We start from the raw sequence: 111,666 nt of genomic DNA, 5'->3' as shown, positions 1-111,666 counted from the left end.
TTTCCTCGACGCCCTGGCCAAGGTGTTGAGCGCGTGAGTGAGCTCAAGTCTGCTGTCACTCAGGTGCAATCTGTTGTCCCTAAGCTCGGCCGCCTGGTGGTTATTGGCCTGGGTCTGATTGGCGGCTCCTTCGCCAAGTGCTTGCGTGAGCGCGGCCTGTTTCGCGAAGTGATTGGCGTCGATCTGGACCCGGAGTCGCGCCGGCTGGCGGTTGAGCTTGGCGTGGTTGATTGTTGTGAGTCCGATTTGGCAGCCGCTTGTCAGGGTGCTGATGTGATCCAGCTGGCGGTGCCTATTCTGGCCATGGAGAAGCTGCTGACCGAGCTGGCCAAGCTTGAGCTGGGTACTGCGGTGCTCACTGACGTGGGTAGCGCTAAGGGCAATGTGGTCCGTGCGGCGCGCCTGGCCTTTACCGGTAAGGCGGTGCGCTTTGTGCCCGGGCACCCGATTGCCGGTTCCGAGCAGAGTGGGGTGGAGGCCTCCAATTCCCAGCTGTTCCGCCGCCACAAGGTCATCCTGACCCCTTGCGAGCAGAGCGACGAGTCCGCTCTGGCGCTGGTCGATGCGCTGTGGCGCGAGTTGGGCGCGGATGTCGAGCATATGGAGGTTGAGCATCACGACCAGGTGTTGGCTGCGACCAGTCATCTGCCGCACTTGCTGGCCTTTACCCTGGTTGACTCGCTGGCCAAACGCAGTGAGAACCTGGAGATTTTTCGTTACGCCGCTGGCGGTTTCCGTGATTTCACGCGGATCGCCGGCAGTGATCCGGTCATGTGGCATGACATCTTCCTCGCCAACCGCGAGGCGGTGCTACGCACACTGGACGTATTTCGCGACGACCTCGACGCCTTGCGCGACGCGGTTGACGCAGGGGATGGGCATCAATTGCTGGGCGTATTCACCCGCGCTCGCGTGGCCCGTGAGCATTTCGGCAAAATTCTGGCCCGTAGGGCCTATGTGGACGCTATGCACTCTAATGATCTGATTTTTTTGGCTAACCCAGGTGGCAAACTCTCCGGGCGTATTCGTGTGCCGGGCGACAAATCCATCTCCCATCGCTCGATCATGCTTGGTTCGTTGGCTGAAGGCACCACGCACGTAGAGGGCTTCCTGGAAGGTGAAGATGCCCTGGCAACTCTGCAGGCGTTCCGCGACATGGGCGTGGTCATCGAAGGCCCGCATCATGGCCGCGTGACCATTCACGGGGTTGGCCTGAATGGTCTGAAGGCGCCTGCTGGTCCGCTGTACATGGGCAACTCCGGCACCTCGATGCGTCTGCTTTCTGGTTTGTTGGCGGCACAGTCGTTCGACACCACGCTGACCGGTGATGCCTCGCTGTCCAAGCGGCCGATGAATCGCGTGGCCAAGCCGCTGCGCGAGATGGGCGCGGTGATTGAAACCGCTCCGGAAGGTCGTCCGCCGCTGATGATCAAGGGGGGGCAGCGCCTGACCGGCATGGACTACGAAATGCCCATGGCCAGCGCTCAGGTCAAATCTTGCCTGTTGTTGGCCGGCCTCTATGCTGCAGGTCGTACCTCGGTGACTGAGCCGGCGCCGACCCGTGACCACACCGAGCGCATGCTGCGCGGCTTCGGCTACCCGGTTACGGTGGATGGCAGCACGGCCAGTGTCGAGTCGGGCCACAAGCTGACCGCGACCCATATCGAAGTGCCGGCGGATATTTCCTCGGCAGCGTTCTTCCTGGTCGCCGGCAGCATTGCCGAAGACTCCGAGCTGGTGCTGGAACACGTTGGCATCAACCCGACCCGTACTGGTGTCATTGATATCCTCAAGCTGATGGGCGGCGACATTACCCTGGAAAACCAGCGTGAAGTGGGCGGTGAAACCGTGGCCGATATTCGCGTGCGCAGCGCCAAGCTGAAAGGTATCGATATTCCGGAAGATCTGGTGCCGCTGGCAATCGACGAGTTTCCCGTGCTGTTCGTGGCTGCTTCGGTGGCCGAAGGCCGCACCGTGCTGCGCGGCGCCGAAGAGCTGCGGGTCAAGGAGTCCGATCGGATTCAGGTAATGGTCGACGGTCTGGTCGCGCTGGGCGTCAAGGCTGAGCCAACGCCGGATGGCATCATTATCGAAGGCGGCAGCATCGGAGGTGGCGAAGTCTGGGCGCATGGTGATCACCGTATCGCTATGTCGTTCAGTGTCGCCTCGCTGCGTGCCACTGCGCCGATCCGTATCCATGATTGCGCCAACGTCGCCACCTCGTTCCCCAATTTCCTCGCGTTGTCGGCTCAGGTCGGCATCCGTGTGGCCGAGGAGGGCAAGGCATGATCGTCGCTCCGGTTATCACCATTGACGGGCCTAGCGGCTCGGGCAAGGGCACCATTGCTGGCCTGCTGGCTAAACAGTTGGGCTGGAATCTGCTGGATTCGGGTGCGCTGTATCGTCTGTTGGCTTTTGCTGCCGGTAACCACGGTGTCGACCTGACCAATGAAGAGGCGATGAAATTACTCGCCGCTCATCTGGATGTGCAATTTATTGCTGCCGGTGATGGCCACGGTCAGCGCATCATTCTTGAAGGCGAAGAAGTCACAGACCTGATCCGTAATGAGCAGGTCGGTGCCGGGGCTTCGCAGGTGGCTTCGCTGTCGGCGGTGCGTGAAGCGCTGTTGCAGCGTCAGCAGGCGTTTCAGGAAATGCCGGGCCTGGTCGCCGATGGTCGCGATATGGGGACGGTGGTATTTCCCGATGCGCCGCTGAAGATTTTCCTCACCGCCAGCGCCGAGGAGCGCGCCCGCCGCCGCTACTTGCAGTTGAAGGCCAAGGGCGATGATGTTAATCTCGCGAGTCTTCTTGATGAGATTCAGGCGCGCGATGAGCGCGATACCCAGCGTGCAGTGGCTCCGCTCAAGCCGGCAGCCGATGCGATTCAGCTGGATTCCACTGAGCTCTCCATCGAACAAGTGCTTGAACGAATTCTGAGTGAGGTCGCCAATCGCGATCTCGCCGGATGATAAGAGTCACAGCTGCTTAAGCTGACCGGCTCGGAAGGAGGCGTGCGGGAACCCAGTCCTTGTCCTGTTTGCCTTTTTTTATATGAACGTACCCACATTGTCTGGAGTGTGGTTTGGGCGGATTCCCTGCCCTGAATCAACAGGAATTAAAATGAGCGAAAGCTTTGCTGAACTGTTTGAAGAAAGCCTAAAAACCCTGAACCTTCAGGCTGGCTCGATCATCACCGCTATCATCGTCGACATCGATTACCAAGCTGGTTGGGTAACCGTTCACGCTGGTTTGAAGTCTGAAGGCCTCATCCCGCTGGAGCAGTTCCACAACGACGCTGGCGAGCTGACCATCAAGGTCGGTGACGAAGTTCACGTTGCCCTGGACGCGGTTGAAGATGGCTTTGGTGAAACCAAGCTGTCCCGCGAAAAAGCTAAGCGTGCCGAGTGCTGGATCGTTCTGGAAGCAGCTTTCGCCGCTGAGGAAGTGGTTACGGGCGTTATCAACGGTAAGGTTAAGGGCGGCTTCACTGTCGACGTTAACGGCATCCGTGCGTTCCTCCCAGGTTCCTTGGTCGATGTCCGTCCGGTGCGTGATACCACTCACCTGGAAGGCAAAGAACTCGAATTCAAAGTCATCAAGCTGGACCAGAAGCGCAACAACGTTGTCGTTTCCCGCCGCAGCGTGCTGGAAGCCGAGAACAGCGCCGAGCGCGAAGCTCTGCTGGAATCCCTGCAGGAAGGTCAGCAAGTCAAAGGTATCGTCAAGAATCTCACCGACTACGGCGCGTTCGTGGATCTGGGGGGCGTCGACGGCCTGCTGCACATCACCGACATGGCTTGGAAGCGTATCAAGCATCCGTCGGAAATCGTCAACGTTGGCGATGAAATCGACGTCAAGATCCTCAAGTATGATCGCGAGCGCAACCGTGTATCCCTCGGCCTCAAGCAGTTGGGCGAAGATCCGTGGGTTGCCATCAAGGCGCGTTACCCGCAGGACACCCGTGTTACTGCGCGCGTAACCAACCTGACCGACTACGGCTGCTTCGCAGAGCTGGAAGAAGGCGTGGAAGGCCTGGTGCACGTATCCGAAATGGATTGGACCAACAAAAACATCCATCCTTCGAAAGTCGTTAACGTCGGCGACGAAGTGGAAGTTATGGTTCTGGATATCGACGAAGAACGTCGTCGTATCTCCCTGGGTATCAAGCAGTGCAAAACTAACCCGTGGGAAGATTTCTCCGGCCAGTTCAACAAGGGCGACAAGATCTCCGGCACCATCAAGTCGATCACCGATTTCGGTATCTTCATTGGTCTGGATGGCGGCATCGACGGCCTTGTTCACCTGTCCGACATCTCCTGGAACGAAGTAGGCGAAGAAGCTGTACGCCGCTTCAAGAAGGGCGACGAACTGGAGACCGTTATCCTCTCCGTTGATCCAGAGCGTGAGCGCATTTCCCTCGGCATCAAGCAGCTGGAAGAAGATCCGTTCTCCGACTACGTTGCTGTTAACGATAAAGGCACCATCGTGCGCGGTATCGTTAAAGAAGTTGACGCCAAGGGCGCAATCATCACTCTGGCCGATGGTATCGAAGCGACTCTGAAAGCCTCCGAAATCAGTCGTGACCGCGTTGAAGACGCGCGCAACGTTCTGAAAGAAGGCGAAGAAGTAGAAGCCAAGATCATCAGCGTTGACCGTAAGAGCCGTGTAATCAGCTTGTCGGTCAAGTCGAAAGACGTTGAAGACGAAAAAGAAGCCATCAAAGAAATGCGCAAGCAGGAAGTTGAAACTGCTGGTCCGACCACCTTGGGTGATCTGCTCCGTGCGCAAATGGAAAAACAGAACTAAGTTCGGTTTATCCAGAGAAAAAGGGCGACTTCGGTCGCCCTTTTTTGTGCCTGAAAATCGCTAAGGTGTTGTTTTATAGGCTGTTCAAATCTAGTCAAGCATGCTAAAACCTCTTTATCTAGTGATCTAGCCGCTTGAAAAAGAAGGGAAAACCATGACCAAGTCGGAGTTGATCGAGCGCATCGTCACCCATCAGGGGCAGCTCTCGTCCAAGGATGTTGAGTTGGCGATCAAGACCATGCTTGAGCAAATGTCGCAGGCGCTGTCGACAGGGGATCGTATCGAGATCCGCGGCTTTGGCAGTTTCTCACTGCACTACCGTGCGCCGCGTGTAGGGCGGAACCCGAAGACCGGTGACTCGGTTCGGCTAGATGGCAAGTTTGTGCCGCACTTTAAGCCGGGGAAAGAGTTGCGTGATCGAGTTAATGAGGATGAGTTGTGAAGTCTGAGGTTTAAGTCGTGAAAGTGTGTATTTATGCTTTTGGCTTTCTTCATTTTTATAACGACATTTTTTCCCGGGTGGGCTGAATTTAATATTTTTATCATGGCATAATGCGTTTTTTGGTTACCAGTATATGTTTGGTTCATTGTTGCTGTGCTGTCATGAGCGAGGCTGTTCTAGGTTGGCGGGTTGTTTGGTGGATTTTCAGTATGCTTTTTATGGTGCTGTGATAGGTGTGGTTGGCTCTTGCCGTCGGTTGTGTGCGGGCTTCGTCAGTGGCCTATTGATTGATGGCTTTGCTCCAGGGCTGGGCGGTTCGCCATCGAATTCGCTTTGGAGGAAGTTAGAGCGCTGTTGGGTGCCAACTCCGTAGGGCGGTAAATTCTTATAGCGGCTGAAGAAAGATCGTTCCCTTCTTTTTGGTATTTTGCAATCCGCTAGTCATCTATAGCTATCAGGTTTTCCTAGATATTGTTGCCACCCAAGGGTGGCAGCTTTAGTTTCAATATATTCAATGCTGCAAAATCCTGCTCGATGATGGGTTATATGGCTTGCTATTTGCGAGTTTTCAGGCTTTGGTTTTGTGTGGCGGCAAATCAGCTCTTCGATTTAGTAAGGTGGTTGTGTGGGAGGTGGTGAGCAGCGCTATATCATACATTAGGCTGCGTGTTGGTGATTTCACAAGCGTGTCATTTTTACTTTTGTTGATTTATGTTGTCCTCTCCAAGCGGGGTGCAGGATGTTATTTGCGCGTTCTCAAGTGTTTTTTCGTAGTTGGATGTGGGCTTGCTAAGGTTTCGTGCGAGTTAAATGCTCTTGTGTTTTTGCAAGTGGTTGAGTGCTTCGTTGTTTGAAAGTCTATTGGATTTCTATTTTGCTGTTTTTGCGTGTTGCTATGTTTGAGGTGTTTAATATTTTCTGATCTTTTGGTGTTTTTTTGGTTTTTTATTGGCTCTGTTTGTTGAGGGGGTTTTTTTTGGTTTCTAGGCGAATGACGTTTTTGGTCTGGTTGGCTTGTTTTCTTTATTCTATTGCTGTTGGTTTGGTTCTGCAAAAACTAGTATTGCCAATGATGCCAGATATGCATGCAGGCCACGGTCTGATGCGAGACGACGCAATCTATTTCCATGACACTGCGGTCGCTATGGCCGAGCGCATTCGAGCGCTCGGTTGGAGTGAGTGGCGTCTGATGCCATCGGGGTCGGCTACAGGGAACGTAGGGTTGCTCGCTGGGTTGTACGCCTTGTTGGGGCCTGAGCCTGCATTCTTTTTGCCCTTGACTTCAGCCTTTCATGCGATGGGGGCTGTATTGGTTTTGCTTATCGCTATGCAGATCCTTCCCTCTCGCGGAGGTTTGTGTGCCGGGCTTGTTGCTGGCTTCTTCTTCCTTGTTTTTCCATCGGCGTTAGTCTGGTTTGGCCAGAATCACAAGGATTCCTTTGTCATTGCAGGTTTTCTGCTTGCCTTGCTGTCCTTCTTAAAATGTCTCGAATCTTCAGGGTGGTGCCGCCTGTTGCTGAGTTCGGTTCTGTTTGTGCTCGGCCTTGGGCTGGTTGCGATAATGCGACCGCACTTGGTGCTCATTTACCTGGTAGCTTTTTTCTGTGCGTTCATATGTTTGTTTTTGGTGTCTTTGGCGTGGCGAGAGATGAGGTGTTGGAGGGGGGTTGGCCGAATTTTCTGGTTAATCTGTCTCGGTATGCTCCTCATGACTGTCGTCCCGTCAAACAATGCTTTGGTTGATACTGTCGTCCCGCCAGGCAATCAGGATGTGCGGGATGTGGAAGGTGGTTTTCTAGGTGGCTGGCAATGGCAGCAGTCTGATTATTTCCCGGTTAAATTAGACTCCCTTCTGAATAAAGTATCTGCTATGCGAGCTCACTTTATTAACTATGGTTATGCTGTTGAGGCTGGCTCTATCGTGGACGGAGATATTAAGCCTCAGAGTTCCAGTCAGGCTATCGGCTATCTTCCTCGTGCGCTGATAGTTGGTTTGTTTGCTCCTTTTCCGGATTTCTGGGTGCAGAAGCTCTCGATGCCGAGGATTATCGGCGCGCTCGAGACTCTGATGTTCTATCTCTTTTTTCCCGGTGTTCTGTTCATTCTGCGCCATCGAATAAGTAGACCTTTGCTCGTTTGTCTAATTGTGGCTGGAGCGGTATTGGTAGTTAATGCCTTTGTCAGCCCCAACATGGGTACCCTGCATCGGGTGCGTTATGGTCAGTGGTTCGTGTTCCTGCTCATAGGTGCCTGTGGTTGGTCCATTCTATCCGGCCGACTCATTTCACGGTTTGGGGCTCCTGGGGCTGAGGCAGCCAGTGCTTCCAATGCTGCCGGGCAGGGGGGCGCTACACTCAGTGCATCCCGTGCTGCTGGAGCGGGGGTGCTTGTAATGCTTGTTTCGCTGGTAGGCTTTTTCGGTTTGCTGGTGCGCGACTTGCTGCTGATCGATCGCGTTGGCTTTGGTGCTTCGCTGGATAGCTACTACCTGGCAATTATGTTGCCTACTTTTTTCACCGGCCTTCTGTCGATGCCATTGGGTGATGCCTTGTCTACGCGGATGTCCCGGCTTGCCGATCGTCTACAGATACAGCGGCTATTGGCTGGTGCAACATCTTTCACTCTGCTGCTTTTCATTCTGGTGAGCGCAATCCTACTGCTATACGCCAAGGATATTTTCTCGGTTTTTTCTCCTAACGGGGATGTTCGTCTGACCATGCAGTTGTTCCCGGTCGCTCTTCTACTACTGATCCTTTCCGGGGCGATAGTCGTAGGTAACAGCGTTATGAATTCGCGTGGCCGCCCCGTTATGGCCGCGGCTGCGCAGCTGGTAGTGCCGCTGGTGGTGGTGGCGTTTGTCCTAGCAGCAGGCGAGAAAGATATCGTCGGCGCTGCGATGACTGGCATGGCGGTCGGTCAGCTAGTTAACTTGGTGTTGCTGGCGCTGTTTCTCAAGCATTATGGCTTTAACCTATTGCCCGGTTCTCTGCGAGTACTGAGTGAGGAGGGTGCCATGTTGCACAATTGCAAGTGGCTGGTGCTCTGTGCGCTTCTCACAGGGGCTGCGGTACCGATGAACTACTGGTTCGCAGGTCAGATTGGCGTTGGTGCTTTGTCTACCTGGGCGCTAGGCAGCAAGCTGGTTCAGATATCCTCGTTGTTGGGTGCCGCTCTGATGACGGCGGTCTTCGTCCCCTACATGAGCAAGGTCGTGGTGCTTGGGTTGAAGGCTCGAGTTAGAGATGATTTGTTTGTTTCTCTGGTGGTTGGAGGTTGGGGTAGTGCGATAGCGATTGCCGCTGTTTTTGTGTTCGCCGAACCTATCGTTTATGCAGCTGCAAGTGGTCTTGATGATCCTCGGGCAGCCGATCGGCTGGTAGGAATACTTAAGTTTGGAGCGTTGCAGCTACCTTTTGCCCTGTCGGCAATGCTGTTGTTCAAGTTGTGTGCGGTCTCTGCCGTTTCGCTCAGGGCTGCGATTGCTGCATTGGTCGGCCTGATTGCCAATATAGTGCTGAATATTTTGCTGGTGCCAGTTATGGGGCTCGTTGGCCTTGCACTGGCTTGGACGATATCCAGTCTTGTCGCAACTCTGGTTGTTATTGGTGTGACACGCACGCATTCGCACCTTGCTGCGATCGATATCCTGATGTTGCTCGCCACCTGGGGTATGCTTGTCGGTCTGGCGGCGGCCATTCACTTTCGCAGCTGGTCGGCAGGTGCTGTAGTTCTTCTTAGCGCTACGTTTCTGCTGGTTATTCAGTTGCGGATGTTGTCACGCCAGCGTTTGTTGGTGGCTCTCTAGGCAAGCGTCGAATGGGCTGCTAGGGCTTCAGGCGGTAGGTAAGCCAAAGGCTTTCAGGGCAAAATGCTCTGGAATATCAGTGGCTTGTCTGGGTTGAGCAACTTACGTTGCGCTGATCTACCGCGTAGGCGCAATCCTGGCGATAGCATTCTGTTACTGGTAATGTGGCGCTTATTTTTCGTGCGGCCTCCTTAAGGAGATTGAAAATTAACGTTCCCTTTATCGACCTCAAGCGCCTGGAGCCTGGGTTCCATGCGGCGCTGATGGAAAAATTCCACGCCATGACCCTGGGCGCCCAATTTATCGGCGGCGCGGAAGTTTCTGCGCTCGAGATGCGCTTGCAGGCAGAGCTGCAGGTGGCGCACGCGGTGAGCTGCGCCAACGGTACCGATGCCTTGCAACTGGCATTGCGCGCGGTAGGCGTGGGCGAGGGTGATGTAGTGCTGGTGCCCAATGTCACTTTCTGGGCGACTTTCGAGGCCGTGGTCAACGTTGGCGCCAAGCCGGTCACGGTCGATGCCGATCTGAGTGACGGTGGAGTGTGCTTCGAGGCCTTCGAACAGGCTATCCGCGAAGCCAGGCCCAAAGCGGCCCTGGTCGCCCACCTTTATGGCTGGGGCAGCGCGCGTCTGCTCGACCTGCGCAAATTGTGCCGCGAAAATGGCGTGGTGCTGGTGGAGGATGGCGCCCAGTCCTTTGGCGCACGTTACCAGGGTGAGCCGATCTACAAGGGCGCGCATATTTCCACCACCTCCTTCTACCCGGCCAAGGTGCTGGGCGCCGCAGGTGATGGTGGTGCGGTGTTCACCGACGACGCCGAGCTGGCCGACTCGGTGCGTCGTCTCGGCAATCACGGCCGCACAGCCCATTATGGCTACGGCGACGTAGGCTGGAACTCGCGCCTCGACTCACTGCAGGCGGCATTTCTCAATCTGTCGCTGGATCACATAGAGGCACGCGTTGCTTCGCGCCGCGAAGCGGTGGCCTTCTACCAGAAGCATCTGCCCGCCACCGGCATCCAGCTGATGAGCGCTCCGGCCGGATACGAGGAAAACGGCTACTGCAATGTCTGCCTGGTGCCCGAGCTTGAGGTGAAGGCTGAGCTGGAAGCGCGGCTCAAGGCCGAAGGCATCGGTTTCGGTAACATCTATCCGAGTGTCATGTCCAGCCAGCCCGGTGCGGCGGCCTATCTAGCCGGGCATTTCGGCGCTCAGGTCGGCGAGCAGCTGTGTGCCTCGGTGGTCAACCTGCCGCTGTTCCCGTACATGGCTGAGGCTGAACTGCTGCGTGTGGTCGATGTGGTCGGCGCTACGCTCGGAGGCGAGCATGTCCGCTAACGACATCTATATTCATCCGACGGCCAATGTGTCCGACAAGGCCAGCATTGGTGCAGGCACTAAGGTCTGGATCAATGTGCAGATTCGCGAAAACGTGGTGGTCGGCGAGGGCTGCATTCTTTCCAAGGACGTCTACGTCGATCACGCCGTGAAGATCGGCAGCCGCTGCAAGATCCAGAACAGTGTCTCGGTCTACAACGGTGTGGAGATCGGCGACGACGTGTTCGTTGGGCCCAACGCTTGCTTTACCAACGACAAGGTGCCGCGGGCCTTCAATACCGAATGGAAGGTCACCCCGACCCGCATCGACAACGGTGTGAGCATCGGTGCCAACGCCACCATCGTCTGCGGTATCACCATTGGCGAATTTGCCATGGTCGCCGCCGGCAGCGTGGTGACCAAGGATGTGCCGCCCTACACACTGGTCATGGGTAACCCCGCGCACGCGGTGGCCCGAATCGACCGGGAAGGTAACCGTGTTTCTGGAGATGTTTGACGCTATGCAAGACCAAGTGCTCAAGGTAGGCCTGATCGGCCTCGGCAACATGGGGCGCAATCACTTGCGCGTACTGTCGATGCTCAAGGGCTTCGAGCTGGCTTTCGTCGCCGATGCCAACGCGGAGGTTGCTGCAAAGGCCGGAGAAGTGCACGGCATTCCCGGTGTTGTTGATCCGACGCCGCTGCTGGTCGGCGTCGATGCCGTGGTGATTTGCACGCCGACCGTGACGCACGCGGACTACATCCGTCTGGCGGCTGCCCACGTGAAGAACATCTTCGTCGAGAAGCCGCTGGCCGCCACTCTGGAAGAGGCGCGTGAGGTTGCTATCTTCGCGAAAGAGAAGGGCCTGAATATCCAGGTTGGTTTCATCGAGCGTTTCAACCCGGCGGTGCAGGCACTCAAGATGGTCCTGGACAAGACCGAGCGTGTCATCAGCCTCGATTTCACCCGTACCAACAAGGTGAGTTCGCGCATTACCGACGTGGACGTGGTCACCGACCTGATGATTCACGACATCGATCTGGCGCTTTACCTGAACGGCCCGGCACGATCCGTTTCAGCCCACGGGTTTGCCCACGGCAGCATGATCGACTTTGCCTCGGCGTTGATCACCCATGAGAACGGCCAGTTCTCGCGCATCCAGGCCAGCCGCGTGACCGACAAGAAGATCCGTCAGATCGAGGGCACCTGTGTTGACATGTTCGTCGACTGTGACCTGCTGCGTAAGGAAATCCTGATCAACCGCCAGTCCGAGACGCGCGACAGCGGCAGCCTGCCCTATGCCATCTCGGCGATTCAAGAGAGTGTGGCGGTTGCTCCGCAGGAGGCGTTGCTGACTGAGCTACAGGTATTTATGGCGAGCTGTCGCCAGCCTGCTGCCGGGTTGATGCCCGGTGTTGACGCTGGCGTCGACGCAATGAAAATCTGTGCACAAATTCAGGCGGCGGTGCAGGCATGACGATTCGTGAAGGTTTTGCGGGCAAGGGCATTCTGGTTACCGGCGGCGCCGGTTTCATCGGCAGCCACCTGGTCGACCGGCTACTGGCTGAAGGCGCCGCGCATGTGGTGGTCATCGACAACCTTTTTGTTGGCTCGGAGGAGAACCTCGCCGAGGCCCTGGCCAGCGGCAAGGTGACCTTCTACCGCGACGATGCCGAACTGAACACCAGCCTGGAGTACATCTTCGCCAACCATGCAATCGACCTGGTGTTCAACTGCGCGACCAAGGCGCTGAACTACTCCTTCCTCAATCCGGCGAACGCCTTCGACACCAACGTCAAGGTGGTGCTGAACCTGCTCGAGTTGCAGCGCCGCGGCCTGTTCAAGACCCTGTGCCACTTCTCTACTTCGGAGGTGTATGGCTCGGCGGTGTACGAACCGATGGATGAAGCCCATCCGCGCAATCCGACTACTACCTACGCTGCCGGCAAGGCCGCAGCAGACCTGGCGGTAGAGAGCTACGTACGGATGTTCGGCGTGGATGCCTATATCGTCCGACCGTTCAACAACTATGGCCCGCGGCAGAACCACAAGGGCATGCTGGCCGGGGTCATCCCGATTACCGCCGTGCGCCTGCTTACCGGCGGCACACCGGAAATTCACGGCGAGGGCACCCAGAGCCGTGATTTCATCTACGTGCATGACACTGTGGATGCGGTGGTCAAGCTGCACGCGGTGCTGCCGTTCGGCGAAACCGTGAACATCTCCACCGACAACCAGATATCGATCAACCAACTGATCCCCCTTATCTGTGCCCACTACGGCTATAGCGGCGAGATACTGCGCAAGCCAGCGCGCCATTCCGACGTGCTGTCGCACAACGCCAGCAACGAGAAGGTGAAAGGGCTGATCCAGTACTCGCTGACACCGTTCGACAAGGGGTTGGCCGATACCCTGGCCTGGTACACCGCCCAGATCGGAGCGCGCGCATGAGCCAGATCCGTCTGATGAGGCCTTATATAAGCTTCGATGAAGTCGAGGCTGAAATGCGTGAGATCTTTGACTCGGGTATGTTCACCCGCGGCCAGCATGTAGAGGCCTTTCGCAAGGAACTCTGTGCTTATACCGGAGCGAAGTTCACTCACTTGGCGACTTCTGCCACCACCGCCTTAAGCGTTTGCCTGAAGTTGCTAGGTGTGGCTGCGGGCGATGAAGTGATCGTCTCGGACTTCTCCTTTCCGGCCACCGCCAATGTTGTAGAGGACTTGGGTGCGCGCCCGGTCTTCGTCGATGTGTCGCTCGATACCTACAACATGCTGCCAAGTGCATTGCGCGCTCGCATTACCCAGAAAACAAAAGCGGTTATTGCAGTCGATGCATTTGGTAATCCAAGCGGAATGCATGAGATTGCGGCAATCTGCAAAGAGTATGGTGTACCTCTAATCGAAGATGCTGCTTGCGCAATCGGTAGCAGTGAGCATGGCGTCAGAGTGGGAAATATCGCTGATCTGACCTGCTTCAGCTTTCACCCGCGCAAGTTGCTAACCACTGGTGAGGGCGGTGCGATCACCACCAATAACGATGCCTGGTCTGCCTGGTTTGATGTAAAGCTCAACCACGGGGCCAGCGGCATGTCTGGCTATGGGCTGGACTTCATCGAGCAAGGCTACAATTACCGTCTTTCCGAGCCGCAGGCGTTGATGGGGCGTGTACAGTTGCGCAAGCTGGATGCGATTGTTGCTGAACGCAACGAAGTGCGTGCAGCTTACGTCGGTCTTCTGGATGATGCCGGGTTCGTACCGCAGGTCCGCAACGCCGACGTCGTGCATAACGTGCAATCTCTGGTGTTTCGCGTGCCGACAGGTATGAACCGTGATGGGTTGATCCGTGGTTTGCGTGAAGATGGCATTGAAACGACCATAGGTACCTACTGTTTGAGTGGGACGACCTATTACCGTCAGCGTTATGCAGATGTGCAGCCCAACGCTGCTCGTTTGCAGGAAGAAACCATCACTCTGCCGTGTTACCAAGGGGTGGATGTGGAGCGCGTTTGCTCTGCGATCTTGCGTCGGAGCAATGCTGAGTGACCGACGCTGTAGTGTTCATGGGTAGTAAGGCGGCGGGATTGTTGTTGTGCGAGGCCATCTGCCAGATGTTGCACGGCGATCTTGCTGCGATTATTTGCCCCGACGACTCTCAAGATGCGCGTTCTGCGTTGCCGGGGTTTCGTTCACTGGCCGAGCGTCATGGGGTGCCGCTTCAGTTGGTTGCCACACGAGCCGACACGTTGCACTGGCTGGATCATTACCAGGCGCGGCTAGCATTCGTGCACGGTTGGTACCAGATCATTCCGGTGGATGGACATTGCGACTTCTACGGCTTTCACTATTCGTCCCTTCCCAAATATCGCGGTAACGCACCTCTTGTTTGGCAAATCATTAACGGCGAGCCAGCAATCGGAGTGAGCTTTTTCCGCTTCAGTGAGGGGATGGATGAAGGGCTCCTGGTTGGGCAGGCGAGCGTCGAGTTGGCTGCTGATGAAACCATTGGCGATGCCCTGAATAAGGCAAACGCACTTATGCTCGGGCTTGCCGCGCGATATGTTCCGCAGGTTCTAGGTGGTGTTGCGAAGCTCTATCCGCAACCGGACGAAGAGGCTTCATATTGCGGCCTTAGACGCCCTGAGGATGGCCTTATTGACTGGCGTGCCTCGGCTGAGCGAGTGCATGATTTCATCCGTGCTCAGACCCACCCCTATCCCGGCGCATATACACGACTGGAGGGCGGTGGTGTACTTCGAGTCTGGCGCTGTGTACTAGAACCTAGGCGTTTCTATGGCGCTCCCGGTAGTGTGGTTGAGGTTTCGACCGAGTGGGTTGTAGTGGCCTGCGGAGATGGTGCTGTACGGCTACTCAATGTTGCGATGGACGGTGCTGCAGAAGCTTCAGCGCCGCAGGTGCTCAAGTCATTGAAAACGAGGCTCATATGACGGCTACCTGTTCCCGCGTATTTTCCACAATTTCACGTATCGATATGAGTGATCCAAGCTCTTGGGAGGGTAAGGTGTTCCTTACCTTCGATATCGACTGGGCGCATGATGAAGTGTTAGCTGATTGTATTGACTTGGTCGAGCAGGCAGATGTTGCCGCAACATGGTTTGTCACCCATGAGACACCACTTTTAGCACGGCTACGCGCCAACCCTAAGTTTGAGTTGGGTATACATCCCAATTTTAACTTTCTTTTTAATCTGCAAACTCAGGCGGGGGGGTCAGCGGAGGAGGTTCTAGAGCGGACAATGGCGCTGGTGCCCGAGGCAACCGCCGTGCGCAGCCATCACATGACGCAGAGTTCAACCTTGCTCAATCTATTCCGTAGCAAGGGCCTGACCCACGACTGTAATCATTTTATTCCGATGACCGCAGGCATCACTCTCAAACCATGGTTGTTATGGAATGACATGTTACGAGTTCCTTATTCGTGGGAGGACGACATCATGTGCATTTACGGTCAGCAGCAGACTCTTCCTGATATTAGTGGTTTGCTGAGTCAGGATGGGTTGATGGTTTTCGATTTTCATCCTATCCATGTCTATCTAAACACTGAGAACCTGCAGCGTTACGAGCGGACACGTCCTTTGCATTATCATCCAGATGAATTGCTACAGGAGCGTTTTTCCGGCTCTGGTGCTCGAGGGTGGCTTCTTGAGCTTCTGAGGTCTTCCCATTGAAAAATAATGGATCTATTGCAGATTGCTTTGTTGTGCGTGAGGGAGATCTGGTTGAAAGCGGCTGGGATGATTTCATTGAGTTGTCAAATGACGGGACCTTGTTCCATAAGTCGAGGTTTTTGCGCTACCACGGAGATCGCTTCTTAGGGGGTGAGCATTTTTTATCTATACATCGGAAAAAGAAAAGAATCGCTCTATGGCCGCTTGCATTGATTGAGCGGAACGGGGAACTCTGTGCGTTGTCTCCATACGGCGGTAGCTATGGTGGTCCAGCCTTGCAAGGCGCGTTAGGTCTTTCTGCTTGTAGAGATATAATTGGTGCGATAGTTGAGTATGTGGCCAACGCTGGTGCGCAAGAGTTTCGGATAACACTGCCAATTAGAGCGTGCAGTCTTGTATATACAGAAACATTTCGTTTCGCGCTTTTGGAGGCGGGCTTCTCGTGTGTGAATAGGGATATTTCCAGTGTCATTCCTCTTGACACCAATTTCGCAGAGTACAGTCATGTGCAGTCTCACCGATCCGAGTGGGAGCGCCGTGCTCGGAAAGCAAATAAGCTAGGCGTTGTGGTGCGAAGATCTGCACCGATTCAGGATTTTTGGCAAACGCTGACTGCTACCTTTGAAAAGCACGGTAGGAAACCAACCCACACTTTTGAGGAGTTGCAGTGGCTTGCTACTGAGCTGCCCGATAATGTTTTCCTTTCCTGTGCTTATTTGGAAGAAAAGCCCATTGCCGGTGTTTGCTATTTTGCGCAAAACAGTCGTGTAGTAGGAACATTTTATCTTTGTCAGGACCCGGAGTATCAGGCAGCCCAGGCGCAGTCAGCATTGCTACTTGATGGCTTTGAGCAGGCTCAGTCGTTGGGTTACTGCTGGATGGATCTCGGAACCTCCTCAGTGAATATGCAAGCTTATGATTCGATTTTTCGTTTCAAGGAGACGCTGGGGGCTATAGGGCAGTTTAGGGAAACATATCTGTTGAGGCTGCAATAGTGCTCACCTTGCTGACTACGCTGGAACCTGATGCCCCGCTCTTCTCTGCAATCGAGAGTACGGGGTTGTTGTCCAAAGTTATTCGCTCGCGTGAGGGGCTGGATTCTATTAGTGATGCGAATGTGTTGCTGATAAACTGGCCCTATATACTGTCGTCCGATTTCATTGCTCGCCAGTGTGTTGTCCTAAATGTGCACAATTCTCTGTTGCCTAGGTATAGGGGGCGGCACGCCTTTACATGGGCCATTCTTAATGGGGAGGCCCAGTTGGGATTCTCTCTGCATGAGGTAGTGGCTGAGGTTGATGCTGGAGATGTTTTGGCTCAGGTCGCTTTTAGTTTGGGCTTCGATGAGGATGTTAATGACGCCTTCAGTCGAGGCGCAGTCTTGCTTAATGAGTGGTTGCCGTCAGTGTTAATTGAGTGGGCGAGCGGACGTTTGGTGGCGCAGCCACAAGACGAGACTTGCGCAAGCCTGTTTCGCCGGCGCCATGCTCAAGACAATTGTTTGGTTTCTTTTGATCGTGCGGAGAAAGTCAGGGACTTTGTTCGGGCTGTGGCACCGCCGTATACACAGGGAGCGATGTGCCATACAGCAACCGGCGAAATACTGCACTTCTGCTCTTCTGAAGTGGTCGATGATGCTGCCAGTACTGGCGCGCCAGGTTGCATCCTGAAAGTTGATGAGCGAGGGCTGCTTGTTGCCTGTGCTCAGGGGGTGGTTCGTCTCGTTCCCGTGGAATCTGGATTACTAGCTGGACTGCAGGCTGGAGATTCGCTTGTGGTAGGCGCATTTTGAGCCGTTTCTATGAGTACAGCTGACGGCCCGTTTCGTCTGACAGCTACAGCCGCGCTTATGTTGGCACGTGCCGTACGAGCCCCGCTGTGGCTGCTCGTATCGGCGTTAATGGCTCGTGTGATGGGGCCGGAGAGTCTGGGAACTTGGGCCATGCTTCTGGCTGCAGGTATGTTGCTGAATCAGGTGTTCGTTCTGTGGTCTCAGTCGATTACCCAACGCTTTGGGCGACTGGAGTGGGAGGTTTCTGGGCAGCTAAGGAGAACGTGGGCAACGCGCTGGCCCTTATTGTTGTTCGGTGGCGTGCTAGTTCTTGCTTGTTTCTTGCTGGCACCTTCGGAGTGGTTGTCGATCCGATTGGATATGCCGAAGGATAGCTTGTGGTTGATCATTCCCATTTTTATCTCGCTTTGGCTCATGGGCGAGACTCAGGGGCTCCAGCAAGTGCGAGAGCGCTATTTACGGCTAGCATGGTCTCCTCTCGTTGCTGACCTACTCTTAATAGGGGTTCTAGGTGCTCTATCTTTAATGGCCATTCTGGGCCATCGTCTAACCTCGCTGCAAATTCTCACGGTCCTCAGTTTCTCGGGAGCTGCAGCTTGGGTTTTTATGCTTGCGCGAGAGTTAAAAGGGAGCTCTTTAGGTTGGGGGCTTCCAGAGGGGCAGCAAGTTCGCTTGGCGCTTGCTTTTTCTCTTCCGCTGTTGCCGGGATACTTGGTTGGGTATCTTTCGGAGTGGTGTGATTATATTCTGATAAGCCACTTTCTTGATATTCAGGCCGTAGGTGTTTATCACCCTGCCTATCAATATATGTTGATCATGGTCGGCCTGCCCACTGCTGTGGTTGCTGTTTTGATGCCCCAGTTGGTTTCTCGAGTAGAGAGGGTGGGCGTAGCAAGTGAGAGGCAACTAATTGGCCGCGTTGCACCGCAGATGATGAGTCTTTGGGTGCTTGCAACTATTGGGCTTATCGCTTTTTTGCCTGCTCTCTTCTTATGGTTAGTGGGCAGTTCTTTTGAAAATAGTCGGGTGATACTTCAAGTCCTGTTGGGGGCGGTGCCGGGTGCTGCAGCTACACATCTGTATGGTTTGGGGCACTTTGTGCAGGGGCGGCTATTAACCGCCAATGTTGGTCTGTTTGGGCTGAAGTTGCTGCTCAATATATTGCTGACTTTAATTTTGCTGCCCGTTTTTGGGGTTTTAGGTGCCGCGATTGCGGCATTGGCTGGTTTCATTTTTGTGCAGTGGCTGTTTTTAATTGATCAGCATCGCTATCTTAAATTGCCTTTCGCCGGAGGTGCTCTGGCTCTGCTGCTGGCTCACCTTGGGGGGTTGTCGTTGGTTGTTATGGATGGTTTTTTGGCTCGCTCTCTGGTGGCGGCACTGGTCATGCTATGCATGCTTGCTCTAGTTAGGCGTGCTAACTTTTTTTCTCCAGAAGAAGTGTCGGCAATGGTGCCGGTCTCTCTGTCTCGTACTGCTCCAGTATTGGTGCGGCTGTTATGTAGAAAAGGAATGTGATGGTGCTGTTTCTGTTTCTGGTTTTCCTATGTGCGCTGATTCTACGAATCGCGCCGGTATTGCTTTCCTCTCATGGTTCGGGTGTGGATCAATGGTATTGGAAGACTTATATCGAGACCTTACGTCGCGATGGTTCATTGCCCGTCAAGATGCCACAATTTCTCTTGGATGAGGGGCATTGGTACCCCCCCTTCTTTCCATGGTTGATGTCGAGGTTACCTGCTGCAATGTTTGATCGTTTCAGTGTGCAGTTCGCGGTTTTCATAGACATGCTGCGAATGGTTCTTTTGGTTTGGGCTGCCTGGTGGTTGACTGCGGATCTGGTAGTGGCTGCAATTGCTGGAATAGTCTATGCGGTTACGCCTCTTCTTATTACTTATAATATGCAGTTGAATCCGCGGGGCATTGGCGCGCTATTTCTCGATGCGATGTGGTTGTTGGTGAGTGCCATTATTTTATATGAGGCCTCGCCCTGGTTTTGGCTGGGCGTATTCTTCCTTGCTGGCATGGTTATGATTACGCATAAGATGGCCATGCAGTTATTTTGGTTCACATCTTTGTTTGGGACGGGGCTGGCTGGTGATGTTCGCCTTTCCTTGTTGGTGCCGGGTAGTGTCTTGGCTGCGCTTCTGTTAAGTGGAGGGTTTTATCGCCTGACGATGAGAGCTCATTGGGATACCGTTAAGTTCTGGGCTCGAAATTGGCGTGGAAATGGAGTTCATCCGTTGCTGGAATCTCCAGTTTATGGTGAGGCAGGATATGAAACCCCAAGCAAATTCTATCGGTCCGGGTTCAAGGCTTGGATTCGGCGACTGCAATTTGTGATCGGGTTTAATCCCTGGATGCCAATTGCATTGGGGGTGGGCCTGTTTTCTTTTTTCAAGGGGCACGAATTTGCTGTGTATGAGGTGTGGATATATACCTGGCTTGCCTTGACATTCTTGTTTGCGCTTCTTACTACCTTGGTTCCGATGTTTCGTTCGCTCGGCCAAGGTTACTTGTATGGCTATAATGGAAGTTTTCCGGCTGCACTGGCTTTGGGTATCGGTTTTTTGTCGTTGGGGCAGGCTTGGTACTGGTGGTTGGCATTTGTAGTTGGCTTATTAATGTGTATGTCGGCTCTTGTTGCTTTTTTCAAAGCTTTGCGCACAAGTCGAACGATGAAAGTTGACTCTGAGCTGGATGAGGCCATTAGCCGTTTGGCTACTCTTGAAAACGGTCCTGTCATGTGTTTTCCACAGCATTGGCATGATTTGGTTGCTTATCGGACAGGTAAGTCGGTTTTATTCGGCGGTCATGGGTATGGATACCATCTGTTGGAGCCGGTGTTTCCAGTTTTGCGTGTGCCTATCCGGAAGATATTTGAAAAATATCATGTGCGTTATTTGTTGACATATGAAGGATATTTGCCAGAACGCTTTTGCAAAGATTTACCCTCTGCCGAGGTAGAGAGCTTTGGTGATTACCTCCTTTACAAATTTGATACGGCGAGGAATGGCGAGATATGACTCGTAAGCGGCTCTGTTTCATCACCACCGTCCCTATGGCTGTTTCAGCATTCCTGCGTCTGCATATCGAGTGTCTGGCCAATGACTATGACGTCTTCGTCATATCGAACTATGGCTCTGAGCCGGTTCCGCAGGATGAGCGGGTGACCTACCTTAGCGTGCCCTTGGCGCGGGAAATTTCGCCGTTTGTGGACTTGAAGACGCTCTTCCAGCTGGTGCGGCTTTTTCGTCGTCACCACTTCGATGCGGTGCATTCGGTGACACCCAAGGCGGGGCTGCTTGGAATGCTCGCTGCTCGTATTGCAGGGGTGCCGGTGCGGGTGCACTGGTTTACCGGGCAGGTATGGGTCACGCGCGCGGGCTTGGGGCGGTTCGTATTGAAGAGTGCGGATCGGCTGATTGCCGCAACCGCTTCGCATCTTCTGGCGGACAGCCCGTCGCAGCGGGATTTCCTGCTGGCAGAGGGGGTTTGTCGGGCTGGTGCGGCAGAGGTCATTGGCGATGGTTCAATCTGCGGTGTGGATGGTGAGCGTTTTCGTCCCGATCCGCAGGCGCGCGAGCGCGTACGTGGCAATCATGGCATTCCCCTGGATGCGAACGTGGTGCTTTTTCTCGGCCGTCTGAATACCGACAAGGGCTTGCGCGAGATGGCCGAGGCCATGCTGGTGCTGGACCAGCGCTTTCCCTTCTTGCACTGGCTGATAGTGGGGCCGGATGAAGGCGGGATGGTTGCACACATTCTTTCGGTCGCCGGGCGTCTGGGCGAGCGTCTGCATTTCCAGGGTTTTACCAGCGAGCCTGAGGCCTACATGGCGGCTGCGGATATTTTCTGCCTGCCCAGCTATCGTGAAGGCTTCGGTAGTTCGGTTCTGGAGGCGGCTGCGGCGAGTGTGCCTTCGGTGGCTACCCGGATCTACGGGCTTACCGATGCGGTGGAAGACGGTGTTTCCGGGTTGCTGGTGCCCCCGGCCCGTGTGCCGGAGCTAGCAGATGCGTTGCAGCGCTTGCTCGACGATGGCGAGCTTCGTGCGGCAATGGCAGAGGCGGCGCGCGTTCGCGCCTTGCAGCTCTTCTCGCGTAAGCGGATCGTGGAAGGTCTGAGCGCTTTCTATGCGCGGGTATTTGCCCAGGGGGCAAAGGCATGATGCTGAAGCGTGCGTTCGACATCCTTTGCAGCGCATTTGCGCTGCTGTTGTTCTGGCCGGTATTGCTGATTTTGTATGTGCTGGTGCGCATGAACCTAGGCTCGCCTGCGCTGTTTCGCCAGCAGCGCCCGGGATTGCAAGGGCGGCCGTTCATGATGGTAAAGTTTCGCACCATGCTCGATGCGCTGGACGCCGATGGTAATCCGCTGCCTGACGATGTTCGTCTCACCCGGTTTGGTCGATTGCTCCGCGCGACTAGCCTGGATGAACTCCCCGAGCTATGGAACGTGTTGAAGGGCGACATGAGCCTAGTCGGGCCGCGCCCGTTGTTGATGGAGTATCTGCCCTTGTATAGCGCCGAGCAGATGCGGCGGCATGAGGTGCGTCCAGGCATTACCGGTTGGGCGCAGGTGAACGGGCGCAATGCATTGAGCTGGCCGCAGAAGTTTGCTCTGGATGTCTGGTACGTGGACAATCGCTCGCTCCTGCTGGATATCCGAATTCTTCTGTTGACCGTGAAGAAGGTGTTCGTACGCGAAGGCATCAGTGCCGATGGGCAGGCGACCACCTCGCGCTTCACTGGGGAGGAAGAGTGAAGCGTCTGGCGATTCTTGGCGCCAGCGGTCACGGCAAGGTGGTCGCGGATGTCGCCGAGCTGTGCGGCTGGGATGTGGCGTTCTTTGACGATGCGTTCCCGGACGCGCAGTATAATGGTGCCTGGGCGATTGAGGGGGGGACCGACGAGCTGCTCCAGCAGGCCGACCGCTTTGCTGGGGTTATCGTGGCCATCGGACACAATCGCACTCGTCTGGCCAAGTTGAGATTGTTGCGGGACAAGGGTTTTCCCATAGAGACGCTCGTGCACCCCCAGGCCTGCGTCAGCCGGCACGCCGTGGTCGAGTCCGGCTGCGTGGTTTTTGCCGGAGCGGTGGTCAATGCGTTCGCGCGAGTCGGCGAGGGCTGTATCCTTAACACCCTTTGTGGTGTGGACCATGATGCGGTGCTCGACGCCGGCGTACATGTCAGCCCGGGCGCTTGTCTCGCAGGTGGAGTGCGGATAGGCGAAGCGACCTGGATCGGCATCGGAGCCAGCGTGCGCCAGCTTGTCAATATCGGTGCCAATGTGGTCGTCGGAGCGGGGGCTGCAGTGGTCGGCGAATTGCCGGATAATGTCACGGTCGTGGGTATTCCTGCCCGGATCGTTAGCTAGTCAAATTCGTGTCGGCGCTGGCTGCCACGTTCAACGTGATAGAGATCTGCTTGTGTTGAATACGCCTTTTTCGCCTTGGCCTTCCTTTTCTGTCGAAGAGGCTGATGCCGCGCGCGACGTCATTCTTTCCAATCGCGTGAACTACTGGACAGGCGAGGAGTGTAGGCACTTCGAGCGTGAGTTCGCCGTCTGGGCAGGGACCCGTTATGCCATTGCGCTGGCTAACGGCACGGTTGCGCTAGATCTGGCCTTAAAGGCGCTGGGGGTAGGTGCAGGGGATGAGGTGGTGGTGACACCGCGTACTTTCCTGGCCTCAGTCTCTTGCATCGTCAATGCGGGTGCCGTTCCAGTCTTCGCTGAGGTCGACCGTGACTCGCAGAACATCACGGCAGAGACGATCCGGTCGGTACTGACGCCGCGCACCAAGGCTGTGATCTGTGTGCACTTGGCCGGTTGGCCGTGCGACATGGATCAGATCATGGCGCTTGCAGAGGAACACGATCTCAAGGTCATCGAAGACTGCGCACAGGCCCATGGCGCTTTTTACAAGGGGCGTCCGGTAGGCTCTATTGGTCATGTCGGCGCTTGGTCGTTCTGTCAGGATAAGATCATGACCACCGGCGGTGAGGGCGGTATGGTGACTACCGACTGCTCTGAACTGTGGTCGCGCATGTGGTCATTCAAGGATCATGGCAAGAGCTGGTGCGCGGTCTATGAGCGCGAGCATGCCCCGGGTTTCCGCTGGCTGCATGAGAGCTTCGGTACCAACTGGCGGATGATTGAGGTGCAGGCGGTGATCGGTCGCATCCAGTTGCGTCGCATGCCGCAGTGGCACGAGCGGCGACTGGCCAATGCCGAGCGTATCTGGAGCCTCGCCAGTACTCTTCCGGGGTTGCGAGTGCCGCGCCTGCACAGTGAGTCGGCGCATGCAGCCTACAAGTGCTACGTCTTCATCGAGCCCGAACATCTGAAAGAGGGCTGGACGCGTGATCGTGTCCTTAATGAAATTAACGCTGCTGGTGTCCCGTGTTTTTCTGGATCCTGCTCAGAGGTTTATCTGGAAAAGGCTTTCGATGGCACAGGTTGGAGGCCTGAGAAGCATTTTGCGATCGCTAGGGAACTTGGGGAGACAAGTCTCATGTTTATGGTACATCCGACCTTGAACGATGCTGAGTTGGACAAGACCTGTGCAGTTTTGAACGCGGTGATGAACGAGGCCGCCCGATGATTGCATGCTTGAGTTGCCTTTCACAGTGCTCAGATATTTGGTTGGGAGAAGGTATTTGATAGGGCAGGGACGCGATAAGCTGCGCCAACGTCTGCTGGGAATGTCGCGGCGCAGAAAGCGGGCGTTACAGGTATGTGCAGATGTCTTTTTACTGTGGGCAGCTTTGTGGCTGGCCTTTATGATCCGGCTGGGATTTGACCGGATGATCGATCCGTTCGATGAGTACCTATGGCTGTTCATCGCCGCTCCTGCTGCGGCGATTCCGCTGTTCGTGCGCTTCGGTCTATATCGTGCTGTGCTGCGTTACTTTGGCAGCGGGGCGTTAGTCGCAATGTTCAACGCGGTGAGTCTGTCGGCGCTATTGCTTGCAGTGATCATCTACTTGATGCAGCCGGACGCCTTGATGCCGCGTTCAGTGATCTTCATCTACTGGGCGCTCTCGCTGTTGTTTGTTGGTGGCTTGCGGTTGCTTATGCGCCAGTACTTCAGCGGCGAGTTGTTTCCGGTACGCGGCGTCAGGCGCCAGATGCCGCTGACGCGGGTCGGCATATATGGTGCTGGTTCTGCGGGCAACCAGTTGTTGGCCACATTGCGTATGGGCAAGAGCATGCAGCCGGTCGCCTTTATTGATGATGACGAAGGTATCGCTGGGCGCGTGATCGGGGGGCTGAAGGTTTACAAATCCCGACATATTGAGCAGATGATCTCGGATACAGGCGTCGAAGAGGTACTTTTGGCCATTCCGTCGGTGTCGCGCAGCCGGCGCCGTGAGATTCTCGATGAACTCGAAGCCTATCCGGTTCATGTGCGCACCATCCCCGGTTTCATGGATCTGGCCAGCGGCCGGGTCAGCGTTAGTGATCTGCAGGAAGTCGACATTATCGACCTCCTTGGCCGCGACGCGGTGCCGCCTCGTCCCGAGTTGTTCGAACGCTGCATTCGTGATCAGGTGGTTATGGTTACTGGCGCTGGCGGCTCAATTGGCTCGGAGTTGTGTCGCCAGATTCTCACCAGTGGGCCTCTCACTCTCGTGTTGTTCGAGCACAGTGAATACAACCTCTACAGCATTCAAAGCGAGCTTGAGGGCTGGATTCACCGTAACGGCCTGCCTGTGCGTCTGGTAGCAATACTCGGTAGTATCCGTGACGCCGACCGGTTGCTTGAAGTGATGCGTACTTGGCAGGTACAGACTGTCTACCACGCAGCTGCCTACAAGCACGTGCCTATCGTTGAGCACAACATCGCTGAGGGTGTTCTGAACAATGTGCGCGGTACCTTGCAGACTGCGGTGGCGGCGGTGTGTGCCGGAGTAGAGAACTTTGTGCTGATTTCCACCGACAAGGCGGTGCGGCCTACTAACGTCATGGGCAGCACCAAGCGCCTGGCGGAGATGGTGCTACAGGCGTTTAGCCGCGAGCCCCAACTCTTCACAACGTCCAGCGAAGCCGCAGTGGAGAACCGCACCCGTTTCACCATGGTTCGCTTCGGTAACGTGCTAGGTTCGTCTGGGTCGGTGATTCCACTGTTCCGTGAGCAGATCCGTCGCGGTGGGCCGGTTACGGTTACCCATCCGAATATCACTCGTTACTTTATGACGATCCCGGAAGCGGCACAGCTAGTGATTCAAGCTGGCGCCATGGGGGAAGGCGGTGATGTGTTCGTTCTCGATATGGGTGAGCCAGTAAAAATTGCTGTGTTGGCGGAGAAGATGATCCACCTCAGCGGCTTGAGTGTGCGTTCGGATAAAACACCTCACGGCGATATCACTATTGAGTTCACTGGTTTGCGCCCTGGTGAGAAGCTCTACGAGGAGCTTCTAATCGGTGACAATGTCAGCCCGACGGAGCATCCGATGATTATGCGGGCTAATGAGGAGCACCTGTCTTGGGATGTCCTCAAATTGCGTTTGAACGAATTGTTGGGTGCTGTTGAGCGTGATGACTATGAGTGTGTTCGGCAGTTGTTGCGTGAGACAGTTAGTGGCTACAAGCCAGAAGGTGAGATTGTTGATTGGATGCACATGAAGCGTCCTCTGCAACCATAAATGTTCTCTGCAAAAACTTGTGGGTGGGGCTTGGGTAAGTCTGTCCCAATTGGCGATTCATTCCGTTATTTGACAAGCGCATGGCAGCAGCTAGTTTTCAGAGCGTGGGGTAGTAAGCTTCACGCTCTGAAAAACTAACGAAGGGATTCTCGTATGCTAAAAGCCAAACTGTCTTCTCTGTTGTTCGCTGTTCTTGCTTCCATGTCCCTGGCGGTTTTCGCTGCTGAAACGCAGACTCAGCCAGCGCCCGCTGTTGAGTCAGCTGAAGTGGCTACGGTCGGTAAGATCAATCTCAATACTGCTGATGCTGCCACTCTGCAACGTGAGTTGCTGGGGATTGGTGAGGTCAAGGCGCAGGCGATTGTGGCTTATCGTGATGAGCACGGCGACTTTGCTTCGGTGGATGAATTGCTGGAAGTTAAGGGTATTGGCGAAGCGACGTTGGAGAAGAATCGCGACAAATTGAGCATTAACTAACACGATCAGTTGTTTTAATTAAGGCCGGTGATTAACCGGCCTTCTTGCTTTTTGGCGATCATGTTTTTAATACGCATGCGCGTTATTTTGTAAAAACAGGGCTGAGAATTAATCGAGAGGCGCTTTATGTTTTGGTTGGCAGTAGCGGCAGATGCGGTGGTGGTTGTGCACCTGTTGTTTATTCTGTTTGTGGTGTTGGGTGGTTTGCTAGTGTGGCGTTGGCGCGAGGTAGTCTGGTTGCATGTGCCTGCGGCTTTGTGGGGTGTTTTGGTGGAGTTGATGCGCTGGCCCTGTCCGCTGACGCCGTTGGAGCACAGCTTGCGTGCAGCTGCGGGACAGGCCGGGTATAGCGGTGGTTTTGTTGAGCACTACCTGCTACCGATCATCTATCCAGCTGGGCTTACGCCGCAGATTCAAATTGGTTTGGGGTTGTTCGTTCTGCTGTTCAATGGCCTGATTTATGGCGTGCTGTTTTGGCAGCGCTGGCGGCGGCCGTGAGTTGAGCTTAGGCCACCTTATTCAGATGGATGATGGTATGAGGGCAAGATAATTTCCCCAGCTACACTGGCCTCATCAATCACAGCATCACAAGGCAGCTTTCCTATGCAAAATCGCATGATGATCACCGGCGCGGGTTCGGGTTTGGGGCGTGAAATTGCCCTGCGTTGGGCGCGTGAGGGCTGGCGGTTGGCCCTATCGGATGTCAACGAGCCGGGCCTGGTGGAAACCTTGCAGATGGTTCGTGAAGCGGGTGGAGATGGTTTTACTCAGCGCTGCGATGTGCGCGATTACAGCCAGCTGACGGCGTTCGCCCAGGCCTGCGAAGAGAAACTCGGCGGTATCGATGTGATCGTCAATAACGCCGGTGTGGCCTCTGGCGGGTTCTTCAGCGAGTTGTCGCTGGAAGATTGGGATTGGCAGATCGCGATCAACCTGATGGGGGTGGTCAAGGGCTGCAAGGCCTTCCTGCCACTGCTGGAAAAAAGCAAAGGTAAGATCGTCAATATCGCCTCCATGGCGGCCTTGATGCAGGGGCCTGCCATGAGCAACTACAACGTGGCTAAGGCCGGCGTGGTGGCGTTGTCGGAAAGCTTGCTGATCGAGTTGAAGCTGCATGAAGTCAGCGTGCATGTAGTGTGCCCATCGTTCTTCCAGACCAACCTGCTGGATTCCTTCCGCGGACCGACCCCTGCTATGAAGGCGCAGGTTGGCAAACTGCTGGAAAGCTCGCCGATCAGTGCAGCGGATATTGCCGACTACATTTACCAGGAAATCGGCAAAGGCGAATTTATGATTCTGCCCCACGAGCAAGGCCGCATGGCCTGGGCGTTGAAGCAGAAGAACCCGCAGTTGCTGTACAGCGAGATGACCAGCATGGCCGATAAGATGCGTGCGCCGCGCGCCAAGTGACAGGGCACGGGTGATGTGAATTAGTTGATTTAAAGGTCAACTTAATCACCGTTCGGGGTTGTTTGCGATGAGCTTGCGCTCTAAGGTTTGCGGTCATGTCGGCATGACCGCGAAACTGATGGATCTACTGTGAAACCTTTCCCTCGGGCCATGCTGTTGCTGGCCCTGATCCTGGCTGCAATCAATTTGCGCCCAGGTATCACCTCCCTGGCGCCGCTGATTGAGCGGATCGCCGAAGAACTGGCCTTGAGCCGCAGCCTGATCAGCCTCACCACTGCGTTGCCGGTGTTGTGCATGGGCTTGTTGGCGCCTTTTGCGCCGCGTTTGGCCGTGCGTATGGGGCTGGAGCGCACCATCGCCTTGTGCATGGCGGTCATCGCGGTGGCGCTGCTGCTGCGCGCAGTGGGACATGCCAGTGCGATTCTGATTGGCAGCGCGGTGCTGTTGGGCGCAGCCATCGCGGTTGCCGGGCCTTTGCTGTCGGGCTTTATCAAGCGGCACTTTGCCGGGCGCATGGGCAGTGTGGTGGGGTGGTACTCGCTGAGCATGGCGATTGGAGGCGCCGGTGGTGCGGTACTCACCGTGCCGGCCACGCTATGGCTGGGTAATGACTGGACCTACGGCCTGGCCATCTGGGCGCTGCCGGCGCTGGTCGGGTTAGTGCTCTGGCTGTGCTTGCCCAATCGCGCTGAAGCTGAGAGTGAAGAGGGCGGTAAGGGCTTGCCCTGGCGACAGCCGCGGGCCTGGTTGATCAGTGCCTTCTTCGCCATTCAGGCCGGCTTGTTCTATGCCCTGGCCACCTGGGCTGTGGCGCGTTATCACGAAGCCGGCCTGAGCCTGATGCACAGCAATAGCCTGTTCAGCGTGTCGATGCTGATGGGCTTGCCCAGCTCGTTTCTGCTGCCTTGGTTGGCGCAGCGTTTCAAGAACCGTTACCTGCTGCTGGTGGGTTGCGGGCTGTTGTCATCTATCAGCCTGGCGATGATCACCTTTCAGCCGTCGGTGCTGCCTGAGCTGTGGGCGGTCACTATCGGCTTTGGTCTGGGCGGCTCCTTTGCCTTGTCACTGGTGCTGCCGCTGTATGAGGCCGGCTCACCAATGGCGGTCAGCCGTTGGACGGCGATGATGCTGTGTATGGGCTACAGCATTGCTTGCCTGACGCCCGTGCTGACGGGCCTGGCGCGTGATCTGGCGGGTAACTATCAGTTGCCGTTTATGGTGCTTACCGGGCTTGCGACGCTGATGACGCTGCTGGCCTGGCTGATGCGCCGTGGACCGACGCGCACCCATAAATGACGCCGGCCAGGCGTCGCTGCGGCGATACACTGACGCTTATTTGGCAGCAGTTCCTTCCTTGCTCAGGACGGCTGTGATAGAAGGCAGCCTTGATTTGCTGGAGTGCCTGCGTGGAGTCCGAATCCATCGTTTATGGTTGCATCCGTGACTGGCCCTCGGACAGTCCGGCGGAAAGCCGTCTGCGTCGTGAAATCAATCGGCAAGTGCTCGATGAGCTGCCGGCCGGCGATGCCTGGAGTTTTCTTGGGCGGGAGATGTTTGCCTGTTGCGAGCAGCCGGGCGATGGCCTGTATCAGACCCAGGTGATCCACTTCGGCGCCAGCTACCGTACGGTGGAATACGAGTGGGGCCTGTGGATCAAGCAGTTCGAGGCGCTGCTCAAGCGCCTGTATTGGGCGAGCGCGGTGGTGCATCTGGAAACCGAGCTGAACGGCACCCACACCTTTCGCTGGGAGTCGGATGGCGGCTTTCACAGCCCGCAGGAAGGCGAGCTGCGCGTGCGCTGTGCGTGGGAGCGCGAAGGTGGTTTACGCGGATAGGTTGGGTTGAGTCGCGCAGCGACGAAGCCCCACGAACATGCCGCCTTGTTGGACTTCGCTGTGCTCAGCACCAACCTACGAGGATGCGGTTGCCCTCACGGTGTTTATTCCTCAAGCGCATCCAGCCACTCTTTCGGCACATCGCGCTTCAGCGCCAGCTGGCATTGCTGGCTTTCCGCATCGAAGACAATTACCGCCTGGCCTTTGCTCAATGCGTGGCGTACTCGTTCGATACGGGTATTCAGCGGGGTCTCGTCGCCATTGTCGGTGCCATCGCGGGTAACGAAGTCCTCGATCAGGCGGGTCAGGGTGTCAGCTTCGAGCAGTGTGTAGGGGATTAGCACGGTAGGGCCTCCAGAGCGCAGCGCGGATGCTAGCAGGCCGTTGAAAAATTACCTACGTTGGCAATACTGCGTTAAAAACGGCCTCGGAAGGCTCATGTACAACTCGTACACTCCGCTTCCTCGGCGCTTTGACCAGCCTTCGGCTGTTACTACGTAGCGCCTTGTCTTGCCTGCCTCGCCTACATTTTTCAGTGGCCTGCTAACGTGCGCAGCCCCGGCTGGCCATGTTTGCCGTGCAGTTACTGGGCGGGTGGTTCGGCCGGCTGCAGATAGGCTTCCAGGGTGCTGTAAAGCTTGGCGCTGTCCAGCGGTTTGCCGAGGAAGTCATTCATTCCAGATTCGACCCCGTGCTGGCGGTGCTCATCGAGGATGTGTGCGGTCAGGGCGATGATCGGCACGGCCGGCAGGTTGTGCTGGCGCTCCAGGCGGCGGATCTGTCGGGTGGCTTCGAAGCCATCCATCTCCGGCATTTCGCAGTCCATCAGGATCAGTTGCGTGGCGCCTGGGTCGCGCTGGTATTCGTTGAGGGCGGCCAGGCCGTTGGTCACCAGGCGCACATTGTAGCCACGCTTTTTCAGAAAGCCTTGGACGACGAGCTGATTCACCGGGTTGTCTTCAGCCACCAGGATGCAGGGCGTGCTGCCGGTGTCGGTATGGGTTTTCGGTTGTGCTTTGATTTCCACGATACGCGGCTCTTCGTACAGTTCGAGTAGGGCGCTGCGCAAAGCGTTGATCGCCAGCGGTTGGGGTAGGCCGAGCAGGCGCAGGCCGGCGGAGCTGGGCAGTTGCTGGCATTGTTCCGGTGCGCAGAGCAGCAGCACGCGTTGTCCGGGCTGCAGCAGTGGACGCAGCGACTCCAGCCAGTGCTGGATGCTGCCCGGCCAGGGCGCCATCAGTACCAGCAGCGGTGGGGCGGCAAAATCCTCCAGGTAGCCGAGCAGGGTTTCCGGATTCTGGCAGCGTTCGGTGCGCATGCCCCAGCGCCCGAGGAGGCGGCTCAAGGCATCCAGGCCGAGGCCGTCGAGTGATGTGAGCAACGCGGTACGGCCCTTGAGCAGTTCGTGCAACGGGTCGGCGGGCAGAATCTCATCCGCTTGCGGAATATCGAAGGCAAAGCGCGTGCCCTGGCCCTGTGTGCTCTGCACTTCGATGCGGCCGCCCATCATTTCCACCAGCTCCTTGCTGATCGCCAGGCCTAGGCCGCTGCCGCCGTAACGACGGGTGGTGCTGGAGTCGCCCTGAGCAAAGGACTCAAACAGCTGGGTCAGCGCCTGGTCACTGATGCCGATTCCGCTGTCGCTGATGGCGAACACCAGATGCGGCTTGCCCTGGGAGTCATTGCGCCGGCAGACATTCAGTGCCACGTGGCCTTCGGCGGTGAACTTCAGGGCGTTGCTGAGCAGGTTCATCAGTACCTGTTTGAGCCGCGTCGGGTCGCCCTGGGTACGGCGTGGTACACCGCTTTCAAGGCTGACATAGAGGCGCAGGCGCTTGTCCAGGGCTTGCCCGGTGAACAGGCTTAGGGTGTCGGAAATCAGCTCTTCCAGATCGAACTCGATGTGTTCCAGGCTGAGCTTGCCGGATTCGATGCGCGCGTAATCGAGGATGTCGTTGATCACCGCCATCAGCGAGCTGCCGGAGCTGGAAATGGTGTCGACGTAGAAGCGCTGGCTGCGGTCCAGCGGGGTCTCCTTGAGCAGCTGTAACATGCCCAGCACGCCGTTGAGTGGGGTGCGGATTTCGTGGCTCATCTTGGCCAGAAAGCGGCTCTTGGCCTGGTTTTCGATTTCTGCCTGCTCAGCGGCGCGGCGTGACTGGAAGCCTTCTTCCTTGAGCAGATTGATGCGGTCGGCCAGGCCGATGGACAGGGTGATCAGTTCGATGGTCACGCCGATCTTCACGGCCGTGGCGCCGAATACACCAAAGACTTCCACGCCCAGCGAGCCGGTGGTGGCCTGGATAAAGGCGAACAGCAGGATGGCCCAGGCGAGGGTGTAGTAGGAGCCGTAACGTACACCCCGGCGCCAGATATACAGGCCGGTGAGCAGCAGGGTCAGCGAGACCAGGGAAACGGTGACGCTGGCGAGGATATTCCAGGCGTTGAAGCCAATCAGTGGCACCGACAGCAGGCAGCCGGCGCAGGCCAGCATCAACAGGCGCAGGCCGGTATCCAGGCGTGGAAAGTATTGCGGTGCATGCAGGAAGTGACGGCTGAACTGAATGGCCGTCAGGCAGTGCAGGTACATCAGGATGTAGATGCTCACCGACTGGAACGCCACATGCTCGGGCAGCAGCTTGAACAGCATGCCGTCGAAACAGGCGGCCAGCAGACCGACGTTGAGGTTGTAGGCCAGGTACCAGAGGTAGGCGGATTCACGCAGTGAGATAAACAGGAACAGGTTGTAGCAGAACATCGCAAACAGCACGCCGTAGAACGCGCCATTGAAACCCATGAGGTTTTCCTGGGCGGCGGCGCTGGCCTGGTAGGTGCTGAAGAACAGCGGCATAAAGATCGTGCTGGTGGTCTCGACCCGCACCAGCAGGGTGCTTTCGCCGGGCGTCAGTTCAAGTGGGAACCAGAAGTTGCGCACCTGTACCGGGCGCTGGGAGAAGGCATAGCGGTCGCCGCTTTCCTGCATCTGCCACTGGCCATCGGCGCTGGCCAGAAACACCTGCAGATGGTCGAGCAGTGGGTAGTTGACCTCCAGGTAGCCAGCCAGGTTCTGCGCCAGGCTGTTGTTCAGACGTACCTTGAACCACCAGACCGAATCATTCTTGCCGAGGTTGGCGTGCTCGCCCTTAACTGGGGTAAAGCGTTCGTCGGCCAGGGCGCCGACCTGTTCGACGCTCAGCTCACCTTGCGCGTCTTCCAGGTAGGCCATGGAGGGGCCGAGTGGCAGGCGCAGATCGGCGTTGTTCAGCGTTGCAGGTTGCAGCGCCCACGCCGATCCACACAGCCAGAACAGCACCACAGCCAGCCATATCCGAGGCATTTACCGACCTCAATATTATTATTTGAGGCCTGATCCGGCCCCGCGTCATGCCGTCACTTTGCCCGGATGCGCGCGGCCCTTCAAGCGTCCTGATCGCGGGGGCGCAACAGGCTGTCGACAGTCGGGACGCGGGTATCACTTTCCATCTGCGCATCGTGCTCCAGTTGGTGGCTGAAGCGTTCTAGCGAGCCCTGTGCAGGCTGAGCGTCGCTGGAGAATACCGGTGGGCTGAGTACGTAGGCGGCAAGCAGTCGACTCAGGGCTTTGAGGCTGTCGATGTGCGTGCGTTCATAGCCATGAGTGGCGTCGCAGCCGAAGGCCAGCAGAGCCGTGCGAATGTCGTGGCCAGCGGTGACTGCCGACTGTGCGTCGCTGTGGTAATAGCGGAACAGGTCGCGGCGCACCGGGATTTCATTTTCGCTGGCCAGACGCAACAGCTGGCGCGACAGGTGATAGTCGTAAGGCCCGCCTGAGTCCTGCATCGCCACGCTGACGGTGTGTTCGCTGGACTGCTGGCCAGGCGCAACCGGGGCGATGTCGATGCCGACGAATTCACTGACATCCCAGGGCAGGGCGGCTGCCGCGCCAGAGCCGACTTCCTCGGTGATGGTAAACAGCGGGTGGCAGTCGATCTCTGGTTCCAGGCCGCTTTCCTTGATGGCCTTGAGTGCGGTAAGCAGCGCCGCGACGCCGGCCTTGTCATCCAGATGGCGCGCGCTGATATGGCCGCTTTCGGTGAACTCTGGCAGTGGGTCGAAGGCGACAAAGTCGCCCACCGAGATGCCCAGCGACTCGCAGTCGGCGCGGGTGCTGCAGTAGGCGTCCAGGCGCAGTTCGACGTGGTCCCAGCTGATCGGCAATTGGTCCACGGCGGTATTGAATGCGTGGCCCGAGGCCATCAGCGGCAGCACGCTGCCGCGAATCACGCCCTGATCGGTAAACACGCTGACACGGCTGCCTTCGGCGAAGCGGCTCGACCAGCAGCCGACGGCGGCCAGGCCCAGGCGGCCGTTGTCCTGCAACTCGCGCACGATGGCGCCAATGGTGTCCAGGTGCGCCGAGACCGCGCGGTCCGGGCTGCTCTGTTTGCCTTTGAGGGTGCCGCGAATGGTGCCGCGCCGGGTCATTTCAAAGGGGATGCCGATCTCTTCCAGGCGCTCGGCAACGTAGCGCACGATGGTGTCGGTAAAGCCGGTGGGGCTGGGAATGGCGAGCATTTCCAGCAGCACTTTCTGCAGATAGACGAGGTCGGGTTCGGGGAGTTGCTGCATGGAGTCTCCTCTACGGCGATTGCGCCCCTCGGCCGTAAGCAGGAGAGGGGCTGGGAATGGGTCAGCTGGGTGTCTGGCTCAAGGGAAATAGCAGGTCGATAAAGCGCTCGGCCGTGGGTTGCGGTTGGTGGTTGGCCAGGCCGGCACGCTCGTTGGCTTCGATAAACACGTACTCGGTTTGATTGGCTGCGGGCACCAGCAGGTCGAGGCCGACCACCGGAATATCCAGGGCGCGGGCGGCTTTTACGGCGGCATCGGCCAGCACCGGGTGGAGGATATCGGTGACGTCTTCCAGGCTGCCGCCGGTGTGCAGGTTGGCGGTTTTACGCACGGCCAGGCGCTGGCCGGCCGGCAGCACGCTGTCGTAATCAACCCCGGCGGCATGCAGGGTGCGTAGGGTTTCAGCGTCCTTGGGGATGCGGCTTTCGCCTTCGGTGGCGGCTTGCCGGCGGCGGCTCTGCGCATCGATCAGTTCACCGATGCTGTGTTGGCCATCACCGATCACTTCCGCCGGGCGGCGAATGGCGGCGGCGATCACGGCAAAGCCGATTACCAGAATGCGCAGGTCAAAGCCTGGGTGAAAGCTTTCCAGCAAGACGCGGCTGTCGAAGGTACTGGCGCGTTCGATGGCGTCCTGCACATCCAGCGGCGTGCGCAGATCCACCGCCACGCCCTGTCCCTGTTCGCCATCCACCGGCTTGACCACCAGGCTGCCGTGCTCGGCGAGAAAGGCGGCATTGTCCTCGGCGCTGCCGGCCAGGCGCTGGGCCGGTAGGTGCAGGCCGGCGCGGGCCAGGGCGCGATGGGTTAGGCGCTTGTCCTGACACAGGGTCATGCTCACCGCGCTGGTCAGGTCGCTCAGTGATTCTCGGCAGCGGATGCGTCGGCCGCCGTGGCTTAGGGTGAACAGCCCGGCGTCGGCGTCGTCGACCTGCACTTCGATGCCGCGGCGCAGTGCTTCATCGACGATGATCCGCGCGTAAGGGTTCATCGGGGTGTGCGGGCCGGGGCCGAGAAACAGCGCTTCATTGATGCCGTTCTTGCGCTTGATGCTGAAGGTCTGCAGCTCGCGAAAGCCCAGCTTGGCGTACAGGCCCTTGGCCTGCTCGTTGTCGTGCAGCACGGATAGATCCAGGTGGCTCAGGCCACGGCTCATAAAGTGTTCGATCAGGTGACGTACCAGCACCTCGCCGACGCCAGGTCGGCTGCAGCGTGGGTCGACCGCCAGGCACCACAGGCTGCTGCCGTGGTCCGGGTCCTGATAGGCCTTGTGGTGATTGAGGCCCATCACGCTGCCGATTATTGTGCCGCTGTCTTCATCCTCGGCCAGCCAGTACACCGGCCCGCCCAGGTGGCGCGGGGTAAGTTTGTCCGGCTCGATCGGCAGCATGCCGCGTAGCTGATACAGGGCGTTGATCGCCTGCCAGTCCTCGGCACTCTGCGCGCGGCGTACGCGGTAACCGCGAAAACCCCGGCGCGCGGGGCGGTAGTCGGTAAACCACAGACGTAGCGTATCGGAGGGATCGAGAAACAGCTGCTGCGGCGCTTGCGCCAGCACCTGGTGCGGTGCTGCGACATATAGAGCGATATCACGCTCGCCGGGCTGCTCAGTCAGCAGGTCGCTGGCCAGGGCGGCAGCATCCGGGTAGGTATGGCCGAGCAGCAGGCGACCCCAGCCGCAGTGCACGGCTTGTGGTTGGCTGGGCGGGGCGTTGTGATCTTCGGCCAGGCGCGCCTGCAGGCGCTCGTAGGAAGGCGCTTGGCCGCGTAGCAGGCGTTGATTAAAGGCAGTGGCACGCATTGGAGGGGTTCCTTTGCCGTGAGCAGGTGGCAGATGCTGCGGTGGCGGGGCTGTGTCCAGCCACCGCAGCGCTCTACAGGCCGTGTTCGTTCAACCAGAGATTCAGCGCGGCCAACTGCCACAGCTTGGAGCCGCGCAAAGGCGTCAGCTGACCGTGCGGGTCACTCAGCAGGCGATCCAGCATGGCCGGGTTGAACAGGCCGCGATCCTGGCTGGGGTCGAGCAGCAGGTCACGCACCCAGCCCAGGGTGGCGCCTTGCAGATGCTTGAGGCCAGGCACCGGGAAGTAGCCCTTGGGCCGGTCGATCACCGCGCTGGGAATGACCTGGCGTGCGGCTTCCTTGAGCACATGCTTGCCGCCATCGGGCAGCTTGAAGCGCCCCGGAATACGTGCCGAAAGCTCGGCCAGGCGATAGTCGAGGAACGGCGTGCGTGCCTCCAGGCCCCAGGCCATGGTCATGTTGTCGACCCGTTTGACCGGGTCATCGACCAGCATCACCGTGCTGTCCAGGCGCAGCGCCTTGTCCACGGCGGCTATAGCGCCGGGCTGGGCGAAATGCTCACGGACGAAGTCGCCGGCCATGTCGCGGGTCAACCACTCAGGCTGCACGCAGGCGGCGTATTCATCGTAATCACGGTCGAAGAACGCCGCGCGATAAGCGCCGAAGGCATCTTCGGCTTCGTCCACTTGCGGGTACCAGTGGTAGCCGGCGAACAGCTCATCGGCGCCCTGGCCGCTCTGCACCACCTTGCAATGCTTGGCCACCTCGCGTGACAGCAGGTAGAAGGCAATGCAGTCGTGGCTGACCATCGGTTCGCTCATGGCGCGAAAGGCCGCCGGCAGCTGTTCGAGAATCTCATGTTCGCCGATACGCAGCTGATGGTGACGGGTAGCGAAGTGCTCGGCGATCAGGTCGGAGTACTGGAACTCGTCGCCACGCTCGCCGCCAGCATCCTGAAAACCGATGGAGAAGGTCGACAGGTTTTCTACCCCGGCTTCACGCAACAGACCGACCAGCATGCTCGAATCGACACCGCCGGAAAGCAGCACACCGACGTCCACGGCGGCGCGTTGACGGACTGATACGGCCTCACGCATGCCGTCCAGCACGCGCTCACGCCACTCATCCAGGCCGAAGGCGATTTCCTCGCGTTGTGGGCCGAATGTCAGGTTCCACCAGGTCTGCTGCTCACAGTTGCCCTGGGCGTCGATGCGCATCCAGCTGGCGGGCGGCAGTTTTTCTACCCCGGCCAGCAGGGTGCGCGGCGCGGGCACCACGGCGTGGAAGTTCAGGTAGTGGTTGAGGGCGACGGGGTCGAGGGTTTTGCCAATGTCGCCGCCGGCCATCAGCGCTGGCAGGCTGGAGGCAAAGCGCACACGCTCACCGGTGCGTGACAAATACAGCGGCTTGACCCCGAGGCGGTCGCGGGCGATGAACAGTTGCTGGCTGTCACGCTCCCAGATGGCGAAGGCGAACATGCCGTTGAGCTTGGGTAGCAGGTCGGTGCCCCAGGCGTGATAGCCCTTGAGCAGCACTTCAGTGTCGCCATCGGAGAAGAAGCGATAGCCAAGGGCTTTCAGCTCTTCGCGCAGTTCCGGGTAGTTGTAGATGGCACCGTTGAACACCATCGTCAGGCCCAGCTCGCTGTCGATCATCGGCTGGCCCGAGGCTTCGGCCAGGTCCATGATTTTCAGGCGGCGATGGCCGAGGGCGAGTGGGCCCTGGCTGTGAAAGCCGTAGGCGTCGGGGCCGCGGGCGGCCATATGGTGGGTGATTCGCTCGACTGCAGCCAGGTCGGCCGGTCGTTGATCAAAACGTAATTCTCCAGCGATTGCGCACATAATTCCTTACCGGTATTGCCGTTGGGGAGTGGTTCGGGGCTGCCGAACCTTTTACACCAAAACAAAATAATGCTTTCATGTCAAAGTTTTATATCGAATTAAAAGGCGTATATGGCTGATAAAAAGGTTTCTACTGAAATAGATTTGTCATCTGTTTCGGCCTTCGAGCTGCCGCTGTTTCAGGCGCTGCGACGTTTGCAACAGGCCGGTGAAGTGCATGCCAAACGCCTCGGCCGCTTTGGTGGGCTGACGCCGATGCAATTGATGATTCTGCAGGTGTTGGCGGGAGAGACGCGGTTGACGGCCAGCGACCTCAGTGGCCGGGTCAGCCTGACGGCTGCGACCCTGTCGGGCATGCTCGACAGGCTGGAGGAAAAGGGCCTGCTGCAACGTCAGCGCGACGATCAGGATCGGCGCCGGCAGTGGTTGCTGCTCAGCGAACAGGGCCGCACCCTGTTACAACAGGCGCCGAGCCTGCTACCGCCGGAGTTTGTCACGCGCTTTGCCGGATTGCAGGAGTGGGAGCGCCACAGCTTGACCGCCGCGCTGTTACGCGCGGCGCAGCTGTGTGGGGAGATGGAGTAAAAAAGCCGCGCCATGCCGGCGCGGCATGACAGGCTTAGCGTTTGGGCTGTTTGTACAGATCCAGCAGCACCTGATCGAGAATCGACGAGGCGCCCCAAGGGCGTGGGTCGTTGAGGATGGCCACCACGGCCCAGCTGTTGCCGTTGCTGTCGCGGCTGAAACCGGCGATGGCGCGCACATTGTTCAGCGTACCGGTCTTGATTCGCGCCTCGCCCACCAGTGGGGTGCGGTGCAGGCGTTTGCGCATGGTGCCGTCCATCGCCACCAATGGCAGCGAAGCCATAAATTCGGCGGCGTAAGGGCTCTTCCAAGCCGCTTGCAGCAGGGTGGCCATTTCCCGCGCACTGACCCGCTCGGCACGCGACAGCCCGGAGCCGTTTTCCATCACCAGGTGTGGCGCGGTTATGCCTTTACGTGCCAGCCAGCTGCGGATCACCCGTTGTGCTGCCTTGCTGTCGTCCTGGTCGGCGGAGTTGCGAAACTGCGCGCCGAGACTGAGGAACAGCTGCCGGGCCATGGTGTTGTTACTGTATTTGTTGATGTCGCGGATGATTTCGGTCAGGTCCGGCGAATAGGCGCGGGCCAGTAGGCGGGCCTTCTCTGGCACTGGAGCAAGACGGTCCTTGCCCATGATGCTGCCGCCCAGCTCCTGCCAGATGGCGCGGATGGCGCCTGCGGCATAACTCGGGTGGTCGAGCAGCGACAGGTAGGTCTGCGAGCTGCAGCCTTCGGCCAGCTTGCCGGTGACGATGACCGTGGTGCCGTCGAATTCGGTGACCGGGTTGTAGCGCACATCCGGCCAGCCCGGGCATTTGGCTGCTGGCAGGGCTTTGACGCGGTTGTCGATGCGGATATCGGCAATCGGCGGCTCGGCGGCGATATGCACCTTGCCACCCTCGGTGCGGGCAATAAAACGCAGGGCTTTGAGGTTGACCAGCAGGGAGTCCGGGGTGACCAGGAATGGCTTGTTGGCATCGCCGCCATCGTCATTAAAACTCGGTAACTGTGGCTGTACGAAGTGGCTACGGTCGAGCACCAGATCGCCCGTCACCTGCAGCACGCCGTTGGCACGCAGGTCGCGCATCATCAGCCAGAGCTTTTCCATATTCAGCTTGGGGTCGCCGCCGCCCTTGAGGTACAGATTGCCGTTGAGCACGCCGTTCTTCAGTTGGCCGTCGGTGAAGAACTCGGTTTTCCACTGGTGGGTCGGGCCGAGCAGCTCAAGCGCTGCGTAGGTGGTGACCAGCTTCATGGTGGAGGCCGGGTTGACGGAAATGTCGGCATTGAAAAAGGTGCTATTGCCAGGGCCATTGAGCGGCACAGTGACCACAGACAGCGACTGGCTGCTGATCTTGTTGGCTTTCAGCGATTGCTGAACCTTGTTTGATAAACCGTTCGTGGCGGCTGCCAGTGGCAGGCAAACAGGCAGCAGTAGGCCGGCGATAGCCAGATGACGCAGGGTTTTGATCATGGGCGACTCCCCTCCAGCTGAGGGACAAAGGTGACGCGAGGCATGTAAAGAGGTTCCATCGCGGATTGAGAAGATGTTGGCAATTATGCCCCAATACAGTTCCAGCTGAATGGCAGTAAATGCCATCAGCCGGGCTTTTCTGTGGGCAATCGAGCGACCTGTCGTCTTCCAGGCGGGCGCGCAAGCCGCGAAACTGCTAGAGTGCCGCGCGTTATCACTTTTGAGGATTGTTCCATGGCTACTAACCGTTCCCGCCGTCTGCGCAAAAAACTCTGCGTGGATGAATTCCAGGAGCTGGGTTTTGAGCTGAACCTGAACTTCAAGCAAGACCTGGCCGATGAGGCCATCGACAGCTTTCTTGAGCAGTTCCTGCGTGATGCCATGACCGCTAACGGCCTGGGCTATGTCGGCGGCGATGACTTCGGTCTGGTATGCCTGTCCAAGCGTGGCTCGGTCAACGAAGAGCAGCGCGCTGCCGTTGAAGCCTGGCTGAAAGGCCGTGACGAGCTGGTGGATTTCACCGCCAGCCCGCTGCTCGACGTCTGGTACCCAGACAACTCGATCAATCAGGCCTAAAACCTGTAAGCAGGGCATGCATCGCGCATGCCCTGTTGCTTTTCCCTTCTGCAATTCTCGTCAGTCGCTCAGGCCCGCCTTGGCCAGCAGCGCAGCGTTATCAACCTGATCAATCTGCTCACGACGTAGAAAGCGTTCGGCGTAGCTGAGGTAGATCTTTTCCCGTACAAAAAGCCCGAACAGTTCGGGATCGATGTGCGCGCCTTTACACATACCCGCCATAATGTTGAGTGATTCGGACAACAGCTTGCCCTTTTTGTAGGGACGGTCCACTGCGGTCAGCGCTTCGAAGATATCGGCAATCGCCATCATCCTGGCCGGTAGGCTCATGTCTTCGCGCTTCAGGCGTTTCGGGTAGCCGGTGCCGTCCATCTTTTCATGGTGGCCGCCGGCAATCTCGGCAACGCTGGTCAGGTGTGCGGGGAAGGGCAGGTGGCTGAGCATGCGAATGGTCTGCACCATATGACCGTTGATGATAAAGCGCTCTTCGTTGGTCAGGGTGCCGCGGCCGATGCTGAGGTTATAGACCTCGCCGCGATTGTGTTTGTAATGCGGCACTTCCAGCTTGAAGCCCCACGGGTTGTCTTCGGCGATCAGCTCGCTTTCGGGACGCTCGATCAGGTGTTCGGCTTTGTCGCTGAGCAGCGTTTCCTGCACCGGTAACGGCTGCGCCGGGGTACGCGACTGGCGCAGGTTCTCTTCCCAGGAAACCCCCAGGCGATCATCCAGGGTGCGCGTCCAGGTGCGCGCGGCGATGTTGCGCAGGCGCTCAAGGTCAGCGTCGGCCATCGCTTCGCCGCCCAGGTTGCAGCGGGCGATAAAGGCGAACTCATCATCCAGGGTGGCGAGCAGCTCATCGCGCACCTGAGCCAGGCTGGCCGCTTCACCGCCCTGGCTGAGATGTTCCCAGTAACTGATCCAGGCGTCGCGTTTGAGCACTTCAAAGCGCATGCGCACTTCATGGATGCGGTCGCAGATGGTTTCCAGTTTGGTGGCCTTGTCCACCACGTACTCGGGCACGGTGACCTTGCCGCAGTCATGCAGCCATGCGGCGATATGCAGAGCCTCCCACTCTTCGTCTGTGGGTTGGTAGTCGCTGAACGCGTCATCCTTGCTGGCGGCAGCCGCGCGGGCGAGCATCAGGGTAATTTCCGGCACCCGTTGGCAGTGGCCACCGGTATAGGGGCTCTTGGCATCGATGGCGCCAGCGATCAGCTGGATAAAGGCATCGAGCAGTTTCTTCTGTTGATCGAGCAGGCGCTGACTCTCGATGCACAGCGCCGCCACGCCGGAGACCGCCTCGACATAGGCGATGCGCTCGGGACGCAGCATGGCCAGATCGGCCTCATCACCGGTGTCGCGGTGCAACAGCAGCAGTACGCCGAGGGTCTGGCCCTGGCGGTTATGCAGGCCAGTGCAGACCAGGTGCGCGCGCGGGCTGTCGAGGGTGTGTAGCAGGCTCTGGAAGCCCTGCGCATGCTCGAAGCCCAGCGCCACGGTGACGCTGGGGCCGCCGGTTGCCGTTTGCGCGAGCCAGCTTGGCAGGGCTGGGTCATTCGGGTCGAAGCTGGGGATGCGATGCTCTTCCAGATTGTGCTGCAGCTCATTGATAAACAGCCCGTGCGGCTCCAGGCGACCGCTGTTGCTGTCGCGCAGATAGAGCAGACCGCCGCTGGCTTCGCTGAGGTCGACGGTTTCGCGCAGCACACGGCGTAGCAGGGCGTCGAAACGGGTTTCTGCCGAGAGCGTGGCGGCAATGTCGAGAAAGCTGGAGATGGTCTCCTTCATCCGCCCCATCGACACCGCGAGCTGGTCGACTTCCTTGACGAAGGAACGGCCACTGGCCGGGTAATCGAAGTTGAAGCTGCGGATGGCCTCGGCCTCGCCCACCAGCAGGCGCAGCGGTTTGACCAGAATATTGGAGAGCAGCCAGCCAATCGGGATGCACAGCAGCAGGATGCCCAGAGTCAGTACGGCACCTTGCCAGCGGATGCGGTAGGCATCGGCGAGCAGTTCACTTTCCGGGGCCAGCAGAGCCAGGCGCAGCCCTTGCGGGCCGCCCTCGCTGAGCTGGCTGTAGGAAATTTGCCAGCGCTGCTTGTTCAGGCGCACGGCGCCTTGACGATCCTCATCAAGGCCGAGGCTGAGAAAGTCGGCGAGCACCGGGCTGAGATCCTTGACCTGCGCCAGTTGTAGCTTTTCCCCGGGGATAATCAGACGTGTGCTATCCGGGTAGGCGACCGCGCTGCCATCGGGGCTGTACAGCACCACTTCGGTGGAGGGCGTCAGGCGATGTTGGGCCAGGGTGGCGGAGAGGTCATCGAGGGTCAGGTCGGCGCCCACCACCGTGGTTTCGCTGCTTTTGCGGGCAATGGTGGTGCCGATTTCCTGGGTGGAAAAGAAGGCATAGGGCGCGGTGGTGAAGTGCTTCGGGCTCTGCAGCGCGCTGTTGTACCAGGGGCGGCGACGCGGATCGTAGGTTTCCTTGAGGTTCTGTCGGCGACTGATGGGCTGCAGCTGTGCGTCGAAGAACAGGTATTCGGAATCCAGGCGTTGTTCGCTGATGCGGTCAATGCTCCACACCTGATACTCGGCATTTTCAGGGGCAAAGAAAATCTGCCGCAGTTTCTCGCTACGCAGCGGCCGCACCATAAAGAAACTGCCATCGCCATAACCGACATAGATCGACGCCAGCTTGGGGTTGTCGCGCAGTGCCTGGCTGAACATCGGCAGCATGATCATGCGCTCATGGCGGTCACGGCCGTTGATCTGCTCGTTACGCGCCAGCAGGTTGATCATGTAGCGAATGGGTTGGTAGGTATTGCGCAGATCCGCTTGAACTTCCTTGCGCATCTGGGTGAACAGCTGGTCGCTGCTGCTGAGGATGATGTTGCTGGTCTGCTGGTAGTTGAAGTACCCCAGCACCACGCCAGAGCCCAGCAGCAGCAGAGTGAACAGCACGCTGATATGGATATGGAGCGGAAAACGGCGTTCCTTGGACCTTGCTGTCTGCTGCATCCGCGCATGTCCTGTATATCTTGGCTAGCGCCAAGCATAGTGGAGCGTTGTGCGTTTTGCCGTGGCGCGGATGCAGGTTTCTTGTGCGGCAACAGCTCTAGGTTGGGCCTGTGCTGTGCTTGATTTTTTGCAGATTGTTTCGATGGACCAGCCAGCGCTCCAGGCCATATACCAGCAGCGCTACCAGCAAGGCCAGGGCCACGCCAATCAGGCTGTTGAACAGGCGTACCTGGGGTAGCTGCCAGTCATGTGCCAGGCTTTCGGCCAACAACACGAAGCACACCGTGGTCTGCAGCACAAACAGGCCGTAATGGTTGGCCTGCAGGGCACGGCTGAGGGCGATCAGCGGTAGCAATGTGGCGACCATCAGCGCCGGATTCTGCAGGCTGTGGCCGAGCAGAATCAGCAACGCAGCCGCGCCCAGGCTGGCGAGGATTGATTGCACGGCACGCACCAGGCTGCCCTGAAAATCCAGCTGCAAGGTGGTGACCACGGTCAGTGTCAGCCAGTAGCCGCGGTGCAGCTCGGCCAGGTTGACGATCAGCCCAGAGAGGGCGAATGCCAGGGTGCAGCCCAGTGCATGCAGCCGCCACTTCTGTTGTGGCAGGCGTTTGGCGTGCCGTTTGAGCACCTTGAAAATGCTGATAAAACGCGGCATGTACGGCCACATGCGCAGGCCATGCATGCCGCGCAGGCCGAAGGCCAGCAGCATCACCCAGAGCCCACCGAGGATAAACAGCATGGCGATGGCGTAGGGGTTGTTCAGCGAGCCCAGGCCTTGTTGGCCCTGGCCCAGGCACAGGCAGATAGCCAGACCGATACCCAGTTTGCCGGCTTCGCTGCCAAAGCGTTGCAGCCAGGCGAGCAGAAAGCCAAATAGGGCAAAGACCAGCAAGCTGGCATAAGGATGGCTGGCCGACCAGAAGCCCAGTCCCGCGCTGCAGGCACCCAGGCCGCAGAGCATCAGCATGCGCAGCATGCCCAGGCGGTGCAGTGGGTTGGCTTGCGCTGCCTGGAAGGCGCCAGCCGAGGCCCAGAGAAACCCCGGGTGAGCGCTGAACAGCCCAAGCAGCAATGGCAGCGCACAGCCGAAGCCGGCGACCATGGCCGGGCCCCAGGCGGGGGGACCGGCATGCCAGCTGAAGGTTTGTCGCAGTAGGCTATTCATGGCTTATACCGGGCTTGAACGGCCCGTCATTTCGCGGGCCATTTCAGTAGCGTAGCTGTCAGTCATGCCAGCGATAAAATCGATCATGCGCAGGAATGAGCGGTACAGCGGCCAGCTTGGGTCAGGTGCGTTATTGCCAAGCAGGTCGAGGATACGGCGGTTCTTGAACGACGGTGTGCGCCCGCCATGTTGCTCCAGCGCTGCGCCGCAAAAGGCATTCAGGAGAATTTCCAGCGTGGTGTAGGCGCCGATCTCGTGCAGGGTCTTGCGCTTGTCCTGGAAGATCTTCTGCCGGGCCATGTCCTTGGCGCTCTGCACGCAACGCTTGGCGGTGCCGTGCATATGTTCAACCAGATCGCCCTGCAAGGTGCCGGCGAGCAGGGCGTCCTGTTGCTCGACGAAGGCATGTGCGGCGGCATTGGTCAGATGCTCGATGGCTTTGCCGCGCAGGATTGCCAGCTTGCGCCGCTTGGAGTCGTCCGGGCCGAGCTGGCGATAGGTTTCCGGCAGGTCATCGCCGACCAGGTTGAGCAGTAGCGCCTCGACCTCGCTGTATTCAAGCAGCTCCATTTCCAGACCGTCTTCCAGGTCGATCAGGCCGTAGCAGATGTCATCCGCCGCTTCCATCAGGTAGACCAGCGGATGGCGTGCCCAGCGCTGTTCTTCCAGCTGCGGCAGGCCGAGTTTGCCGGCGATCTGCTCAAGCAGCGGCAGCTCGCTCTGGTAGCAGCCGAACTTGTGTTTCTTGTAGCCCAGGGCTTCGGCGTGACGCGCGGTCCAGGGGTATTTCAGGTAGGTGCCGAGCGTCGCGTAAGTCAGCCGGGTGCCGCCATCGAACTGGTGATATTCCAGTTGGGTGAGTACCCGAAAGCCCTGGGCATTGCCCTCGAAACTGAGAAAGTCGCCGCGCTCGGCCGCGCTCATCGAGTCCAGCCAGCCACGCCCGGCGGCCTGCTGAAACCAGTGGCGGATGGCATCTTCACCGGAATGGCCAAAGGGCGGATTGCCAATGTCGTGAGCCAGGCAGGCAGACTGCACGACCATGCCCAGGTCGCTTGGTTCGCACCAGTCCGGCAGGGCATCGCGGATCATCTCGCCAACGCGCATACCCAGCGAGCGACCCACGCAGCTGACTTCCAGCGAGTGAGTCAGGCGGGTGTGGATATGATCATTGCTGGAAACCGGGTGCACCTGGGTCTTGCGTCCCAGCCGGCGGAAGGCGCCGGAGAAGATGATGCGATCATGGTCTTTGTGGAACGGGGTGCGGCCCAGTTCGGCGACGCTGTGCGTCGGCTTGCCGAGTCGTTCGCGGTTGAGCAGGGTTTGCCAATCCAAGGGTTGTCCTCGCCGTTACCTGGCTGTGGCAGCTAGCTTCAAGGTTCTATGCCGATGATGCAAGGCGGCCGCAGGCAGTTGAGCGATTTATACCCGGATGAGGCCCGTTCTTTTGCTGTCGTTATCTAGGGCATATAACGCTGACGCAATTCGGCTTCACGCATTTCGCGCTGTTGGCCAAGGGCCTGCCAGAAGCGCATGGCTTGCTGCGGGTGGCGTTGGTAGAACGGCTGTGACAGCGGCAAGTGCCAGTCCGCTTGGAGCAAGGGTTGCGGGAGAAACTGCAGCTGTTCTTGCAGCTGCAATTCGGTGATCAGTGCCCGGCTGATATTGCGTTCGATGACAAATCCATCCAGGCGCCCGCTGGCCACCAGCAGCAGGGCTTTGTCGGGTTGCAGTGAAACGCTGTTAAGGGCGCCCAGATCGGCCAAACGTTGGCGGGTGAGATAACCCAGCGGTGAGCTCAGGCCGTACTTGAGGTTGGCGAAGCGTTGGCCGTCCCAGCTCAGTTGGCCGCCGAGGCGGGTGGCAATCGGGTAGTCGACCTGCCAGAGCCGATACTCTCGCTGCACTGGCTGGCCACGTTGCGGGTCGCGGCCGGGGAACTGGCCCCAGGTGTCGCGTTCTGCCTGCCAGATGGCCGGGAAGATGCCATCCACCTCGCCTTTTTGCAGGGCAAGGATGCAGCGTTTCCAGGGCTGGCGTTGCCAGTCGATGGTCAGCTCGGCCTGCTCAGCGGCCGCCTGAATAAGCTCCAGCAGAATACCGGGGCCAGGCGCTTGTGCGTTGTTTGCGGGGAAGGTGAACGGCGGGTGATCCTGCAGCTGGTAGCACAGGCGCAGAACGGATGGACCCTCGGCCTTGAGCGCCTGGGGCAGCAGTATGAGTACAAGCAGTAAGCTGGAGATGGCCACTTGCATGGTGCTTTGTCGCCGTGGGTGGTGGAACACCCGGCAGCCTCAATGGGCTGCACTCTACGTTGCCTGTCCTTTTTTGATTGTGGCCGTGCTGGGGTATTAGTCAATGCCGTGGAACATTCATGCAAGCCTCAGAAGCCTGCAGCGTCGATATCGATCAGCAGCAGCCGTTTGCCGTTGTCGATGAATTGTCCGGCGGTCAGGCAGTACTGGTTGGTGGTAGCGTCGCGGTAGGTGCTGGAGAGAATCAATCGACGTTCTTCCCAGCCTTCGGCCAGTAGTTGGTAGAAATACGGCCGCCACGACCAGTTATGCCCGACGTAACGCGCATCGCTGTGCCAGGCATGCTCGCGCCATTCCAGATTGGCAGTCAGCTGGGTGCCGTGACGGTCGCACTGATAGATGCGCAGCAGCCAGGGGTAGATGTGCGGTTGCGGCAGTTGATCGGGCTGTGAGCCGTTTTCGATCCAGGTCTTGAAACCGTTCATCAGCTCACCGAGCTGCTGGCGCAGGGTCATCAGCCGTGCGCGTTCAGCGAGTTTTTGCTGCACATAATGGTCGCGCAACTGGGCAAAGCGTTTGAAGAAGGCGCTGCTGCTGAAAAAAGTCTCTTCGGGTTTGGCAAATAGATAGCCCTGCACATAACGCGCGCCGCACTCCAGGGCGAAATCCAGCTCGGCCTCGGTTTCCACGCCTTCGGCAATGATCCAGCAGCCGGTCTTTTCTGCCATCTGCGCAAGGGCCTTGACGATCTCGCTGCTCGGCCCGCCACGGGCGGCTTGCTGAAACAGGCGCATGTCCAGCTTGAGGATGTCCGGTTGCAAGGCCAGTACGCGGTCGAGCTGAGAGTAGCCCGCGCCGAAGTCGTCGATGGCGATGCGTGCGCCGGCCTCTCGATAACGTTCCACCACACCCGGCAGGCGTGAACTGGCGCCGCCCAGTTCGGTGATTTCAAAGACGATACGTGCTGGGTCGATGCCACTGTGTTGCAGCTGTTTGAGGCTGGGCAGTGCTTGTTCGGGGCGCAGCCGACTGATCCAGCGTGGCGAGATATTCAGGCTGAGAAACCAGTCATGCGGGGCTTCATGAAAGCGCCGCAGAGCTTGTTCGCGGACTTCGCGGTCGAGGCGGCGCAGGGCAGTGGGCGGGGTTTTCGGGTCACTGAACAAGGGGCCTGCCGAGTGCAGTTGGCCATCAGCGCTGCGCAGGCGCGCCAGTGCTTCGACACCGGCAATACGTCCGGTGGCGGTATCGATAAAAGGTTGAAAAACAGCAAGCGGTTGACCGTTGAACACTGCGCAGTTCCTTAGCCAGGCAGACGCCCCGGTGGGCGGCGTAGCCAGGTGACTAAGCAATATCGTGGCCAGCTTAATCCCCTGTGTGGGTATCTTTAGTCGTGTCGGCAGAAGTGTCTGGGCGTCGCGGAGGATTGCGCCGCAGCAGCGGAAAGGCGATCAGGGCGATACGCAGCCAGCGTCGCCAGTGGCCACGGCGGATGCCGACGGTGGCCAACAGCAGTGCACCGCCTGCGACCCAAAGTGGTGCGTTGCTGTTGCTCAGTTCTTCACGCCAGTTATTGCGCCAGTGCTGCGCCTGACGCAGCGGTTGCAGCATCACCAGGGTTTCGTGGCGCAGTTCCTGGCGGTGCATTTGCAGGCGCATGCGCAGCAGGGTTTTACGTAGTTCGCGGCGCGAGGCCTTGGCGGGTAGCTCGGGCATAGTCATGGCAGCAGTTGCTCACGGTCACGGGCCAGTTCTTCAAGGCTGGCGCTGAAGGGCGCCGGTGCATTGCGTACTCGCTGCAATAGCGCGATCAGGGTGCCCAGCAGGCCCACGGCATAGAAACCACACAGGGTGCTGATAACCAGTAGGCGGTGCGTCTCCCAGAAGGCAATCAGCAGCGCGGCGGACAGGCCGATGATCAGCAGCAGGCCGAACAGCAGGCTCAGGCTGGTCAGCACCAGCAGGCCGAGGGTATGGCTTTGCTGCTCTTTAAGCTCTTCGCCAAATAGCGCGATATGGCCCTGCAATAACCCCAGCAAGGCGCTGGCAAATCGCCGTGGTGAACTGCCGCGACTTGGCGGGGCGGGCTGCGATGCATCCATGGATGTTCTCTTTAACGGCGGGAAATCAGCATGCCGAGCAGCAGGCCAATGGCGGCAGCGATGCCGAGAGTCTGCCATGGGTGAGTCTGCACATAGCCTTCGGTGGCTTCAATAGCCGCCTTGCCGCGGGCATGCAAGGCGTCTTCGGCGTTGTGCAGGGTGCTACGCGCGCGGCCCAGGCTGCTGCGGATCTGCTCGCGCAGTTCTTCGGCCTGCTCACCGGCGAGGCTGGCGGAATGCTGCAACAAGCTTTCGGTGTCGCGCACCAGCGCCTGGAATTCGTCGAGTAACTGATCCGAGCTGGACGATATGGGGGTCTTACGAGCCATGGTGTCTCTCCTTATAACGGGGCAGTGTAGGGGGTTCGAGTCCTCTGCGGGGCAGTGGTTCCTTTTTTCTTCGGCACAGAGGGATGCAGCTGATTGCTCGGCTGGTACAGCGCTTGCATTGCGTTGGTGCGCGCTCTTGCTGATGCGCTCCTTTATGGGGCTGCAAGGGTTCTGGCCAGGACGCCGTGGTGCATCAATAACTTATTAATAACTATGGAATAAGTACTTCGAGACAAGGTTCAGTCGGCACCGGCTTGGTGCTGCGCGGCCTTGACCTCGGCGAGCTGGATCATGATGAGTGCCGCCATATGGTGCGTATTTATTGATTTGTGATCCGCTTTGGTGCTTTTTCCCCGCGACGGAGTTTTCTTCGCAGATGGAAAACATCAACAGTGCTGTGGAAACCCTGATTCACGGCTCCAATACCCTGTTTATTCTGCTTGGTGCCGTGATGGTGCTGGCTATGCACGCCGGCTTTGCCTTTCTTGAAGTGGGTACGGTCAGGCAGAAGAACCAGGTCAACGCTTTGTCGAAGATCATCTCCGACTTTGCCGTGTCGGCCCTGGCTTATTTCTTTGTTGGCTACTGGATTGCCTACGGCGTGACCTTCCTTGAGCCAGCCAGCGTGCTGACTGAAGGCAACGGCTACGCCCTGGTGAAGTTCTTCTTTCTGCTGACCTTTGCTGCGGCCATTCCGGCGATTATTTCCGGTGGTATCGCCGAGCGCGCCAAGTTCGGCCCGCAGCTGTGCGCCACGGTGCTGATCGTGGCCTTTATCTACCCCTTCTTCGAGGGGATGATCTGGAACGGCAACTACGGCGTGCAGGCCTGGCTGGAAGCGCAGTTCGGCGCAGCCTTCCATGACTTTGCCGGCTCGGTGGTGGTACACGCGATGGGCGGCTGGCTGGCCTTTGGCGCGGTGATTCTGCTGGGGCGTCGTGATGGGCGTTACCGCGATGGTCGTCTGGTGGCCTTTGCCCCGTCGAATATTCCGTTCCTGGCGCTGGGCTCGTGGATTCTGATCATCGGCTGGTTTGGCTTCAACGTGATGAGCGCACAGACCCTGGGCAGCGTCAGCGGCCTGGTGGCGGTCAACACCCTGATGGCGATGGTCGGCGGTACGGTGGCGGCTTTGCTGGTTGGTCGCAATGACCCTGGCTTCCTGCACAACGGTCCGCTGGCTGGCCTGGTGGCGGTGTGTGCCGGTTCCGACCTGATGCATCCGGTCGGTGCGCTGGTTACTGGCGCGATTGCTGGTGCGCTGTTCGTCTGGGCGTTTACCGCGACTCAGGTGAAATGGAAGATCGACGACGTGCTGGGTGTCTGGCCACTGCACGGTCTGTGCGGCGTGTGGGGCGGTATTGCCTGCGGCATCTTCGGCCAAGAGGTGTTGGGCGGCCTGGGCGGTGTAAGCCTGGCCAGCCAGTTTGTCGGCACCGCGCTGGGCGTGGTAGTGGCCTTGATTGGCGGCGTACTGGTTTATGGTGTGCTGAAGGCTACCGTGGGTATCCGCCTGAGCCAGGAAGAGGAGTACTACGGTGCTGACCTCTCGGTGCACAAGATTGGTGCCGTCAGCCAGGACTGATGGCTAGGTGTTAATGCAAAAGGCCCGGACAGTGTCCGGGCCTTTTTATTGCGACCGCTTAAATGTGAGGCTTAGAACAGTGGCAGGGTGTAGCTGACGATCAGACGGTTCTCGTCGAGGTCGCCGCCGGTTGCTGCCGCGTTGCTGCGCACCATCGCGTTCCGCCAGCGGAATGCCAGGTTCTTGAAGGTGCCTTCCTGAATGGTGTAGCTGACATCGAAGTCGCGTTCCCATTCCTTGCCATCACGGCCACCAGCGCCATCGAAGCCATCGCCGGTGACGTAACGCACGAAGGCACTCAGACCGGGTATGCCGTAGGTGGCGAAGTTGATGTCATAGCGTGCCTGCCAGGATTTCTCGTCCTTGCGGGTGAAATCGAGAATTTGCAGGTAGTTGACGATGTAAGGATCGGTTTCGGTGAGGAATGGGAAGGCGTTGTCGCCGCCGACCTTCTGGTAACCCAGGCGGAAGGTGTGTGCGCCTGTGCCAGCCCAGAGGTTGACCGACGTCAGGTCGTTATCCAGCTTGCCGCCGCGTTTGCTGCCGTTGTCCTGGGAATCGAAGTAGGCCAGGTTGGCCCCCAGCTTCCAGTCACCGATGGGTTGTACGTGGATGAGGTTGTAGAGCTTCTGGTCGTAGATATCTTCCAGCTCGCCGTACCACAGGCCTACGGTGGTGTTGCCGGTGTTGAATTTGTAGTCGCCACCGGCGAAGTTGTAACGGTCACTCACGCCGCCGACGTTGCTGGCGGTGATGTCCTGGCTGTCGGTGGAACTGCGGAAGTTCACTTCGCGTAACTGGCCGCCGTTGAGGGTCAGTCCGTCGATTTCCTGGGAGGTGATCATCCCGCCGTTAAACACCTGTGGCAGCAGGCGCGAGTCACCGGACGCCACGATAGGCAACTTAGGCATTAGGCCGCCGACTTTGCCAACGGTCTTGGATATACGCACTTTGGCTGCTGCTGTGGCTTCGGAATACTCCCCTGGCCCCTCATTACCAAAACTGTTTGGCAGCAAGGCGGTGCCTGCGCGTTCATCGGACGAGTCGAGTTTCAGGCCCAGGCCTGCGTAAGCATCCAGACCAAAGCCCACGGTGCCTTCGGTAAAGCCCGACTCGGCTTTTAGGATAAAACCCTGGGCCCATTCTTCGCGTTTGGATTGCTGCGCTGCGGTGCTGTTACGCAGGTCGCGGTTCATATAGAAATTGCGTAGCTCAAGGGTGGCTTTGCTGTCCTTGATAAACTCTGCCTGGGCCAGCGATGGTAGGCAGAGGCAGGTGCCCAGTGTGGCGAGTGCCACAGCGCGGGCGAGGGGAGATTGAGTCATTATTGTTAGCTCCTCGTGTGTGCGGGTCGGCTTGTGGCCGATCTGATACAGCGAGGCGCAATAAAGCATGGGGGCTTAGGCTTGGCTTTTAGACTTTGGTCTGCTCGGTTTCGGTCTTTGTTGGTCTGGCGTGCAGTGGACGCAGTTGCAATCGCTCTAGCCTGCCTGGCGCACCGTTGATCGGTTTATCCGCAATCAGGCTAAAGTTTCATCCCGCACGGCCGCCAACCAGTCAGATACACCGCCTAGGTACTTTGCCATGAACCCCCTGGCCGCAAATTTATCCTCCGCTTCACGTCCTACTTCCGCCACTGCTCAGCCGGTTGTACGTAATGTTGCCGATGCGCAGGCGACACTGGCCAATCGACTGGCTGAGCGCCTGGGGCTTGAGCCCGGTGCGTTGGCCGGCAAGGCCAATGATTACACTCCGGAGAAAGTCGCCGGGCGCATTCTCGGTTTTATCGAGCAGCGCCTGCAAAGCGAACAAGCTGCTGGTGCCGACCCAAACAAGCTCAAGGGCTTGCTTGAGCAGGCGCGTAGCGGTGTGGAAAAGGGCTTTGCCGAGGCGCGCAAGATTCTCGACAGCATGGGCGTGCTGCAAGGCAAGGTGGCGAGCGATATCGACGACACCTACCAGAAAATCCAGGACGGCTTCAGTGACCTGGACAAGCGCTTTAATCCGGATGCGGCGCTGGTTGAGGGCTCAACCAATATCGCCGCTTACAGCGAACGGTTTGCCGCGCAAGCGGAAACCTTCGATATGGAAGTGACCACCCGTGATGGTGATCGCCTGCGTATTTCCATCGCCCAGGCTTCGGCCAACTGGTCGCAGAGTGGCGTTGTTGCTAGCAGCAATGGCAACGGCAGCTCAGTAGTTGCCAGTAGCCAATCCGGGAGCCTGCAGATAGGTGCCTGGCAAGTCAGTGTCGAAGGCGAGCTGGATGACGAAGAACGCGCTGCACTGGAAAAACTCTTCGGTCAGGTGCAGGACCTCTCCAACAAGTTCTATGCCGGTGATCTGTCGGGTGCCTTCGATCGGGCCATGGCGCTGGAAATGGATGGCGAGCAATTGGCGTCCATGTCCCTGCGTCTGACCCAAACCACTGTGCGTCAGGCAACCGATGCCTACAGCGCCGTTGCGCAAGATGGCGGCCAGGCTGCCAGCGCGGTCAACAGCTCGTTGATCGACTACGCTCAGGGCCTGCTTGACGCATTGCGCAGCGCCAATCAGGTGGCTGAAGAAGGCACCGCTAAAACCAGCTTGCTGGATATGCTCAAGGGTGGCTTCTCGCTGGATGAGCGTTTTGACAGCGGTCGTCTGGACAAGGCCGAACAGCTCAACAGCCGCTTGTTGGATGGCCTGCAGAACCTGCTCAATCCCGCCCTAGACAGCAGCAAGTCCAAGGACGCCTGAGCCTAGGGCAGTGCTAAACTGCACCTCCAGTAGTCAGTGGAGGTGCGCAGATGCTCCCGGAATGCCAATTATTCGGTACGCTCGGCTGCCACCTGTGTGAGGTGGCCGAAGCTCTGCTGATGCCTTTTGTCGAGCACGGTCTGTTGGTCGAGCTGGTCGATATTGCCGAGCATGAGCACTGGGTCGAGGAGTATGGTCTGCGCATTCCGGTGCTGCGCCGCAGCGACACCGGGGCCGAGTTGAACTGGCCATTCGAAGCTGAACAGATTGTCGAATTCCTGCGTAGCGCCTGATGCTTGATGGGTGTGCGGCGGTCAATGATTTAGTGAAGGAAGAAGATCGATGAGCATGGTGCTTGGAGACGCCCTGTCGCTGCTGCTGTTTCGCTTACACAGCGGTCGTTTGTTGGGGATCAACCTGCTCAAGGTTCAGGAAATCATTCCCTGCCCGACGCTGACCAAACTGCCCAGTCGTCATCCCCATGTGCGTGGCGTGGCCACCCTGCGTGGTTCGGCGCTGACAGTGATTGATCTGGCCAAGGCCATCGGCGAGCAGGGCGTGCCGGGCAACAATGATGGTTGCCTGATCGTCACCGAACTCAGCCGCTCGCGTCAGGGCCTGCATGTGCAAAGCGTGGAGCGCATCGTGCAGTGCTACACCCGCGATGTTCGTCCGCCGCCGGCAGGTTCCGGCAGCAAAGCCTTTATCACTGGGGTGACGCAAATCGACGGCAAGATTGTGCAGATTCTTGATATCGAGAAAGTGCTGCACGAGCTCGCGCCGATGATTATCGAGGAGCTGGACGAGCAGTTGCTCTCAGAACGTGAGCGGGCGCTGCTCAAGGGGCGTCGCGTACTGGTGGTGGATGACTCGCACGTCGCGTTGCACCAGACGATGATTACCCTGCGCAAGCTGGAACTGGATTGCCAGATGGTGCGCAGCGCCGCCGACGCACTTGAGTTGCTACAACGGCAATTCGATGCCGGGGAACCCATCGAGGTGCTGGTCTCGGATATCGAAATGCCGGAAATGGATGGCTACGACCTGGTACGCACGCTGCGTAAGAAGCCGGATATCGGCCAGATCTATGTGCTATTGCACACCTCGCTCGACAGCACCATGAACACCGAAAAAGCCAAGGCGGTCGGCGCCAATGACGTGCTGACCAAGTTCTCCACCATAGACCTGAGCAAGGCCCTGGTGCAGGCATTCGAAAGTTTGCAATAGCCTTTGCCACAGGCATAAAAAAGCCCGCGATTAAGCGGGCTTTTTTATGGGTTCTGGTCGGAGAGACAGGATTCGAACCTGCGACCTTCTCGTCCCGAACGAGACGCGCTACCAAGCTGCGCTACACTCCGAATGGCTCAAGATTCTACTGAGAAAGTTTTACCGTACAAGGGGTTAGGTTTTAATTTTTTCTATTGGCCAAGCGCTTTGCATGTATCGCTCAGCGCCCAGGCGCCGGGCAAAAGTACCTGGCAGCGCCTGGGACATTTTCTTACAGCTCTTTGACGGTACGCACTTGATCCTTGTTGACCTTGGCGCGTTTGCCATCGAGTTGTTCGAATTCGTAGAAGCCCGAATCTTCGTCAAAATTCGGCTCGTCGATGGTCTGAATTTCGCGGCCATCATTGAGGGTGATTACAGTTGGGGACGCGCAACCAGTCAGCGCGACCAGGCCCAAGGTAAGCAGCAATGCTGGAATAATCCGCTGAGACATGGGTTTCTCCTTGATTGATAGAGGTTTTTACCCTGCTTGTGACGAAATTTTGCCAATCAAGTTCCCTTGTTGGCCTTTATCCGCGTGTCGCCTAGCAAGTCTGGGGTGTTGAAGTTGGCCAGGCGAGGGTCACCGAGTGGACACTCGACTGTCAATGGATCGAGGCTGCGCAACCAGCGTTGCGGGCTGCGCTCACCGGCTTGCCAGGCCTGCTCCAGGTCGGTGTGCAGTGCCCGAGGAATAACGCTGAATAACGGCTCGAGAAACTCACCTTGGTGCACTACGACTGCGTGCTGACCGGCCAGGCGCAGTAGTGCCTCCAGCAGCGGCCTGTCGAGTTGTGGCGCATCACACGGCAATACCAACAGATTCTCCTGGCGCGCGATGCGCAGACCGGCACGTATGCCTGCCAGCGGGCCTTGGAAGTCGCCATTGCCATTGTCAGAAGGACCATCTGCAACCAACCGATCAGCAAAGGGCGCATAGCGCTCGGCGTTGCGGTTGCAGGAGATGATCAGGTCGTCGGTCAAGGGCCGCACCAGCTCGTGCAACCAGGCAATCAGCGGACGGCCTTGCCAGTCGAGCAGGCCTTTGTCGGCACAGCCCATGCGTTGCCCTCGGCCGCCGGAAAGCAGCAAGACAGAACAGCGCGGCAGGGTTGCGGAAGAGGGCATGCGCAGTCTCCGAAAGCGGGCCTGTGTTATAACGGCGGGCATTATCGCCCATAACTGGAAGCCTGCCATGAACCACAAGGCCGAGGCACATTTCGTGCCCTTGAATATCGCGGTGTTGACCGTCAGTGACACCCGCAGCCTGGATACTGACACCTCGGGCCAGCTGTTTGTTGACCGCCTGCAGGCGGCCGGCCATCAGCTCGCCGCTCGGGTTTTGCTCAAGGACGATCTGTACAAGATTCGCGCCCAGGTCGCTACCTGGATTGCTGAGGACCAGGTGCAGGTGGTGCTGATTACCGGCGGTACCGGCTTTACCGGTCGTGATAGCACCCCGGAAGCGGTGAGCTGCTTGCTGGATAAACAGGTCGATGGTTTTGGTGAGCTGTTCCGGCAGATTTCCGTGGCTGATATCGGTACGTCCACCATCCAGTCGCGCGCCCTGGCTGGTCTGGCCAACGGCACCCTGGTCTGCTGCCTGCCGGGTTCGACTAACGCCTGTCGTACCGCCTGGGATGGCATCCTGGGTGAGCAGCTGGATAACCGCCACCGTCCGTGCAATTTCGTCCCGCACCTCAAATCGGTGGCCGCCTGCGAGAGCCGTGGATGAGCTGCTGTGACAAACCTGGGTTGATGCCCGTCGAGGCGGCGCTGGCGCGTTTGTTGGCGCAGGCTGAGGCTTCGGCAATTGTTGAAACCGAGCAGGTCTACCTGCATGACGCGGCTGGCCGCGTGCTGGCTGAGCAGCTGATTGCCAAGCTGGATCTGCCGCCCTGGGACAATAGCGCGATGGATGGCTACGCCCTGCGCCTGGCCGACTGGAATGGCGAGCCGCTGGTCGTCAGCCAACGCATCCAGGCCGGCAGTGCGCCGCAGCCGTTACAGCCTGGTACCTGTGCGCGGATCTTTACCGGCGCGCCGCTGCCAGCTGGCGCCGACACCGTGGAAATGCAGGAAAACGCCGTGCTCGGAGAGGATGGTCGCGTTGCTTTTAGCGAGCCGCTGAAGCTCGGGCAGAATGTGCGCGCCCAGGGTCAGGAAACCCGTGTTGGCGATAGCGTATTACCGGCCGGTACCCGTCTAGGCCCGATCGAGCTGGGTTTGGCCGCATCCCTGGGTTGCGCCGAATTGACGGTGCGCCGCCGACCTCGGGTGGCCGTGTTGTCCACTGGCGATGAGCTGGTAGAACCGGGTCAGCCACTGGGGCCAGGGCAGATCTACAACAGCAACCGCCGCGTATTGATCGCCTGGCTGCAGCGTCTGGGTTGTGAGGTGGTGGATGGCGGCATTCTGCTCGATGACCTGGAACAGACTCGCGCGGCGCTGGGTGCGTTGAGTGATGTTGATCTGATCCTTTCCACCGGCGGGGTGTCTGTGGGCGAGGCGGATTTCCTCGGCATGGCCCTGCGTGAGGAGGGTGAGCTGGCGCTGTGGAAGCTGGCGATCAAACCGGGAAAGCCGCTGACCTGCGGGCAGTTCCGTGGCGTTCCGGTGATCGGCCTGCCGGGTAATCCGGCTTCGACCATGGTGACTTTCGGCCTGCTCGCGCGGCCTTATCTGCTGCGCCGTTTAGGTGTGCAGCGGGTCGAGCCGCTGGGCTTTCCGATGCCGGCGGGTTTCACCTGGGCCAAACCGGGCAACCGCCGTGAATACCTGCGTGCACGCCTGGAAAATGGCCGGGTGGTGCCTTACCCGAACCAGAGCTCCGGTGTGCTGCGCAGCGCCGCCTGGGCTGAGGGGTTTGCCGAAGTGCTGGAAGGCACCACCCTGGCCGAGGGCGATAGCCTGCGCTTTATTCCGCTCAGCGAAATCCTCGGGTAGGTCAGCGCAGCGGTGGATGAAAACAGCGTCATCCACCCTACCATTGGAGTCGCCGGGTAGGGTGGACGGCGCTTCCCCCATCCACCAAGCGGGTTAACCCGTGCGCCGGCTTTCGCGAAACTCGCCCGGTGTCTGTCCGGTCCAGGTCTTGAAGCTGCGGTGGAATGAGCGTGATTCGGTAAAGCCCAGGTAGCTGGCGATATCCTGAATCGCCAGGTCGCTGCGCAGCAGGTAGTGCTCGGCCAATTCCTGGCGCAATTCATCGAGAATTTGCTGGTAGCTGGTGCCCGCCAGCTGCAGATGACGCTGCAGGGTGCGCACCGTCATATTGAATTTCTCCGCCACGCGTTCCTTGCGCGGCAGACCATCCTTGAGCAGCAGGCGCAGGGCGTTCTTCACTCGTTGCGGCAGCGGCTCGTTGTCGTCCAGCCCAGCCATCAGGGTCAGGGCGTGTTCTTCCAGAGTGCGCAGCAGGTTGGCGTCGGCCTGGCGCAGCGGCACAGCGAGGTATTCCAGCGGCACAAGCAGCGCATTGCAGCTTTGTTCGAAGCCGATCGGACAGCCGAAAATTGCCTGATACTCGGCAATATCGACGCCTTCAGGCAGGGCGTGTTCGAACCACACCTCCCGCGGCGAACTGTCTGAGTCGGAGATCCAGCGCGCATACAGCAGCCACGAAGCCAGTACGTTCTCCACCATATGCCGGCGAATCGGCTCAGCCTGATGACGGCAGGTCCAGATCAGGCGAACGTGGTCTGCGCCGGCCTCGACCCGGCTGACACCCATATCCCCCACCAGTTTTTCGTAAGGCACGATGCGGCTCATGGCCTCACCGAGGGTGGCGCAGTTCATGGTGATATAGCCCAGCACGCTCCACGAACCCGGCTGCACAAAGCGCGCGCAGTGCAGACCAAACAGCGGGTCAGCCGACACCTTGAGCAAGTGATCGAGCAGGCGCTCATGGGTTTCACTGGGGATGCGCTTACTGTTGTCGGCCAGGTCCTCGGCCTTGATGCCGGCTGCTGCCAACGCCTGGTCGATATCCAGACCCAATTGCTCGGCGTGGCGCAGGTACTTGAGCAGGGAGGGGACAGAGGTATAACCGAGGTTTTCCATGATTTTTTCTTATTCTGAGTTCGCAGAGCCTGTTTCGGATCGCGCGAGCTAGAGCGAGACAAGGCAAAAATGGCCGAGGAAGCGGAGTTTACGAGTTGTAAATGAGCTTTCCGAGGCCATTTTTAACGCAGTATCGCCGAAGCGCAGCAGATCCGAGACAGGTTCTTATTCTGAATGTCTTGATTGGCGATATCGCCTGGCTCGATACGACAGTGACGCCTCGAAGCGGCCAGCTAGTATAGGCAGCCATCGAGGGTGACTGAAATATCCGGGAGACACAGATGCGACGTTGGAACGGCTGGGGTGATGAGGCAACAGTGGTGGAACTGCCGGCCCATGGTGAGGCTTTTCTCACCGAACTGGTCGGCCCTGGTCAGTTGCTGGCCGATGCCAGTCTGGAACAGGTGCTGGCGCAAGTGCCGGCCTCGCGTCTGCAGGCTCACCCGCTGATCTGCCTGAATGCCGAAGACCGCGTGCGCCACGCCCGTGGCCAGAGCCTGCCGGACTGGCTGGCAATGCGCTCTGGCGATTTTGGCGTGTTTCCCGATGGCGTGGCCTACCCGGAAAGCGCCGCGCAGATTCGCGAGCTGCTGGCCTGGGCCAGCCAGCAGGACCTGATCGTGATTCCTTACGGCGGTGGCACCTCGGTGGCCGGGCATATCAACCCGCAGGCCAGCAGCAAGCCGGTGCTGACCCTGTCGCTGGCGCGCATGAGCAAGCTGATCGAGATCGACCACGACAGCCTGATCGCCACCTTCGGCCCGGGTGCCAATGGCCCGCAGGTGGAAAGCCAGTTGCGTGCCCAGGGCTATACCCTCGGCCATTTCCCCCAGTCCTGGGAGCTATCGACCCTCGGCGGTTGGGTCGCCAGCCGTTCCAGCGGCCAGCAGTCGCTGCGCTACGGGCGCATCGAGCAGCTGTTCGCCGGTGGCAAGGTCGAGACCTTTGCCGGCACCCTGGAGATTCCGACCTTCCCGGCCTCGGCCGCAGGCCCGGACCTGCGCGAAGTGCTTATGGGCTCGGAAGGACGCTTCGGCATCATTTCCGAGGTCAAGGTGCGCATCACCCGCCTGGCCGAGCAGGAAAACTTCTATGCGGTGTTCCTGCCCTGCTGGCAGCAGGCGCTGAACGCCATTCGCAGCTTGGCTCAGGCGCGGGTACCGCTGTCGATGCTACGCCTGTCCAATGCCATCGAAACCAAAACCCAGCTGGCCCTGGCTGGCCATCCGCAGCAGATCGCCTGGCTGGAGAAATACCTGGCCCTGCGCGGCGCACGCGATGGCAAGTGCATGCTGACCTTCGGCGTGACCGGCAGCCGCACACAGAACGCCGCCTCGCTGAAACAGGCGAAGAAGCTGCTGAAGAGTTTTGACGGCGTATTTACCGGCACCCTGCTGGGCAAGAAGTGGGCGGAGAACCGCTTCCGTTTCCCTTATCTGCGCCACGGCCTGTGGGCCGCCGGTTACGCGGTGGATACCCTGGAAACCGCCACCGACTGGAGCAATGTCGACAGCCTGCTGAACAAGGTCGAGACCAGCCTGCGCAACGGCCTGAGCGAGGAGGGCGAGCAGGTGCATGTGTTTACCCACCTGTCCCACGTCTACAACGAAGGCTCGAGCATCTACACCACCTACGTGTTCCGTCCGGGTGCGAACTACGCCGAGGCCATGGCGCGTTGGCAGAGGCTCAAACATGCCGCCAGCCTGACCATCGCCGAGAACCGCGGCACTATCAGCCACCAACATGGTGTTGGCCGTGATCACGCACCTTATCTGCCGGTGGAGAAGGGCGAACTGGGCATGGCCACGCTCAAGGCGCTTGCCGGGCATTTCGACCCTGAGCAGCGCCTGGCACCAGGCGTGCTGATTCAGGATTGATGATGAGCAAATGGAACGCCGCCTGGCGTGAACAGGCGCTGCCCGAGTTGGCCGCCCGCGATTGGGACCTGATCGTCGTCGGCGGTGGCATCAGCGGTGCCGGGATTCTGCGTGAAGCGGCGCGGCGCGGCTGGAAATGCCTGTTGCTGGAGCAGCGCGACTTTGCCTGGGGTACTTCCAGCCGCTCCTCGAAAATGGTCCACGGCGGGCTGCGCTATATCGCCAAGGGCCAGTTCGGCCTGACCCGCGATTCGGTACGCGAGCGCCAGCGCCTGCTGCAGGAAGCGCCAGGCTTGGTTGAGCCCCTAAGTTTTCTTATGGCGCATTACCGTGGCGGCTTTCCCGGCCCCAAGGTGTTTGGCGGTTTGCTGGCGGTCTATGACGCCCTGGCCGGCAAGCGCAACCATCTGTACTACCCCTTGCAGCAGCTGCGCTATCTGGCGCCGGGTATCAAGGAAGACGGGCTACTCGGTGGAACGCGCTTTTTCGATGCGGTGACCGATGATGCGCGGCTGGTGCAGCGCGTGCTGGGTGAGGCCCGTGCCGAGGGCGGCGAAGCGCTGAATGGCATGCGTGTGGCCGAGCTGTGCCGCGAAGGCGGGCAGGTCAGCGGCGTGTTGGCCGAGGATGCCGAAACCGGGAAGTCGTACCGCTTTAACAGCCGCGTGGTGGCCCAGGCTACAGGTGCCTGGGCTGATCAGTTGCGTCGCAAGACAGGTCTAGAGCATATCCGCCCGCTGCGTGGCAGCCATCTGCTGCTGCCCGCCTGGCGCCTGCCGGTGGCCCATGCCTTCAGCTTTATGCACGCCGCTGACAAGCGCCCGGTGTTTGTTTTCCCCTGGGAGGGTGCGACGGTAATTGGCACCACCGATCTGGATCACCCGGCGCCACTAAGCGAGGAGGCGCGGATCAGTCCAGAAGAAATGGATTACCTGTTGGCCGCCTGCGCCCAGCAGTTTCCCGCGGCACAGATCAGGGCAGCAGACGTGCTGTCGACCTGGGCCGGGGTGCGCCCCGTGGTCAGCGATGGCAGCGAAGGGCGCAAACCCTCGGATGAGAAGCGCGAGCATGCGCTATGGGTTGAGCCGGGCTGCGTGACACTGGCCGGCGGCAAGCTGACCACCTTCCGTCTATTGGCTCTGGAAGTGCTGCAGGCCTGTGCGCCTTTTGTGGGACGTACTGTGGATGATCGAGGCGCGGCGACCTTTGCACCTGTAGCCAGTCAACCGATGTCCACGTTAAGCCCTGCCCAGCAGAGGCGCCTGATCGGCCGTTATGGCCGGGCGCTGCCGCAATTGCTGGCGCTGCTCGAAGAGCTAGGCCTCGAGCAAGTGGCGGATACGGACACGCTGTGGGCCGAGTTGGCCTGGGCGGCCGAGCAGGAACTGGTGTTGCACCTGGATGATCTGCTGCTACGCCGTACCCGCCTTGGCCTGTTGTTGGCTCAGGGCGCGACGGCTGAATTGCCGCGTATCCGCGCATTGTGTCAGGCCCGCCTGGGCTGGAGTGACACGCGCTGGCAGTGGGAAGAGCAGGTGTATCTGCAACTCTGGCAGCGCTGCTACAGCCTGCCGGAAGAAGATTGATCAATAGAAAGGACGGCGTCTTGAGCGAGAAAAGTTACCTGCTGGCCATCGACAATGGCACCCAAAGTATCCGGGCGCTGTTGTTCGATCTTCAGGGCAATCTGCTCGCCAAGGGCAAGGTGGAACTTGAGGCTTATTACTCCAAGCAACCCGGCTGGGCCGAGCAGGATCCCGAGTATTACTGGGCCAGCCTCGGTGAGGCTTGTGCGCAGCTGTGGCAGCAGGTGGATATCGACCGCAGTCGGATCAAGGGCGTATCGCTGACTACCCAGCGTGGCAGCCTGATCAATGTCGACGCGCAGGGCCAACCGCTGCGTCCTGCCATGCTCTGGCTCGATCAGCGTCAGGCCGAGGTGCGCGGGTCGATCAAGGGCCCCTGGGGCTGGCTGTTCAAGATCGCTAGGGTACAGGCCACGGTTGATCATTTCCGCGCCCAGGCCGAGGTCAACTGGATCGCTCAGAATCAGCCGGATATCTGGGCCAATACCCACAAGGTGTTGCTGCTCTCGGGGTTTCTGACTCACCGGCTGTGCGGCCAATTTGTCGACTCGCTGACCAGTTGCGTGGCGTACCTGCCGTTCGACTACAAGCGCCTGCAGTGGGCCAAACCGGGCGACTGGAAGTGGCAGGCCATGCCGGTGCGCCGTGAGCAGTTATCGGAGTTGCGCAAACCGGGCGAATTACTTGGCCACATTACGGCGGCGGCCAGCCGGCATACCGGGATTCCCGAAGGACTGCCGCTGATTGCCGCCGGCGCCGACAAGGCCTGTGAGGTTCTGGGTGCTGGCGGCGTAGAGCCGAGCACGGCCTGCCTGTCCTATGGCACCACGGCGACCATCAACACCACACGCAGCCAGTATCTGGAAACCATTCCGCTGATTCCGCCGTATCCGGCGGCGATTCCCGATCACTTCAATACCGAGGTGATGATCTATCGCGGTTTTTGGATGGTCAGCTGGTTCAAGCAGGAATTTGGCCTGCGCGAGATGCAGCGGGCCAAGGAGTTGGGCGTCGAGCCTGAGGCGCTGTTCGATGAGCTGGTCAACAGCGTGCCGGCCGGCTCCATGGGCCTGATGCTGCAACCCTACTGGTCGCCGGGCATCCGCGAGCCGGGGCTGGAGGCCAAGGGTTCGATCATCGGCTTTGGCGACGTGCACACCCGCGCGCATATCTACCGGGCGATTCTGGAAGGGCTGGCCTATGCCCTGCGCCAGGGCAAGGAAAAGATCGAGAAGCGCTCGAGCACCCGTATCACCCGTTTGCGCGTTTCCGGCGGTGGTTCGCAGAGCGATGCGGCCATGCAGCTGACCGCCGACATCTTCGGCCTGCCGGCTGAGCGTCCGCATCTGTATGAAACCAGCGGTCTGGGCGCGGCGATCAACTGTGCAGTAGGGCTGGGCCTGTACCCGGATTACCCTACGGCGATATCCGCCATGACTCGGGTTGGTCAGGTGTTCACGCCGAATCCCGAGGCGCAGCGCACTTACCAGCAGCTGTACACCCAGGTTTATCAGCGCATGTACAAGCAGCTTAAGCCGCTCTATCAGACCATCCGCAAGATCACAGGCTACCCGGCTTGAAAGGCTGATCAAGAGCTGGTTAGCGATCTCGCGAGCTAGAGCCCTGCAAGGCAAAAACAGGCGAGGAAGCGGAGTGTACTGTTGTACATGAGCATTACTCGCTTCGCTCGCCCTTCGGGTCGCGCTAAAGCGCGTTAGCCGCAAGCGACTTCCAAGCCTGTGTTTAACGCAGCAGGGCCGACGCGCAGCAGATCGCAGGCAGGCGCTTAGGTCACATCCACCAGGATGATTTCGCTGTCTTCGACGGCCGTCACCCGTATCACCTCTACATCACTGATCGCCACACCATCGCGGGCTTGGGCGCTTACACCGTTGACCTCGATGCTGCCGCTGGCGGCCACCAGATAGGCTTTGCGTGCCGCGCCGATGGGGTATTCGGTGCTCTGCCCGGCTTGCAGAGTGGCGGCTGCCATCCGCGCATCGCTGCGGATCGGCAGGGCCTCGCTATCCTCGGCATAGCCGCTGGCCAGGGTAACGAAGGCGCCGGCACGCTCGCCCTTGGGAAACGGCTTGGCGCCCCAGGACGGCGGCAGGCCCGCCTGGTTGGGCTGAATCCAGATCTGGAAAATCTTGCTGGGGCTGTCTTCCAGGTTGTATTCGCTGTGGGCAATCCCGGTACCTGCACTCATTACCTGCACATCACCGGCCTCGGTGCGGCCCTGATTGCCCAGGTTATCCCTGTGGCTGATGGCCCCCTGGCGCACATAGGTGATGATTTCCATATCGCGGTGCGGGTGAGTTGGAAAACCGTTGTGCGGGGCAATTTCATCATCGTTCCAGACCCGCAGCGCGCCCCAGTTCATCCGCGCTGGCTCATAGTATTCGGCAAAGGAAAAGTGATGGCGGGCCTTCAGCCAGCCATGATTGGCCGCACCGAGTTGGGCGAAGGGACGTACTTCGATCATCTGCATATCCTCATTAAGGAGCACCGGCTTGCAGCGGCGGTGTTCATTGGCGATGGATGGATGATCCAATAAATCAATACGATTAAAAATGCGTAAATATTGAGCCTAATAATCTAATTATTTGATGTTGAGGTTGCCGTTTGCACGCTGATGCAACCTCAAGCCCTGTCGCTGAGTCTTTTTCTTGAAATGTGAAAGGATGCCTTGGATGCAAGAACGTAAAGCGCTGCTGATTCTGCATGGCAAGCAAGCCCTTAATGCCGAGGTGCGTGCTGCGGTGCAGGCGCGTCGTGAAGAGGGCTGGCAACTGGATGTGCGGGTGACCTGGGAGAGCGGCGATGCGCAGCGTCTGGTCAACGAGGCGCTGCAGGCCGGTTATCCGACCCTGATTGCCGGCGGAGGTGATGGCACCCTGCGCGAAGTGGCTGAAGCCATGACGCTGGCAAAAACCAAGGCCAGTCTGGCGCTATTGCCATTGGGCACGGCCAACGACTTTGCCCAGGCAGCCGGGGTTGATCTTGACCCGCGAATTGCCCTGGCATTGCTGGATACGCCCGCGCAGCCGATTGATCTGGGTGAAGTTGACGGCCAAGTGTTTCTCAATATGGCCACTGGCGGCTTTGGCTGCAATGTCACCGCCAATACGTCAGAGGATCTCAAGCGCGTGCTTGGCGGTGCGGCTTACTTTTTGACGGGGCTGACCCGTTTTGCCGAAGTGCAGTCGTCGTTTGGCCGTTTTACCGGGCCGGATTTTCAGTGGGAGGGTGAGTTTCTCGCCCTCGGCATTGGTAATGGTCGCCAGGCCGGAGGTGGACACGTGCTGTGCCCCAATGCATGGGTTAACGATGGCTTGTTGGATATCTGCATTGTGCCGGCGGCAGCTGATGTGGTCGGCACTCTGGGCACGCTGCTGTCTGGCGGGATCAATGGCTTGCAGAGCGTGGCCCTGAGTGCCCGGCTGCCATGGTTGGAGGTCGAAGCACCAGAAGGTTTGGATCTCAATCTGGATGGCGAGCCGATGGAAAGTCGTAAGCTGCGCTTTGCGTCAATGCCGCAAGCATTGCACATGCATTTGCCGGAGAATTCGCCGCTGTTGATGGAATAGACGCGGCGGCTCCTGCCGCCTGGCTGGCCTCGACGCCGCGCTTATCGCATGATGGCGTCGCGCCATCTGCCTTCAGATGCGCGGCAGATTGCCGATACACCAGGGCATGGCTATTTGAGCTAGGCTAGATCGATAAGTGAACAGGAGCGCATGATGGCCGGCATTCTCGACTCAGTGAACCAACGTACCCAGCTGGTGGGTGAGAACCGCCTGGAAATTCTCATGTTCCGCCTCACGGGGCGGCAGTTGTTTGCGATCAACGTGTTCAAGGTGCAGGAAGTCCTGCAGATGCCCAAACTGACTCTGATGCCGCAGCGTCACCGGTTTGTTTGCGGAGTGGTCAACCTGCGAGGGCAGACGCTGCCGGTGATCGATCTGTCCCAGGCTATCGGCATGCGGCCCATTGTGCCGGATGAGCGCAGCACCATTATCGTGACCGAATATAACCGCTCGGTGCAGGCCTTCCTGGTCGGTGGGGTCGAGCGCATTCTCAACCTCAATTGGGAATCCATTCTGCCGCCGCCAGGTGGCGCCGGGCGTCAGCATTATCTGACGGCCATTACCAAGGTCGAAGACCAGATCGTCGAAGTGATCGACGTGGAAAAGGTGTTGGCGGAAATCAGCCCGATGAGCACCAAGGTCTCCCCGGAAAAACTCGCCGACCCGTTGCTGGAATACGCTAAGGGTCGTGAGGTGCTGCTGGTGGATGACTCCAACGTGGCCATGAGTCAGCTCAAGGGCACCATGGCGCAACTGGATATCCGTTGCCATGCCGCCAGCGATGGCCTGCGCGCGCTCAACCTGCTGAAGAGCTGGGCTGACGCCGGAGTCGATGTGCATGAAAAGCTGTTGATGGTGATCACCGATGCGGAAATGCCGGAGATGGACGGCTATCGCTTGACCACCGAAATTCGCAACGACTCGCGCCTCAAGGACTTGTACGTGGTGCTGCATACCTCGTTGTCCGGCAGTTTCAACGAGGCCATGGTGAAGAAGGTTGGCTGCGACAACTTTCTCTCCAAGTTCCAGCCGGACAAACTGGTGGATGTGGTGCACCAGCGTTTGGCCCTGCTGCACCCCGAGGAATAAGTCTGACGCGGGCGTCAGCCCGGGACTCACCTTACTGTTTATTCGCTTAGCCGCTGGCGCAGATGCTCAATGCGCTCGCGGTTAACGTCGAAATCCGCGTAACCCAGGCGTGATGACGAGCGCACATCCACTCGGGCTGCGCCGATCATAAATTCCACATCATCGACAAAGCGCATCAGCTTGCTGCTGAATTCAGCGCGCAAATAACCCGGCGCTTCCTCCACCAGACTCACGCGTGGCTCTGCACTGAGCAACGCCTTGAGACGTGCCTGAGTTGCTTCGGCGCTGCCTTGCAGTGGTAGCGGTTCAATGGCGTGTCGCGCATCGCTGGCTTGGCTATTTACGCAGTTCGGTGAGTCCGGGCAGGCGCTCAGCTGGCCATCATGGATACCCAGGTTATCCGGTGCGGTGCCACTGCAGGCGCTTAGCAGGACCAGCAGCGGTAGGGGCAAGATGGGCTTGTGAGTGTGGCGGGTTACTCGTATAAGGGCGTTTTGCCAAAGGGAAGCTGGGCTCATGTTGCATCTCTCCGGGTTGTACCGTTATCCACTGAAGTCGGCGGCAGGCGAGGCCTTGCGCGAAACGGTGCTGGACGCTTTGGGCGTGCAGGGTGATCGTCGCTGGATGGTAGTCGATGCTGAAAGCGGGCGCTTCCTTACGCAACGCTTGCTGGCGCAGATGACTCAGTTGCAGGCGCGCTGGCTGGGTGCCTCCCACCTGCAGCTGAGTGCGCCGGGTATGCCTGAGCTGCAGGTGGCAGTGCCGGATGAGCAGGCGGCGCTGCGCGGTGTGACCATCTGGCGCGACAGTTTGCAGGTGCCAGATGCTGGCGATGTGGCTGCGCAGTGGCTGAGCCAGTTTCTCGGTCGTGCCTGCCGCCTGGTGCAGGTGTCGGAACCGCGTGCGCGGCAGGTCGATACGGCCTATGCCGAAGTGGGCGACAAGGTGGCGTTTGCCGATGGCTTTCCTTTGCTGCTGATCGGCCAGGCCTCGCTGGATGACCTGTCGGCGCGGGTCGGCCGGCCGTTACCGATGCTGCGTTTTCGTCCGAATCTGGTGGTCAGTGGCAGTGAGCCGTATGCAGAGGACAGCTGGAAGCGGATTCGCATTGGTGAGCTGGAGTTTCGTGTGGTCAAAGGCTGCTCGCGTTGCATCATGACCACCCTCGACCCACAAACCGGCGAGCGCAGCGCCGATCGCGAGCCGTTGACCACCCTGAAAACTTACCGTGAGCGTGACGGCGATGTGTTTTTCGGGCAGAACCTGATCGCTTGTGGCGAAGGGCCGCTGCGTCTGGATATGCCGGTGCAGGTGCTGGAATAAGCGAGTAGGGCACGCTCAACAACTACTGTTGAGCGTGTCTGTTTCGCTATTACTGATCGAAGTAACGCTCGTGCCAGGCTACCAGTGGCTGCGGTGCGTTGAGCTTCTCGCCGTAGATCACCGAGTAGGACAGCACGTTCTGTACGTACTGGCGGGTTTCATCAAACGGGATGTTTTCGATCCACACGTCATATGACAGGTGATCTGCGCCGCGCAGCCACTGGCGCACGCGCCCTGGGCCGGCGTTGTAGGCAGCGGAGGCGAGCACGCGGTTACCGTTGAACTGGCCGTAGATCTGGCTCAGGTAAGCCGCACCCAGCTGAATATTGACTTCCGGGCGATACGCCAGCTGCGGCGATGACAGCGGAATGCCAAAACGTCTGGCGGTTTCTTTGGCGGTGGCTGGCATCAGCTGCATCAAACCCATGGCGCCGACATGGGATTTGGCATCGGCCATAAAGGCGCTTTCCTGGCGGGTGACGGCAAATACCCAACTGGAGTGAATGTCGCGATTCTTCGCCTCACGCACCAGGTGTTCGCGGTGGGCCATGGGAAAGCGCACCTCCAGATCGTCCCAATACTGTGCCTGGCTGATGGTGCGGATGGCCGGGAAGTACCAGCCCATCTCATAGGCCAGGCGTGCCTGGGCAACCATTTCATCACGGCTGAACAGGCGGCTGACGTTGTACCACTCGCGCCGACCATCGGCGACCTGACCACGGGCGTGGAACTCCAGGGCACGGCGAATCGCTGCCGAATTACGCACCTTCTGGATGGTCTGTGGGCTCAGGTTTAGTGGCTTGTTGTTCAGCTGATAGGGCGCCTGCACCTGGTCAGCAGCCATAAAACCGTAGAAGTCACGCTCTTTGGCCAGCGCCTGATACAGCGCTTTTGGTTCCTGACTATTGGGCTGTGCCAATTGCAGGCTACGCGCCTGCCAGTAGCGCCAACGATTGGTGTTGCCGAGTTCGGCAGGCATCCGGCGCGTCAGCTGGTTGGCCTCATCCCAACGGCCCAGGCGCAGCAGTAGGCGAGCGCGCCATTCGCTGACGGTATTGTCACGCAGTTCAGGATCGTACTTGGCCATGACTTGCAGGGCGCGGGAATCGAAGCGCTTGGCCAGGGTCAGGCCGATTTCACGGGCGATGGCGACCTGTTCCTCGCTGGAGAATTTCATCCGTTGGGCGTAGCCATCGAGCAGCTTCAGCGCGCTTTCCGGGTCCTGGCGGGCCAGGCGGCGCAGCCCCAGGCCAACCACATCGGCCATGGCCGCGTCGGTCTGGGTAAAACGTGAGGTCTGTTTCAGCAGCTCAGGTTTCTGTGCAACCTGCAGCAGGGTTTTGCCGTGGTTGCCCAGGGTCGGCATGCTCTTGATCAGGTGAGTGACCAGGCCATAGTTGCGCGCTTCGGCCGCCAGCTTGGCGCGCTGCCAGCGTTTCTGTTCGGTGAGCTGACCTTCTGCGGCCCACAGTGTGAACAGCGGGTCGCAGGCGTTTGGCTGGGATTTGCCCACCAGCCAGAGTTTCTCGGCGGTAGCGTTGCCTTCGGTGCGCATGCCGTGGCTTAGCTGGTATTGGCCATACAAACAGTCGAGCTCGGTAAAGTTCAGCGCCGGATCGTAGTAGTTGATAAAAGTCTGCCATTCACCGCGCTCGGCCAGCCAGCGCAGCCAGCGTAGCTTCATCCAGCTGATTTGCGGCAGGTCGCCATGTTCGGCGAGGAATTTCTCGATTTCGTCGTTGCTCGCCGATTTCAGCCGGGCGGTCAGCTCGTCATATGCCAGATAAGGTTCCAGCGGATAGTCACGCAGGGCGCTGGCATAACGCTGGTAAGGGCCTTTGTCGCCCTTGGCCAGCGCGGCTTTGGCTTGATCGTAGTATTGACGCTGTTGCGTCAGAGTGGCGGCTTGCGCCGCGGCGACGCTCAGGGAGGAAACCAATAGGCAGGACAGCAGACTGAACAGGGGGCCGCGCATGACACTTCCAGGCAAATAGTGCGTATGGCTCTAGCTTAGTCGTTTGCCCATGGGCGGTGAAGGCGCAAAGCGTTGCAATGGGTAATTGTCGGCATTAATCGCCATCTGCTGCCCTGGCATCCGCCCTAGAGCGCTGGTTGCCCGGGCAGCAGATGGCGTGCGCAGAATTTACCGCGCCCGCCGCTGAAATTGCCTGCTTGGTCGATGCGCTTCTCGGTTAGAATGCGCGCCCTGTTTTGCGGGTGTCCTGGGCAGCCGCAGATGATTTTTGGGTGTTTCAGGTTGCCGCTGTGCATTGGATGCAACGAAGCCCGTTGCTCGGCCACGGTTTTACCAGCGTTCACCTGTCGTTTTTTGTTGAGGCGTGCCATGACCCTGCTCAAGTTCACTGATATTTCCCTGGCCTACGGCGCAATGCCGCTATTGGACAAGGTGTCTTGGCAGATCGCCCGTGGCGAGCGGGTGTGCATCATCGGCCGCAACGGCACCGGCAAATCGAGCATGATGAAGCTGGTCAAGGGTGATCAGAAGGCCGATGACGGCGCCGTCTGGCGCGCACCTGGTCTGAAGATCGGCGAATTGCCGCAGGAGCTGCCGCTGGCCGACGATCGCACGGTGTTTGATGTGGTCGCTCAAGGTCTGGATGGAGTGGGTGAGTTACTCGCCCAGTACCATCATTTGGCGCAGAACTGTGTCACTGACGCCGATCTGGACAAGCTGATGCATGTGCAGCAGGACCTTGAGGCTCGTGATGGCTGGCGCCTGCAGCAACTGGTCGACAGCACCCTGAGCCGCCTGCAGCTGCCGGCCGACAAGACCCTGGCTGAACTGTCCGGTGGCTGGCGTCGCCGTGTGCTGCTGGCTCAGGCGTTGGTCTCCGAGCCCGATCTGCTGCTGCTCGATGAACCCACCAACCACCTGGATATCGGTGCGATTGCCTGGCTGGAAGAAGCCTTGGCGGATTTCCAGGGCGCAGTACTGTTTATCACCCACGACCGTTCCTTCCTGCAGAACCTGGCTACGCGCATCCTCGAACTGGATCGCGGCGGCCTGATCGACTGGAACGGTGACTACGCCAGTTTCCTGGTGCACAAGGAGGCCACCCTGGCCGCCGAAGAAACCGCCAACGCGCTGTTCGACAAACGGCTGGCCCAGGAAGAAGTGTGGATTCGCCAAGGCATCAAGGCCCGCCGCACCCGTAACGAAGGCCGTGTGCGCGCCCTCAAAGCCTTGCGGGTTGAGCGCAGCGAACGGCGCGAGCGCACTGGCAAGGCCAATATCCAGCTGGAAACCGCCGAGAAATCCGGCAAGCAGGTGATGGTGCTGGAAAACGTCAGCTTTGCGCATCCAGATGGTCCGTTTCTGATCAAGGATTTCTCCATGGTGCTGCAGCGCGGCGACCGCATTGGTCTGCTCGGCGCCAACGGCACGGGCAAAACCACCTTGCTCAAGCTGATGCTCGGCGGTTTGCAGCCCACCAGCGGTGAAGTGGCCGAAGGTACACGCATCGAAGTGGCTTATTTTGACCAATTGCGTCACCAGCTCGATCTGGAAAAGACCGTGATCGATAACGTCGCCGAAGGTCGCGACTTTATCGAGATCGACGGGCAGAACCGTCATGTGCTGAGCTACCTGGGCGACTTCCTGTTCAGCCCACAGCGGGCGCGTACACCGGTCAAGGCTTTGTCCGGGGGGGAGCGGGCACGTCTCTTGCTCGCCAAGCTGTTCAGCAAGCCGGCCAACCTGTTGGTACTGGACGAGCCGACCAACGACCTCGACGTGGAAACCCTGGAGTTGCTTGAAGAAGTACTGCTGACTTTCCCGGGCACTGTGTTGATGGTCAGTCACGACCGGGCCTTCCTCGACAATGTGGTGACCAGCACCCTGGTATTCGAAGGTGAAGGTCGTGTGCGCGAATACGTTGGTGGTTATCAGGATTGGCTGCGTCAGGGCGGTTCGCCGCGCCTGCTCGGGGTGGGTGAAAGCAAAGCCGGCAAGCCTGAACTAGCCTCAGCTGTGGTCCCGACGCCAGTGGCTGCGGAGCCTGTGGCGGTGGTGGCTGCTGCAGCGAGCAAGAAAAAACTCAGTTACAAGCTACAGCGCGAGCTGGAGGCCATTCCAGGGCAGATCGATGCGCTGGAGGGGCAGGTTGCCAGCTTGCAGGAACAGATTGGCTCGCCGAGTTTCTATCAGCAGCCTGCGGAGAAGACCGCCGAAGTGCTGGCGAAACTGCAGGCTGTGCAGCATGAGTTGGAGCAGTTGGTCGAGCGTTGGGCTGAGCTGGAAGGCTAAGCCCAAGGCGTAAAGTAGCGCGCTCAAACAGGATTTTGAGCCTTCTGGCGGAGACAGTCATGGCCATCGAGTACCGCATCACTCTCGACGACAATCATCAGTTCAGCTACAGGATCGAGCTGGACCGGGTGTACGAGGCAGAGGCTGCGCAAAGCGCACCGGCCTGGACGCGCCTTGAATACCAGCAATGCAGCAACTGCCCGCTGAGCAAGGACAATTTCAGTCATTGCCCGGCGGCTGTCGATCTGCATCGGGTAATAGAGGATTTCCAGGGCCTGCCGGCCTTCAAGAAGGTGGCTGTATGGGTGCGCACGCCTGAGCGTGAGTACAACAAGCAGGTGGGCCTGGAAGAGGGCCTGCGTGCGCTGCTTGGGGTGATCATGGCTACCAGTGCCTGTCCGGTGCTGGGCAAGCTCAAGCCCATGGCACAGCATCATCTGCCGTTCGCCAACAGCCAGGAGTTCATCCTGCGCACGGTGTCGCTGTACCTGACCCAGCAGTATTTCAACCTGCGCGAAGGGCGTGCTGCGGATTGGGAACTGAAGGGCCTGGTGCGCATGTTCCAGCAGTTACAGCTGGTTAACCAGGCGTTCTGGCAGCGCATTCATGCAACCTGCGAGGGCGATTCCAACCTCAAGGCATTCCTGACCTTCTTCTCCATGGCCTCGAGCATGACCTATTCGCTGGAGACCCAGCTGCAGAAGATTCGCCCGCTGGTCATGAGCTCGCCTGATAGCGGTGAATAACGCTGCAGCGTTATTCACCCGCAGCTCGCGTTACTCGGTTTTTTTCAGGCGCACGGCCAGCACATCGCAGGGTGCGCCGTGCAGTACGTCGTTGGCTGTTGAGCCCAGCAGTAGTGCAAGGCCATGACGGCCGTGGCTGCCGACAACGATCAGGTCGCATTGCTGTTCTTCGGCGAGGCGGTGGATTTCCTGGCGCGGTTGGCCGTAGGCCAGGTGACGATGCTCGGCGCTGAGGTCAGGATACTTGCCGGAAAACTTGTCCAGGCGCTCGCGGGCCTGGTCGAACTGCTGTTGTTGCAGCATCGACAGGTCCATCGGTACGTCGCCGCCAAAGGCCATGGCCATAGGTTCGACGATATGCACCACAGACAGCTTGGCCCCGCTGCTGGCGGCCAGTTTCTGTGCGCGGTGCATGACCGGGTCGCATTCCTCGGTAAGGTCGACGGCGACCAGAATATGCTGGTAGGGCATGGGGTAACTCTCCTTGCAAGTGGATCAATAGTTTTAGTATGGCCTTCCTGAGCGCTGATGACAGGCTTTTGCCGGTGAGATAACGATATGAGTCCCTGGTTTCTGCTTTTGCTCCTGGCCTTTTTGCTCAGCCCGCTGGCCTGGCTGGTGCCCTCGCGCCATCAGCGTGGGCAGATGGACGTGCGCTTGCAGGCGCGGCGGATGGGTGTGGCGATGCAGCTGTCGCGCCAGGAGTGGCCGCATTGGCTGCTGCGTCAGCCACCGCATGCCTGTCCGCAATACCACCGTGCACGCCGCCGCGGCCAGGTCGATAGCTGGTGCTATTGGCAGATGGAGCAAGGGCAGTGGGTGAATAAATGGCGCGAGCCCTGCGCCGATCAGGCCTTGTTGGCGCAACTGCAGGCCTTGCCGGCCGATGCGTTCAAGGTTGAGGCGACCGATCAGATGCTCTCGGTATGCTGGGGCGAACGAGGTGCTGGCGAAGCGCTGGAGGCAATTGTTGCGTTTCTCCAGGCCAAAGCCTGAATAAAAATTGCCTGGAGCAATTTTTAACGTCGCGCAGCGACGGCCCGAAAGGGGGGCGCCATGGATGGCGGGCCATAAAAAGAAAGCCCAGTGCAAGCACTGGGCCGGAGTACGGCCAGGCAGGCCGGTAAAGCGAATACGGATGGCAGCGGTCGCGATCAGAGGTTGGCGGCCGCGTACTGACCGGAAATCTGTTCAATGCCCTGGATGATGGTATTGGAGTACTTGTTGACCAGAAATGGCACGCTGTTTTCGTTGTAGTTGATCAGCGATTTCTCAATATAGCGCCATTTGGTGGCGACCCCTTCCCAGGATTGCTTGAGCTGCGGGCTGTTCTTCGGGTCTTTCTCCAGTGTTGCCATCTTGCTGGCGAACTCACTGACCAGTTCTTCGATTGGCCGTGCATCGCCACCTCCCATAAAGGTGGCGCCTACCGAGGCGCTGCGCGAGGCGTAATCCACGGCAATGCCTTGCATCAACATGCTCTGTTCGCGGCTGCGCTGAGTCAGTGCTGGCACGCTGTAGCTGCCTTCCTGCTGGATCTTGGTATACAGCTCCTGGCTCAGGGTCATCAGCTGTTGGTTGCGGGCTGCAAGGTCGGCTACTGGCTGCAGGTCGGTGTAACCCTGACTCTTCAGCGCGTTGATCAGGTTGTTGAGGTCGATCTCGTAACCCTTCCATTGCTGATCCAGCTGCGAGCGCAGCGCCTTTGCGCCTTCGCCGGGCATGTCTGTTAGCGCGTTCAGATGACTGTTCACCTCGCTCACCGAGTCGTTGATCATCCGCGCATAGCGTTGATCGCCTTCCATGCCGTTGAACATGTAGAAGTCGCTCAGAGACTTTTGTGCGGCAAGGCGCAGCTGGTGCAGTTTCAGCAGGCTGGTTGCTGCATCTGCAGCCTGGGTCGCGGCGCTGAATAGAGGGAGGGTAATTGCGAGCAGGGTGCTCAAAACAATGGCAAGCATGCGGCTCGACATGGGGGAACTCCGTGCGCCCTTGATTGGGCTCTAATTGTTTTTGTTTTGGCTACGGGCGGTCTAAAACGGCCGTATTGAGACGACTGTACCTGCAGCCAAATCATTTTGCTAGGTATGCGCTGGATCACACTTCTGTTTGCAGAGTTGGCGAAGTAACCGTAAATCGCTGCGGATGGCCGCCTGTTCGCTGCAGAGTGATCTGCATGCCTGCGTAGGCCTGAACGTAATTTTTTGTACGCCTTTACAGTCACAACAGGCCAATTGACAAGTTGGGGCTTTTCCTTGAAGGTGTGCACACCCAAATCAAACGGGCGTATGAATTGAGCGTTTGCCTCTTAAGACAGCGCCTTTACAGTCCGATTATCGCGTCGGTGGGTGTGCCAGGCTGATTGGGGTTACTCTAGACGGCTGTGCCGTGGAGTAGCTTGCTGGTTGGCTCCGATGTGTACTGTTCAGCTTCCATACCGTGGAGATCAGTTGATGATTTACGAAGGTAAAGCCATCACGGTTAAGGCTCTTGAGAGCGGCATCGTCGAATTGAAATTCGACCTCAAGGGTGAATCCGTCAACAAATTCAACCGTCTTACCCTCAATGAACTGCGTCAATCCGTTGATGCGATCAAGGCCGATGGTTCGATCAAGGGCGTGATTGTCACCAGTGGCAAAGACGTATTTATCGTCGGCGCCGACATCACCGAGTTCGTTGACAACTTCAAGTTGCCAGACGAAGAACTGGTGGCTGGCAACCTCGAAGCCAACAAGATCTTCAGTGATTTTGAAGACCTCAATGTTCCGACTGTTGTCGCGATCAACGGCATCGCCTTGGGCGGTGGTTTTGAGATGTGCCTGGCCGCGGATTACCGCGTCATGGCCGAAAGCGCCAAGGTTGGCCTGCCTGAAGTCAAACTGGGCATCTACCCAGGCTTCGGCGGCACCGTGCGTCTGCCACGGGTTATCGGTACCGATAACGCCGTTGAGTGGATTGCCGGTGGTAAAGAAAACAAAGCTGCTGACGCCCTGAAAATGGGTGCAGTGGATGCTGTGGTTGCCGCTGACAAGCTGCAAGCCGCTGCTCTGGACCTGATCAAGCGCGCTATCTCTGGCGAGCTGGACTACAAGGCCAAGCGTCAGCCGAAGCTGGAAAAGCTCAAGCTCAACGCGATCGAGCAGATGATGTGCTTCGAAACTGCCAAAGGTTTTGTCGCAGGTCAGGCTGGCCCGAACTACCCGGCGCCGGTTGAAGCGATCAAAACCATTCAGAAAGCCGCCAACTTCGGTCGCGACAAAGCGCTGGAAGTGGAAGCTGCGGGCTTCGTTAAACTGGCTAAAACCCCGGTTGCTGCCAGCCTGATCGGTCTGTTCCTGAACGATCAGGATCTGAAGAAGAAAGCCAAGCAGCACGACGAAATCGCCAAAGACGTGAAACTGGCCGCCGTACTCGGCGCCGGCATCATGGGTGGCGGTATCGCCTACCAGTCTGCTTCCAAGGGCACTCCGATCCTGATGAAGGATATCCGTGAAGAGGGTATCCAGATGGGTCTGGCCGAGGCTTCCAAGCTGCTCGGCGGTCGCGTTACCAAAGGTCGTATGACCCCGGCGAAGATGGCTGAAGCCCTTACTGCCATTCGTCCAACCATGTCCTACGGCGATTTCGGCGCTGTCGACATCGTTGTCGAAGCCGTGGTTGAGAACCCGAAGGTCAAGCAGATTGTTCTGGCTGAAGTGGAAGGCGTGGTCAAAGAAGACGCCATCCTCGCGTCGAACACCTCGACCATTTCCATCAACTTGCTGGCCAAGGCCCTCAAGCGTCCGGAAAACTTCGTCGGCATGCACTTCTTCAACCCTGTGCACATGATGCCGCTGGTTGAAGTGATTCGTGGCGAGAAGTCCAGCGATGTAGCTGTGGCTACCACCGTTGCCTACGCCAAGAAAATGGGCAAGACCCCGGTTGTGGTCAACGACTGCCCAGGCTTCCTGGTCAACCGCGTGCTGTTCCCGTACTTCGGTGGCTTCTCCAAGCTGCTGGGCTTCGGTGTCGACTTCGTGCGTATCGACAAGGTCATGGAGAAGTTCGGCTGGCCGATGGGTCCGGCGTACCTGTCCGACGTGGTTGGTATCGACACCGGTCACCACGGCCGTGATGTGATGGCTGAAGGTTTCCCGGATCGCATGGCAGTTGAAGGCCGTACCGCGGTTGACGTGATGTACGAAGCAGATCGCCTGGGTCAGAAGAACGGCAAGGGCTTCTACGCCTACGAAATGGACAAGCGCGGCAAGCCGAAGAAGGTTTCCGATCCGGTTGCCTACGACCTGCTCAAGTCCATCGTGACCGAGCAGCGTGAAGTGACTGATGAAGACATCATCAACTTCATGATGATTCCTCTGTGCATGGAAACCGTGCGTTGCCTGGAAGACGGCATCGTTGATACCGCAGCTGAGGCCGATATGGGCCTGATCTACGGCATCGGCTTCCCTCCGTTCCGCGGTGGTGCACTGCGTTACATCGACACCATCGGTGTAGCCGAGTTCGTTGCCCTGGCCGACAAATATGCCGAGCTGGGCGCGCTGTACACCCCGACTGCCAAGCTTCGCGAAATGGCCGCTAAGGGCCAGAAGTTTTTCGGTTAATCGCGCAACGACTAGAGCGAGAGTGAATTTATGAGCCTGAATCCTAGAGATGCAGTCATCGTCGACTTCGGTCGTACCCCGATGGGTCGTTCCAAGGGCGGCATGCATCGCAACACCCGTGCCGAAACCATGTCGGCCAACCTGATCAGCGGCGTGCTGGCACGTAACACCAAGCTGGACCCAGCTGAAGTGGAAGACGTGATCTGGGGCTGCGTAAACCAGACCCTGGAGCAGGGCTGGAACATCGCGCGCATGGCGTCGCTGATGACCCAGATCCCGCACACTGCTGCTGGCCAGACTGTGAGCCGCCTGTGCGGTTCGTCCATGAGCGCTCTGCACACTGCTGTGCAGGCAATCCAGACCGGCAACGGTGACGTATTCGTCATCGGCGGTGTGGAGCACATGGGCCACGTTGGCATGATGCACGGTGTTGATCCAAACCCGCACCTGTCGCTGTACGCGGCCAAGGCCTCGGGCATGATGGGTCTGACTGCTGAAATGCTCGGCAAGATGCATGGCATCAGCCGTGAGCAGCAGGACGCCTTCGGTGAGCGTTCGCACCGTCTGGCCCACAAAGCTACCGTCGAAGGCAAGTTCAAGGATGAAATCATCCCGATGCAAGGCTACGACGAGAACGGTTTCCTGAAGGTGTTTGACTACGACGAAACCATTCGTCCGGAAACCACTCTGGCAAGCCTGGCTGCGCTGAAGCCTGCGTTCAACCCGAAAGGCGGTACCGTGACTGCAGGTACGTCCTCGCAGATCACTGATGGCGCTTCCTGCATGATCGTCATGAGCGCCCAACGCGCTCAGGACCTCGGCATTCAGCCAATGGCAGTGGTTCGCGCCATGGCCGTGGCCGGTGTTGATCCAGCGATCATGGGTTACGGCCCAGTACCGTCGACTCAGAAAGCCCTGAAACGTGCTGGCCTGACCATCAATGACATCGACTTCTTCGAGCTCAACGAAGCCTTTGCTGCCCAGGCTCTGCCTGTGCTGAAGGACCTGAAAGTGCTCGACAAGATGGAAGAGAAGGTCAACCTGCACGGCGGCGCCATCGCCCTGGGTCACCCGTTCGGTTGTTCCGGTGCGCGTATCTCCGGTACCCTGCTGAACGTGATGAAGCAGAATGGCGGCACCTTCGGTGTGTCGACCATGTGCGTAGGTCTCGGCCAAGGCATCACCACCGTCTTCGAACGCCTCTAAGCTTCATCGGTGTAAGAGATGGAAAAAACCGGGGCCCAGTGCCCCGGTTTTTGTTTATCAGCAGAAAATCTTCAAGGAATTCACCGATGCAGCTACAGCCTGGTCTTTACCGTCACTACAAAGGCCCTGAATACCGTGTGTTTGGCGTAGCCCAGCATTCCGAAACGGAACAGGCGATGGTGGTCTATCAGGCGCTGTACGGCGAGTTTGGCTTGTGGGTGCGACCGTTGGAGATGTTTTGCGAAAGCGTTGAGGTGGACGGCGAGACGGTTCCACGCTTTGCTTTGATTCAGGCTGAAACCGCACTCTTTACTCGGCCTTAAGCTGACATCGGGCCACTGCTGCGCTTGACCTCGGCCGGACCACCACTATATATAGCGGTGCCGCGCTAGTAGGCAGTACAGCGCCTCCCGCATTTATTTATCGAATTTCAGGAATTTTCCAATCCATGGGCAAATCGCTGGTCATCGTGGAATCCCCGGCCAAGGCCAAGACCATCAACAAGTACTTGGGCAACGAGTACGTGGTGAAGTCGAGCATCGGCCACATCCGTGACCTACCCACCAGTGGTTCGGCGAGTACCGCCAAAGAGCCGGTCAAGCGTGGTAAAGCCGCTGCAGGTGAAGTACCGGCGCTGTCGCCCAAGGAAAAAGCCAAGCGTCAGCTGTTTGCACGCATGGGCGTGGATCCCGAGCACGGCTGGAAAGCCAAGTACGAGATCCTCCCTGGCAAAGAGAAGGTGGTCGAAGAGTTGCGCCGTTTGGCCAAGGATGCCGACACCATCTATCTCGCAACCGACTTGGACCGTGAGGGGGAAGCCATTGCCTGGCACCTGCGTGAATCCATCGGTGGCGATGACAGCCGCTACAAGCGCGTGGTGTTCAACGAAATCACCAAGAAGGCTATCCAGGAAGCGTTTGCCAAGCCTGGCGAACTGGATATCAATCGGGTCAACGCCCAGCAGGCGCGGCGCTTCCTCGACCGCGTGGTGGGTTACATGGTCTCGCCGCTGCTGTGGGCGAAGATCGCCCGTGGTCTGTCCGCCGGTCGTGTACAGTCGGTAGCCGTGAAACTGGTGGTCGAGCGCGAGAAAGAGATCCGCGCGTTTGTCCCTGAAGAATACTGGGAAGTGCACGCCGATCTGGGTACCGCCAAAGGCGCCAATGTCCGTTTTGAAGTGGCTCGTGAGAACGGCGCAGCCTTCAAGCCGCTGAATGAGGCCCAGGCCATGGCGGCCCTAGCGACACTGAAAGCCTCCAGCTACAGCATCAGCAAACGCGAAGACAAGCCGACCAGCAGCAAGCCGTCGGCGCCGTTCATTACTTCCACCTTGCAACAGGCCGCCAGTAACCGCCTGGGTTTTGGGGTGAAGAAGACCATGATGATGGCTCAGCGTCTGTATGAGGCCGGCTACATCACCTATATGCGTACCGACTCGACCAATCTCTCGGCCGATGCCGTGAGCATGGTGCGTGGCTTTATTGAAAGCGAGTTCGGCAAGAAGTACCTGCCTGCCAACCCGATTGCCTACAGCAGCAAGGAGGGCGCTCAGGAGGCGCACGAAGCGATTCGTCCTTCCGACGTCAACCTCAAGCCGACTCAGCTGTCGGGCATGGAGCGTGACGCCGAGCGTCTCTACGAGCTGATCTGGCGCCAGTTCGTTGCCTGCCAGATGCCGCCGGCCGAATACCTGTCGACCACCGTGACCGTCACTGCCGCGCAGTTTGAGTTGCGCGCCAAGGGCCGTATCCTCAAGTTCGACGGCTACACTCGCGCACTGCCGCAGTTGAGCAAACCGGGCGATGATGATGTGCTGCCCGACATGAGTCAGGGCGAAGCGCTCAAGCTGATCAAACTCGATCCGAGCCAGCACTTCACCAAGCCACCAGCACGTTACTCGGAAGCCAGTCTGGTCAAGGAAATGGAGAAACGCGGTATCGGTCGCCCGTCGACCTATGCGGCGATTATCGGCACCATCCAGGACCGCGGATACGTAGCCCTGCACAACCGCCGTTTCTACTCGGAGAAGATGGGCGACATCGTTACCGAACGTCTGTCCGAAAGTTTCTCCAATTTGATGGACTACGGCTTTACCGCCGGCATGGAAGAGCACCTGGACGATGTGGCCCAGGGCGGGCGCGAGTGGAAACACGTACTGGACGAGTTCTACGGTGGCTTCAAGAAGAAGCTTGAAGTGGCTGAAGCAGGTGAGGGTGGCATGCGTGCCAACCAGCCGACGCTGACCGATATCGCTTGCCGCGACTGCGCACGGCCGATGACTATCCGTACCGCATCAACCGGCGTATTCCTCGGTTGTTCCGGTTATGCACTGCCGCCGAAAGAGCGCTGCAAGGCCACCGTCAATCTGGTGCCGGGTGACGAAATTGCCGCGGACGATGAGGGTGAGTCCGAGTCGCGCGTGCTGCTTGGCAAGCACCGCTGCCCGATCTGCTCGACCGCGATGGACGCCTACCTGCTCGATGAAACCCGCAAGTTGCATATCTGTGGCAATAACCCGGATTGCAGCGGTTATGAAGTGGAGCAGGGCCAGTACCGCATCAAGGGCTACGAAGGCCCGAGTTTGGACTGCGACAAGTGCGGCAGTCAGATGCAGCTCAAGACCGGCCGTTTCGGCAAGTTCTTCGGCTGCACCAACAGCGAGTGCAAGAACACCCGCAAACTGCTGAAAAGCGGTGAAGCGGCGCCGCCGAAAATGGACCCGGTGAAGATGCCGGAGCTCAAGTGCGAGAAGGTCAACGACACCTACATCCTGCGCGATGGCGCTTCGGGCCTGTTTCTGGCGGCCAGCCAGTTCCCGAAAAACCGCGAAACCCGTGCACCGCTGGTGTTGGAGCTGATCCCGCATCGCGACGAGATCGATCCCAAGTACCACTTTCTCTGCGACGCACCGAAGAAAGACCCGCAAGGTCGTGCTGCAGTGATCCGCTACAGCCGCAAGACCAAGGAGCAGTACGTGCAGACCGAGGTCGACGGCAAGCCGACGGGCTGGCGTGCGTTCTTTGATGGCGGCAAGTGGAAAGTCGAAGACAAGAGCTGATCTAGCGGAGCGCGTGTCGGTCATTGGCCGGCGCGCGTATGCTTATCCAATCCGCTGTGGAGGGTGCCGCAATGGCCAATGAACTCTATACCCGCACCAATCAGAAAATCTTCTACGCCGGCCTGGCGCTGGAGTCCTGGCGCAAGGCTGAACAAGGCCAGAGCATGAATGCCCTGGCCTTGATCCAGGCCGAGCGTGAAGCCGCTTTGTTTCATCTGTACGGGGCCTTGCTGGGCCTGTGTCATGAAATTGCCGGTTACTACCGCTTGCCGGACAGCGCCGCGCCGCGGGCTGAATGCTTTCTCACTGAGGAAGTGTTGCAGGCGGCGCCGAGCCAGGAATTGGGTGAGCTGGTCGAACTGGCACAGTCCGCTGATAGCTGGGTTGCTCAGCTGCTCAAGGCCTATGCCGAGCTGTTTCAGCCACCGCAGGCAGGCAAGAAGGCCAAAGTTGATCCAGCTACGCCATTGATCACCGCAGTCAGCCTGGATGAAGAAGTCGCGCTCTTGGCGCAGGAGACACTTGAGGCCTGGCGTCAGCAGCTGAAAGCTCTGGCACAGCGCTTTCGGCAAACCCTGAGTGAATGGTAAGAGGCTGATTGGACCGGCGGACTAGGGCGAGCCCGGGTCGGCTGTTACACTGTCGGTCTTTCGTGGAGAGCTAAGCCAATGCCTACATCATTCTTGGAAATTGTTGAATTGCCCGACGGGCGCATTGCCCTGCGTCGTGCCGAGGATGAAGAGTCACTGGTGGTGCTGGATTTCTCTGCCGATGCCAAAGCTTTTCTGCAGGGGCAGCATGTTGAGGTGGCCAAGGCCATGCTCAATGTCGGTGTACAGATGGCGGGGCGCCTGGCGGAAAATAATTTCCAGCAGGAAGAGGGGCCGCGGGTTCTGCATTGATTGCAGAGCTCTTCCGGGTTCTGGTTGTTAGAGTGTTGTGCTGGTGCTTGTTATTTCTTGCGTCAGGTTTCTACTGGCTGGCGCGCACAATCCTTGTGCGAGGCTGCTGGCCAACTATCCCAGACTGATATTCAGGCTTTGCGCCTTGCCTTGGCGGGCCGCTTGCTCAAGCTGTTGCCGTGCCTGACGTTCCAGAGGGTGTAGCCAGCTGACTACGGTATGACTGCGGCCTAGTGTCAGGGCCTGTTGCGCCAGCTCCAGCGCGCTTTGTGCGCCGCGTGGGTGGAGCAGCAGAATGCGTTCGCGGTTCAGGCCCGCCTCGCGTAGCCAGGTTTGGGTCAAGCTTGATGGTGGCGCAATCAGGGTCAGCCAGCGCTCATCGAGGTTGTCGCTAAGTTCACGCAGAATCGGTGCGAGAAGGTTCAGGCAGTGCCCGGCTGCGCCACGCAGCGACAGTTCACTGAAAGCCTCTGTCTCATCATCCTGCCAGGGTAGCTCAGCGCTATCGGCAAGTAACGGCGTCACCGTCGACGCCAGAAATGCATCGAACAAAGGCAGTTGTGTACGGTTCAGTGATTGCGGGAACTGCATAAATCCTCCACTAGCGGCGGATAACGCCGACGCTCAAGCCTTCAATAATCAAATCCTGTTCTTCCAGATTTACTTCGATCGGCGCGAATTCCGGGTTTTCCGCAATCAGCCAGACCTTGTTGCCTTCACGCTTGAAACGTTTGACGGTCACTTCATCGTCGAGGCGCGCCACCACCACTTGCCCGTTACGGGCTTCACGGGTGGTGTGTACGGCCAGCAGGTCACCATCGAAGATGCCGATGTCTTTCATGCTCATGCCACGTACACGCAGCAGGTAGTCGGCCTTGGGGTGGAAGAAGTCCGGATTGATCTTGCAGGACTCTTCGATATGCTGCTGCGCCAGAATCGGCGCCCCTGCAGCGACGCGGCCAATTACCGGTAGGCCTTCTTCTTCATCGGCATTGGGCTCGAAGCCGGGAATGCGGATACCGCGCGAAGCGCCAGGGGTCATCTCGATTGCACCCTTACGGGCCAGGGCCTTGAGGTGTTCTTCCGCTGCATTAGGTGATTTGAAACCTAGTTTTAAGGCGATTTCCGCTCGGGTAGGCGGGTAGCCGTTGTCTTCAAGACATTGCTTGATGAAAGCGAGAATTTCAGCTTGGCGCGGCGTCAGTTTTAGCATGGTCGGCTCTGTCTTTTTGTACAGTGACTGGGATTATATACAGTGATTAGCGCTTGGCAATCCTTGTGTTGTGATCTCTACTCAATTGACCTTTATCTCGCCTGTTGCGGCGCACTGTTACTCGGGTCTCTCAGGTGGCGTCTAGCTAGGGTTAGCCCGTGTCTTTAGCGAATGTCTGTGACCGCCCGGCCACAAGATGGTTTGCCCGGCTTGACAAGGCGGGCGACTGAAACGTATGTTTCAAACAAGTGTTTGTTCAGATGAAAAGAGTCATGGCCCAGTCGGAAACCGTTGAACGCATTCTCGATGCGGCAGAGCAGCTTTTTGCGGAGAAAGGTTTCGCAGAAACTTCTCTGCGTTTGATCACCAGCAAGGCTGGAGTGAACCTGGCCGCGGTGAATTATCACTTCGGCTCGAAAAAGGCCCTGATTCAGGCGGTGTTCTCGCGCTTTCTCGGGCCTTTCTGCGTAAGCCTGGAGCGCGAACTGGATCGTCGTCAGGCCAAACCGGAAACCAAGGTCAGTCTGGAAGAGCTGCTTGAGCTGCTGGTCGAGCAGGCGCTGGCTGTAAAGCCGCGCAGTGGTAACGACCTGTCAATCTTTATGCGCCTACTGGGTCTGGCCTTCAGTCAGAGCCAGGGGCACTTGCGTAAGTACCTCGAAGAGGTCTACGGAAAAGTGTTCCGTCGCTATATGCAGCTGGTGCATGAAGCCGCCCCACGCATCCCGCCACTGGAGCTATTCTGGCGCGTGCACTTTATGCTCGGCGCTGCGGCGTTCAGCATGTCCGGGATCAAGGCTCTGCGCGCGATGTCGGAAACCGATTTCGGGGTGAGTACCTCGATTGAGCAGGTGATGCGCCTGATGGTGCCATTTCTGGCGGCCGGCATGCGTTCGGAAACCGGCCTGACCGATGAAGCCCTGGCCAGCGCGCAGCTTAAGCCGCGTACCAAGACTCCCGCAGCATCCAGCAAAGTTTGACCTCGGCGGGTGGGCTTGGTGGATGCTATCCGCTAAGCTAGCCGCCCATGGTTGCTCTCGATTATCTGCACATCTCCCTCGCCGATCAGTGTCTATATGGCTTTGCCAACGGGCAGCTGCAGCTGCGTCTGAGTGTTTCTACTGCGCTGAATGGCGCCGGCGAGCGCAATGGTTCTGGCTGTACACCGCGTGGCTTGCACCAAGTGCGGGCAAAGATTGGTGAGGGCTTGCCGAGCGCTGCCGTACTGCGCGGGCGGCGCTGGACCGGTGAGGTCTGGTCGCCCGAGTTGCATGCACAATTCCCAGGCCGTGACTGGATTCTTACGCGCATTCTCTGGTTGAGTGGTTGTGAGCCCGGACGCAATCGTCTGGGCGCTGTCGATACCTTTCGCCGCTATATCTACATACACGGTACGCCGGACAGCGAGCCTATGGGCGTGGCGCTGTCGCATGGCTGTGTGCGTCTGCGCAACAGCGATCTGCTGGAACTCTTTGCGCGTGTCCCTGTTCAATGTGCGGTACAGATTGATGAAGCCGCTTGCCCTGAGTGGGCAGTTGCGCCTCTTATTTAAGGACGAGTTGTGAGTTCACCCATGCAAGGTTCATTGATGCTGGATATCGCCGGCACCTGGTTGACCGCAGAGGATCGCCAGATCCTGCGTCAGCCGCAGGTGGCTGGGTTGATTCTGTTCGCGCGCAATATCGAAGATCCGCGTCAGGTGCGTGAGCTGTCTGCGGCGATTCGTGCGGTGCGGCCAGATCTGCTGCTGGCGGTGGATCAGGAAGGCGGGCGTGTGCAGCGTCTGCGTCAGGGCTTTGTGCGCTTGCCGGCGATGCGTGCGCTGGCCGATAACGCCAATGCCGAGCATTTGGCTGAGCAGTGCGGTTGGGTCATGGCCACCGAAGTGCTGGCTGCAGGTCTGGACCTGAGTTTTGCTCCTGTGCTGGACTTGGATCATCAGCGCAGCGCCGTCGTAGGCAGTCGTTCTTTCGAAGGTGATGCGCAGCGTGCGACTTTACTGGCCGGCGCGTTTATCCGTGGGATGAATGCTGCGGGCATGGCCGCCACCGGCAAGCATTTCCCTGGGCACGGTTGGGCGGAGGCGGATTCACATGTGGCCATCCCGGTCGATGAACGTAGCTTGGAGCAGATTCGTGCGGTTGATTTGCAGCCGTTTGCTCAGCTGCGTCGGCAGTTGGCGGCGGTGATGCCCGCCCATGTGATCTACCCTCAGGTGGACAGTCAGCCTGCGGGCTTCTCCCAGCGCTGGCTGCAGGGCATTCTGCGTGGCGAGCTGGCCTTTGATGGGGTGATTTTCAGTGACGATCTGTCCATGGCTGGTGCCCATGTGGTCGGCGATGCGGCCTGCCGTATCGAGGCTGCGCTGGCAGCGGGCTGTGATATGGGCCTGGTGTGTAATGACCGGGCAGCGGCGGAGCTGGCCCTGAGCGCCTTGCAGCGACTCAAGGTGGAACCGCCGCAAGGCCTAGCGCGGATGCGCCGGCAGGCCTTCCCGGGTATTGAGTATCGGCAGAACCCGCGCTGGCTTGCGGCACTTGGCAGCCTGCGCGATGCGCAATTAATCGACTGAAGAGTAAGGGATGACGGTTTACGCGATTATCGGCGGTACGGGTCTGACCAAGCTGGACGGTCTGACCATCAAGGCTGCGCTGCATATTGATACGCCCTATGGTGCGCCTTCTGCTGCTGTGCTCAAGGGCGACTATGCCGGCCGTGAGGTGCTGTTTCTCGCGCGCCACGGGCATCCGCACCGTATTCCGCCGCATCAGGTCAACTACCGCGCCAACCTCTGGGCGCTGCGTGAAGCGGGGGCCAAGGCCGTCATCGCGGTAAACGCGGTGGGCGGTATTCACTCGGCGATGGGCACCGGGCACTTCTGCCTGCCGCATCAGATCATCGATTACACCTACGGGCGCGAGCACACCTATTTTGAGGGTGAGCTGGAGCATGTCACTCATGTGGATTTCAGCCACCCCTATGACGCTGGGCTACGCACCAAACTGGCCAATGCCCTGACTGCCGAGCACTGTGCGTTCAGCAATCACGGCTTGTATGGCTGCACCCAAGGGCCACGCCTGGAGACCGTTGCGGAGATCGCGCGGATGGAGCGTGATGGCTGCGATATCGTCGGTATGACCGGTATGCCGGAAGCTGTGCTGGCCCGTGAGCTGGCTTTGCCCTACGCCTGCCTGGCGCTGGTGGTGAACCCGGCTGCTGGCAAGTCCCGTGCGCTGATCACCATGGCGGAAATCGAGCGCGCCCTGGAAGAGGGGATGGGTACGGTAAAGGCCGTATTGGCGCGTGTGCTGACCAGCTGAACGATCATTGCTGCAATAGAAAAAGGGCCGCGTAATGCGGCCCTTTTTTGTGGCGGTGTTCTTATAGCGGGCTGACGCGAATCAGCATGCCCAGGCTGCCATTATCGACAAAAGTCAACTCGCCGCTTTTCAGGCGGCTGCTTTGTTTGATGCGCTCGCTGTCGTTGAGGATGCCGCTGGCGTCGATCTGGTTGACCCAGATGTCGCTGTCCAGCTCGATCACGCGGCCGGCTTTAAGGCTGATGGTGCCTTCAACGGGGTAGTGGCCGAACTGTTCGTTGCCGGTGCTGATGGCGACGCGGCTGCTCGATTCGCCCAAACTCTGAGACCAGGCTTTGTGCAGTAAAACCTGATAGCCGCTGGATGGGTTGAGTTTGCCGGCTTCGGCATTCAGTGCGGTGCTGCGACTGTTGCTGCCATCCACGGGCAGCGCATTCTGCGCCCAGTTGTCGGGCGGCAGCTGGCCGGCAGAAATCGGCGTGACGGCCTGGCGGAATACGATGACTTCAACCTGATACAGGCTTTCAGCCAGGGCGGCAGTGCTGCTGAGCAGGCTCAGCAGGAGAAGCGGCAGCAGGGCCAGGGTGCGAAGTGCGCGCATGGGTCAGTCCTTTAGGTCGAGGGAGTCAGGCGCTCGAACAGCGCCTCTAAGGTGTTGAAGCGTTCTTCCGGGCGCTCCATGGGCACCTGGATTTTAAACAGCGTTGCGCCTTCGAACTTGTAACGGTTCGGCGCGCTCTGGATCAGCTTGATCAGGGTCAGTGGATCGACACAGGTATCTGCGGCGAATTCGATACGTCCACCTTGCGGGCCGGCATCGACCTTCTTGATCCCGAGCTTTTCTGCCTGCAGTTTCAGCAGGGTGATGCGTATCAGGTTCTTGCTTGCATCCGGCAGCAAGCCGAAACGGTCGATCATCTCCACTTGCAGTTCTTTCAGGCCATCCTCGTCGGCGGCGTTGGCGATGCGTTTGTAGAGGATCAGCCGCGCATGCACGTCGGGCAGGTAATCCTCGGGGATCAGCGCCGGTACGCGCAGGTTGATCTCCGGGCCGCCACCCAGCGGCTGGTCGAGATTCGGCTGCTCGCCCTTGCGGATCGATTTCACCGCGCGTTCGAGCATTTCCATATACAGGGTGAAGCCGACTGCCTGGATCTGTCCGCTCTGGCCATCGCCGAGCAACTCGCCAGCGCCGCGGATTTCCAGGTCGTGGGTGGCCAGGGTGAAGCCGGCGCCGAGGTCCTGGGCGCCGGAGATGGCTTCCAGGCGCTTTTGCGCGTCGTCGGTCATCTGCTTGCGCGGCGGCGTCAGCAGATAGGCGTAGGCCTGGTGGTGACTACGGCCGACGCGGCCGCGCAACTGGTGCAGCTGGGCCAGGCCGAACTTGTCGGCGCGCTCGATGATAATGGTGTTGGCGCTCGGTACGTCGATACCGGTTTCGATGATGGTCGAGGCGATCAGCACGTTGAAACGCTTGTGATAGAAATCGCCCATCACCTGTTCCAGTTCGCGCTCGCGCATCTGCCCGTGGCCGATGCCGATGCGTGCTTCCGGCACCAGTTCGGCGAGGTCGGCGGCGCATTTCTCGATGGTTTTTACATCGTTGTGCAGGTAATACACCTGGCCGCCGCGCAGCAGTTCGCGCAGCAGCGCTTCCTTGATCGTCGGGTTGTTCTGTTCCATAACGAAAGTGCGTACCGACAGGCGCCGTGCCGGCGGCGTGGCGATGATCGACAAATCGCGCATGCCGGCCACGGCCATGTTCAGGGTGCGCGGAATCGGTGTAGCGGTGAGGGTGAGGATGTCGACTTCGCTGCGCAGGGCCTTGAGCTGCTCCTTCTGGCGCACGCCGAAGCGGTGCTCTTCGTCGATGATCACCAGGCCCAGGTTGCTGAACTTGACGTCTTCCTGCAGCAGCTTGTGGGTGCCGATGACGATGTCGACCTTGCCCTCGGCCAGTTGCTGCACGGCGTCGCTGACTTCCTTGGCACTCTTGAAGCGGCTCATCACCTCGACTTTGACTGGCCAATCGGCGAAGCGGTCGCGGAAGCTGTTGTAGTGCTGCTGGGCAAGCAATGTGGTCGGTACCAGGACCGCCACCTGCTTGCCGCCATGCACGGCGATAAAGGCGGCGCGCATCGCCACTTCGGTCTTGCCGAAGCCGACATCGCCGCAGACCAGGCGGTCCATGGGCTTGGGCGCGAGCATGTCGTCATGCACCGCGTCGATCGCGGCCTGCTGGTCCGGGGTTTCTTCGAAGGGGAAGCCGGCGCTGAAGGTGGCGTAATCGGCCTTCGGGTCGGCAAATGCATAGCCTTCGCGGGCGGCGCGACGGGCATAAATGTCGAGTAGCTCGGCGGCGACATCACGCGCCTGTTCGGCGGCTTTGCGCTTGGCCTTCTGCCAGATTTCTGAGCCCAAACGGTGCAGCGGGGCGAGGGCGTCGTCGCTGCCGGTGTAGCGCGCGATCAGGTGCAGGCTGGCCACCGGCACATAGAGCTTGGCTTCCTCGGCGTACATCAGGGCGAGGAATTCGGCGGCCTGGCCGTCGAATTCCATGGTCACCAGGCCCAGGTAACGGCCGACGCCGTGGTCGATGTGCACCACCGGCGCACCTTCGCGCAGCTCGGTAAGGTTCTTGATGACGTTGTCGCCGCCATCACGGGATTTCTCGCGGCGCCGGCGCTGCATGACGCGCTGACCGAACAGCGGGCTTTCCGCCACCAGGGCCAGGTCTTCGAGCAGCAGGCCGTCATCCAGCGGAGCAATGCAGATGCCCAGGCGCTGTTTGCTGGCGGTAAAGGCCGGCCAGCTTTCAAATTCGTTGGGCTTGAGCTTGAGGCGTGCGAGCAACTCCAGCAGCACTTCACGACGCCCGGCGGACTCGGCGCAGAACAGCACGCGACCGGGGTATTCCTCGATAAAGCGCCGCAGCGCGGCCAGCGGTTCGCCGGCCTTGGCCTGGATCGCCAGGTCGGGCAGCGGTTTGGCATTAAAGCGCAGGCGACCGACGCCTTCTTCGATATCGTCCTGGCTGACCACTACACGCGGCCAGTTCTTCAGGCGGGCGAAGCAGTCTTCCACCGGCAGAAAGATATCGGCGGGCGGCAGCAGCGGGCGTTCCGGGTCGACGCGGCGATCCTCATAACGGCTGCGCGCATCCACCCAGAACTGCTCGGCGGCTTTCTCAATGCCTGGCAGGGAGAACACCTGGGTGTCGGCGGGCAGGTAATCGAAGAGGGTGGCGGTTTCCTCGAAGAACAGCGGCAGGTAGTACTCGATCCCGGCTGGGGTGATGCCGGTGCTGAGGTCCTGGTAAATCGGGCAGCGGCGGAAATCCACGTCGAAACGCTCGCGGAAACGCCCGCGAAAATCGGTAACGGCTTTCTTTTCCAGCGGGAACTCGCGCGCCGGCAGCAGCTTGATCGACTCGACCTTGTCGATGGAACGCTGGTTTTCCGGGTCGAAGGTGCGCAGGGTTTCGATTTCGTCATCGAACAGGTCGATGCGGTAAGGTTGGCTGCTGCCCATCGGGAACAGGTCGATCAGCGCACCGCGTACCGCGAATTCGCCGTGCTCGTACACCGTATCGACGCAGCGATAGCCGGCGGCTTCCAGATTGCTGCGCATCTGGTTGACGTCGAGTTGCTGGCCAACTTGCATGACCAGGCTGCTGCCGAGCAGAAAGCGCTTGGGCGCCAGGCGGTGTAGGGCGGTGGTAATCGGGACTACCAATACGCCGTGTTTCAGCTCGGGTAGGCGATAAAGTGCGGTGATGCGCTGGGAAATGATGTCCTGATGTGGCGAAAACAGGTCGTAGGGCAGGGTTTCCCAATCGGGGAAATGCAGCACGGGCAAATCCGGAGCGAAAAAGCTCAGCTCCTCTTGCAGGCGCTCAGCGCTCTGGCTGTCGGCAGTCAGCAGCAGGGTGAAACGTTTGGCATTGCTGGCAGCTTCGGCAATGGCCAGGCTCAGCGCGGCACCGGGCAGGTTGCCCCAGTGTTGTTTGCCGGCAGTGGCCGGTAAGGACGGTAGACGCAGTACGGACGCGGTCGGTTCAGACACGGGCGGCTCACGGTCATGGCACAAGGTCGGCGATTGTAGCGGGCGTTTATGTGCGGTGTCAGTTACGACAGTCGTGCATTGCTCATGCTTGCTTGCGCCGTCATAATGTAGCCCCTTTTTTCAGCCCCTACATGTGGAAGGTACTGCCCGTGACTCAGAAGCCCGACCAGTGTCTCGGTGAGTGGATCGATCGAGAAGCCCTTGCGGAAGCGATGATTCCGATGATTGGCCAACTCTACCGTAACAACAACGTGGTCACCTCGATCTACGGCCGTGGTTTGATCAACCGCTCGGTGATCGACATTCTCAAGGCCCACCGCTTCGCTCGTCACCGCCTGACCGGCGACAGCGAATTGTCGGTGCACGATACCTTCCTGGTGCTCAAGGCCATGAGCGAGCTCAAACTGGGCGCTGCCTCGGTGGACCTGGGCAAGATGGTCAGCAAGTTCAAGGCCGAAGGTCAGGGGCGCAGCATCGAACAGTTCGTCAAGGACGAGCTGGTTGAAGTGGCTGGCAAGCAGAACAGCGAAGCCCGTGAAGGTACCGACGTGGTGCTGTATGGCTTCGGTCGTATCGGTCGTCTGCTGGCACGCATCCTGATCGAGAAAACCGGTGGCGGTGACGGCCTGCGTCTGCGCGCCATTGTTGTGCGCAAGGGTGCGAGCAATGACCTGGTCAAGCGCGCCAGTCTGCTGCGCCGCGACTCGGTGCATGGCAAGTTCGATGGCACCATCACCATCGACGAAGAAAACAGCACCCTGACTGCCAACGGCAACCTGATTCAGGTTATCTACGCCAAATCGCCGGCCGAGGTGGATTACACCCAGTACGGCATCAAGAACGCGCTGCTGGTGGACAACACCGGTGTATGGCGTGACGCCGACGGCCTGGGTCAGCACCTGGCTTGCCCGGGCGTTGATCGCGTGGTCCTCACTGCACCTGGCAAGGGCGCGTTGAAGAACATCGTGCACGGCATCAACCACGGTGAAATCACCCCGGACGACAAGATCATTTCGGCCGCTTCCTGCACCACCAACGCCATCGTGCCGGTGCTCAAGGCGATCAATGACCAGTACGGCATCGTTAACGGTCACGTCGAAACCGTTCACTCGTACACCAACGACCAGAACCTGATCGACAACTTCCACAAAGGCGACCGCCGTGGCCGCAGCGCCCCGCTGAACATGGTGATCACCGAAACCGGTGCCGCCACTGCTGCTGCCAAGGCACTGCCAGTGCTGAAGGGTAAGCTGACCGGCAACGCCATTCGCGTACCAACGCCGAACGTGTCGATGGCCATTCTCAACCTCAATCTTGAGAAAGCCACCACCCGTGAAGAGATCAACGAGTACCTGCGCCAGATGGCCATGCACTCGGATCTGCAGAAGCAGATCGACTTCGTGCAGTCGCAGGAAGTGGTGTCCACTGACTTCGTTGGCTCGCGCCATGCCGGTGTGGTCGATGCTGAAGCCACCATCTGCAACGACAACCGCGTTGTGCTGTACGTGTGGTACGACAACGAGTTCGGTTACAGCTGCCAGGTGGTTCGCGTGATGGAAGACATGGCTGGGGTCAACCCGCCAGCCTTCCCGCGCTAAGCGCAGGCGAGGCATAAAAAACGGGAGCTTCGGCTCCCGTTTTTGTTGTCTGAAACTGCTGGAGTTAATCGGCCAGCAGGCTGGTGCGCAACTTATCCGACAGGCCGTTGGGCGAGAGCCAGATGCCCAGGTATGCCTTGGCCAGAGCCGGGTTCTGGCTGGTGTAGGCAATTTTGCCGTTCACTTCCAGGGTCAGGCCGCTGCCTGCGTTGAAGTTCAGGGCGTAACGGTCGCCTGGACGAATATCTCTGAACGTGGCATGCAGGGCATCTACCTCGGGCCGCAGGCGCTGCAGTGTGGCGGCATCGTGCTGACGTTCGAGCGTGACCCAGGCCGCCTTGATCACGTCTTGGCTGTCGATATTACGGAAGTAGTAGAGCTCCAGGCGCTGTGTGAGCGGCTTGCTGACTGCCTGGCTGGCGCTGGCCTCGGTTGGAGCATAGAAGGCAGCGGCGTAGACATCGGCCCACAGGTAGGTCAGCACACTTTGGTTCTTGCGTTCCAGGCTGCTCTGTTCGAGCTGGTGAGTGGCGGCGAAGTTGGCTTCTTGCAGGCGTTCGCGGTTGTTGGCGAATGACTCGCTGCTCAGCAGCAGTAGGGTGGTGAGCGCGAGTAGCAGGCGCATGGCAGGGCTCCGGTTGGTCTATTAGTCTTATGTCGCGCGCGGCGGCTTCGCAGTCAAGCCGGCATCTGTTGCCTTCTGTTACGTTAAACCGGATAAAAGCAAGCGCTTGGGTGGCCAGTGGCCGAAGGTGCGACTTATAATCGACCAGATTTTTTCCCGCGACCGACATCCTGCCCAGTGCCTGATTTGTTTTTGGCGTTGCGCCGCATTTTTCTGCGTTGGTGTCGTCCGTATTCTAAAAAAGTTTATAAATCAGTGGTTAGGCAAACCTATGATCAAAATAAAACATGGGCTTGATTTGCCCATAACAGGCGTGCCGGTGCAGCGCATCGAGGCTGCAAGGCCGGTGCGTAGCGTCGCCGTCATAGGCTTCGATTATCACGGTATGAAGCCTTCGATGGAGGTTCAGGTCGGCGATCGGGTCAAGCTTGGCCAGGTGCTGTTCTCGGACAAGAAGTCGCCAGGCGTGCAATACACTGCTCCAGCCGCAGGCGTGATCAGCGCCATCCATCGTGGTGAAAAGCGTGTGCTGCAATCCGTGGTCATTGATGTCGAGGGCGATGAGCAAATCACCTTTGATCAGGTAGCGGTAGAGCAGCTGGCAACTGTCGGCGACGCCAAAGTGCGTGAAGTACTGTTGCAGTCTGGTCTGTGGACCGCATTTCGCGCCCGTCCGTTCAGCAAGGTGCCGGCTGCCGATGCGCAGCCCAGCTCGATTTTCGTCACCGCCATTGATACCCACCCGCTGGCAGCCGATCCGGCTGTGGTGATTGCCGAGTACGCTGCCGACTTTACTAATGGTCTGCAGGTGCTGAGCAATCTGGCCAAGGTGTTTCTGTGCAAGGCTGAGGGTGCCAGCTTGCCTGGCGAGCAGCTAAGCAAGGTGCATACCGAAGCCTTCGCCGGCCCGCACCCTGCGGGCTTGCCAGGTACGCACATTCACTTCCTCGATCCGGTCAGCGTCAGCAAGAGCGTCTGGTCGATCAATTATCAGGACGTGATTGCCATCGGCAAACTGTTCGCCACTGGGCAGCTGTGGACCGAGCGCGTTGTTGCGCTGGCCGGCCCCGTGGTCGAGCAACCACGCTTGGTGCGCACCCTTCTGGGCGCGAACCTCAGCGAACTGACTGCTGGCCAGCTACAGCCTGGTTTCAACCGGGTTATTTCCGGCTCGGTGCTGGGTGGCCGTACGGCGCAGGGCGCTTTCGCCTTCCTCGGTCGCTATCACCTGCAGGTGTCTTGCCTGGTCGAAGGGCATGAACGCGAGCTGATGCACTACCTGCGTGCCGGGGTCAACAAGCACTCGGTGATGAACATCTTTGTTTCCAAGCTCAACGCCGCGAAGAAGTTCGCCTTCTCGACAACGACCAATGGCAGCCCGCGCGCCATGGTGCCGGTGGGCAATTACGAGGCCGTGATGCCGCTGGATATCCTGCCGACGCAACTGCTGCGCTACCTGATTGTCGGTGACACCGAGATGGCTCAGAAGCTGGGCTGTCTGGAACTCGACGAAGAAGACCTGGCGCTGTGCACCTATGTCTGTGCCGGCAAGTATGAGTACGGCCCGATCCTGCGCGATAACCTCGCCCGTATTGAGAAGGAGGGTTAAGTCATGGGTATTCGTGCATTCCTCGATAAAGTCGAGCACAACTTCGAAAAAGGCGGCAAGTTCGAGAACTGGTACGCCCTCTATGAAGCTGTCGATACTTTCTTCTACCGCCCTGGCAGCGTAACCAAGACCACTGCTCACGTGCGTGACGGCATCGACCTCAAGCGCATGATGATCACCGTGTGGCTGTGCACCTTCCCGATGATGTTTTTCGGGATGTGGAACACTGGTTATCAGGCCAACCTGATCTTCGCTAACAGCCCTGAGCTGCTGGCGGCCCAGGAAGGCTGGCGCTTTGCGCTGATCGGCTCGCTGGCTGGGTTTGACCCGAACAGCCTGTGGGATAACTTTATCCAGGGCGCGGCGTACTTTCTGCCGGTGTATGCCACGGCGTTTATCGTCGGTGGCTTCTGGGAAGTGCTGTTCGCTTCGATCCGCAAGCATGAAGTCAACGAAGGTTTCTTCGTCACCTCCGTACTCTTTGCCCTGATTCTGCCGCCGAGCATTCCGCTGTGGCAGGTGGCCCTGGGTATCAGTTTCGGCGTGGTGATCGGCAAGGAAGTGTTTGGCGGTACCGGCAAGAACTTCCTCAACCCGGCGCTGACCGGTCGTGCCTTCCTGTTTTTCGCCTACCCGGCGCAGATGTCCGGTGATGCGGTGTGGACTGCAGTGGACGGCTTTGCCGGCGCCACTTCGCTTAGCCTGGCGGCTTCCGGCGGCATCGACAACGTGATCAATAACGGCATCACTTGGATGGATGCCTTCGTCGGCACCATTCACGGCTCGCTCGGCGAAACCAGCACCCTGGCCATCGCCATCGGCGGCCTGGTGCTCTTGATCACCAAGATTGCCGCCTGGCGCATCGTCGCCGGTGTGATGCTGGGCATGATTGGCCTGAGCCTGCTGTTCAACGCCCTCGGTTCGACCACCAACCCGATGTTTGCCATGCCCTGGTACTGGCACCTGGTGGTGGGCGGTTTTGCTTTCGGTATGTTCTTTATGGCCACCGACCCAGTGTCGGCGTCCATGACCAATGCCGGCAAGTGGATTTTCGGTGCGCTGATCGGTGTGATGGTTGTGTTGATCCGCGTGGTCAACCCGGCCTTCCCGGAAGGCATGATGCTGGCGATTCTGTTCGCCAACCTGTTCGCACCGCTGATCGACCACTTCGTCGTTCAAGCCAATATCAAGCGGAGGCTGGCGCGCAATGTCTAGTCAAAAAGAATCCACCGTCCGTACGCTGGTGGTGGCCCTGTTGGTCTGCCTGGTGTGTTCGGTGTTTGTTGCCGGTGCAGCCGTGGCGCTGAAGCCGACCCAGGTGGACAACCGTCTGCTGGACAAGCAGCGCAGCATTCTGGCGATTGCCGGTCTGGGCGATGCCAGCATGTCCAGCGCCCAGGTTAAAGACATGTTCAAAGGCACCATCAGCGCCAAGCTGGTGGACCTGAAGACCGGTAAATTCTCCGACGCTCAGGATCCGATCACCTTTGACCCGTTGAAGGCCTCCAAGAACCCTAAGATGTCTGACGTGCTCAAGGGCAGCGACGACATCGCCGGGATCAAGCGCCAGGAACGCTTCAGCACCGTGTATGTGGTGGAGAAGGATGGTCAGGTTGAAACCCTGATTCTGCCGGTGCGTGGTTACGGTCTATGGTCGACCCTGCATGGCTTTATCGCAGTCAAGGGCGACCTGAATACTGTGGTTGGCATGGGATTCTACCAGCACGGCGAAACGCCGGGCCTGGGTGGCGAAGTCGACAATCCGAAGTGGAAAGGCCAATGGCCAGGCAAAACCCTGTTCGATGAGGACGGCAAATTGGCCGTGCAAATCGTCAAGGGTGGTGTCGATGCGCAGAGCCCCAAGGCCGTGCATCAGGTTGATGGCCTGGCAGGCGCTACGCTGACCAGCGTTGGTGTGGACAACCTGCTGAAGTTCTGGCTCGGCCAGAATGGCTTCGGTCCGTTTATCGCGAACCTGCGTGCAGGGGAGGCTTGATCATGTCGCAGCCGACTATTAAAGAAGTCCTGCTTAACCCGATTTTCAACAACAACCCGATTGGCTTGCAGATTCTCGGGATATGTTCTGCCCTGGCGGTGACCTCGAACCTGAAAACTGCGTTGGTGATGTCTGCCGCGCTGACTCTGGTCACGGCGTTCTCCAACCTGTTTATCTCGATGATCCGCAGCCAGATCCCCGGCTCGATCCGCATGATCGTGCAGATGGTGATTATCGCTTCCCTGGTAATCGTGGTTGATCAGGTGCTCAAGGCCTTTGCCTTTAGTCTGTCCAAGCAGCTCTCGGTGTTCGTTGGCCTGATTATCACCAACTGCATCGTGATGGGCCGTGCCGAAGCCTTTGCCATGCAGAACCCGCCGGTGCTGTCGTTCTTCGACGGTATTGGTAACGGTCTGGGCTATAGCGCCTTTCTGATCGTGCTGGGCATCATTCGTGAACTGTTTGGTGCGGGCAAACTGATGGGCTACGAGATCATCCCGGTGGTCAACGACGGTGGCTGGTACCAGCCTAACGGCATGCTGCTGCTGCCACCTTCGGCGTTCTTCCTGATCGGGTTGTTTATCTGGGGTATTCGTGTCTGGAAAAAGGACCAGATCGAGAAGCCGAGCTTCAAGATGGCGCCTCAGGTATCCAATAAGGAGGCCTACTAATGGAGCACTACATCAGCCTGTTCGTCCGTGCGGTGTTTGTTGAGAACATGGCCCTGGCGTTCTTCCTCGGCATGTGCACCTTTATTGCCATCTCGAAGAAGGTCGAAACCGCCATTGGTCTCGGTATCGCCGTAGTGGTGGTGCTGGGTATCACCATGCCGGTGAACAACCTGATCTACACCAACCTGCTCAAGGACGGTGCACTGGCTTGGGCCGGTTACCCACAAGTCGATCTGAGCTTCCTTGGCCTGCTGACCTTTATCGGCGTGATCGCGGCGATCGTACAGATCCTCGAGATGACCCTGGATAAGTACGTGCCCTCGCTGTACAACGCCCTTGGCGTGTTTCTGCCGTTGATCACCGTGAACTGCGCCATCATGGGTGGCTCGCTGTTCATGGTCGAGCGTGACTACAACCTGGCGGAAAGCACTGTTTACGGTGTCGGTGCGGGTGTTTCCTGGGCCTTGGCGATTGCCGCGCTGGCGGGGATTCGCGAGAAGCTCAAGTACAGCGATGTACCTGAGGGCCTGCAGGGGTTGGGTATCACCTTTATCACTATCGGTCTGATGTCTCTGGGCTTCATGTCCTTCTCCGGCGTGCAGTTGTAAGGAAGGGATGAATAGATGATCAATTTCGAGATTTTTATCGCCATCGGCATGTTCACCGGCATTGTGCTGGCGTTGGTGCTGATCATTATCGCGGCGCGCGCCAAGCTGGTTTCCAGCGGTGACGTGAGCATCGAGATCAACGGCGAAAAAACCATTGTGGTGCCAGCCGGCGGCAAGTTGCTGCAAACCCTGGCAGCCAACAACATCTTCCTGTCTTCGGCCTGCGGTGGCGGCGGTACCTGCGCCCAGTGCAAGTGTGTGGTTGAGCATGGCGGTGGCGAAATGCTGCCGACCGAAGAAGCTGCCTTCACCCGTCGTGAAGCCAAGGCTGGCTGGCGTCTGTCCTGCCAGACTCCGGTCAAGCAGGACATGAAGATCGAAGTGCCGGAAGAAGTGTTCGGCGTGAAGAAGTGGGAATGCACCGTTGAGTCCAACCCCAACGTGGCCACCTTCATCAAGGAGCTGACGCTGAAACTGCCGGAAGGCGAAAGCGTCGACTTCCGCGCCGGTGGCTATGTGCAGCTGGAATGCCCGCCGCACGAAGTGCACTACAAGGACTTCGATATTCAGGAAGAGTATCGCGGCGACTGGGACAAGTTTAACCAGTGGAAGTACGTGTCCAAGGTCGAAGAGACTGTGATCCGTGCCTACTCCATGGCCAACTATCCGGAAGAAGTGGGGCTGGTGAAGTTCAATATCCGTATTGCTTCGCCGCCACCGGGTAAGGACGATCTGCCACCAGGCAAGATGAGCTCCTACGTGTTCAGCCTCAAGCCGGGCGACAAGATTGATGTGTACGGTCCGTTTGGTGAGTTCTTCGCCAAGGACACCGATGCCGAGATGGTGTTTATCGGTGGTGGTGCCGGTATGGCGCCGATGCGTTCGCACATCTTCGACCAGCTCAAGCGCTTGAAGTCGACCCGCAAGATCAGCTTCTGGTACGGTGCACGCTCCATGCGTGAAGCCTTCTACGTTGAAGAATACGATCAGCTGCAGGCCGAGAACCCCAACTTCAAGTGGCATCTGGCCTTGTCCGATCCGCTACCGGAAGACAACTGGACTGGCCTCAAGGGCTTTATCCACAACGTGCTGTACGAGAACTACCTCAAGGACCACCCGGCTCCGGAAGAGTGCGAGTTCTACATGTGCGGCCCGCCCATGATGAACGCAGCCGTGATCAAGATGCTGATCGACCTGGGTGTGGAGGAGGAAAACATCCTGCTCGACGACTTCGGCGGTTAAGCATGAGCCATGTGCTACTTCGGCCCGTTATCGCTGTCAGCTTGCTGACAGCCCTAACGGGCTGTTGGTTTTCAGAGCGTGTAGAAGAGTTTGGCGGCCCGACCATGGGCAGCACCTACACGGTCAAATATGTGCGCAGCAAGGATTCGCCGAGCCTTGAGTTACTCAAGCGCGAGACCGATGCAATCCTGGCTGAGGTTGACCAACAGTTGTCGACCTATCGCGATGATTCCGCAATCGAGCAATTCAACCAGGCTCCGGCAGGTACCTGCCAGGCAATGCCTGCTGGGGTGCTGGAGTTGGTCGAGGCTGGACGTGTACTGCATGAGCAAAGTGCGGGCGCATTCGACCTGACCCTGGAACCGCTGCTCAATCTCTGGGGTTTCGGCCCCAAGGCGCGCGCCGAAAAGGTGCCGAGCGCTGAGCAACTGACCGCCGCACGTGCGCGGGTGGGCATGCAGCATCTGCGTCGTGATGGGCAGCAGCTGTGCAAGGATGTTGATGTGCAGGTCGACTTCAACAGCATTGCCGCCGGTTATGCGGTGGACAAGATCGTGCAGCGCTTCAACGAGCTGCGTGTGACCAGCTATATGGTTGAGGCTACTGGTGAGCTCAAGGCTGCGGGCAAGAAGCCGGATGGTCAGCCCTGGCGCATTGGCCTGGAGGCGCCGCAGGACGGTCAGCGAGTCGCTCAGCGGGTGCTGGCGGTGGATGGTTACGGCATTTCCACCTCGGGTGATTACCGCAATTACTTCGAGGAGGAGGGGCAGCGTTATTCGCACACCCTCGATCCGTTGACCGGCGCGCCGATCACCCACAAGCTGGCAGCAGTAACCGTGGTGGACAAATCGACCTTGCGCGCCGATGGCTTGTCTACAGTGCTAATGGTGATGGGCACTGAGCGTGGCCTGGCATTTGCTGAGCGCATGGGTATTGCGGCGTTTTTCGTGACCCGTGAAGGTGACGCTTTCGTCACACAGACAACTCAGGCTTTCGAGCAGCTATTCGCTGCAGGAGACGAGCAATGACGTTTTTAGTGGTGTTTCTGGTCATGCTGCTGGTAGTCGGCATGATGGCCGTGGGTGTGATCATGGGCCGTAAGCCCATCGCCGGCTCGTGCGGCGGTATCGCCAATCTGGGTATCGAAAAGGAATGCTCGATCTGTGGTGGCAGCCGCGAGAAGTGCGAAGAGATCAACAGCGACCCGCAAGGCAAAACCACAGCCCTGGCCTACGACGCGACCAAACGCTAATCGTCCTGCGGTCGGCTGAAAGGCTAGGCTTGCAGCTACGAATTGATTGCCAGGCTGCGTGCGCAGCGCTGGCCCTGCCGAGAGCACGGTACAAGTGCTCCGGTGTGTCCTGAAGGAGTAAACATGGCGGTCTACAACTACGACGTAGTGGTGCTGGGTTCCGGCCCTGCGGGTGAAGGCGCGGCAATGAACGCGGCCAAGGCCGGGCGCAAGGTCGCCGTGGTCGACAGTCGTCGTGAAGTTGGCGGCAACTGCACCCACCTGGGCACCATTCCGTCCAAGGCACTGCGCCACTCGGTGCGGCAGATCATGCAGTTCAACACCAACCCGATGTTCCGCCAGATCGGCGAGCCGCGCTGGTTTTCCTTCCCTGACGTGCTGAAGAGTGCCGAGCGGGTGATCGCCAAGCAGGTAAGTTCGCGCACCGGCTACTACGCGCGTAACCGTATTGATGTGTTCTTCGGTACCGGCAGCTTTGCCGATGAGCACACCATCGAAGTGGTCTGCGCCAATGGTGTGGTGGAAAAGCTGGTGGCCAAGCAGATTGTCATTGCTACCGGTTCGCGGCCTTATCGCCCGGTGGATGTGGACTTCCACCATCCACGCATCTACGACAGCGACACCATCCTCAGCCTCGGTCATACCCCACGCCGCATCATCATCTACGGCGCCGGAGTCATCGGTTCCGAGTACGCTTCGATCTTCAGTGGTTTGGGCGTGCTGGTGGATCTGATCGACAACCGTGATCAGCTGTTGAGCTTCCTTGATGCGGAAATCTCCGATGCCCTGAGCTATCACCTGCGCAATAACAACGTGCTGATTCGCCACAACGAAGAGTACGAAAGTGTTGAGGGGGTGGAGAATGGGGTGATCCTGCACCTCAAGTCCGGCAAGAAGATCAAGGCCGACGCCTTCCTCTGGTGCAACGGCCGTACCGGTAATACCGACCAGCTGGGGTTGGAAAACATCGGCATCAAGGTCAATAGCCGTGGGCAGATCGAGGTTGACCAGAGTTACCGCACCCAGGTTTCGAACATCTACGCTGCGGGCGATGTGATTGGCTGGCCAAGCCTGGCCAGTGCGGCAGCTGACCAGGGTCGTTCGGCGGCTGGCAGCATCGTCGATAATGGCAGCTGGCGTTTCGTAGATGACGTGCCGACCGGTATCTACACCATTCCGGAAATCAGCTCGATCGGTAAGAACGAGCGCGAGCTGACCCAGGCCAAGATCCCTTATGAAGTCGGCAAGGCGTTCTTCAAAGGCATGGCCCGGGCGCAGATTTCCCACGAGCCGGTGGGCATGCTGAAGATCCTGTTCCACCGCGAGACCCTGGAAGTACTGGGTGTGCACTGTTTCGGTTACCAGGCGTCGGAGATCGTGCATATCGGTCAGGCGATCATGAACCAGAAGGGTGAGGCCAACAGTATCAAGTACTTCGTCAACACCACCTTCAACTACCCGACTATGGCGGAAGCCTACCGGGTGGCGGCGTTCGACGGCCTCAACCGGCTTTTTTGAGCGGCTCCGGCCGGTGGCCTGAGCCGGCCGGGGAGAACCCGTTCAGCGACTCCTGCGACTGGCGTTGGCCTAATCGCGAAAGTTTCTGATCAGGCTTAACGAAAAAACCGGCCCTTGCGGCCGGTTTTTTCGTTTCTCTGGCTGGGGGCGAGAGATTACTCCAGGGTCGCCACGGCCAGGCCGGGGAAGTCGGTGATGATGCTGTCTACACCGAAGTCCGCCAGGCGGCGCATCAGTGCCGGCTCATTGACCGTCCATACCGAGACATGCAAACCGGCCTTCTGTGCCTTGAGCAGGCGTTCGGGAGTGCATAGCGTCCAGTTCAGCGCGAGCAGGTGGCAGCCGTAATGCTTGGCAACCTTGAGTGGGTCGAGCCAGGCGTATTCGGCGACCAGCCCGCGTTGCAGGTGCGGTGTCAGGCGCTGCAGGGCGCCGAGTACTTCGCGGGAGCTGGAAGTCACAGTTACTTTGTCCGTCAGCTTGTAGCGTTCGGCCAGTTCGGCTATCGCCTTGACCATCCGCGCGGAGCGCACCTTCGAGGCACTTTTGACTTCCAGCTGCCAGTGCTCGAAGTCGCAGTGCTGGAACAACTCTTCCAACCGTGGGATCGGACAGGGCATAACGGCGCCAGGGCCACCTTTGCGGGCGTCGTAGGTCACCAGTTCGGCGGCGTCATGCTCGACCACCTTGCCGCGGTGGCCGGTGGTGCGCTTGAGGGTTGGGTCGTGAATTACCATCAGCTCGCCATCGCGCGACAGGTGCAGATCCAGCTCGCAGCGGCGTACGCCATGTTTCAGGCATTGCTGAAAGCTGGCTAGGGTGTTTTCCGGCACCTCGCCTTTGGCGCCGCGATGTCCATAAATGACTGTCACTGTTGCTCCTTGTCGGGCAGGGCGGCGCCGGGCTGATGATGACGCACGCTGTTGATCACGTGTTTGTGCTCGAAGTAGACGCTGAATTCGCGGTAATCCCAGCGAGTGATCGGCGGATTACCGACACTGGGATGCTCTTCATCGGCCAGGCCGAAACGCTCAAGCACGGCGCGCTGGGATTCGCCGAGCTGCGGCAACTGTAATGTGCTGCCACCTTGCTGGCCGATAGGAATTTGCAGGGTGTCAGCGTGAATGCCGAGAGGCAGGAGCAGGGCGAGAAGCAGAAACAGACGGGGCATGGTGGCTCGCTATCAGGGTTGCAGGGGTTGCTCGCGGGCCTGGCGACGTTCCAGGGCCTGGCGTTGCAGGATATGCCGAGCAAGTAGCTGACGTTGGGCATCGCTCACAGCTTCGAATTCCGCGCCAATCTCAAATTGCTGCGAGGGCAACGGCTGGCAATGCACCACCTTGGCCCGTAAAAGCAGGCCCAGGGCCTGTGGCATCAGCACCATCTTCACCGCCAAGTGCGCGCCGGTTGCCACGGGTTGAGGGTTGTTGAAGCTGACACCACCCTCGGACAGGCTGACCTTACGCGGTGTGCCGATGTCGCGCAGCAGGCTTTGCGCCACAGCCTGACCGAGCAGGTCGATGCGTTTGTTCATCACTTTGAGGTAATTGGCCAGGGTGCGGTCGCGCTCACTGATATGCCGCAGCAGGTGCTGCGACTCGAAGTCCATCAGGTGCAAATCGCTAAGCAGGTTGAACAGTGGTGAGCTGTCGTGAAGCTCGTCACTGGCCAGGGCTTCTGCGCCCGAGAGCAGGGTGAATTCCAGTGCGATCGTATCGTCGATACGATAGTATTCGCGGCGATCATCTTCATCTTGAGTCGGCATGGCGAACCCATGGCAGCAGTAGTGGTCGAAGAACCTGTTCAAAGTCTTGCGAGCTAGCGGCATGCAAGGCGAAAAGTGCTGAGGAAGCGCAGTTTACGAATGTAAATGAGCATTCCGAGACAGTTTTCAACGTAGCAGGTCCGACGCGCAGCAGACTTTACCCTGATTTAGAGTGTAAGGCTGCTCGCCAAGCCCCCACAAGGACGTTTCTTTTTCCCTCGAATCAGCCCCGACATGTTCAGACCTCTGTTCGTATTTATCGGCACGCGCTATACGCGGGCCAAGCGTCGCAACCACTTCGTATCCTTTATTTCCCTGACTTCGATGGTCGGGCTGGCACTGGGTGTGCTGGTGATGATTCTGGTGCTGTCGGTGATGAACGGCTTCGACCATGAAATGCGTACCCGCGTGCTCGGTATGGTGCCGCACGCCACCGTCGAGAGCACCACACCGATCAAGGACTGGCGCAGCCTGGCCGACAAGGCACAGAGCAATCCGCAGGTGCTTGCGGTTGCGCCCTTCAGCCAGATGCAGGGCCTGCTGACCAACGACGGCAAGGTGCAGAAAGTGCTGATCAACGCGGTTGATCCGCTTGAAGAAGCCAAGGTTTCGATTATCGGCAACTTCTTCAAGCCTGAAGATGGTGGCAAGGGTTCGTTGGATGCTCTTAAACCCGGCGAGTTCGGTATGGTGCTGGGCGATAAGGCCGCAGCCAAGCTCGGCGTCAGTCTGGGTGATAAGGTCACCTTTGTCGCGCCGGAAGTGACGGTTACTCCAGCCGGTATGTTTCCGCGCCTTAAACGCTTTACCGTGGTGGGCATCTTCCATGTCGGCGCCGGCGAGATCGACGGCCACCTGGCCCTGACCCATGTGCAGGATCTGGCGCGTCTGCAGCGTTGGCAGGCCGATCAGGTGCAGGGCATTCGCCTGAAATTCGCCGATCTGTTTGAAGCCCCACGCACCGCCTGGACGCTGGCGCAAACTCTCGGCGAGGGTGATTACTACGCCCGCGACTGGACCCGTACCCACGGCAACCTGTACCAGGCGATCCGCATGGAAAAAGCAATGATTGGCCTGCTGTTGCTGCTGATCGTTGCGGTGGCCGCCTTCAACATCATTTCCACCTTGGTCATGGTGGTCACCGACAAGAAGGGCGATATCGCCATCCTGCGCACCCTGGGTGCCACACCGCGACAGATCATGGCGATCTTTATGGTTCAGGGCACGGTGATCGGCGTGTTCGGCACAGTCATCGGTGCGGTGCTGGGTTGCCTGGCTGCCTTGAATATCAGCAGTGCGATTGCCGCGTTGGAAGAGCTGCTGGGGATCAAGTTCCTCAATGCCGATGTGTATTTCATCGACTACCTGCCCTCGCAGCTGATGCTGGCGGACGTGCTGCTGGTCTGCGGCGCGGCGTTGATTCTCAGTTTTTTCGCCACCCTGTATCCGGCCTGGCGCGCAGCGCGCACCCAGCCTGCGGAGGCCCTGCGTTATGAATGATCAGGTTATGAGTGATTCGGTTATGCAAGATCGTGCAGTGTTGAGTTGTCGCAACCTTGGTAAAAGCTACGACGAAGGTCCGCAATCGGTGGTGGTGCTGCAGGACCTGCAGCTGGAGCTGCACCCTGGTGAGCGCGTGGCGATTGTTGGCAGTTCCGGCTCGGGCAAGAGCACCTTGTTGAACATGCTCGGCGGTCTGGATACCCCGAGCACCGGCAGCGTTTGGCTGGCCGGAGAGGAATTGTCGGCGCTGAATGAAAAGCAGCGCGGCCTGCTGCGTAACCGCGCTCTGGGTTTCGTTTATCAATTTCATCACCTGCTGCCCGAGTTCACTGCGCTGGAGAACGTCTGCATGCCGCTGCTGATTGGCCGCACGCCGATCAGCGAGGCACGTCAGCGTGCCACTGCACTGTTGGAGCGGGTTGGGCTCGGCCATCGCCTGGCACACAAACCGGCAGAGTTGTCCGGTGGTGAACGACAGCGTGTGGCGATTGCCCGCGCCCTGGTCAATCAGCCGGGCCTGGTGCTACTCGATGAGCCCACCGGCAACCTCGATCATCACACCGCGCAGGGCATTCAGGATTTGATGAAGGAGCTGAGCAGCTCGTCGCAGACCGCCTTTCTGGTGGTGACCCACGACATGGCGCTGGCCCAGCAGATGGACCGCATCCTGCGTCTGGAAGACGGCAAGCTGGTGGCTGCCTGATGTTTCGTCCGCTGAGTATCTTTATCGGTATCCGCTATACCGGGGCCAAGCGGCGCAACCACTTTATTTCCTTTATCTCGATGACCTCGATGATCGGTCTGGCCCTTGGCGTTCTGGCCATGATCGTGGTGCTGTCAGTGATGAACGGCTTCCAGAAGGAAATGAGCACGCGCATTCTCGGTATGGTGCCGCACGCCAGCATTATTGGTAGCCAGCCGCTGGATGATTGGCAGCAGGTCGCGGCCGCCGCGAAGAAGCATCCGCAGGTGCTTGCAGCGGTACCGTTTGCCGAACTGGAAGGCATGTTGTCGATGCGTGGGGCAATGCAACCTGTGCAGCTGCACGGCATCGATCCGGCGCTGGAGCCGCAGGTTTCGATTATCGACAAGCACATGCAGCAAGGTCGCTTGAGCGATTTGCGTGAAGGCGAGTTTGGTGTGGTGCTGGGTGAAATCACCGCGCGGCGCTTCCAGCTGCGGGTGGGTGACAAGCTGGCGCTGATCGTGCCGGAACTGAGCAGCGTGCCGGGCGGCATCAGCCCGCGCATGCAGCGTCTTAATGTGGTCGGCATCTTTAAAGTGGGAGCTGAGCTGGATAGCTCGCTGGCGTTGATTCACGTCGCCGATGCGGCGCATATCCAGCGCATGCAGCCGGGCCAGGTGCAAAGCGTGCGGCTGAAGCTGCAGGACTTGTATCAGGCGCCGCAAGTGGCCGCGCAGATTGTCGGTGAGCTGGGTGCGGGTTACAGCTCCGCAGATTGGACCCTGACTCAGGGCAGCCTGTTCAGTGCGATGAAAATGGAAAAAACCATGATTGGTCTGTTGCTGCTGCTGATTGTCGCGGTGGCGGCCTTCAATATCATCGCCACGTTGATCATGGTGGTGGCGGACAAGGGCGCGGATATCGCCATCTTGCGTACCTTGGGCGCTACGCCGGGGCAGATCATGGGCATCTTTATGGTCCAAGGTACGGTGATTGGCGTGATCGGTACGGTGATCGGCGCGGTGCTCGGCATTCTCGCAGCGCTGAATGTCAGCCAGCTGGTGGGCTGGATCGAGCGCTTGAGCGGTCAGCAGGTGATGAGCTCGGACGTGTACTTCATCAGCAACCTGCCGTCGGAGCTTCTGTTGTCTGACGTTTTGCTGATCTGTGGCGCAGCTTTTACCCTGAGCTTTCTGGCCACCGTTTACCCGTCCTGGCGAGCGGCGCGGATTCAGCCGGCGGATGCGCTACGTTACGAATAAGCTACGCTGGCAGAAACAAAAAAGCCGTTACTGAGTAACGGCTTTTTTGTTTCAGTGTTGCGCGTCGTGCTGTTGGCGTTTTTCCTGGCGTTTACGCCAGTTGTGCCGCACCCACCAGCGCCAGTAGGCATTGGTACCGAAGTAACCAATCAGGGCGAGTAGCAGGCCGAGTACCAAGGAGCCCAGATACAGCGGCTGCCAGTGGGTTTGCAGAACATGGCCGACCCAGCCGAGGGTGATGTGATCAGGCATTTGCAGGGTAGGCGTGCTCATCAGCCAGGCGCCGAACTTGTAGCTGCAATAGAACACCGGCGGCATGGTGATCGGGTTGGTCAGCCAGACCAGGCCAATCGAAATCGGCAGGTTACCCCGGGCTGGAATCGCCACGGCGGCGGCGGCGGCCATTTGCATGGGGATGGGGATCATTGCCCAGAACAGGCCGATGGCCATGGCGCGTGAAACAGAATGGCGGTTGAGGTGCCAGAGGTTGGGATCGTGGATCAGGCTGCCCAGAAAGCGCAGGGACTTGTTGCCCTTGATACGGTCTGGGTGGGGCATGTAGCGCTTGAATAAACGACGCGGCATGAAGGCTCTCTGGCGGGTAAAAGCGCCGACATTATGCACCCTTTGATGACAGCCTGCTTTCACACTTTGTGACAGCAAATAAGCAAAAGCTGATCAATAGGTTAAATGCTGTATTCGACTCACGGAGCGAGTCTATGCGCACAGGGATTTTCGCGCTGGTGGCCGGGCTGCTGGTGCTGCGCTTCCTTCCGGCTTTGCCGTCCTTGTGGCTGCTGACTGTTCTGCCGGTCGCGGGCTTGATGTTGTTGCCATATCGCAGCTATCCCATTGCCTTGTTTCTATTCGGCTTCACCTGGGCATGCGTATCGGCGCAGTGGGCGTTGGATGATAGTCTGGCGCGGCAGTTGGATGCGCGTACCTTGTGGCTGCAAGGGCAGGTGGTCGGCTTGCCCGAGGTAGGTGAGGGCGTGGTGCGCTTTCAGCTGGAGCAGGTGGCCTCTCGTCGTGACGAATTACCCGCGCGTTTGCGCCTGGCCTGGTATGACGGGCAGGCAGTGCGCGCGGGCGAGACCTGGCGTCTAGCGGTACGGCTCAAGCGTCCCCATGGCTTGGTCAATCCTCAGGCATTCGATTACGAGGCCTGGTTGCTGGCGCAGCGCATCGGCGCCACGGGTACGGTGAAAAGTGGTGAGCGGATTGCCCCTGCCAGTGGTTCCGAGGCCTGGCGCGACCGCTTGCGTCAGCAGCTCTTGGCAACGCCCGCACATGGCCGCGAAGGCGCGTTGGCGGCACTGGTGTTGGGTGACGATTCGGGGCTTTCGACAGCAGATTGGCAGGTGCTGCAGAGCACTGGCACGGTGCATCTGATGGTGATCTCCGGCCAGCATATCGGTCTGCTGGCGGCGCTGTTATATGGCCTGGTTGCTGGTTTGGCGCGTTGGGGATTCTGGCCGCGCAGCTGGCCCTGGCAGCCCTGCGCTTGCGCACTGGCATTTGCCGGTGCGTTGGCTTATGGGTTGTTGGCTGGTTTTGAGGTGCCGGTTCAGCGCGCCTGCGTGATGGTCGGCCTGGTGCTGCTCTGGCGCTGGCGTTTTCGGCATCTGGGTGTGTGGCTGCCTCTGCTAGTGGCATTACTTGTGGTGCTGCTGGGTGAGCCGCTGGCCAGTTTGCAGCCTGGCTTCTGGCTGTCCTTTGGCGCGGTGATGCTATTGATCCTGATCTTCAGCGGTCGCTTGGGCGCCTGGCCCTGGTTGAGCACCTTGCTGCGCGCACAATGGGCCATGGCCATCGGCTTGTTGCCGCTGCTGCTGGCCCTCGGTTTACCTGTGAGTGCCAGTGGTCCCTTGGCCAACCTGGTGGCGGTTCCGGTGGTTGGGTTACTGGTGGTGCCGTTGGCATTGCTCGGTACGTTATTGCTGCCCTTGCCTGGAGTTGGTACTGCGCTGCTCTGGATAGCGGGCTGGTTATTGGACCTGCTGTTCTCTCTGCTGACGCAATTGGCCCTATGGTTGCCGGCCTGGTTACCCAGCGCCTTGCCGTTCTGGGCCTGGCTATTGGTGGCGCTGGGGGCGTTGGTTTTGCTCCTGCCAGCCGCTTTGCCTATGCGCAGCCTGGGTGGGTTATTGCTGCTGCCCTTGTTATTTAGCCCACAGCAGCGGCCTGAACATGGGTTAGCCGAGGTGTGGATGCTGGATGTCGGCCAGGGGCTGGCGGTGCTGGTGCGCACCCAGAAGCATGATCTGCTGTATGACGCCGGGCCGCGCTTTGGCGAGTTTGATACCGGCGAGCGCATAGTGCTGCCATCGTTACGCGCACTGGATGTACGTGGGCTTGATCTGCTGCTGATCAGCCATGCCGATAACGATCACGCCGGTGGCGCCGCAGCGGTCCAGCGCGGTCTGTCAGTCGGGCAGGTACTCAGTGGTGAGCCGGATAAGCTCGCGCCTTCATTGCAGGCCCAAGCCTGCGTCAGTGGGCGGCAGTGGCAGTGGGATGGCGTGCAATTCAGCACCTGGCGCTGGGAGGATGCGATTGATGGCAACCAGTCGTCCTGCGTGTTGCATATTGAAGCCAATGGCGAGCGGCTGTGGCTGACTGGTGATATCGACAGTCACGCCGAGCGTGCATTGCTTAACAGCGGCCTGGTAATGCCGGCGCAGTGGCTGCTGGCGCCGCACCATGGCAGTCGCAGTTCATCCTCGGCGGCCTTGCTGGCAAAGGTCAGGCCTACAGCTGCGCTGATTTCTCGTGGCGCGCACAATGCCTTTGGTCATCCGCATGCCGAAGTGGTCGAGCGTTACCGGGCATTGAAAGCGCGGTTGTACGACACCGTCGAGCACGGCGCAGTACGGATTCGTTTGGGCGCATTCGAGCCTGCGCAGGGTTTGCGCTATCGAGCACGTTTTTGGCGGGAAAAATGAGAACGGCGGCGGTCGGCGAGGCCGCGACCCTATGCTAGAGTGGCGCCACTTTTGTGAAGGGGATCTGCCACTGTGTGGGAACTGGTTAAAGCTGGCGGCTGGATGATGCTGCCGATCATTCTGTGTTCTATCGCTGCGGCCGGCATCATTGCCGAACGCCTGTGGACGCTGCGGCCGAGCCGCATCACGCCACCCAACCTGCTCGGTCAGGTGTGGAAGTGGATCAAGGATAAAAAACTTAATAACCAGAAGCTCAAGGAGCTGCGCGCCAACTCGCCGTTGGGGCAGATCCTCGCAGCTGGCCTGGCCAACTCCAAGCATGGTCGCGAGATCATGAAAGAGTGTATTCAGGAGGCCGCTGCCCGGGTGATTCACGACCTGGAACGCTACCTGAATGCTCTGGGCACCA

At 59.0% G+C, this 111,666-nt stretch carries 102 protein-coding genes and 1 tRNA gene (2 of these 103 cut by a window edge); 69 read left to right on the top strand and 34 right to left on the bottom strand.

The window, feature by feature from the left end:
- The 27 genes from hisC to ACIN8IBEIGE_RS16090 all read left to right on the top strand — a co-directional run.
- Positions 1-37: the final stretch of a histidinol-phosphate transaminase gene (gene hisC / locus ACIN8IBEIGE_RS16220; protein WP_160015559.1), read on the top strand. 1,070 nt of this gene lie to the left of the window's left edge; the window shows 37 of its 1,107 coding nt (coding positions 1,071-1,107); the start codon falls outside the window, past its left edge; its stop codon occupies positions 35-37.
- On the top strand, positions 34-2,289 hold the full coding sequence (locus ACIN8IBEIGE_RS16215) for a bifunctional prephenate dehydrogenase/3-phosphoshikimate 1-carboxyvinyltransferase (protein WP_160015558.1): 2,256 nt from the start codon (positions 34-36) through the stop codon (positions 2,287-2,289). Before hisC ends, ACIN8IBEIGE_RS16215 begins: the two co-directional genes overlap by 4 nt.
- Positions 2,286-2,972, top strand: coding sequence for a (d)CMP kinase (cmk, locus tag ACIN8IBEIGE_RS16210; protein ID WP_090248169.1), 687 nt, complete (start codon positions 2,286-2,288; stop codon positions 2,970-2,972). The genes ACIN8IBEIGE_RS16215 and cmk overlap by 4 nt, the downstream gene beginning before the upstream one ends.
- 151 nt (positions 2,973-3,123) lie before the next feature.
- A complete protein-coding gene (gene rpsA / locus ACIN8IBEIGE_RS16205) occupies positions 3,124-4,809 on the top strand; it encodes a 30S ribosomal protein S1 (RefSeq protein WP_160015557.1) in 1,686 nt (561 codons plus the stop codon).
- A 154-nt stretch (positions 4,810-4,963) separates the two neighbouring features.
- Positions 4,964-5,251 carry an integration host factor subunit beta gene (gene ihfB, locus ACIN8IBEIGE_RS16200; protein ID WP_160015556.1) on the top strand — a complete coding sequence of 96 codons (288 nt, stop codon included), beginning with the start codon at positions 4,964-4,966 and terminating at the stop codon, positions 5,249-5,251.
- Between the two features lie 991 nt (positions 5,252-6,242).
- Positions 6,243-9,056, top strand: a complete 2,814-nt coding sequence (locus ACIN8IBEIGE_RS16195; protein WP_160015555.1) for an oligosaccharide flippase family protein — start codon at positions 6,243-6,245, stop codon at positions 9,054-9,056.
- A gap of 200 nt (positions 9,057-9,256) precedes the next feature.
- Positions 9,257-10,393, top strand: a complete 1,137-nt coding sequence (locus ACIN8IBEIGE_RS16190) for a DegT/DnrJ/EryC1/StrS aminotransferase family protein (protein ID WP_218579707.1) — start codon at positions 9,257-9,259, stop codon at positions 10,391-10,393.
- Positions 10,383-10,889, top strand: a complete 507-nt coding sequence (locus tag ACIN8IBEIGE_RS16185; protein WP_160015554.1) for an acyltransferase — start codon at positions 10,383-10,385, stop codon at positions 10,887-10,889. Before ACIN8IBEIGE_RS16190 ends, ACIN8IBEIGE_RS16185 begins: the two co-directional genes overlap by 11 nt.
- 4 nt (positions 10,890-10,893) lie before the next feature.
- Positions 10,894-11,850: a Gfo/Idh/MocA family protein gene (locus ACIN8IBEIGE_RS16180; protein ID WP_160015553.1), complete on the top strand. Its 957-nt coding sequence runs from the start codon at positions 10,894-10,896 to the stop codon at positions 11,848-11,850.
- Entirely contained in the window at positions 11,847-12,824 is a 978-nt protein-coding gene (locus tag ACIN8IBEIGE_RS16175) for an NAD-dependent epimerase/dehydratase family protein (protein ID WP_160015552.1), read from the top strand. The genes ACIN8IBEIGE_RS16180 and ACIN8IBEIGE_RS16175 overlap by 4 nt, the downstream gene beginning before the upstream one ends.
- Positions 12,821-13,918 carry a DegT/DnrJ/EryC1/StrS aminotransferase family protein gene (locus tag ACIN8IBEIGE_RS16170; protein ID WP_160015551.1) on the top strand — a complete coding sequence of 366 codons (1,098 nt, stop codon included), beginning with the start codon at positions 12,821-12,823 and terminating at the stop codon, positions 13,916-13,918. Before ACIN8IBEIGE_RS16175 ends, ACIN8IBEIGE_RS16170 begins: the two co-directional genes overlap by 4 nt.
- The gene (locus ACIN8IBEIGE_RS16165; RefSeq protein WP_160015550.1) at positions 13,915-14,820 is read left to right on the top strand and encodes a methionyl-tRNA formyltransferase; all 906 of its coding nucleotides are present in this window, start codon (positions 13,915-13,917) and stop codon (positions 14,818-14,820) included. The genes ACIN8IBEIGE_RS16170 and ACIN8IBEIGE_RS16165 overlap by 4 nt, the downstream gene beginning before the upstream one ends.
- Positions 14,817-15,560 carry a hypothetical protein gene (locus ACIN8IBEIGE_RS16160; protein WP_160015549.1) on the top strand — a complete coding sequence of 248 codons (744 nt, stop codon included), beginning with the start codon at positions 14,817-14,819 and terminating at the stop codon, positions 15,558-15,560. The genes ACIN8IBEIGE_RS16165 and ACIN8IBEIGE_RS16160 overlap by 4 nt, the downstream gene beginning before the upstream one ends.
- Positions 15,557-16,555 (top strand): GNAT family N-acetyltransferase, encoded by a 999-nt coding sequence (locus ACIN8IBEIGE_RS16155; RefSeq protein ID WP_160015548.1) that lies wholly within the window; start codon positions 15,557-15,559, stop codon positions 16,553-16,555. The genes ACIN8IBEIGE_RS16160 and ACIN8IBEIGE_RS16155 overlap by 4 nt, the downstream gene beginning before the upstream one ends.
- Positions 16,555-17,352 carry a methionyl-tRNA formyltransferase gene (locus ACIN8IBEIGE_RS16150; protein WP_160015547.1) on the top strand — a complete coding sequence of 266 codons (798 nt, stop codon included), beginning with the start codon at positions 16,555-16,557 and terminating at the stop codon, positions 17,350-17,352. The genes ACIN8IBEIGE_RS16155 and ACIN8IBEIGE_RS16150 overlap by 1 nt, the downstream gene beginning before the upstream one ends.
- 57 nt (positions 17,353-17,409) lie before the next feature.
- The gene (locus ACIN8IBEIGE_RS16145) at positions 17,410-18,870 is read left to right on the top strand and encodes a lipopolysaccharide biosynthesis protein (RefSeq protein ID WP_160015546.1); all 1,461 of its coding nucleotides are present in this window, start codon (positions 17,410-17,412) and stop codon (positions 18,868-18,870) included.
- 2 nt (positions 18,871-18,872) lie between these two features.
- Positions 18,873-20,378 (top strand): glycosyltransferase family 39 protein, encoded by a 1,506-nt coding sequence (locus tag ACIN8IBEIGE_RS16140; RefSeq protein WP_218579705.1) that lies wholly within the window; start codon positions 18,873-18,875, stop codon positions 20,376-20,378.
- Positions 20,375-21,523 (top strand): glycosyltransferase family 4 protein, encoded by a 1,149-nt coding sequence (locus tag ACIN8IBEIGE_RS16135; protein WP_160015544.1) that lies wholly within the window; start codon positions 20,375-20,377, stop codon positions 21,521-21,523. Before ACIN8IBEIGE_RS16140 ends, ACIN8IBEIGE_RS16135 begins: the two co-directional genes overlap by 4 nt.
- Positions 21,523-22,119, top strand: a complete 597-nt coding sequence (locus ACIN8IBEIGE_RS16130; RefSeq protein WP_306109737.1) for a sugar transferase — start codon at positions 21,523-21,525, stop codon at positions 22,117-22,119. The genes ACIN8IBEIGE_RS16135 and ACIN8IBEIGE_RS16130 overlap by 1 nt, the downstream gene beginning before the upstream one ends.
- Positions 22,116-22,733: a NeuD/PglB/VioB family sugar acetyltransferase gene (locus ACIN8IBEIGE_RS16125; protein ID WP_160015542.1), complete on the top strand. Its 618-nt coding sequence runs from the start codon at positions 22,116-22,118 to the stop codon at positions 22,731-22,733. Before ACIN8IBEIGE_RS16130 ends, ACIN8IBEIGE_RS16125 begins: the two co-directional genes overlap by 4 nt.
- A 52-nt stretch (positions 22,734-22,785) precedes the next feature.
- The gene (locus ACIN8IBEIGE_RS16120; protein WP_160015541.1) at positions 22,786-23,961 is read left to right on the top strand and encodes a DegT/DnrJ/EryC1/StrS aminotransferase family protein; all 1,176 of its coding nucleotides are present in this window, start codon (positions 22,786-22,788) and stop codon (positions 23,959-23,961) included.
- Positions 23,962-24,061: 100 nt separating this feature from the next.
- The gene (locus ACIN8IBEIGE_RS16115; protein WP_256665284.1) at positions 24,062-26,005 is read left to right on the top strand and encodes a nucleoside-diphosphate sugar epimerase/dehydratase; all 1,944 of its coding nucleotides are present in this window, start codon (positions 24,062-24,064) and stop codon (positions 26,003-26,005) included.
- Positions 26,006-26,158: 153 nt separating this feature from the next.
- A complete protein-coding gene (locus ACIN8IBEIGE_RS16110) occupies positions 26,159-26,482 on the top strand; it encodes a helix-hairpin-helix domain-containing protein (protein ID WP_090387860.1) in 324 nt (107 codons plus the stop codon).
- 126 nt (positions 26,483-26,608) lie between these two features.
- Entirely contained in the window at positions 26,609-26,980 is a 372-nt protein-coding gene (locus ACIN8IBEIGE_RS16105) for a DUF2784 domain-containing protein (RefSeq protein WP_160015539.1), read from the top strand.
- A gap of 105 nt (positions 26,981-27,085) precedes the next feature.
- A complete protein-coding gene (locus ACIN8IBEIGE_RS16100) occupies positions 27,086-27,892 on the top strand; it encodes an SDR family oxidoreductase (RefSeq protein WP_160015538.1) in 807 nt (268 codons plus the stop codon).
- A gap of 129 nt (positions 27,893-28,021) precedes the next feature.
- Complete coding sequence (locus ACIN8IBEIGE_RS16095; RefSeq protein ID WP_160015537.1) at positions 28,022-29,188, top strand: CynX/NimT family MFS transporter; 1,167 nt, start codon at positions 28,022-28,024, stop codon at positions 29,186-29,188.
- A 110-nt stretch (positions 29,189-29,298) separates the two neighbouring features.
- Positions 29,299-29,727, top strand: coding sequence for a hypothetical protein (locus ACIN8IBEIGE_RS16090; RefSeq protein ID WP_160015536.1), 429 nt, complete (start codon positions 29,299-29,301; stop codon positions 29,725-29,727).
- A gap of 104 nt (positions 29,728-29,831) precedes the next feature.
- Here the strand turns inward: ACIN8IBEIGE_RS16090 and ACIN8IBEIGE_RS16085 are convergent, their stop codons facing one another.
- The 5 genes from ACIN8IBEIGE_RS16085 to ACIN8IBEIGE_RS16065 form a co-directional block, all read right to left on the bottom strand.
- Complete coding sequence (locus ACIN8IBEIGE_RS16085) at positions 29,832-30,071, bottom strand: YheU family protein (RefSeq protein WP_090387437.1); 240 nt, start codon at positions 30,069-30,071, stop codon at positions 29,832-29,834.
- Positions 30,072-30,310: 239 nt separating this feature from the next.
- Positions 30,311-33,064, bottom strand: a complete 2,754-nt coding sequence (locus tag ACIN8IBEIGE_RS16080) for a hybrid sensor histidine kinase/response regulator (RefSeq protein WP_160015535.1) — start codon at positions 33,062-33,064, stop codon at positions 30,311-30,313.
- Positions 33,065-33,144: 80 nt separating this feature from the next.
- Positions 33,145-34,335 (bottom strand): osmoprotectant NAGGN system M42 family peptidase, encoded by a 1,191-nt coding sequence (locus ACIN8IBEIGE_RS16075; protein WP_090387430.1) that lies wholly within the window; start codon positions 34,333-34,335, stop codon positions 33,145-33,147.
- Between the two features lie 61 nt (positions 34,336-34,396).
- Positions 34,397-36,136: an N-acetylglutaminylglutamine synthetase gene (ngg, locus tag ACIN8IBEIGE_RS16070; protein WP_160015534.1), complete on the bottom strand. Its 1,740-nt coding sequence runs from the start codon at positions 36,134-36,136 to the stop codon at positions 34,397-34,399.
- Between the two features lie 73 nt (positions 36,137-36,209).
- A complete protein-coding gene (locus ACIN8IBEIGE_RS16065) occupies positions 36,210-37,979 on the bottom strand; it encodes an N-acetylglutaminylglutamine amidotransferase (RefSeq protein ID WP_160015533.1) in 1,770 nt (589 codons plus the stop codon).
- 111 nt (positions 37,980-38,090) lie between these two features.
- On the opposite strand from ACIN8IBEIGE_RS16065, the gene ACIN8IBEIGE_RS16060 reads away from it, so the two are divergent.
- Complete coding sequence (locus ACIN8IBEIGE_RS16060; protein WP_160015532.1) at positions 38,091-38,564, top strand: MarR family winged helix-turn-helix transcriptional regulator; 474 nt, start codon at positions 38,091-38,093, stop codon at positions 38,562-38,564.
- A 34-nt stretch (positions 38,565-38,598) separates the two neighbouring features.
- Here ACIN8IBEIGE_RS16060 and dacB read toward each other — a convergent pair whose 3' ends face one another.
- Complete coding sequence (gene dacB, locus ACIN8IBEIGE_RS16055) at positions 38,599-40,035, bottom strand: D-alanyl-D-alanine carboxypeptidase/D-alanyl-D-alanine-endopeptidase (protein ID WP_160015531.1); 1,437 nt, start codon at positions 40,033-40,035, stop codon at positions 38,599-38,601.
- 234 nt (positions 40,036-40,269) lie between these two features.
- Between dacB and ACIN8IBEIGE_RS16050 the strand changes: the two genes are divergently transcribed.
- On the top strand, positions 40,270-40,611 hold the full coding sequence (locus ACIN8IBEIGE_RS16050; protein WP_160015530.1) for a YggL family protein: 342 nt from the start codon (positions 40,270-40,272) through the stop codon (positions 40,609-40,611).
- A 60-nt stretch (positions 40,612-40,671) separates the two neighbouring features.
- Here the strand turns inward: ACIN8IBEIGE_RS16050 and ACIN8IBEIGE_RS16045 are convergent, their stop codons facing one another.
- The 8 genes from ACIN8IBEIGE_RS16045 to ACIN8IBEIGE_RS16010 all read right to left on the bottom strand — a co-directional run bounded on the left by ACIN8IBEIGE_RS16045 (position 40,672) and on the right by ACIN8IBEIGE_RS16010 (position 49,483).
- Entirely contained in the window at positions 40,672-43,629 is a 2,958-nt protein-coding gene (locus ACIN8IBEIGE_RS16045) for an HD domain-containing phosphohydrolase (protein ID WP_160015529.1), read from the bottom strand.
- 97 nt (positions 43,630-43,726) lie between these two features.
- Positions 43,727-44,797 (bottom strand): FUSC family protein, encoded by a 1,071-nt coding sequence (locus ACIN8IBEIGE_RS16040; protein ID WP_090387413.1) that lies wholly within the window; start codon positions 44,795-44,797, stop codon positions 43,727-43,729.
- Positions 44,798-44,800: 3 nt separating this feature from the next.
- On the bottom strand, positions 44,801-46,132 hold the full coding sequence (locus ACIN8IBEIGE_RS16035; RefSeq protein ID WP_160015528.1) for a deoxyguanosinetriphosphate triphosphohydrolase: 1,332 nt from the start codon (positions 46,130-46,132) through the stop codon (positions 44,801-44,803).
- 125 nt (positions 46,133-46,257) lie between these two features.
- Positions 46,258-47,052: an ABC transporter substrate-binding protein gene (locus ACIN8IBEIGE_RS16030; protein WP_160015527.1), complete on the bottom strand. Its 795-nt coding sequence runs from the start codon at positions 47,050-47,052 to the stop codon at positions 46,258-46,260.
- A 128-nt stretch (positions 47,053-47,180) separates the two neighbouring features.
- A complete protein-coding gene (locus tag ACIN8IBEIGE_RS16025) occupies positions 47,181-48,344 on the bottom strand; it encodes an EAL domain-containing protein (protein WP_160015526.1) in 1,164 nt (387 codons plus the stop codon).
- 73 nt (positions 48,345-48,417) lie between these two features.
- Positions 48,418-48,774, bottom strand: coding sequence for a hypothetical protein (locus ACIN8IBEIGE_RS16020; RefSeq protein ID WP_160015525.1), 357 nt, complete (start codon positions 48,772-48,774; stop codon positions 48,418-48,420).
- Positions 48,771-49,154 carry a phage holin family protein gene (locus tag ACIN8IBEIGE_RS16015; protein ID WP_160015524.1) on the bottom strand — a complete coding sequence of 128 codons (384 nt, stop codon included), beginning with the start codon at positions 49,152-49,154 and terminating at the stop codon, positions 48,771-48,773. Before ACIN8IBEIGE_RS16015 ends, ACIN8IBEIGE_RS16020 begins: the two co-directional genes overlap by 4 nt.
- 11 nt (positions 49,155-49,165) lie before the next feature.
- A complete protein-coding gene (locus tag ACIN8IBEIGE_RS16010; protein WP_160015523.1) occupies positions 49,166-49,483 on the bottom strand; it encodes a YqjD family protein in 318 nt (105 codons plus the stop codon).
- A 376-nt stretch (positions 49,484-49,859) separates the two neighbouring features.
- On the opposite strand from ACIN8IBEIGE_RS16010, the gene ACIN8IBEIGE_RS16005 reads away from it, so the two are divergent.
- On the top strand, positions 49,860-51,068 hold the full coding sequence (locus ACIN8IBEIGE_RS16005; protein WP_160015522.1) for an ammonium transporter: 1,209 nt from the start codon (positions 49,860-49,862) through the stop codon (positions 51,066-51,068).
- A gap of 71 nt (positions 51,069-51,139) precedes the next feature.
- Here ACIN8IBEIGE_RS16005 and ACIN8IBEIGE_RS16000 read toward each other — a convergent pair whose 3' ends face one another.
- Positions 51,140-52,393, bottom strand: a complete 1,254-nt coding sequence (locus ACIN8IBEIGE_RS16000; RefSeq protein WP_160015521.1) for an OprD family porin — start codon at positions 52,391-52,393, stop codon at positions 51,140-51,142.
- 259 nt (positions 52,394-52,652) lie between these two features.
- Between ACIN8IBEIGE_RS16000 and ACIN8IBEIGE_RS15995 the strand changes: the two genes are divergently transcribed.
- Genes ACIN8IBEIGE_RS15995 through ACIN8IBEIGE_RS15985 form a run of 3 tightly spaced genes read left to right on the top strand, consistent with a single transcriptional unit; the run spans position 52,653 to position 55,034 of the window.
- Complete coding sequence (locus ACIN8IBEIGE_RS15995; RefSeq protein ID WP_160015520.1) at positions 52,653-53,807, top strand: DUF5610 domain-containing protein; 1,155 nt, start codon at positions 52,653-52,655, stop codon at positions 53,805-53,807.
- Positions 53,808-53,857: 50 nt separating this feature from the next.
- Positions 53,858-54,100: a glutaredoxin family protein gene (locus ACIN8IBEIGE_RS15990; RefSeq protein WP_160015519.1), complete on the top strand. Its 243-nt coding sequence runs from the start codon at positions 53,858-53,860 to the stop codon at positions 54,098-54,100.
- Between the two features lie 49 nt (positions 54,101-54,149).
- On the top strand, positions 54,150-55,034 hold the full coding sequence (locus tag ACIN8IBEIGE_RS15985) for a chemotaxis protein CheV (protein ID WP_160015518.1): 885 nt from the start codon (positions 54,150-54,152) through the stop codon (positions 55,032-55,034).
- A gap of 54 nt (positions 55,035-55,088) precedes the next feature.
- Here ACIN8IBEIGE_RS15985 and ACIN8IBEIGE_RS15980 read toward each other — a convergent pair.
- The 3 genes from ACIN8IBEIGE_RS15980 to mobA all read right to left on the bottom strand — a co-directional run bounded on the left by ACIN8IBEIGE_RS15980 (position 55,089) and on the right by mobA (position 56,201).
- Positions 55,089-55,165 (bottom strand) — tRNA-Pro (locus tag ACIN8IBEIGE_RS15980).
- Positions 55,166-55,305: 140 nt separating this feature from the next.
- Positions 55,306-55,527: a YgdI/YgdR family lipoprotein gene (locus ACIN8IBEIGE_RS15975; RefSeq protein ID WP_160015517.1), complete on the bottom strand. Its 222-nt coding sequence runs from the start codon at positions 55,525-55,527 to the stop codon at positions 55,306-55,308.
- A gap of 56 nt (positions 55,528-55,583) precedes the next feature.
- Positions 55,584-56,201, bottom strand: a complete 618-nt coding sequence (gene mobA, locus ACIN8IBEIGE_RS15970) for a molybdenum cofactor guanylyltransferase MobA (protein ID WP_160015516.1) — start codon at positions 56,199-56,201, stop codon at positions 55,584-55,586.
- 67 nt (positions 56,202-56,268) lie between these two features.
- On the opposite strand from mobA, the gene moaB reads away from it, so the two are divergent.
- Positions 56,269-56,808 (top strand): molybdenum cofactor biosynthesis protein B, encoded by a 540-nt coding sequence (gene moaB, locus ACIN8IBEIGE_RS15965; protein ID WP_160015515.1) that lies wholly within the window; start codon positions 56,269-56,271, stop codon positions 56,806-56,808.
- Positions 56,805-58,019, top strand: coding sequence for a gephyrin-like molybdotransferase Glp (gene glp / locus ACIN8IBEIGE_RS15960; protein ID WP_160015514.1), 1,215 nt, complete (start codon positions 56,805-56,807; stop codon positions 58,017-58,019). Before moaB ends, glp begins: the two co-directional genes overlap by 4 nt.
- 93 nt (positions 58,020-58,112) lie before the next feature.
- Here the strand turns inward: glp and ACIN8IBEIGE_RS15955 are convergent, their stop codons facing one another.
- Complete coding sequence (locus ACIN8IBEIGE_RS15955) at positions 58,113-59,135, bottom strand: AraC family transcriptional regulator (RefSeq protein ID WP_160015513.1); 1,023 nt, start codon at positions 59,133-59,135, stop codon at positions 58,113-58,115.
- 281 nt (positions 59,136-59,416) lie between these two features.
- On the opposite strand from ACIN8IBEIGE_RS15955, the gene ACIN8IBEIGE_RS15950 reads away from it, so the two are divergent.
- From ACIN8IBEIGE_RS15950 to ACIN8IBEIGE_RS15940, 3 genes are read left to right on the top strand one after another with little or no spacing between them, the layout of a single operon-like run.
- On the top strand, positions 59,417-61,012 hold the full coding sequence (locus ACIN8IBEIGE_RS15950; RefSeq protein ID WP_160015512.1) for an FAD-binding oxidoreductase: 1,596 nt from the start codon (positions 59,417-59,419) through the stop codon (positions 61,010-61,012).
- Positions 61,012-62,598, top strand: a complete 1,587-nt coding sequence (locus ACIN8IBEIGE_RS15945) for an FAD-dependent oxidoreductase (protein ID WP_372239993.1) — start codon at positions 61,012-61,014, stop codon at positions 62,596-62,598. The genes ACIN8IBEIGE_RS15950 and ACIN8IBEIGE_RS15945 overlap by 1 nt, the downstream gene beginning before the upstream one ends.
- Positions 62,599-62,618: 20 nt before the next feature.
- Positions 62,619-64,178, top strand: coding sequence for an FGGY-family carbohydrate kinase (locus ACIN8IBEIGE_RS15940; protein WP_160015510.1), 1,560 nt, complete (start codon positions 62,619-62,621; stop codon positions 64,176-64,178).
- A gap of 206 nt (positions 64,179-64,384) precedes the next feature.
- Here the strand turns inward: ACIN8IBEIGE_RS15940 and ACIN8IBEIGE_RS15935 are convergent, their stop codons facing one another.
- On the bottom strand, positions 64,385-65,083 hold the full coding sequence (locus tag ACIN8IBEIGE_RS15935) for a pirin family protein (RefSeq protein WP_160015509.1): 699 nt from the start codon (positions 65,081-65,083) through the stop codon (positions 64,385-64,387).
- 208 nt (positions 65,084-65,291) lie between these two features.
- Between ACIN8IBEIGE_RS15935 and yegS the strand changes: the two genes are divergently transcribed.
- Both yegS and ACIN8IBEIGE_RS15925 read left to right on the top strand, forming a co-directional pair.
- Positions 65,292-66,188 (top strand): lipid kinase YegS, encoded by an 897-nt coding sequence (yegS, locus tag ACIN8IBEIGE_RS15930; protein ID WP_160015508.1) that lies wholly within the window; start codon positions 65,292-65,294, stop codon positions 66,186-66,188.
- A gap of 153 nt (positions 66,189-66,341) precedes the next feature.
- Positions 66,342-67,277, top strand: a complete 936-nt coding sequence (locus tag ACIN8IBEIGE_RS15925; RefSeq protein WP_160015507.1) for a chemotaxis protein CheV — start codon at positions 66,342-66,344, stop codon at positions 67,275-67,277.
- A gap of 38 nt (positions 67,278-67,315) precedes the next feature.
- Here the strand turns inward: ACIN8IBEIGE_RS15925 and ACIN8IBEIGE_RS15920 are convergent, their stop codons facing one another.
- Positions 67,316-67,795, bottom strand: a complete 480-nt coding sequence (locus ACIN8IBEIGE_RS15920) for a DUF1499 domain-containing protein (protein WP_160015506.1) — start codon at positions 67,793-67,795, stop codon at positions 67,316-67,318.
- On the opposite strand from ACIN8IBEIGE_RS15920, the gene ACIN8IBEIGE_RS15915 reads away from it, so the two are divergent.
- Positions 67,794-68,600 carry an MOSC domain-containing protein gene (locus ACIN8IBEIGE_RS15915; protein WP_160015505.1) on the top strand — a complete coding sequence of 269 codons (807 nt, stop codon included), beginning with the start codon at positions 67,794-67,796 and terminating at the stop codon, positions 68,598-68,600. The two genes, ACIN8IBEIGE_RS15920 and ACIN8IBEIGE_RS15915, sit on opposite strands and share 2 nt — an antisense overlap.
- Positions 68,601-68,649: 49 nt before the next feature.
- Here ACIN8IBEIGE_RS15915 and ACIN8IBEIGE_RS15910 read toward each other — a convergent pair whose 3' ends face one another.
- Together ACIN8IBEIGE_RS15910 and ACIN8IBEIGE_RS15905 are read right to left on the bottom strand one after the other, a co-directional pair.
- On the bottom strand, positions 68,650-70,575 hold the full coding sequence (locus ACIN8IBEIGE_RS15910; RefSeq protein ID WP_160015504.1) for a transglycosylase SLT domain-containing protein: 1,926 nt from the start codon (positions 70,573-70,575) through the stop codon (positions 68,650-68,652).
- Between the two features lie 125 nt (positions 70,576-70,700).
- Entirely contained in the window at positions 70,701-70,946 is a 246-nt protein-coding gene (locus tag ACIN8IBEIGE_RS15905) for a hypothetical protein (protein WP_160015503.1), read from the bottom strand.
- On the opposite strand from ACIN8IBEIGE_RS15905, the gene ACIN8IBEIGE_RS15900 reads away from it, so the two are divergent.
- Together ACIN8IBEIGE_RS15900 and ACIN8IBEIGE_RS15895 are read left to right on the top strand one after the other, a co-directional pair.
- The gene (locus tag ACIN8IBEIGE_RS15900) at positions 70,945-72,867 is read left to right on the top strand and encodes an ATP-binding cassette domain-containing protein (protein WP_160015502.1); all 1,923 of its coding nucleotides are present in this window, start codon (positions 70,945-70,947) and stop codon (positions 72,865-72,867) included. The genes ACIN8IBEIGE_RS15905 and ACIN8IBEIGE_RS15900 overlap by 2 nt on opposite strands.
- 59 nt (positions 72,868-72,926) lie before the next feature.
- A complete protein-coding gene (locus tag ACIN8IBEIGE_RS15895; protein ID WP_160015501.1) occupies positions 72,927-73,613 on the top strand; it encodes a hypothetical protein in 687 nt (228 codons plus the stop codon).
- Positions 73,614-73,643: 30 nt separating this feature from the next.
- Here the strand turns inward: ACIN8IBEIGE_RS15895 and ACIN8IBEIGE_RS15890 are convergent, their stop codons facing one another.
- Positions 73,644-74,084 (bottom strand): universal stress protein, encoded by a 441-nt coding sequence (locus ACIN8IBEIGE_RS15890; RefSeq protein ID WP_160015500.1) that lies wholly within the window; start codon positions 74,082-74,084, stop codon positions 73,644-73,646.
- An 87-nt stretch (positions 74,085-74,171) separates the two neighbouring features.
- Between ACIN8IBEIGE_RS15890 and ACIN8IBEIGE_RS15885 the strand changes: the two genes are divergently transcribed.
- A complete protein-coding gene (locus ACIN8IBEIGE_RS15885; RefSeq protein WP_160015499.1) occupies positions 74,172-74,609 on the top strand; it encodes a hypothetical protein in 438 nt (145 codons plus the stop codon).
- Positions 74,610-74,767: 158 nt separating this feature from the next.
- Here ACIN8IBEIGE_RS15885 and ACIN8IBEIGE_RS15880 read toward each other — a convergent pair whose 3' ends face one another.
- Positions 74,768-75,586: a hypothetical protein gene (locus ACIN8IBEIGE_RS15880; protein ID WP_160015498.1), complete on the bottom strand. Its 819-nt coding sequence runs from the start codon at positions 75,584-75,586 to the stop codon at positions 74,768-74,770.
- 480 nt (positions 75,587-76,066) lie between these two features.
- Between ACIN8IBEIGE_RS15880 and fadB the strand changes: the two genes are divergently transcribed.
- From fadB to ACIN8IBEIGE_RS15850, 6 genes are all read left to right on the top strand, one after another.
- Entirely contained in the window at positions 76,067-78,214 is a 2,148-nt protein-coding gene (gene fadB / locus ACIN8IBEIGE_RS15875; RefSeq protein WP_160015497.1) for a fatty acid oxidation complex subunit alpha FadB, read from the top strand.
- 30 nt (positions 78,215-78,244) lie between these two features.
- The gene (gene fadA / locus ACIN8IBEIGE_RS15870) at positions 78,245-79,420 is read left to right on the top strand and encodes an acetyl-CoA C-acyltransferase FadA (protein WP_090248066.1); all 1,176 of its coding nucleotides are present in this window, start codon (positions 78,245-78,247) and stop codon (positions 79,418-79,420) included.
- Between the two features lie 86 nt (positions 79,421-79,506).
- Entirely contained in the window at positions 79,507-79,743 is a 237-nt protein-coding gene (locus ACIN8IBEIGE_RS15865; protein WP_090387350.1) for a DUF1653 domain-containing protein, read from the top strand.
- 125 nt (positions 79,744-79,868) lie between these two features.
- On the top strand, positions 79,869-82,478 hold the full coding sequence (gene topA, locus ACIN8IBEIGE_RS15860) for a type I DNA topoisomerase (RefSeq protein WP_160015496.1): 2,610 nt from the start codon (positions 79,869-79,871) through the stop codon (positions 82,476-82,478).
- A 71-nt stretch (positions 82,479-82,549) separates the two neighbouring features.
- Positions 82,550-83,068, top strand: a complete 519-nt coding sequence (locus ACIN8IBEIGE_RS15855) for a DUF6586 family protein (protein WP_160015495.1) — start codon at positions 82,550-82,552, stop codon at positions 83,066-83,068.
- 78 nt (positions 83,069-83,146) lie between these two features.
- Positions 83,147-83,380, top strand: coding sequence for a hypothetical protein (locus ACIN8IBEIGE_RS15850; protein WP_090248059.1), 234 nt, complete (start codon positions 83,147-83,149; stop codon positions 83,378-83,380).
- 114 nt (positions 83,381-83,494) lie between these two features.
- On the opposite strand, the gene sulA is transcribed toward ACIN8IBEIGE_RS15850, so the two are convergent.
- Complete coding sequence (sulA, locus tag ACIN8IBEIGE_RS15845; protein ID WP_160015494.1) at positions 83,495-83,971, bottom strand: SOS-induced cell division inhibitor SulA; 477 nt, start codon at positions 83,969-83,971, stop codon at positions 83,495-83,497.
- A 10-nt stretch (positions 83,972-83,981) separates the two neighbouring features.
- Positions 83,982-84,593: a transcriptional repressor LexA gene (lexA, locus tag ACIN8IBEIGE_RS15840; protein WP_160015493.1), complete on the bottom strand. Its 612-nt coding sequence runs from the start codon at positions 84,591-84,593 to the stop codon at positions 83,982-83,984.
- Between the two features lie 272 nt (positions 84,594-84,865).
- Between lexA and ACIN8IBEIGE_RS15835 the strand changes: the two genes are divergently transcribed.
- The 4 genes from ACIN8IBEIGE_RS15835 to ACIN8IBEIGE_RS15820 are packed head-to-tail and all read left to right on the top strand — an operon-like array spanning position 84,866 to position 87,913.
- Positions 84,866-85,573, top strand: coding sequence for a TetR/AcrR family transcriptional regulator (locus ACIN8IBEIGE_RS15835; RefSeq protein WP_160015492.1), 708 nt, complete (start codon positions 84,866-84,868; stop codon positions 85,571-85,573).
- Positions 85,574-85,620: 47 nt separating this feature from the next.
- Positions 85,621-86,145, top strand: a complete 525-nt coding sequence (locus ACIN8IBEIGE_RS15830; protein ID WP_160015491.1) for a L,D-transpeptidase — start codon at positions 85,621-85,623, stop codon at positions 86,143-86,145.
- Between the two features lie 21 nt (positions 86,146-86,166).
- Positions 86,167-87,165, top strand: a complete 999-nt coding sequence (gene nagZ, locus ACIN8IBEIGE_RS15825; RefSeq protein WP_178124370.1) for a beta-N-acetylhexosaminidase — start codon at positions 86,167-86,169, stop codon at positions 87,163-87,165.
- A 10-nt stretch (positions 87,166-87,175) separates the two neighbouring features.
- Positions 87,176-87,913, top strand: a complete 738-nt coding sequence (locus tag ACIN8IBEIGE_RS15820; protein ID WP_090387333.1) for an S-methyl-5'-thioinosine phosphorylase — start codon at positions 87,176-87,178, stop codon at positions 87,911-87,913.
- Between the two features lie 61 nt (positions 87,914-87,974).
- Here the strand turns inward: ACIN8IBEIGE_RS15820 and ACIN8IBEIGE_RS15815 are convergent, their stop codons facing one another.
- On the bottom strand, positions 87,975-88,514 hold the full coding sequence (locus ACIN8IBEIGE_RS15815; RefSeq protein WP_160015489.1) for a CsiV family protein: 540 nt from the start codon (positions 88,512-88,514) through the stop codon (positions 87,975-87,977).
- 11 nt (positions 88,515-88,525) lie between these two features.
- Positions 88,526-91,978, bottom strand: coding sequence for a transcription-repair coupling factor (mfd, locus tag ACIN8IBEIGE_RS15810; protein WP_160015488.1), 3,453 nt, complete (start codon positions 91,976-91,978; stop codon positions 88,526-88,528).
- Between the two features lie 131 nt (positions 91,979-92,109).
- On the opposite strand from mfd, the gene ACIN8IBEIGE_RS15805 reads away from it, so the two are divergent.
- Positions 92,110-93,576 (top strand): glyceraldehyde-3-phosphate dehydrogenase, encoded by a 1,467-nt coding sequence (locus ACIN8IBEIGE_RS15805; protein ID WP_160015487.1) that lies wholly within the window; start codon positions 92,110-92,112, stop codon positions 93,574-93,576.
- Positions 93,577-93,640: 64 nt separating this feature from the next.
- On the opposite strand, the gene ACIN8IBEIGE_RS15800 is transcribed toward ACIN8IBEIGE_RS15805, so the two are convergent.
- The gene (locus tag ACIN8IBEIGE_RS15800) at positions 93,641-94,201 is read right to left on the bottom strand and encodes a chalcone isomerase family protein (protein WP_160015486.1); all 561 of its coding nucleotides are present in this window, start codon (positions 94,199-94,201) and stop codon (positions 93,641-93,643) included.
- Positions 94,202-94,472: 271 nt separating this feature from the next.
- Between ACIN8IBEIGE_RS15800 and ACIN8IBEIGE_RS15795 the strand changes: the two genes are divergently transcribed.
- The 9 genes from ACIN8IBEIGE_RS15795 (at position 94,473) to sthA (ending at position 103,097) form a co-directional block, all read left to right on the top strand.
- Complete coding sequence (locus ACIN8IBEIGE_RS15795) at positions 94,473-95,810, top strand: Na(+)-translocating NADH-quinone reductase subunit A (RefSeq protein WP_160015485.1); 1,338 nt, start codon at positions 94,473-94,475, stop codon at positions 95,808-95,810.
- Positions 95,811-95,813: 3 nt separating this feature from the next.
- Entirely contained in the window at positions 95,814-97,025 is a 1,212-nt protein-coding gene (locus ACIN8IBEIGE_RS15790) for an NADH:ubiquinone reductase (Na(+)-transporting) subunit B (protein WP_160015484.1), read from the top strand.
- Positions 97,018-97,806 (top strand): Na(+)-translocating NADH-quinone reductase subunit C, encoded by a 789-nt coding sequence (locus ACIN8IBEIGE_RS15785; protein ID WP_160015483.1) that lies wholly within the window; start codon positions 97,018-97,020, stop codon positions 97,804-97,806. Before ACIN8IBEIGE_RS15790 ends, ACIN8IBEIGE_RS15785 begins: the two co-directional genes overlap by 8 nt.
- Positions 97,803-98,477, top strand: a complete 675-nt coding sequence (locus ACIN8IBEIGE_RS15780) for an NADH:ubiquinone reductase (Na(+)-transporting) subunit D (RefSeq protein ID WP_178124369.1) — start codon at positions 97,803-97,805, stop codon at positions 98,475-98,477. Before ACIN8IBEIGE_RS15785 ends, ACIN8IBEIGE_RS15780 begins: the two co-directional genes overlap by 4 nt.
- Positions 98,477-99,085, top strand: coding sequence for an NADH:ubiquinone reductase (Na(+)-transporting) subunit E (gene nqrE / locus ACIN8IBEIGE_RS15775; RefSeq protein ID WP_090387314.1), 609 nt, complete (start codon positions 98,477-98,479; stop codon positions 99,083-99,085). The genes ACIN8IBEIGE_RS15780 and nqrE overlap by 1 nt, the downstream gene beginning before the upstream one ends.
- A 15-nt stretch (positions 99,086-99,100) precedes the next feature.
- Entirely contained in the window at positions 99,101-100,327 is a 1,227-nt protein-coding gene (nqrF, locus tag ACIN8IBEIGE_RS15770) for an NADH:ubiquinone reductase (Na(+)-transporting) subunit F (RefSeq protein ID WP_160015482.1), read from the top strand.
- Positions 100,328-100,431: 104 nt separating this feature from the next.
- Positions 100,432-101,355 carry an FAD:protein FMN transferase gene (locus ACIN8IBEIGE_RS15765; protein WP_160015481.1) on the top strand — a complete coding sequence of 308 codons (924 nt, stop codon included), beginning with the start codon at positions 100,432-100,434 and terminating at the stop codon, positions 101,353-101,355.
- A complete protein-coding gene (gene nqrM / locus ACIN8IBEIGE_RS15760) occupies positions 101,352-101,579 on the top strand; it encodes a (Na+)-NQR maturation NqrM (protein ID WP_160015480.1) in 228 nt (75 codons plus the stop codon). Before ACIN8IBEIGE_RS15765 ends, nqrM begins: the two co-directional genes overlap by 4 nt.
- Positions 101,580-101,702: 123 nt before the next feature.
- A complete protein-coding gene (gene sthA, locus ACIN8IBEIGE_RS15755; protein WP_160015479.1) occupies positions 101,703-103,097 on the top strand; it encodes a Si-specific NAD(P)(+) transhydrogenase in 1,395 nt (464 codons plus the stop codon).
- A 155-nt stretch (positions 103,098-103,252) separates the two neighbouring features.
- Here the strand turns inward: sthA and ACIN8IBEIGE_RS15750 are convergent, their stop codons facing one another.
- Genes ACIN8IBEIGE_RS15750 through ACIN8IBEIGE_RS15740 form a run of 3 tightly spaced genes read right to left on the bottom strand, consistent with a single transcriptional unit; the run spans position 103,253 to position 104,862 of the window.
- Positions 103,253-103,969, bottom strand: a complete 717-nt coding sequence (locus ACIN8IBEIGE_RS15750; RefSeq protein WP_160015478.1) for a glycerophosphodiester phosphodiesterase family protein — start codon at positions 103,967-103,969, stop codon at positions 103,253-103,255.
- Positions 103,966-104,268, bottom strand: a complete 303-nt coding sequence (locus tag ACIN8IBEIGE_RS15745; protein WP_160015477.1) for a phosphodiesterase — start codon at positions 104,266-104,268, stop codon at positions 103,966-103,968. The genes ACIN8IBEIGE_RS15750 and ACIN8IBEIGE_RS15745 overlap by 4 nt, the downstream gene beginning before the upstream one ends.
- Before the next feature lie 12 nt (positions 104,269-104,280).
- On the bottom strand, positions 104,281-104,862 hold the full coding sequence (locus tag ACIN8IBEIGE_RS15740) for a PilZ domain-containing protein (RefSeq protein ID WP_160015476.1): 582 nt from the start codon (positions 104,860-104,862) through the stop codon (positions 104,281-104,283).
- 234 nt (positions 104,863-105,096) lie between these two features.
- On the opposite strand from ACIN8IBEIGE_RS15740, the gene ACIN8IBEIGE_RS15735 reads away from it, so the two are divergent.
- Genes ACIN8IBEIGE_RS15735 through ACIN8IBEIGE_RS15725 form a run of 3 tightly spaced genes read left to right on the top strand, consistent with a single transcriptional unit; the run spans position 105,097 to position 108,312 of the window.
- Positions 105,097-106,362 (top strand): lipoprotein-releasing ABC transporter permease subunit, encoded by a 1,266-nt coding sequence (locus ACIN8IBEIGE_RS15735; RefSeq protein WP_160015475.1) that lies wholly within the window; start codon positions 105,097-105,099, stop codon positions 106,360-106,362.
- Positions 106,363-106,384: 22 nt separating this feature from the next.
- Positions 106,385-107,068: a lipoprotein-releasing ABC transporter ATP-binding protein LolD gene (gene lolD, locus ACIN8IBEIGE_RS15730; protein ID WP_178124367.1), complete on the top strand. Its 684-nt coding sequence runs from the start codon at positions 106,385-106,387 to the stop codon at positions 107,066-107,068.
- On the top strand, positions 107,068-108,312 hold the full coding sequence (locus tag ACIN8IBEIGE_RS15725; protein WP_160015474.1) for a lipoprotein-releasing ABC transporter permease subunit: 1,245 nt from the start codon (positions 107,068-107,070) through the stop codon (positions 108,310-108,312). The genes lolD and ACIN8IBEIGE_RS15725 overlap by 1 nt, the downstream gene beginning before the upstream one ends.
- A gap of 51 nt (positions 108,313-108,363) precedes the next feature.
- Here ACIN8IBEIGE_RS15725 and ACIN8IBEIGE_RS15720 read toward each other — a convergent pair whose 3' ends face one another.
- Positions 108,364-108,897, bottom strand: a complete 534-nt coding sequence (locus ACIN8IBEIGE_RS15720; RefSeq protein WP_160015473.1) for a DUF2062 domain-containing protein — start codon at positions 108,895-108,897, stop codon at positions 108,364-108,366.
- A gap of 134 nt (positions 108,898-109,031) precedes the next feature.
- Here ACIN8IBEIGE_RS15720 and ACIN8IBEIGE_RS15715 point away from each other — a divergent pair, with 134 nt between their 5' ends.
- Entirely contained in the window at positions 109,032-111,257 is a 2,226-nt protein-coding gene (locus ACIN8IBEIGE_RS15715) for a DNA internalization-related competence protein ComEC/Rec2 (RefSeq protein ID WP_178124366.1), read from the top strand.
- A 72-nt stretch (positions 111,258-111,329) separates the two neighbouring features.
- Positions 111,330-111,666, top strand: the 5' portion of a protein-coding gene (locus tag ACIN8IBEIGE_RS15710; RefSeq protein WP_160015472.1) for a MotA/TolQ/ExbB proton channel family protein. 296 nt of this gene lie beyond the right edge of the window; the window shows 337 of its 633 coding nt (coding positions 1-337); it begins with the start codon at positions 111,330-111,332; its stop codon lies beyond the right edge, outside the window.

It is taken from the genome of Pseudomonas sp. 8BK, from assembly GCF_902506475.1.
GTDB lineage: Bacteria > Pseudomonadota > Gammaproteobacteria > Pseudomonadales > Pseudomonadaceae > Aquipseudomonas > Aquipseudomonas anguilliseptica.
Note: the sequence above shows the minus strand (reverse complement) of the source record. Positions and strands in the feature narration are given on the sequence as shown.

Excerpts from the sequence above, each read along its gene's own strand:
- ACIN8IBEIGE_RS16170 (WP_160015551.1), top strand. The coding sequence starts at position 12,821 with ATGAGCCAGATCCGTCTGATGAGGCCTTATATAAGCTTCGATGAAGTC.
- ACIN8IBEIGE_RS15830 (WP_160015491.1), top strand. The coding sequence starts at position 85,621 with ATGGTTGCTCTCGATTATCTGCACATCTCCCTCGCCGATCAGTGTCTA.
- ACIN8IBEIGE_RS16045 (WP_160015529.1), bottom strand. The coding sequence starts at position 43,629 with ATGCAGCAGACAGCAAGGTCCAAGGAACGCCGTTTTCCGCTCCATATC.
- ACIN8IBEIGE_RS16180 (WP_160015553.1), top strand. The coding sequence starts at position 10,894 with ATGCAAGACCAAGTGCTCAAGGTAGGCCTGATCGGCCTCGGCAACATG.
- ACIN8IBEIGE_RS16160 (WP_160015549.1), top strand. The coding sequence starts at position 14,817 with ATGACGGCTACCTGTTCCCGCGTATTTTCCACAATTTCACGTATCGAT.
- ACIN8IBEIGE_RS15895 (WP_160015501.1), top strand. The coding sequence starts at position 72,927 with ATGGCCATCGAGTACCGCATCACTCTCGACGACAATCATCAGTTCAGC.
- lexA (WP_160015493.1), bottom strand. The coding sequence starts at position 84,593 with ATGCTAAAACTGACGCCGCGCCAAGCTGAAATTCTCGCTTTCATCAAG.
- sulA (WP_160015494.1), bottom strand. The coding sequence starts at position 83,971 with ATGCAGTTCCCGCAATCACTGAACCGTACACAACTGCCTTTGTTCGAT.
- ACIN8IBEIGE_RS15925 (WP_160015507.1), top strand. The coding sequence starts at position 66,342 with ATGGCCGGCATTCTCGACTCAGTGAACCAACGTACCCAGCTGGTGGGT.
- ACIN8IBEIGE_RS16010 (WP_160015523.1), bottom strand. The coding sequence starts at position 49,483 with ATGGCTCGTAAGACCCCCATATCGTCCAGCTCGGATCAGTTACTCGAC.
- ACIN8IBEIGE_RS15815 (WP_160015489.1), bottom strand. The coding sequence starts at position 88,514 with ATGCGCGCACTTCGCACCCTGGCCCTGCTGCCGCTTCTCCTGCTGAGC.
- glp (WP_160015514.1), top strand. The coding sequence starts at position 56,805 with ATGAGCTGCTGTGACAAACCTGGGTTGATGCCCGTCGAGGCGGCGCTG.
- ACIN8IBEIGE_RS16100 (WP_160015538.1), top strand. The coding sequence starts at position 27,086 with ATGCAAAATCGCATGATGATCACCGGCGCGGGTTCGGGTTTGGGGCGT.
- ACIN8IBEIGE_RS15865 (WP_090387350.1), top strand. The coding sequence starts at position 79,507 with ATGCAGCTACAGCCTGGTCTTTACCGTCACTACAAAGGCCCTGAATAC.
- ACIN8IBEIGE_RS16115 (WP_256665284.1), top strand. The coding sequence starts at position 24,062 with ATGTCGCGGCGCAGAAAGCGGGCGTTACAGGTATGTGCAGATGTCTTT.
- ACIN8IBEIGE_RS15890 (WP_160015500.1), bottom strand. The coding sequence starts at position 74,084 with ATGCCCTACCAGCATATTCTGGTCGCCGTCGACCTTACCGAGGAATGC.
- ACIN8IBEIGE_RS16185 (WP_160015554.1), top strand. The coding sequence starts at position 10,383 with ATGTCCGCTAACGACATCTATATTCATCCGACGGCCAATGTGTCCGAC.
- ACIN8IBEIGE_RS15720 (WP_160015473.1), bottom strand. The coding sequence starts at position 108,897 with ATGCCGCGTCGTTTATTCAAGCGCTACATGCCCCACCCAGACCGTATC.
- ihfB (WP_160015556.1), top strand. The coding sequence starts at position 4,964 with ATGACCAAGTCGGAGTTGATCGAGCGCATCGTCACCCATCAGGGGCAG.
- ACIN8IBEIGE_RS15735 (WP_160015475.1), top strand. The coding sequence starts at position 105,097 with ATGTTCAGACCTCTGTTCGTATTTATCGGCACGCGCTATACGCGGGCC.
- ACIN8IBEIGE_RS16130 (WP_306109737.1), top strand. The coding sequence starts at position 21,523 with ATGCTGAAGCGTGCGTTCGACATCCTTTGCAGCGCATTTGCGCTGCTG.
- ACIN8IBEIGE_RS15950 (WP_160015512.1), top strand. The coding sequence starts at position 59,417 with ATGCGACGTTGGAACGGCTGGGGTGATGAGGCAACAGTGGTGGAACTG.
- sthA (WP_160015479.1), top strand. The coding sequence starts at position 101,703 with ATGGCGGTCTACAACTACGACGTAGTGGTGCTGGGTTCCGGCCCTGCG.
- ACIN8IBEIGE_RS15805 (WP_160015487.1), top strand. The coding sequence starts at position 92,110 with ATGTGGAAGGTACTGCCCGTGACTCAGAAGCCCGACCAGTGTCTCGGT.
- ACIN8IBEIGE_RS16105 (WP_160015539.1), top strand. The coding sequence starts at position 26,609 with ATGTTTTGGTTGGCAGTAGCGGCAGATGCGGTGGTGGTTGTGCACCTG.
- ACIN8IBEIGE_RS16015 (WP_160015524.1), bottom strand. The coding sequence starts at position 49,154 with ATGGATGCATCGCAGCCCGCCCCGCCAAGTCGCGGCAGTTCACCACGG.
- nqrM (WP_160015480.1), top strand. The coding sequence starts at position 101,352 with ATGACGTTTTTAGTGGTGTTTCTGGTCATGCTGCTGGTAGTCGGCATG.
- ACIN8IBEIGE_RS16135 (WP_160015544.1), top strand. The coding sequence starts at position 20,375 with ATGACTCGTAAGCGGCTCTGTTTCATCACCACCGTCCCTATGGCTGTT.
- ACIN8IBEIGE_RS15820 (WP_090387333.1), top strand. The coding sequence starts at position 87,176 with ATGACGGTTTACGCGATTATCGGCGGTACGGGTCTGACCAAGCTGGAC.
- ACIN8IBEIGE_RS16175 (WP_160015552.1), top strand. The coding sequence starts at position 11,847 with ATGACGATTCGTGAAGGTTTTGCGGGCAAGGGCATTCTGGTTACCGGC.
- ACIN8IBEIGE_RS15920 (WP_160015506.1), bottom strand. The coding sequence starts at position 67,795 with ATGAGCCCAGCTTCCCTTTGGCAAAACGCCCTTATACGAGTAACCCGC.
- ACIN8IBEIGE_RS15995 (WP_160015520.1), top strand. The coding sequence starts at position 52,653 with ATGAACCCCCTGGCCGCAAATTTATCCTCCGCTTCACGTCCTACTTCC.
- moaB (WP_160015515.1), top strand. The coding sequence starts at position 56,269 with ATGAACCACAAGGCCGAGGCACATTTCGTGCCCTTGAATATCGCGGTG.
- ACIN8IBEIGE_RS15790 (WP_160015484.1), top strand. The coding sequence starts at position 95,814 with ATGGGTATTCGTGCATTCCTCGATAAAGTCGAGCACAACTTCGAAAAA.
- ACIN8IBEIGE_RS15850 (WP_090248059.1), top strand. The coding sequence starts at position 83,147 with ATGCCTACATCATTCTTGGAAATTGTTGAATTGCCCGACGGGCGCATT.
- ACIN8IBEIGE_RS16145 (WP_160015546.1), top strand. The coding sequence starts at position 17,410 with ATGTTGGCACGTGCCGTACGAGCCCCGCTGTGGCTGCTCGTATCGGCG.
- dacB (WP_160015531.1), bottom strand. The coding sequence starts at position 40,035 with ATGATCAAAACCCTGCGTCATCTGGCTATCGCCGGCCTACTGCTGCCT.
- ACIN8IBEIGE_RS16075 (WP_090387430.1), bottom strand. The coding sequence starts at position 34,335 with ATGCAGCAACTCCCCGAACCCGACCTCGTCTATCTGCAGAAAGTGCTG.
- ACIN8IBEIGE_RS15800 (WP_160015486.1), bottom strand. The coding sequence starts at position 94,201 with ATGCGCCTGCTACTCGCGCTCACCACCCTACTGCTGCTGAGCAGCGAG.
- ACIN8IBEIGE_RS15725 (WP_160015474.1), top strand. The coding sequence starts at position 107,068 with ATGTTTCGTCCGCTGAGTATCTTTATCGGTATCCGCTATACCGGGGCC.
- ACIN8IBEIGE_RS16005 (WP_160015522.1), top strand. The coding sequence starts at position 49,860 with ATGGAAAACATCAACAGTGCTGTGGAAACCCTGATTCACGGCTCCAAT.
- ACIN8IBEIGE_RS15740 (WP_160015476.1), bottom strand. The coding sequence starts at position 104,862 with ATGCCGACTCAAGATGAAGATGATCGCCGCGAATACTATCGTATCGAC.
- ACIN8IBEIGE_RS15795 (WP_160015485.1), top strand. The coding sequence starts at position 94,473 with ATGATCAAAATAAAACATGGGCTTGATTTGCCCATAACAGGCGTGCCG.
- ACIN8IBEIGE_RS16080 (WP_160015535.1), bottom strand. The coding sequence starts at position 33,064 with ATGCCTCGGATATGGCTGGCTGTGGTGCTGTTCTGGCTGTGTGGATCG.
- ACIN8IBEIGE_RS15785 (WP_160015483.1), top strand. The coding sequence starts at position 97,018 with ATGTCTAGTCAAAAAGAATCCACCGTCCGTACGCTGGTGGTGGCCCTG.
- ACIN8IBEIGE_RS16040 (WP_090387413.1), bottom strand. The coding sequence starts at position 44,797 with ATGAATAGCCTACTGCGACAAACCTTCAGCTGGCATGCCGGTCCCCCC.
- ACIN8IBEIGE_RS16110 (WP_090387860.1), top strand. The coding sequence starts at position 26,159 with ATGCTAAAAGCCAAACTGTCTTCTCTGTTGTTCGCTGTTCTTGCTTCC.
- fadB (WP_160015497.1), top strand. The coding sequence starts at position 76,067 with ATGATTTACGAAGGTAAAGCCATCACGGTTAAGGCTCTTGAGAGCGGC.
- cmk (WP_090248169.1), top strand. The coding sequence starts at position 2,286 with ATGATCGTCGCTCCGGTTATCACCATTGACGGGCCTAGCGGCTCGGGC.
- ngg (WP_160015534.1), bottom strand. The coding sequence starts at position 36,136 with ATGCGTGCCACTGCCTTTAATCAACGCCTGCTACGCGGCCAAGCGCCT.
- ACIN8IBEIGE_RS16065 (WP_160015533.1), bottom strand. The coding sequence starts at position 37,979 with ATGTGCGCAATCGCTGGAGAATTACGTTTTGATCAACGACCGGCCGAC.
- ACIN8IBEIGE_RS15910 (WP_160015504.1), bottom strand. The coding sequence starts at position 70,575 with ATGCGCGGCCCCCTGTTCAGTCTGCTGTCCTGCCTATTGGTTTCCTCC.
- rpsA (WP_160015557.1), top strand. The coding sequence starts at position 3,124 with ATGAGCGAAAGCTTTGCTGAACTGTTTGAAGAAAGCCTAAAAACCCTG.
- ACIN8IBEIGE_RS15945 (WP_372239993.1), top strand. The coding sequence starts at position 61,012 with ATGATGAGCAAATGGAACGCCGCCTGGCGTGAACAGGCGCTGCCCGAG.
- ACIN8IBEIGE_RS15715 (WP_178124366.1), top strand. The coding sequence starts at position 109,032 with ATGCGCACAGGGATTTTCGCGCTGGTGGCCGGGCTGCTGGTGCTGCGC.
- nqrE (WP_090387314.1), top strand. The coding sequence starts at position 98,477 with ATGGAGCACTACATCAGCCTGTTCGTCCGTGCGGTGTTTGTTGAGAAC.
- ACIN8IBEIGE_RS16195 (WP_160015555.1), top strand. The coding sequence starts at position 6,243 with ATGACGTTTTTGGTCTGGTTGGCTTGTTTTCTTTATTCTATTGCTGTT.
- ACIN8IBEIGE_RS15905 (WP_160015503.1), bottom strand. The coding sequence starts at position 70,946 with ATGGCACGCCTCAACAAAAAACGACAGGTGAACGCTGGTAAAACCGTG.
- topA (WP_160015496.1), top strand. The coding sequence starts at position 79,869 with ATGGGCAAATCGCTGGTCATCGTGGAATCCCCGGCCAAGGCCAAGACC.
- ACIN8IBEIGE_RS16000 (WP_160015521.1), bottom strand. The coding sequence starts at position 52,393 with ATGACTCAATCTCCCCTCGCCCGCGCTGTGGCACTCGCCACACTGGGC.
- ACIN8IBEIGE_RS15765 (WP_160015481.1), top strand. The coding sequence starts at position 100,432 with ATGGGCAGCACCTACACGGTCAAATATGTGCGCAGCAAGGATTCGCCG.
- ACIN8IBEIGE_RS15835 (WP_160015492.1), top strand. The coding sequence starts at position 84,866 with ATGGCCCAGTCGGAAACCGTTGAACGCATTCTCGATGCGGCAGAGCAG.
- ACIN8IBEIGE_RS15745 (WP_160015477.1), bottom strand. The coding sequence starts at position 104,268 with ATGCCCCGTCTGTTTCTGCTTCTCGCCCTGCTCCTGCCTCTCGGCATT.
- ACIN8IBEIGE_RS15955 (WP_160015513.1), bottom strand. The coding sequence starts at position 59,135 with ATGGAAAACCTCGGTTATACCTCTGTCCCCTCCCTGCTCAAGTACCTG.
- ACIN8IBEIGE_RS15985 (WP_160015518.1), top strand. The coding sequence starts at position 54,150 with ATGAGCATGGTGCTTGGAGACGCCCTGTCGCTGCTGCTGTTTCGCTTA.
- ACIN8IBEIGE_RS16050 (WP_160015530.1), top strand. The coding sequence starts at position 40,270 with ATGGCTACTAACCGTTCCCGCCGTCTGCGCAAAAAACTCTGCGTGGAT.
- ACIN8IBEIGE_RS16060 (WP_160015532.1), top strand. The coding sequence starts at position 38,091 with ATGGCTGATAAAAAGGTTTCTACTGAAATAGATTTGTCATCTGTTTCG.
- ACIN8IBEIGE_RS15885 (WP_160015499.1), top strand. The coding sequence starts at position 74,172 with ATGAGTCCCTGGTTTCTGCTTTTGCTCCTGGCCTTTTTGCTCAGCCCG.
- ACIN8IBEIGE_RS16030 (WP_160015527.1), bottom strand. The coding sequence starts at position 47,052 with ATGCAAGTGGCCATCTCCAGCTTACTGCTTGTACTCATACTGCTGCCC.
- ACIN8IBEIGE_RS15880 (WP_160015498.1), bottom strand. The coding sequence starts at position 75,586 with ATGTCGAGCCGCATGCTTGCCATTGTTTTGAGCACCCTGCTCGCAATT.
- ACIN8IBEIGE_RS15915 (WP_160015505.1), top strand. The coding sequence starts at position 67,794 with ATGTTGCATCTCTCCGGGTTGTACCGTTATCCACTGAAGTCGGCGGCA.
- yegS (WP_160015508.1), top strand. The coding sequence starts at position 65,292 with ATGCAAGAACGTAAAGCGCTGCTGATTCTGCATGGCAAGCAAGCCCTT.
- ACIN8IBEIGE_RS15900 (WP_160015502.1), top strand. The coding sequence starts at position 70,945 with ATGACCCTGCTCAAGTTCACTGATATTTCCCTGGCCTACGGCGCAATG.
- ACIN8IBEIGE_RS15855 (WP_160015495.1), top strand. The coding sequence starts at position 82,550 with ATGGCCAATGAACTCTATACCCGCACCAATCAGAAAATCTTCTACGCC.
- nagZ (WP_178124370.1), top strand. The coding sequence starts at position 86,167 with ATGCAAGGTTCATTGATGCTGGATATCGCCGGCACCTGGTTGACCGCA.
- ACIN8IBEIGE_RS15935 (WP_160015509.1), bottom strand. The coding sequence starts at position 65,083 with ATGATCGAAGTACGTCCCTTCGCCCAACTCGGTGCGGCCAATCATGGC.
- lolD (WP_178124367.1), top strand. The coding sequence starts at position 106,385 with ATGCAAGATCGTGCAGTGTTGAGTTGTCGCAACCTTGGTAAAAGCTAC.
- mobA (WP_160015516.1), bottom strand. The coding sequence starts at position 56,201 with ATGCCCTCTTCCGCAACCCTGCCGCGCTGTTCTGTCTTGCTGCTTTCC.
- ACIN8IBEIGE_RS15975 (WP_160015517.1), bottom strand. The coding sequence starts at position 55,527 with ATGTCTCAGCGGATTATTCCAGCATTGCTGCTTACCTTGGGCCTGGTC.
- ACIN8IBEIGE_RS16020 (WP_160015525.1), bottom strand. The coding sequence starts at position 48,774 with ATGACTATGCCCGAGCTACCCGCCAAGGCCTCGCGCCGCGAACTACGT.
- fadA (WP_090248066.1), top strand. The coding sequence starts at position 78,245 with ATGAGCCTGAATCCTAGAGATGCAGTCATCGTCGACTTCGGTCGTACC.
- ACIN8IBEIGE_RS15990 (WP_160015519.1), top strand. The coding sequence starts at position 53,858 with ATGCTCCCGGAATGCCAATTATTCGGTACGCTCGGCTGCCACCTGTGT.
- nqrF (WP_160015482.1), top strand. The coding sequence starts at position 99,101 with ATGATCAATTTCGAGATTTTTATCGCCATCGGCATGTTCACCGGCATT.